103 protein-coding genes, 1 pseudogene and 1 riboswitch are annotated in these 112656 nt (G+C 71.6%); of the genes and pseudogenes, 53 read left to right on the top strand and 51 right to left on the bottom strand.

Annotated features, from left to right (window positions below):
- Both RL72_RS20110 and RL72_RS11115 read left to right on the top strand, forming a co-directional pair.
- A partial coding sequence (locus RL72_RS20110) for a hypothetical protein (RefSeq protein ID WP_052674336.1) occupies window positions 1-593 on the top strand: 593 nt, incomplete at its 5' end.
- Window positions 590-1156, top strand: coding sequence for a hypothetical protein (locus RL72_RS11115; protein ID WP_156156781.1), 567 nt, complete (start codon window positions 590-592; stop codon window positions 1154-1156). The genes RL72_RS20110 and RL72_RS11115, both read left to right, overlap by 4 nt.
- A 15-nt stretch (window positions 1157-1171) precedes the next feature.
- On the opposite strand, the gene RL72_RS11120 is transcribed toward RL72_RS11115, so the two are convergent.
- Window positions 1172-2554, bottom strand: coding sequence for a hypothetical protein (locus RL72_RS11120; protein WP_156156782.1), 1383 nt, complete (start codon window positions 2552-2554; stop codon window positions 1172-1174).
- Window positions 2555-2625: 71 nt separating this feature from the next.
- Window positions 2626-3186 carry an acyl-CoA thioesterase gene (locus RL72_RS11125; RefSeq protein WP_045250917.1) on the bottom strand — a complete coding sequence of 187 codons (561 nt, stop codon included), beginning with the start codon at window positions 3184-3186 and terminating at the stop codon, window positions 2626-2628.
- Window positions 3187-3327: 141 nt separating this feature from the next.
- On the opposite strand from RL72_RS11125, the gene RL72_RS11130 reads away from it, so the two are divergent.
- A complete protein-coding gene (locus RL72_RS11130; RefSeq protein ID WP_045250918.1) occupies window positions 3328-3834 on the top strand; it encodes a GNAT family N-acetyltransferase in 507 nt (168 codons plus the stop codon).
- A gap of 137 nt (window positions 3835-3971) precedes the next feature.
- Here RL72_RS11130 and RL72_RS11135 read toward each other — a convergent pair whose 3' ends face one another.
- The 3 genes from RL72_RS11135 to RL72_RS11145 are packed head-to-tail and all read right to left on the bottom strand — an operon-like array spanning window position 3972 to window position 7449.
- Window positions 3972-5687, bottom strand: a complete 1716-nt coding sequence (locus RL72_RS11135; protein ID WP_045250919.1) for a cytochrome b/b6 domain-containing protein — start codon at window positions 5685-5687, stop codon at window positions 3972-3974.
- 2 nt (window positions 5688-5689) lie between these two features.
- Window positions 5690-6670: an electron transfer flavoprotein subunit alpha/FixB family protein gene (locus RL72_RS11140; protein ID WP_045250920.1), complete on the bottom strand. Its 981-nt coding sequence runs from the start codon at window positions 6668-6670 to the stop codon at window positions 5690-5692.
- Window positions 6671-6672: 2 nt separating this feature from the next.
- On the bottom strand, window positions 6673-7449 hold the full coding sequence (locus tag RL72_RS11145) for an electron transfer flavoprotein subunit beta/FixA family protein (protein ID WP_045250921.1): 777 nt from the start codon (window positions 7447-7449) through the stop codon (window positions 6673-6675).
- Between the two features lie 258 nt (window positions 7450-7707).
- On the opposite strand from RL72_RS11145, the gene RL72_RS11150 reads away from it, so the two are divergent.
- The 4 genes from RL72_RS11150 to RL72_RS11165 all read left to right on the top strand — a co-directional run bounded on the left by RL72_RS11150 (window position 7708) and on the right by RL72_RS11165 (window position 9828).
- Entirely contained in the window at window positions 7708-8244 is a 537-nt protein-coding gene (locus RL72_RS11150) for a MarR family winged helix-turn-helix transcriptional regulator (protein WP_045250922.1), read from the top strand.
- A gap of 39 nt (window positions 8245-8283) precedes the next feature.
- Window positions 8284-8724: a YdeI/OmpD-associated family protein gene (locus tag RL72_RS11155; RefSeq protein ID WP_045250923.1), complete on the top strand. Its 441-nt coding sequence runs from the start codon at window positions 8284-8286 to the stop codon at window positions 8722-8724.
- A gap of 194 nt (window positions 8725-8918) precedes the next feature.
- Window positions 8919-9365 (top strand): MarR family winged helix-turn-helix transcriptional regulator, encoded by a 447-nt coding sequence (locus RL72_RS11160; protein WP_175491293.1) that lies wholly within the window; start codon window positions 8919-8921, stop codon window positions 9363-9365.
- 40 nt (window positions 9366-9405) lie between these two features.
- Window positions 9406-9828: an organic hydroperoxide resistance protein gene (locus RL72_RS11165; protein WP_045250925.1), complete on the top strand. Its 423-nt coding sequence runs from the start codon at window positions 9406-9408 to the stop codon at window positions 9826-9828.
- Window positions 9829-9888: 60 nt separating this feature from the next.
- On the opposite strand, the gene RL72_RS11170 is transcribed toward RL72_RS11165, so the two are convergent.
- From RL72_RS11170 to RL72_RS11225, 12 genes are all read right to left on the bottom strand, one after another.
- On the bottom strand, window positions 9889-10437 hold the full coding sequence (locus tag RL72_RS11170) for a putative immunity protein (protein ID WP_052674338.1): 549 nt from the start codon (window positions 10435-10437) through the stop codon (window positions 9889-9891).
- The gene (locus RL72_RS11175) at window positions 10434-11210 is read right to left on the bottom strand and encodes an enoyl-CoA hydratase-related protein (protein WP_045250926.1); all 777 of its coding nucleotides are present in this window, start codon (window positions 11208-11210) and stop codon (window positions 10434-10436) included. Before RL72_RS11175 ends, RL72_RS11170 begins: the two co-directional genes overlap by 4 nt.
- A gap of 276 nt (window positions 11211-11486) precedes the next feature.
- On the bottom strand, window positions 11487-12371 hold the full coding sequence (gene mmsB / locus RL72_RS11180) for a 3-hydroxyisobutyrate dehydrogenase (RefSeq protein ID WP_045250927.1): 885 nt from the start codon (window positions 12369-12371) through the stop codon (window positions 11487-11489).
- On the bottom strand, window positions 12368-13555 hold the full coding sequence (locus RL72_RS11185; protein ID WP_045250928.1) for an acyl-CoA dehydrogenase family protein: 1188 nt from the start codon (window positions 13553-13555) through the stop codon (window positions 12368-12370). Before RL72_RS11185 ends, mmsB begins: the two co-directional genes overlap by 4 nt.
- A 43-nt stretch (window positions 13556-13598) precedes the next feature.
- Window positions 13599-15113 carry a CoA-acylating methylmalonate-semialdehyde dehydrogenase gene (locus RL72_RS11190; RefSeq protein WP_045250929.1) on the bottom strand — a complete coding sequence of 505 codons (1515 nt, stop codon included), beginning with the start codon at window positions 15111-15113 and terminating at the stop codon, window positions 13599-13601.
- Window positions 15114-15413: 300 nt separating this feature from the next.
- Window positions 15414-17027: a hypothetical protein gene (locus tag RL72_RS20245; RefSeq protein ID WP_052674339.1), complete on the bottom strand. Its 1614-nt coding sequence runs from the start codon at window positions 17025-17027 to the stop codon at window positions 15414-15416.
- A 148-nt stretch (window positions 17028-17175) separates the two neighbouring features.
- Window positions 17176-18120 (bottom strand): aldose 1-epimerase family protein, encoded by a 945-nt coding sequence (locus tag RL72_RS11200; protein WP_045250930.1) that lies wholly within the window; start codon window positions 18118-18120, stop codon window positions 17176-17178.
- Complete coding sequence (araA, locus tag RL72_RS11205) at window positions 18120-19637, bottom strand: L-arabinose isomerase (RefSeq protein ID WP_045251013.1); 1518 nt, start codon at window positions 19635-19637, stop codon at window positions 18120-18122. The genes RL72_RS11200 and araA overlap by 1 nt, the downstream gene beginning before the upstream one ends.
- Window positions 19638-19695: 58 nt before the next feature.
- A complete protein-coding gene (locus tag RL72_RS11210; RefSeq protein WP_045250931.1) occupies window positions 19696-21291 on the bottom strand; it encodes a xylulokinase in 1596 nt (531 codons plus the stop codon).
- Entirely contained in the window at window positions 21288-22010 is a 723-nt protein-coding gene (locus RL72_RS11215) for an L-ribulose-5-phosphate 4-epimerase (RefSeq protein WP_045250932.1), read from the bottom strand. Before RL72_RS11215 ends, RL72_RS11210 begins: the two co-directional genes overlap by 4 nt.
- Before the next feature lie 130 nt (window positions 22011-22140).
- Window positions 22141-23184, bottom strand: coding sequence for a LacI family DNA-binding transcriptional regulator (locus tag RL72_RS11220; protein ID WP_045250933.1), 1044 nt, complete (start codon window positions 23182-23184; stop codon window positions 22141-22143).
- A gap of 47 nt (window positions 23185-23231) precedes the next feature.
- A complete protein-coding gene (locus RL72_RS11225; protein ID WP_045250934.1) occupies window positions 23232-24485 on the bottom strand; it encodes an FAD-binding protein in 1254 nt (417 codons plus the stop codon).
- Between the two features lie 100 nt (window positions 24486-24585).
- Here RL72_RS11225 and RL72_RS11230 point away from each other — a divergent pair, with 100 nt between their 5' ends.
- The 5 genes from RL72_RS11230 to arfA all read left to right on the top strand — a co-directional run bounded on the left by RL72_RS11230 (window position 24586) and on the right by arfA (window position 30768).
- The gene (locus RL72_RS11230; RefSeq protein WP_045250935.1) at window positions 24586-25632 is read left to right on the top strand and encodes a LacI family DNA-binding transcriptional regulator; all 1047 of its coding nucleotides are present in this window, start codon (window positions 24586-24588) and stop codon (window positions 25630-25632) included.
- Between the two features lie 408 nt (window positions 25633-26040).
- The gene (locus RL72_RS11235) at window positions 26041-27372 is read left to right on the top strand and encodes an extracellular solute-binding protein (RefSeq protein ID WP_045250936.1); all 1332 of its coding nucleotides are present in this window, start codon (window positions 26041-26043) and stop codon (window positions 27370-27372) included.
- Complete coding sequence (locus RL72_RS11240; protein WP_045250937.1) at window positions 27369-28319, top strand: carbohydrate ABC transporter permease; 951 nt, start codon at window positions 27369-27371, stop codon at window positions 28317-28319. Before RL72_RS11235 ends, RL72_RS11240 begins: the two co-directional genes overlap by 4 nt.
- Window positions 28316-29212, top strand: coding sequence for a carbohydrate ABC transporter permease (locus RL72_RS11245; protein ID WP_045250938.1), 897 nt, complete (start codon window positions 28316-28318; stop codon window positions 29210-29212). Before RL72_RS11240 ends, RL72_RS11245 begins: the two co-directional genes overlap by 4 nt.
- Before the next feature lie 20 nt (window positions 29213-29232).
- The gene (gene arfA, locus RL72_RS11250) at window positions 29233-30768 is read left to right on the top strand and encodes an arabinosylfuranosidase ArfA (RefSeq protein ID WP_045250939.1); all 1536 of its coding nucleotides are present in this window, start codon (window positions 29233-29235) and stop codon (window positions 30766-30768) included.
- A 114-nt stretch (window positions 30769-30882) separates the two neighbouring features.
- On the opposite strand, the gene RL72_RS11255 is transcribed toward arfA, so the two are convergent.
- The 6 genes from RL72_RS11255 to RL72_RS11280 are packed head-to-tail and all read right to left on the bottom strand — an operon-like array spanning window position 30883 to window position 39271.
- Window positions 30883-32043, bottom strand: coding sequence for an ROK family transcriptional regulator (locus RL72_RS11255; RefSeq protein WP_045250940.1), 1161 nt, complete (start codon window positions 32041-32043; stop codon window positions 30883-30885).
- Between the two features lie 37 nt (window positions 32044-32080).
- Entirely contained in the window at window positions 32081-33649 is a 1569-nt protein-coding gene (locus tag RL72_RS11260; protein ID WP_045250941.1) for a glycoside hydrolase family 43 protein, read from the bottom strand.
- The gene (locus RL72_RS11265; protein ID WP_045250942.1) at window positions 33646-36072 is read right to left on the bottom strand and encodes a beta-xylosidase/alpha-l-arabinosidase; all 2427 of its coding nucleotides are present in this window, start codon (window positions 36070-36072) and stop codon (window positions 33646-33648) included. Before RL72_RS11265 ends, RL72_RS11260 begins: the two co-directional genes overlap by 4 nt.
- A 2-nt stretch (window positions 36073-36074) precedes the next feature.
- Entirely contained in the window at window positions 36075-36965 is an 891-nt protein-coding gene (locus tag RL72_RS11270) for a carbohydrate ABC transporter permease (RefSeq protein WP_045250943.1), read from the bottom strand.
- The gene (locus RL72_RS11275; RefSeq protein WP_045250944.1) at window positions 36962-37969 is read right to left on the bottom strand and encodes a carbohydrate ABC transporter permease; all 1008 of its coding nucleotides are present in this window, start codon (window positions 37967-37969) and stop codon (window positions 36962-36964) included. Before RL72_RS11275 ends, RL72_RS11270 begins: the two co-directional genes overlap by 4 nt.
- 9 nt (window positions 37970-37978) lie before the next feature.
- Window positions 37979-39271 carry an extracellular solute-binding protein gene (locus RL72_RS11280; protein ID WP_045250945.1) on the bottom strand — a complete coding sequence of 431 codons (1293 nt, stop codon included), beginning with the start codon at window positions 39269-39271 and terminating at the stop codon, window positions 37979-37981.
- A 147-nt stretch (window positions 39272-39418) separates the two neighbouring features.
- On the opposite strand from RL72_RS11280, the gene RL72_RS11285 reads away from it, so the two are divergent.
- From RL72_RS11285 to RL72_RS11300, 4 genes are all read left to right on the top strand, one after another.
- Window positions 39419-40414, top strand: coding sequence for a LacI family DNA-binding transcriptional regulator (locus tag RL72_RS11285; protein WP_045250946.1), 996 nt, complete (start codon window positions 39419-39421; stop codon window positions 40412-40414).
- Window positions 40415-40531: 117 nt separating this feature from the next.
- The gene (gene xylA / locus RL72_RS11290; protein ID WP_045250947.1) at window positions 40532-41722 is read left to right on the top strand and encodes a xylose isomerase; all 1191 of its coding nucleotides are present in this window, start codon (window positions 40532-40534) and stop codon (window positions 41720-41722) included.
- Between the two features lie 129 nt (window positions 41723-41851).
- Complete coding sequence (gene xylB / locus RL72_RS11295) at window positions 41852-43159, top strand: xylulokinase (protein ID WP_045250948.1); 1308 nt, start codon at window positions 41852-41854, stop codon at window positions 43157-43159.
- 131 nt (window positions 43160-43290) lie between these two features.
- On the top strand, window positions 43291-43887 hold the full coding sequence (locus RL72_RS11300) for an antibiotic biosynthesis monooxygenase (RefSeq protein ID WP_045250949.1): 597 nt from the start codon (window positions 43291-43293) through the stop codon (window positions 43885-43887).
- A 22-nt stretch (window positions 43888-43909) separates the two neighbouring features.
- Here the strand turns inward: RL72_RS11300 and RL72_RS11305 are convergent, their stop codons facing one another.
- Window positions 43910-44890 (bottom strand): EamA family transporter, encoded by a 981-nt coding sequence (locus tag RL72_RS11305; RefSeq protein WP_045250950.1) that lies wholly within the window; start codon window positions 44888-44890, stop codon window positions 43910-43912.
- Window positions 44891-44929: 39 nt separating this feature from the next.
- On the opposite strand from RL72_RS11305, the gene RL72_RS11310 reads away from it, so the two are divergent.
- The 8 genes from RL72_RS11310 (at window position 44930) to RL72_RS19230 (ending at window position 53360) form a co-directional block, all read left to right on the top strand.
- A complete protein-coding gene (locus tag RL72_RS11310; protein ID WP_045250951.1) occupies window positions 44930-45466 on the top strand; it encodes a CGNR zinc finger domain-containing protein in 537 nt (178 codons plus the stop codon).
- A gap of 194 nt (window positions 45467-45660) precedes the next feature.
- Window positions 45661-46938: an ABC transporter substrate-binding protein gene (locus RL72_RS11315; RefSeq protein WP_045250952.1), complete on the top strand. Its 1278-nt coding sequence runs from the start codon at window positions 45661-45663 to the stop codon at window positions 46936-46938.
- Between the two features lie 19 nt (window positions 46939-46957).
- On the top strand, window positions 46958-47974 hold the full coding sequence (locus tag RL72_RS11320) for a carbohydrate ABC transporter permease (RefSeq protein ID WP_248700455.1): 1017 nt from the start codon (window positions 46958-46960) through the stop codon (window positions 47972-47974).
- The gene (locus RL72_RS11325; RefSeq protein WP_045250954.1) at window positions 47974-48891 is read left to right on the top strand and encodes a carbohydrate ABC transporter permease; all 918 of its coding nucleotides are present in this window, start codon (window positions 47974-47976) and stop codon (window positions 48889-48891) included. Before RL72_RS11320 ends, RL72_RS11325 begins: the two co-directional genes overlap by 1 nt.
- Before the next feature lie 2 nt (window positions 48892-48893).
- A complete protein-coding gene (locus tag RL72_RS11330) occupies window positions 48894-50834 on the top strand; it encodes a DUF8034 domain-containing protein (protein ID WP_045250955.1) in 1941 nt (646 codons plus the stop codon).
- Entirely contained in the window at window positions 50831-51613 is a 783-nt protein-coding gene (locus RL72_RS11335) for an RraA family protein (RefSeq protein WP_045250956.1), read from the top strand. The genes RL72_RS11330 and RL72_RS11335 overlap by 4 nt, the downstream gene beginning before the upstream one ends.
- The gene (locus RL72_RS11340) at window positions 51583-52557 is read left to right on the top strand and encodes an aldo/keto reductase (RefSeq protein ID WP_052674340.1); all 975 of its coding nucleotides are present in this window, start codon (window positions 51583-51585) and stop codon (window positions 52555-52557) included. The genes RL72_RS11335 and RL72_RS11340 overlap by 31 nt, the downstream gene beginning before the upstream one ends.
- Window positions 52557-53360 (top strand): amidohydrolase family protein, encoded by an 804-nt coding sequence (locus RL72_RS19230; RefSeq protein ID WP_052674341.1) that lies wholly within the window; start codon window positions 52557-52559, stop codon window positions 53358-53360. Before RL72_RS11340 ends, RL72_RS19230 begins: the two co-directional genes overlap by 1 nt.
- Window positions 53361-53384: 24 nt before the next feature.
- Here RL72_RS19230 and RL72_RS11350 read toward each other — a convergent pair whose 3' ends face one another.
- Genes RL72_RS11350 through RL72_RS11360 form a run of 3 tightly spaced genes read right to left on the bottom strand, consistent with a single transcriptional unit; the run spans window position 53385 to window position 58728 of the window.
- Window positions 53385-54038, bottom strand: coding sequence for a GntR family transcriptional regulator (locus tag RL72_RS11350; RefSeq protein ID WP_045250957.1), 654 nt, complete (start codon window positions 54036-54038; stop codon window positions 53385-53387).
- 32 nt (window positions 54039-54070) lie between these two features.
- A complete protein-coding gene (locus RL72_RS11355; RefSeq protein ID WP_248700456.1) occupies window positions 54071-54658 on the bottom strand; it encodes an SGNH/GDSL hydrolase family protein in 588 nt (195 codons plus the stop codon).
- On the bottom strand, window positions 54655-58728 hold the full coding sequence (locus tag RL72_RS11360) for an Ig-like domain-containing protein (protein ID WP_045250959.1): 4074 nt from the start codon (window positions 58726-58728) through the stop codon (window positions 54655-54657). The genes RL72_RS11355 and RL72_RS11360 overlap by 4 nt, the downstream gene beginning before the upstream one ends.
- Window positions 58729-59017: 289 nt before the next feature.
- On the opposite strand from RL72_RS11360, the gene RL72_RS11365 reads away from it, so the two are divergent.
- The 6 genes from RL72_RS11365 to RL72_RS11390 all read left to right on the top strand — a co-directional run bounded on the left by RL72_RS11365 (window position 59018) and on the right by RL72_RS11390 (window position 67368).
- The gene (locus tag RL72_RS11365; RefSeq protein ID WP_156156783.1) at window positions 59018-59938 is read left to right on the top strand and encodes a carbohydrate ABC transporter permease; all 921 of its coding nucleotides are present in this window, start codon (window positions 59018-59020) and stop codon (window positions 59936-59938) included.
- Window positions 59935-60840 carry a carbohydrate ABC transporter permease gene (locus tag RL72_RS11370; RefSeq protein WP_045250961.1) on the top strand — a complete coding sequence of 302 codons (906 nt, stop codon included), beginning with the start codon at window positions 59935-59937 and terminating at the stop codon, window positions 60838-60840. Before RL72_RS11365 ends, RL72_RS11370 begins: the two co-directional genes overlap by 4 nt.
- Window positions 60841-60869: 29 nt before the next feature.
- Complete coding sequence (locus RL72_RS11375) at window positions 60870-62180, top strand: ABC transporter substrate-binding protein (protein WP_045250962.1); 1311 nt, start codon at window positions 60870-60872, stop codon at window positions 62178-62180.
- Between the two features lie 8 nt (window positions 62181-62188).
- Window positions 62189-63997, top strand: coding sequence for a BNR-4 repeat-containing protein (locus RL72_RS11380; protein WP_045250963.1), 1809 nt, complete (start codon window positions 62189-62191; stop codon window positions 63995-63997).
- An 87-nt stretch (window positions 63998-64084) separates the two neighbouring features.
- On the top strand, window positions 64085-66346 hold the full coding sequence (locus RL72_RS11385) for an FAD-dependent oxidoreductase (RefSeq protein WP_045250964.1): 2262 nt from the start codon (window positions 64085-64087) through the stop codon (window positions 66344-66346).
- A gap of 71 nt (window positions 66347-66417) precedes the next feature.
- Complete coding sequence (locus RL72_RS11390) at window positions 66418-67368, top strand: LacI family DNA-binding transcriptional regulator (protein ID WP_045250965.1); 951 nt, start codon at window positions 66418-66420, stop codon at window positions 67366-67368.
- A gap of 11 nt (window positions 67369-67379) precedes the next feature.
- On the opposite strand, the gene RL72_RS11395 is transcribed toward RL72_RS11390, so the two are convergent.
- Window positions 67380-68162, bottom strand: coding sequence for a DeoR/GlpR family DNA-binding transcription regulator (locus tag RL72_RS11395; protein WP_045250966.1), 783 nt, complete (start codon window positions 68160-68162; stop codon window positions 67380-67382).
- 125 nt (window positions 68163-68287) lie between these two features.
- Here RL72_RS11395 and RL72_RS11400 point away from each other — a divergent pair, with 125 nt between their 5' ends.
- The 3 genes from RL72_RS11400 to RL72_RS11410 all read left to right on the top strand — a co-directional run bounded on the left by RL72_RS11400 (window position 68288) and on the right by RL72_RS11410 (window position 71028).
- Window positions 68288-69379 (top strand): acetylxylan esterase family protein, encoded by a 1092-nt coding sequence (locus RL72_RS11400; RefSeq protein WP_156156784.1) that lies wholly within the window; start codon window positions 68288-68290, stop codon window positions 69377-69379.
- A 1-nt stretch (window position 69380) separates the two neighbouring features.
- Entirely contained in the window at window positions 69381-70448 is a 1068-nt protein-coding gene (cds1, locus tag RL72_RS11405) for an L-cysteine desulfhydrase Cds1 (RefSeq protein ID WP_045250967.1), read from the top strand.
- 70 nt (window positions 70449-70518) lie between these two features.
- Window positions 70519-71028: a glycine cleavage system transcriptional repressor gene (locus RL72_RS11410; protein WP_045250968.1), complete on the top strand. Its 510-nt coding sequence runs from the start codon at window positions 70519-70521 to the stop codon at window positions 71026-71028.
- Window positions 71029-71105: 77 nt separating this feature from the next.
- Here the strand turns inward: RL72_RS11410 and RL72_RS11415 are convergent, their stop codons facing one another.
- Together RL72_RS11415 and RL72_RS11420 are read right to left on the bottom strand one after the other, a co-directional pair.
- On the bottom strand, window positions 71106-72119 hold the full coding sequence (locus RL72_RS11415; protein ID WP_045250969.1) for an aldo/keto reductase family protein: 1014 nt from the start codon (window positions 72117-72119) through the stop codon (window positions 71106-71108).
- A 61-nt stretch (window positions 72120-72180) separates the two neighbouring features.
- Window positions 72181-72858 carry a FadR/GntR family transcriptional regulator gene (locus RL72_RS11420; RefSeq protein WP_045250970.1) on the bottom strand — a complete coding sequence of 226 codons (678 nt, stop codon included), beginning with the start codon at window positions 72856-72858 and terminating at the stop codon, window positions 72181-72183.
- A gap of 167 nt (window positions 72859-73025) precedes the next feature.
- Here RL72_RS11420 and RL72_RS11425 point away from each other — a divergent pair, with 167 nt between their 5' ends.
- From RL72_RS11425 to RL72_RS11440, 4 genes are read left to right on the top strand one after another with little or no spacing between them, the layout of a single operon-like run.
- The gene (locus RL72_RS11425) at window positions 73026-74243 is read left to right on the top strand and encodes an aminotransferase class V-fold PLP-dependent enzyme (RefSeq protein WP_045250971.1); all 1218 of its coding nucleotides are present in this window, start codon (window positions 73026-73028) and stop codon (window positions 74241-74243) included.
- 49 nt (window positions 74244-74292) lie between these two features.
- Window positions 74293-75606, top strand: a complete 1314-nt coding sequence (locus tag RL72_RS11430) for an ABC transporter substrate-binding protein (RefSeq protein WP_045250972.1) — start codon at window positions 74293-74295, stop codon at window positions 75604-75606.
- 4 nt (window positions 75607-75610) lie between these two features.
- The gene (locus tag RL72_RS11435; protein WP_045250973.1) at window positions 75611-76591 is read left to right on the top strand and encodes a carbohydrate ABC transporter permease; all 981 of its coding nucleotides are present in this window, start codon (window positions 75611-75613) and stop codon (window positions 76589-76591) included.
- Window positions 76588-77481, top strand: a complete 894-nt coding sequence (locus RL72_RS11440) for a carbohydrate ABC transporter permease (RefSeq protein ID WP_082072332.1) — start codon at window positions 76588-76590, stop codon at window positions 77479-77481. The genes RL72_RS11435 and RL72_RS11440 overlap by 4 nt, the downstream gene beginning before the upstream one ends.
- 57 nt (window positions 77482-77538) lie before the next feature.
- Here RL72_RS11440 and RL72_RS11445 read toward each other — a convergent pair whose 3' ends face one another.
- Window positions 77539-79071: a DUF4407 domain-containing protein gene (locus tag RL72_RS11445; RefSeq protein WP_082072333.1), complete on the bottom strand. Its 1533-nt coding sequence runs from the start codon at window positions 79069-79071 to the stop codon at window positions 77539-77541.
- Window positions 79072-79172: 101 nt separating this feature from the next.
- A pseudogene (locus RL72_RS19550) lies at window positions 79173-79490 on the bottom strand (SDR family NAD(P)-dependent oxidoreductase); the annotation flags it as partial.
- Between the two features lie 63 nt (window positions 79491-79553).
- On the opposite strand from RL72_RS19550, the gene RL72_RS11455 reads away from it, so the two are divergent.
- A complete protein-coding gene (locus RL72_RS11455) occupies window positions 79554-80465 on the top strand; it encodes a LysR family transcriptional regulator (RefSeq protein ID WP_045250974.1) in 912 nt (303 codons plus the stop codon).
- Window positions 80466-80520: 55 nt separating this feature from the next.
- Window positions 80521-80997, top strand: a complete 477-nt coding sequence (locus RL72_RS11460; RefSeq protein WP_045251020.1) for a SixA phosphatase family protein — start codon at window positions 80521-80523, stop codon at window positions 80995-80997.
- 140 nt (window positions 80998-81137) lie between these two features.
- Here the strand turns inward: RL72_RS11460 and rlmN are convergent, their stop codons facing one another.
- Window positions 81138-82391 (bottom strand): dual-specificity RNA methyltransferase RlmN, encoded by a 1254-nt coding sequence (rlmN, locus tag RL72_RS11465; protein ID WP_045250975.1) that lies wholly within the window; start codon window positions 82389-82391, stop codon window positions 81138-81140.
- Window positions 82392-82501: 110 nt separating this feature from the next.
- Here rlmN and RL72_RS20115 point away from each other — a divergent pair, with 110 nt between their 5' ends.
- On the top strand, window positions 82502-83035 hold the full coding sequence (locus tag RL72_RS20115) for a ribosomal protein L7/L12 (RefSeq protein WP_169748232.1): 534 nt from the start codon (window positions 82502-82504) through the stop codon (window positions 83033-83035).
- 45 nt (window positions 83036-83080) lie between these two features.
- Here RL72_RS20115 and RL72_RS11475 read toward each other — a convergent pair whose 3' ends face one another.
- Complete coding sequence (locus tag RL72_RS11475; protein WP_045250977.1) at window positions 83081-84451, bottom strand: NAD(P)/FAD-dependent oxidoreductase; 1371 nt, start codon at window positions 84449-84451, stop codon at window positions 83081-83083.
- A gap of 106 nt (window positions 84452-84557) precedes the next feature.
- On the opposite strand from RL72_RS11475, the gene RL72_RS11480 reads away from it, so the two are divergent.
- Complete coding sequence (locus RL72_RS11480; protein ID WP_045250978.1) at window positions 84558-85325, top strand: ankyrin repeat domain-containing protein; 768 nt, start codon at window positions 84558-84560, stop codon at window positions 85323-85325.
- Window positions 85326-85386: 61 nt separating this feature from the next.
- On the opposite strand, the gene RL72_RS11485 is transcribed toward RL72_RS11480, so the two are convergent.
- Both RL72_RS11485 and RL72_RS11490 read right to left on the bottom strand, forming a co-directional pair.
- Window positions 85387-86229 carry an SDR family oxidoreductase gene (locus RL72_RS11485; protein ID WP_045250979.1) on the bottom strand — a complete coding sequence of 281 codons (843 nt, stop codon included), beginning with the start codon at window positions 86227-86229 and terminating at the stop codon, window positions 85387-85389.
- A gap of 52 nt (window positions 86230-86281) precedes the next feature.
- On the bottom strand, window positions 86282-87043 hold the full coding sequence (locus RL72_RS11490; protein ID WP_045251021.1) for an SDR family NAD(P)-dependent oxidoreductase: 762 nt from the start codon (window positions 87041-87043) through the stop codon (window positions 86282-86284).
- A 129-nt stretch (window positions 87044-87172) separates the two neighbouring features.
- Between RL72_RS11490 and RL72_RS11495 the strand changes: the two genes are divergently transcribed.
- The gene (locus tag RL72_RS11495; RefSeq protein ID WP_045250980.1) at window positions 87173-87538 is read left to right on the top strand and encodes a DUF488 domain-containing protein; all 366 of its coding nucleotides are present in this window, start codon (window positions 87173-87175) and stop codon (window positions 87536-87538) included.
- Window positions 87539-87560: 22 nt separating this feature from the next.
- Window positions 87561-88286: an aminoglycoside 3'-phosphotransferase gene (locus RL72_RS11500; protein ID WP_045250981.1), complete on the top strand. Its 726-nt coding sequence runs from the start codon at window positions 87561-87563 to the stop codon at window positions 88284-88286.
- 32 nt (window positions 88287-88318) lie between these two features.
- Here the strand turns inward: RL72_RS11500 and RL72_RS11505 are convergent, their stop codons facing one another.
- Window positions 88319-88579 (bottom strand): DUF7218 family protein, encoded by a 261-nt coding sequence (locus RL72_RS11505; RefSeq protein WP_045250982.1) that lies wholly within the window; start codon window positions 88577-88579, stop codon window positions 88319-88321.
- Between the two features lie 153 nt (window positions 88580-88732).
- On the opposite strand from RL72_RS11505, the gene RL72_RS11510 reads away from it, so the two are divergent.
- Together RL72_RS11510 and RL72_RS11515 are read left to right on the top strand one after the other, a co-directional pair.
- A complete protein-coding gene (locus RL72_RS11510) occupies window positions 88733-89254 on the top strand; it encodes a DUF6328 family protein (RefSeq protein ID WP_045250983.1) in 522 nt (173 codons plus the stop codon).
- A gap of 120 nt (window positions 89255-89374) precedes the next feature.
- On the top strand, window positions 89375-89740 hold the full coding sequence (locus RL72_RS11515) for a hypothetical protein (RefSeq protein ID WP_045250984.1): 366 nt from the start codon (window positions 89375-89377) through the stop codon (window positions 89738-89740).
- A 17-nt stretch (window positions 89741-89757) separates the two neighbouring features.
- On the opposite strand, the gene RL72_RS11520 is transcribed toward RL72_RS11515, so the two are convergent.
- Complete coding sequence (locus RL72_RS11520) at window positions 89758-90096, bottom strand: DUF7882 family protein (protein ID WP_045250985.1); 339 nt, start codon at window positions 90094-90096, stop codon at window positions 89758-89760.
- 169 nt (window positions 90097-90265) lie between these two features.
- On the opposite strand from RL72_RS11520, the gene RL72_RS11525 reads away from it, so the two are divergent.
- The 3 genes from RL72_RS11525 to RL72_RS11535 all read left to right on the top strand — a co-directional run bounded on the left by RL72_RS11525 (window position 90266) and on the right by RL72_RS11535 (window position 91429).
- Entirely contained in the window at window positions 90266-90640 is a 375-nt protein-coding gene (locus tag RL72_RS11525; protein WP_045250986.1) for a DUF7882 family protein, read from the top strand.
- Between the two features lie 85 nt (window positions 90641-90725).
- Window positions 90726-91181: an SRPBCC family protein gene (locus RL72_RS11530; protein ID WP_169748233.1), complete on the top strand. Its 456-nt coding sequence runs from the start codon at window positions 90726-90728 to the stop codon at window positions 91179-91181.
- Between the two features lie 26 nt (window positions 91182-91207).
- On the top strand, window positions 91208-91429 hold the full coding sequence (locus tag RL72_RS11535; protein WP_045250987.1) for a hypothetical protein: 222 nt from the start codon (window positions 91208-91210) through the stop codon (window positions 91427-91429).
- Here RL72_RS11535 and RL72_RS11540 read toward each other — a convergent pair.
- Both RL72_RS11540 and RL72_RS11545 read right to left on the bottom strand, forming a co-directional pair.
- The gene (locus RL72_RS11540; RefSeq protein ID WP_045250988.1) at window positions 91426-91887 is read right to left on the bottom strand and encodes an FHA domain-containing protein; all 462 of its coding nucleotides are present in this window, start codon (window positions 91885-91887) and stop codon (window positions 91426-91428) included. The genes RL72_RS11535 and RL72_RS11540 overlap by 4 nt on opposite strands.
- A gap of 63 nt (window positions 91888-91950) precedes the next feature.
- Window positions 91951-92823 (bottom strand): SDR family oxidoreductase, encoded by an 873-nt coding sequence (locus RL72_RS11545; protein ID WP_082072335.1) that lies wholly within the window; start codon window positions 92821-92823, stop codon window positions 91951-91953.
- Between the two features lie 198 nt (window positions 92824-93021).
- Here RL72_RS11545 and RL72_RS11550 point away from each other — a divergent pair, with 198 nt between their 5' ends.
- Complete coding sequence (locus RL72_RS11550; protein ID WP_045250990.1) at window positions 93022-93276, top strand: hypothetical protein; 255 nt, start codon at window positions 93022-93024, stop codon at window positions 93274-93276.
- Window positions 93277-93389: 113 nt separating this feature from the next.
- Complete coding sequence (locus RL72_RS20120) at window positions 93390-93554, top strand: hypothetical protein (protein WP_169748234.1); 165 nt, start codon at window positions 93390-93392, stop codon at window positions 93552-93554.
- A gap of 176 nt (window positions 93555-93730) precedes the next feature.
- On the opposite strand, the gene RL72_RS11555 is transcribed toward RL72_RS20120, so the two are convergent.
- Window positions 93731-94525 carry a class I SAM-dependent methyltransferase gene (locus RL72_RS11555; RefSeq protein WP_045250991.1) on the bottom strand — a complete coding sequence of 265 codons (795 nt, stop codon included), beginning with the start codon at window positions 94523-94525 and terminating at the stop codon, window positions 93731-93733.
- 139 nt (window positions 94526-94664) lie between these two features.
- Here RL72_RS11555 and RL72_RS11560 point away from each other — a divergent pair, with 139 nt between their 5' ends.
- On the top strand, window positions 94665-95453 hold the full coding sequence (locus tag RL72_RS11560) for a helix-turn-helix transcriptional regulator (protein ID WP_045250992.1): 789 nt from the start codon (window positions 94665-94667) through the stop codon (window positions 95451-95453).
- Here the strand turns inward: RL72_RS11560 and RL72_RS11565 are convergent.
- The 3 genes from RL72_RS11565 to RL72_RS11575 form a co-directional block, all read right to left on the bottom strand.
- Window positions 95377-97506 carry an MMPL family transporter gene (locus RL72_RS11565; protein ID WP_082072336.1) on the bottom strand — a complete coding sequence of 710 codons (2130 nt, stop codon included), beginning with the start codon at window positions 97504-97506 and terminating at the stop codon, window positions 95377-95379. The two genes, RL72_RS11560 and RL72_RS11565, sit on opposite strands and share 77 nt — an antisense overlap.
- A gap of 180 nt (window positions 97507-97686) precedes the next feature.
- The gene (locus RL72_RS11570; RefSeq protein WP_045250993.1) at window positions 97687-99468 is read right to left on the bottom strand and encodes a glycoside hydrolase family 3 protein; all 1782 of its coding nucleotides are present in this window, start codon (window positions 99466-99468) and stop codon (window positions 97687-97689) included.
- A gap of 14 nt (window positions 99469-99482) precedes the next feature.
- Complete coding sequence (locus RL72_RS11575; protein ID WP_045250994.1) at window positions 99483-100793, bottom strand: MFS transporter; 1311 nt, start codon at window positions 100791-100793, stop codon at window positions 99483-99485.
- Between the two features lie 198 nt (window positions 100794-100991).
- Here RL72_RS11575 and RL72_RS11580 point away from each other — a divergent pair, with 198 nt between their 5' ends.
- Entirely contained in the window at window positions 100992-101606 is a 615-nt protein-coding gene (locus RL72_RS11580; protein ID WP_045250995.1) for a TetR/AcrR family transcriptional regulator, read from the top strand.
- A 51-nt stretch (window positions 101607-101657) separates the two neighbouring features.
- On the opposite strand, the gene RL72_RS11585 is transcribed toward RL72_RS11580, so the two are convergent.
- The 3 genes from RL72_RS11585 to RL72_RS11595 all read right to left on the bottom strand — a co-directional run bounded on the left by RL72_RS11585 (window position 101658) and on the right by RL72_RS11595 (window position 104657).
- On the bottom strand, window positions 101658-102533 hold the full coding sequence (locus RL72_RS11585; protein WP_082072337.1) for an energy-coupling factor transporter transmembrane component T family protein: 876 nt from the start codon (window positions 102531-102533) through the stop codon (window positions 101658-101660).
- On the bottom strand, window positions 102530-104017 hold the full coding sequence (locus tag RL72_RS11590; protein ID WP_082072338.1) for an ABC transporter ATP-binding protein: 1488 nt from the start codon (window positions 104015-104017) through the stop codon (window positions 102530-102532). The genes RL72_RS11585 and RL72_RS11590 overlap by 4 nt, the downstream gene beginning before the upstream one ends.
- Before the next feature lies 1 nt (window position 104018).
- Window positions 104019-104657: an ECF transporter S component gene (locus RL72_RS11595; protein ID WP_045250997.1), complete on the bottom strand. Its 639-nt coding sequence runs from the start codon at window positions 104655-104657 to the stop codon at window positions 104019-104021.
- Window positions 104653-104762, bottom strand: a riboswitch (TPP riboswitch). Its footprint overlaps the gene before it by 5 nt.
- 188 nt (window positions 104763-104950) lie before the next feature.
- Here RL72_RS11595 and RL72_RS11600 point away from each other — a divergent pair.
- Entirely contained in the window at window positions 104951-106759 is a 1809-nt protein-coding gene (locus RL72_RS11600; RefSeq protein ID WP_052674344.1) for a hypothetical protein, read from the top strand.
- Between the two features lie 117 nt (window positions 106760-106876).
- Here the strand turns inward: RL72_RS11600 and RL72_RS11605 are convergent, their stop codons facing one another.
- From RL72_RS11605 to RL72_RS11620, 4 genes are all read right to left on the bottom strand, one after another.
- The gene (locus RL72_RS11605) at window positions 106877-109102 is read right to left on the bottom strand and encodes an ABC transporter ATP-binding protein (protein ID WP_045251026.1); all 2226 of its coding nucleotides are present in this window, start codon (window positions 109100-109102) and stop codon (window positions 106877-106879) included.
- 38 nt (window positions 109103-109140) lie between these two features.
- Entirely contained in the window at window positions 109141-110868 is a 1728-nt protein-coding gene (locus tag RL72_RS11610) for an ABC transporter ATP-binding protein (protein ID WP_045250998.1), read from the bottom strand.
- 197 nt (window positions 110869-111065) lie between these two features.
- On the bottom strand, window positions 111066-111392 hold the full coding sequence (locus tag RL72_RS11615) for a hypothetical protein (protein ID WP_052674346.1): 327 nt from the start codon (window positions 111390-111392) through the stop codon (window positions 111066-111068).
- Window positions 111393-111517: 125 nt separating this feature from the next.
- Entirely contained in the window at window positions 111518-112609 is a 1092-nt protein-coding gene (locus RL72_RS11620) for an enoyl-CoA hydratase/isomerase family protein (RefSeq protein WP_045251028.1), read from the bottom strand.
- Between the last annotated feature and the right edge of the window lie 47 nt (window positions 112610-112656).

Below are 112656 nucleotides of genomic sequence, written 5' to 3' on the forward strand. Positions count from 1 at the left end.
CCGCGCCGTCGCCCGCCGCCCCTCCGCCGGCTCCGCCCCGCAGCCGGCTGCGCACGCTCGGCGTCTGGGCCCTGTCGATCGTCCTCGTCATCGCGGCATGGGGACTCATCCAGCTGCAGCAGCCCGACGACGCCCCCTACGAGAGCTTCGTCAGCCGCACCACCGTCGGCGAGCCCGCCACCACCCGCAACCTGGCGATGACCGTCACCCGCGTCCGCGCCGCCCATGCGGTCTCGGACGGCCGGCGCTGGCGCGCCGACGGCACGTGGCTCGTCGTCGATTTCGACGCCGCCGCCGTCGTGGACCAGTTCGGAGCCCTGCTGGCCACCTCGAACCTGCACCTCGGCGACCGCACGTACTCCGCCACGGAGCGCGGCGAGAGCGCCCGGAACATGGTGCTGGTCACGGGCGTCCCGCGACACGGGAGCATCGCCTTCGAGGTGCCGCCTGGATCGCTGGAGGGCACCGCGACCCTCGAGTTCGCGGTGGACTACGACACGGACGCCGACGGCGTGATCGAGGTCGTGGTCGATCTCGATCAGGTCGCGATGCAGAACGAGATCACCCTCGATCCGGAGGGGTGGGCACGATGACGGACGACGCGACCCCCATCCGGCGGGGTTGGTGGCGCAGCAACCTCCTCAGCCTCGGCGTGCTGGCGGTGCTGCTGCCGGCGACGGTACTCGGCATCGGCTGGTGGAAGTGGGATCACGCGTTCCCCGGCTCGGGCCAGCCGGTCTGGGCCGTGGAGCCCGGGAAGTCGGGCACCGTGGAGCTGCAGGGCGCGACCTGGGGCCCGGTGCGCTCCAAGGAGGTCGCCGACACCTCCGGACTCGACATGCCCCCGAACGCGAAGCTCATCCTCGTCGGCGTTCCGGTGGATCCGACGGGCGACAAGGGTCCGGGGTGCTGGTCGCCCAAGCTGGTCCAGAAGAGCACGGGGCGGGTCTGGCTGTCGGCGCGCACCGAGCTGGGTCTGCTGTGGAACGACGACGAGCCCGAGGACTGCGTGCCGACGTTCGAGGGCGAGAAGGCCGAGCGCTACGAGCTGGTCCTCCCCTACGTCGTCCCGGACGATGTGGAGGGCCCGTTCTGGGTCGATCTGGAGCCGCTCTCCGCGAAGTCGAAGTACGTACGCTTCAGCATCGATCCCTGAGTCCGGCGACCCCGGTCAGGCCGGCGGCACGGCCGGCGGCACCGGCGCGCCGGGCGGCAGTTTGGTGGTCCGTGACGACGCAGGCTCGCGCAGGGCAGCGCTGGGCAGCGCCCCCGCGGCTGCGGTGATCGCCGCGGCGTCGACCTCGTCCTCTGTCGCGGGCGCGGCCGCATCGCTGCGCGCCTGCTGCGCGCGGCGCAGCATCCCGAACGTGGTGTCGTAGGCGCCGGCCACCACGGCGAGGCGGATCGGCTCCATGATCAGCGGCGGGATCAGGAAGATCACCGGCCAGTACACGTTCCAGAAGAGATCGAGGTCGTGCGGTCCGATCCAACGGCTCACGCCGTAACGCAGCCAGGACTGCGCCACGACGACGACCGTGTAGAGCAGCGCGTACGACGCGATGATGAGCGGCCCGGCGCGCCACATCAGCAGGATCGCGCGCCAGATCGGGAGGAAGCGCGATCCGAGTTCGGCGCCGAGGTCGCGCAGCCGTCGCATCACGGGGTTGGGCACCCGCGCGACCCGCTCGTGCATCTGCACGATGAGCCGGTGCTGGATCTGCAGCTTCTCCGCCACGATCGCCTGCCCGTAGACGACTCCGGCAACCGTGAGCCAAGCCAGCGGCGCGAGGAGCACCGGCCCCGCCTGGCCGAGCAGCCAGCCGATGCCGTCGCCGAGCCAGACGAGGGGAGGCAGCCAGCCCGCGAGCGTCGCGCGGACCTCTCCGAGCCACGCCACGGCCGCCCGCGTGTCGATCCAGGCGGTCACGGCTTGCGTGACGTCCTTCAGCAGCAGCACCGAGAAGAAGACCCAGATCACTTCGCAGTAGACCGCGGCGAGCGCCATCGCACGCGGCAGCCGGTTCGACCAGCGTCCCCATGCCCAGCGGGCGGCGAACGCGCCGACGATGATCAGCACCGTCCACACGTTGAACGACAGCTCGAGCACGTTGTCGCCCGGGTCGAAGGTGCGGTCGGTGCCGAGGGTGGCCCTGATCTCCTCGGTGTTCTTCGCGAGCGCGCGCAGCCCGTAGGCCTGGATGTCCTCGCGGAGCAGGCCCTGCGCGGCGTACACCGCGAAGAAGGGCAGGATGCTCGCCAGCAGAGCCGTGAGGAAACTGCGTCGCCGTTCCGCGGCCGCCTCGGGCACCGGCGCGACGCTCTGCAGCGCACGCAGGCCGTCGCGCATGACGAGCAGCATCCCGACCAGGCTGATGAGGCGCGCGAGCACGGCGATCGGGAGGATCAGCAGCCCGCCGACCGACGTGTACGCGCCCACGACGCCGGCGACCTCGTTCACCACGTAGTGCACGAGGATTCCCGCGAGATACCAGGCCAGCAGCGCAGGCCACCGCATCCACAGCACCCGGCCGGTCGTCCGCAGTATCGCCCCCACGCGCTCAGATTAGCGCGCCCGCCGCGCTTCCCGGGGCCGCGGTGCGATTGCTTCCCGAGCGCCGCGGCCGGTCAGTCCCAGATGCTCGGGGCCGGCGCCTTCGTGGGCGGCAGCGCCGAGGCGGCGGCCCAGTCGTGGATCCAGTCCTCGACGCCCGGCACGTCCTCCGGACGACCCAGCGCCCCGAAGAACTCCTCGTGCGAGACGGTGCCTCCGGTGCGGCGCAGCATGCGCGCGCGCACGATGACCTTGGCGTACACCTCGCCGGCGACCACGGCCCTGTGTTCCATGAACAGCGCCTTGTCGTCGTGGCCGATGAACCGCGACTCGATGTCGAAGCGCTGCCACAGCTCGAGCGACTTGCGGAACGTGATCGTCTCGCTCGAGACCACGGCGTACCACCCGCGCTCCTTCATGGCGTCGAAAAGCCCGGTGCGGATCAGCAGATCCCATCGGCCGAGGTCGAACAGCGACAGGTACCGGCCGTTGTTCATGTGCCGGAGGATGTCGATGTCCGTCGGCAGCGTGGTGAGGCGGATGCGGCCGACGGCCGTCGGGGCGAGGCTCTGGCCGCGGCGGGCACGACGGCGGGCGGACAGGATGACGAGCATGGTGCGCCAGATCACGTTCACAGCAGGAGCGTAGTGAATCCGGCACGGATCACGAGGATCGCTTGTCGGATCTCCACAGAGCGTTCGAGGCGCGAAACGCGACTGAAATGCATGTCGCCGCTCGATTTCGCGTCAGCGCACGGCACGCGTAGAGTCGCGAACATGAGCGCCGAAGCCCTTCCCACCGTCACCGTCCGGCCCGTTCGCGATGTGGATGCCGAAGCGCTCGGCCGCGTGCACGCGAAGTGCTGGCACGAGACCTACGACCACCTGATCAGCACCGCCACGCTCGAGGCCGTGTCGCCCAAGCGCCTGGCGGAGCTGTGGACGCACTGGGCGTCCCAGGGCGAGGAGTACCGCATGAGCGCGGCGCTCGTCGACGGCGAGATCGTCGGGTTCGTGGGCTCGGGTCCCGCCCGCGACGACAACCCGCCGGCCGAGCGCGAGCTCTACTTCATCTACCTCCTCGATGCCTGGCACGGCACCGGCATCGGCCAGCGGCTCTTCGAGGCCGCCGTCGCCGCCGGCGAGCGCTGCTACCTGTGGGTCGCCGAGGACAACCCCCGCGCACACCGCTTCTACGCGCGCAACGGGTTCACCCTCGACGGCGCGTCGCAGCAGGAGCCGTTCCTGGGCGAGACGATCAAGGAAGTCCGCTTCGTCCGCTGAGCCGCCCTCCTCGGCCGAAACCCCCGCACACCGTCGAAACCCCCTCCGAGCTCCGTCGCTCGGAGGGGGTATCGGCGTGTGGTGGGGGTTTCGGGATCGGATCCGGTCCCGCGAGGGCGGGGGCGGATCCGGCGCGGTCAGCGGCCGGAGACCTGGCCGAACAGCTTCGCGATGGGGGCGAGCACGAGCGGCCGCGCGGCGATCCAGCCGCCGGCGATCACGGCGAGCGACAGCAGGAACACCCAGAACCCGGTCCAGGTCACCGCGTCCTGGGCGGCGAACATGTGGTTCAGGTTGCGGAGCATCCCGGTCAGCAGCACCAGTGCGACGTGCACCACGATGAACGCTACGAAGAAGAGCATCGTCGGGAAGTGCAGCGCGCGGGCGACCTCGATCGGGTAGGCCTTCGAGAGGCCCTCGGCCTTCTTGGGCCACAGCCCCGACATGCGGAATCCCGTGGCGATCGCGACGGGCGCGGCCAGGAACACCACCGTGAAGTAGGCGAGCTGCTGCAGGCTGTTGTAGTTCACCCAGCCGTTCTCGGTCGGCCAGTCGAACGAGACGTACTGCAGCGCCGCCGACAGCGCGTTCGGGAAGACCTCCCAGCTGGTCGGCACGAGCCGCATCCACTGCCCCGTGACGAACAGCAGCACGATGAACACCACGCCGTTGAGGATCCAGAGCAGATCCAGCCCCTGATGGAACCACAGCGTGAGGCTGATCTTGCCCTTCGGGTTGCCGCGCGGCGTCCAGAAGGCGGTCGGCCTCTTCTCGCTGCGCACCCGGAGGCCGGAGCGGATGATCAGCGTCATCAGGAACACGTTGAAGAAATGCTGCCAGCCGATCCACGCGGGAAGGCCGACGGGGGCGCCGGCGGGCAGGTGGTACTCGCCTGGGTACGTGGTGAGGAAGTCCTGCATGAACGGGAGGCTGAGGAACGCCCGCACGATCGCGATCCCCGCGCCGGCCAGCACCGCGAGGCCCGCGGCGGCGAACAGCCCTCCGATCGCCTGCGGCCAGGTGGGGCTGAGCTTCGAGGGAGCAGGCTCGGCGGACACGCGGCGCGGAGCGGAGCCGTTCCACACGGTGCGGGTGAAGGGCAGAGGGGCGGACACGTCGGGACGACGCGCCACCGCGCTCGCCGCCGCGGAAGTCGCCGCCGCCGTGGTCGCCGGCTCCGCGGTCGCGGGTTCAGCGCTCGGCAAGGCCGCAGCAGCCTGTTCGAGGACCTCGGACACCGCGGCGGGCGCCGCCGACGCACGCACGGACCCCGCGGGCGGCCACGGATCGCCGCCTGCCACGCGCGGCAGACCGCGGCGCAGAGAGGTTCCGGGAGCCGTGGCACGCTCAGCCGAGGGGAGATCGGGAGCGGAGGCGGCGGGCGCAGCGGGGGTCGCGGCCGGAGCGCTGGACGAGGCCTGCGGAGCCTCCGCAGTGCGCGCGGCGTCGGTCTGCACCACCGGCGCGGGGACGCTCGCAGCGCCTCCCGGCACCGCGACACCGGCCGGGGGCCACGGCTCGCCTCCGCTCACCCGCGGCAGTCCCCGGCGGAGGGGGGATCCGCCCGCTGCCGCGCCGGATCCCTCGCGAAGCCGATCCGCCGACGCCGAGACCGTCGTCGCCTGTTCCGCGGCTTTCGGCGCGACGTCCTCCCCCACCGATGTCACCACCGACGCAGCAGAGAGGGAACCCCCCGCTGCGGGGGCGCTCGGAGCAGCGGAATCCACCGCGACGGATCGCTCATCGCCGGATGCGGCGTCGGCGGACGCGAGCGCATCGGACGCGACCACGCCGGCGGGCGGCCAGGCGTCCCCGCCCGGGGTGCGCGGCAGTCCCCTCCGCAGAGTGGCCATGGTTACTTCTTCCGCGCGCGCAGCTGCTCGATCACCTGCGGCACGACGGTGAACAGGTCGCCCACGATGCCGAAGTCCGCGACGTCGAAGATCGGCGACTCGGGATCCTTGTTGATCGCGACGATCGTCTTGGCGGTCTGCATGCCCGCGCGGTGCTGGATGGCACCCGAGATGCCCAGCGCGACGTAGAGCTGCGGCGACACCGAGACGCCGGTCTGACCCACCTGGTGCGCGTACGGGATGTAGCCGGCGTCGACGGCGGCACGGGAGGCGCCGATCGCGCCGCCCAGCTCGTCGGCCAGCTCTTCGACAAGAGCGAAGTTCTCCTTGGATCCGAGCCCGCGGCCGCCCGAGACGACGACCTTGGCACCGCGGAGCTCGGGGCGCGACGAGGTCGCCTCGACGGCCTCGATCGCGGATCCCGTCGCCGCTGCGGCCCCGGACGGCTCGACGGCGAGCGCCTCGACGCGGGCGTCGGTGACGGCCTCGGCGCGGGCGTCGATCGCACCCTGGCGCACCGTGATGATCGGGGCGTCGAACGTGGGCGCCGAATCGGTGAGGAACGCGCCGCCGTAGACCGAATGGTGCGCGACCACGCCCTCCTCGTCACGGGAGACGCCGATCGCGTCGACCGACAGCGCCAGGTGCTCGCGCACGGCCAGGCGTCCGGCGACGTCCCGCCCGGCGATCGAGTTCGAGACGAGCACCGCATCCGGCCGCACGGCACGGTACGCGGCCTGCAGCGCGTCGACGACGGGCACGGTGACCCCGGCCGCGTCGATGTCGGCGGTGAGCACGACCTGCGCGCCCGCGGAGACGGCGGCGTCGACCGCCGCCTGGGCGGTGCCCGCCGGGGCGGCGACGAGGGCGATCGGAGCGCCCAGCTGCGCGGCGGCGCCGAGAAGGCCCGCGGTCGACGGCGACGCGGCTCCCGCGGGGGTCACGTCGACGAGCACGAGGATCGCGTTGTCCGGGTACGCCATGATCACACCAGCCTGTTCTGCACGAGGAACTCGACGAGCTGCGCCGCGGCGTCGCCCTCGTCCGTGATCTTCACGCCCGCCGCGCGCGGCGGCTTCTCGGCCGCGGCCGTGAGGATGGTCTGCGGCGCCTCCGCCGGGTCGGCGCTGACGCCGAGGTCGGCGAGGGTGAGCACCTCGAGCGGCTTCTTCTTCGCCGCCATGATGCCCTTGAAGTTCGGGAACCGCGCGTCGGGCAGGGCCTCGGTGATGGAGATCACGGCGGGGAGCGGCACGGTCACCTGCTGGGAGCCGAAGTCGGTCGCGCGCGTTCCGGTCACGGCGTCGGCACCGATCTCGACCGCGCTCAGGGCGGTGGCCTGGGCGAACCCGAGGTGCTCCGCGAGCATCGCCGGGATCACGCCCGCCGAGCCGTCGGTGGAGAGGTTCCCGGTGATGACCAGGTCGGGCTCGCCGCGGCGGATCGCCGCCGCCAGCACCGCGGCCGTGACGCCCAGGTCCGCGCCCTGCAGTGCCTCGTCGACCACGTGGACGGCTGATCCTGCGCCGATGGCGAGCGCGCGGCGGATCGACGCCGTCGCCGACTCCGGCGCCATCGACAGCGCGACGACCTCGGTGCCGGGGTTCGCATCGGCGTGGCTCAGGGCCACCTCGAGGGCCCGCTCGGTGATCTCGTCGAGCACCACCTCTCCGGCGCCGCGGTCGGCCAGACCCGTCTCCAGGTCGAGCTTGCGGTCCCCGTAGGTGTCGGGCACCTCTTTCACCAGGACGAAGATCTTCATCGAGCCTCCTCACGCGAGCTTGGCCGGCCACCCGGCCGCAGGCGGGATCGCCCCGGTTACCGGGCGATAACGTGGTGCCAGCGTACCTCAGCGGCGGGGTCGGATCCGACTCCCTCCAGGGCTCCCGGACGCCCTCTGGCGCAACCCTCCAAGCCGCGCGCCGCCTCGCCGGGGACGGTTTGGCGGAGCACCACGAACGGTGTCCGCGACGGCCGCGGGAAGCCCGGGATCCGGTGACCGCCCCGGTAACGTAGGGACATGGCCCGCCCGCATCCGCTGCCCATCGATCCCCTCGCCGAGGCGAAGCGGCAGTGGCTCGCGCACGGCTGGACCGATGCCGCCGACGGCATGTCGCTCGTGACCTCGGTGATGCGCGCGCAGCAGCTCCTGCTCGCCCGCGTGGACGCGGCTCTGCGCCCGTTCACCCTCTCCTTCGCCCGGTACGAGGTGCTGCGCCTGCTCGCGTTCAGCCGCACCGGGACGCTTCCGCTCTCCAGCGTCGTCGCACGCCTGCAGGTGCATGCGACGAGCGTGTCCAGCACCGCGGACCGCCTCGTGCGCGACGGGCTCATCGCTCGCCATCGCGACCCTCACGACGGACGCGCCGCGCTGCTCGAGCTCACCGAGACCGGTCGCGAACTCGTCGAGCGCGCCACCACGGCGCTCAACGACGAGGTGTTCGCCGATCCCGGGATCTCCGCAGAGGACGCCGCCGACCTCGTCGCGATCGTGGCGCGCATGCGCAAGGCCGCCGGGGACTTCGCCGACCCGCGCCCGCAGCCGGATCCGCTCTGATGGGATCCTTCGTCCTCGAGCGGACCTAGGCTGACGGTCATGAGCGAACTCAGGATCCGCACCACCCTCGAGCCCATGGGACCGGCAGGGGCGATCGTGCTCAGCGATGCGCAGGTCGCCGAGCTGAGCACCGCCAAGGCCTTCCCCGTCGTGGTCACGGTCGGCGAGAAGACCGCGCGACTGCGCCTGGCCAGGATGGGCGGCAAGAACCTCATCGGCTTCAGCAAGGCGAACCGCGCCGCGATCGGCGTCGAGCTCGGCGACGAGTTCGACGCGGTGATCGCGGCCGACACCGCCGAGCGCACGGCCGAGGTGCCCGAGGCGCTCGCCGCGGCCCTCGCCGAGGCGGGGCTGACCGGCGCCTTCGAAGCGCTCAGCTTCACGCGTCGCAAGGAGCTCGCCGGGTCGGTCGCCGACGCCAAGCAGGAGGCGACCCGCGAGCGCCGCATCGCAAAGGCGCTCGACGAACTCCGCGCCTGACCGGCCGCTCCCCCGGATCCCGCTCGCCGGTCGCGGATTGCACTGACCGGGCCGCCGGGATCCGTTCACTGGTCGCAGATTGCGGGATTCCAGTGCTCAAAGCCACAATCCGCGACCAGCGAGCCGACCGCCGAGACGGCGAACCATGTCCCCACTAAGTTGTGCACAACTGAATTGTCTGCAATGCTTCTGTCATGGCCGCAACAGACGAGATGGTGTGCTTCGCGCTCTACGCCGCGACGCGGGCGACGACCCAGGCCTATCGGGCGCTCCTCGCGCCCTGGGGCCTCACCTACCCGCAGTACCTCGTGATGGTGACGCTGTGGCTGGATGGCGAGCAGACCGTGTCGTCGCTCGGCGACCGCCTGCAGCTCGACTCCGGCACGCTCTCGCCGCTGCTGCGGCGGATGGAGCAGAGCGACCTGATCGTGCGCGAGCGGCGCTCCCCCGATGAGCGCGTCGTCTCGATCGCCGTCACCGATCGCGGCCGCCGTCTGCGCGGTGAGCTCAGCGACATCCCCCGCCAGATCGCCGAGGGCTTCGCCCTCCCCGACCGCACCAGCGCCGAGGACCTCATCCGCCGGCTGCACGAGATCTCGTCCTCGATGCACGCCGTGGCCACCGACGCGGCCCGACCCTGAACCCGCCCACCTCGACCAGAAGACCAGAAGGAGATCACCCATGGACGTCCTCTACACCGCCGAAGCCATCGCGACCGGAGCAGGCCGCAACGGCCGCGTCGTCACCACCGACCGCCGCGTCGACCTCGACCTCGCCATCCCGCGCGAGATGGGCGGATCCGGCGACGGAGCGAACCCCGAGCAGCTCTTCGCGGCCGGGTACAGCGCCTGCTTCCACTCCGCGCTGCAGGCCGTCGCCCGCACCCAGAAGGTCGCGATCGCCGACTCCTCGGTCGCCGGCCGCGTGCAGATCGGCCCGAACGGCCAGGGCGGCTACCAGCTGGCCGTGCGCCTGGACGTCGTGCTCCCCGGCCTCGAGCTCGCGCAGGCCCAGGCGCTCGCCGACGCCGCGCACCAGGTCTGCCCCTACTCGAACGCGACCCGCGGCAACATCGAGGTGACGGTCGTCGTCTCCGAGGACTGATCCCGTGCCGCGTCGGGTTCCCGCCCACTCCCGGCGCGGCGCACGTCCGGCGGATGCGGCTCAGTCGCCCTCGTACACGTAGGCGTCGAACCGGGCGGGGATGTTCATCCGCTGCCAGGCGAGCTCCTCGTCGCGGCGAGAGCGGTCGCCCGGAAACGCACGGGCGGTGTGCCGCGGCACCTGCCGGCTGTGCCCGGCGAGATGCGCGACCGCCACCGCCTGGCCGCACACGCGTGCGGCCGCGACGGCACTCGGATCCTGCGCCTCGCGCGCCGCCTCGTGACACGCGAACGCCTTCTCCCGCACGGCGTCGATGTCGAGCTCGCCGCGCAGGAACGCCTCGGCCGCGGCCAGCGCCTCTCGGGGCCGGTCGTCGTCCGGACGCTCGGCCTGGAACAGCGGCAGGAGACGCTCGGCGCACGCGATGGTCCATCCGACCAGCTCGCGACGGTCGTCCTCGCTCAGGCGCAGGTCCTCGGGGTCGGGCAGCGCACCATCGGCGAACAGCGGCACCACGTTGGACACGTCGCCGGCGGGGTCGGCGGACGCGGTCCGGCGACGGGGATCCGAAGCGGATCCGAGAGGGCGGATGTCGGCCACGTCGGTCACCGGTTCACGAACTGCGGAGGACGCTTCTCGCGGAAGGCCGCCATGCCCTCCTTCTGGTCGACGGTGTCGAACAGCGACGCGAAGGCCTCGCGCTCGATGTCCAGCCCGACCGCGAGCGTCGTCTCCATGGCGGCGTCGAGCGCGGCCTTGGCGGCGATGATCGAGGGCAGCGACTTGGCCGCGATCGACGCCGCCAGGGTCGACGCCTCCGCGAGCAGATCCGCGGCCGGCACGACGCGCGACACCAGGCCGGCGCGCTCCGCCTCCTCCGCGCCCATGATGCGCCCGGACAACACCAGCTCGGCCGCCTTGTAGTAGCCGACGGCGCGGATCAGGCGCTGTGTGCCGCCCATGCCCGGGATCACGCCCAGGTTCACCTCGGGCTGGCCGAACTTCGCCGTGTCCGCCGCCAGGATGATGTCGCACATCATCGCGAGCTCGCATCCGCCGCCCAGGGCGAATCCGGACACGGCGGCGATCACCGGAGTCCGCACCGCGGCGAAGTCGCGCCACACGCCGAAGTGGTCGGTCGCGATCATCTCGGCCGCCGACATCGACTCCATCTCCTTGATGTCGGCCCCGGCGGCGAACGCCTTCTCCGAGCCGGTGACCACGATCGCCCCGATGCCCTCGTCCGCGTCGAACGCGGTGGCGGCGGCGGTGACCTCCGCGGCGACCTGCGAGTTCAGCGCATTCAACGCCTGCGGACGGTTGAGGGTGATCCAGCCGACCCGCCCGCGCTGCTCCGTGAGGATCGTCTCGTACTCGGCCATGTCCCGTCCTTTCGCCGCACCGTCGTGGCGCTTCCAGTATCCCCGATGTCGGTGAACGGACGGTGTCCGCACCCTCTCCGGCCGCAGCCCGGCCCCCGTTCCGCTCCCGCCTGGCCTGCCCCGCGCGGGTCCCTGCTGCACCGTTTCCCTCCCTCTAGCGCCTTTCCCTCCCCTGGGCACCGCATGTCCGGGGAGGGGAACAGGCCCCGGGGAGGGAAACACATGCCCTAAGAACTCCCGCGCCGCGACAGGATCGGGATTCCCGCTGCGGATCCGTCAGGAGGCGTCGCGGATGTCGGTGATGATCCCGGAGAAGTCACGCCCGGCACCCGCGCCCGCGGCGAACTCCGCGTAGATCTCCTGTGCGAGCCGGCCCATGCGCGCCTCCGTGCCCGTCCCCTCGATCGCCTGCAGCGCGAGCCCGAGGTCCTTCGCCATGAGGGCGCCGGCGAACCCCGGCCGGTAGTCGCGGTTGGCGGGGCTCGTCGGCACCGGCCCCGGCACCGGGCAGTTCGTCGTGATCGCCCAGCACTGCCCCGACGCCTGCGACACCACGTCGAACAGTGCCTGATGCTCCAGGCCCAGCCGCTCACCGAGCACGAACGCCTCGGCGACGGCGATCTGGGAGACCCCCAGGATCATGTTGTTGCACACCTTGGCGGCCTGCCCGAGCCCGGGTCCTCCGCAGTGCACGATGCGCTTGCCCATGACCTCCAGCAGGGGAAGGGCGGTGGCGAAGTCCTCGTCCGATCCACCCACCATGAAGGCGAGCGTGCCGTTCTCGGCGCCCACCACGCCGCCCGACACCGGGGCGTCGACGTTGCGGTGCCCTGCCTCGACCGCGAGGGCGTGCGCCGTCCGCGCCTCATCGACCGCGATCGTCGAGCACTCGATGAACAGCGTGCCGGGATCCGCAGCGCCCAGCAGCTCGTCCTGGTAGGCCGAGATCACATGCCTGCCGGCGGGGAACATCGTGATGACGACCTCCGCGCCGGCCACCGCGTCGACTCCGAACTGAGCGATCGGCACGCCCGCCGCCGATGCCGCATCGACCGCTGCGGGCATGACGTCGAAGCCGCGGACCTCGTGGCCGGCCTTGATCAGGTTGAGCGCCATCGGCAGGCCCATGTGGCCGAGACCGAGGAACGCCACGCGCGTCATGATGCGCTCCGCATCTGCTGGGATCCGGCAGGGCGCAGCATCTCGCGTCCGACGATGAGTCGCATGATCTCGTTCGTCCCTTCCAGGATCTGATGCACCCGCAGATCACGGACGACCCTCTCGATCCCGTAGTCCTGAAGGTACCCGTAGCCGCCGTGCAGCTGAAGGGCGCGGTTGGCGACGTCGAAACCGGCGTCGGTCGCGAAGCGCTTGGCCATCGCGCAGCGCATCGTGGCGTCCGGCGCCTTCTGGTCCACGGCCTGCGCGCCGTCGCGCACCATGAGCCGCGCGGCCTGCAGATCCGTGCGCATGTCGGCGACGGCGAACAGGATCGACTGCTTCTCGGCGAGCGGCTCGCCGAACGCCTCCCGCTCGTGCACGTACTGCACCGCGCGGTCGAGGGCCCACTGCGCGCCGCCGATCGAGCAGGCGGCGATATTGAGCCGCCCGCCGTTGAGCGCGCTCATCGCGATCGCGAAGCCCTGCCCCTCGGATCCGAGCATGTTCGACGCGGGCACCCGCACACCGTCCAGGACGACCTGGCGGGTCGGCTGCGCGTGCCAGCCCATCTTCTTCTCCGGGGCCCCGAAGCTCAGGCCGGCCGTGTCCCCGGGGACGAGGAACGCAGAGATGCCGCGCGCGCCCGGCGCGCCCGTGCGCGCCATCACGATGTAGACCGCGGCCTCGCCGGCGCCCGAGATGAACTGCTTCACGCCGGTCAGCACGTAGTCGTCGCCGTCGCGGGTCGCGCTCGTGGCGAGGGCCGCGGCGTCGGAGCCCGCGCCCGGCTCGGTGAGGCAGTAGCTGCCGAGACCTTCCATGGAGACGAGCTCGGGCATCCAGCGATCGAGCTGCGCCTCGCTGCCGTAGCTGTCGATCATCCAGACGACCATGTTGTGGATCGAGATGTACGCCGCGATCGTGGGGTCGCCCTTCGCGAGCTCCTCGAAGATCGCGACCGTGTCGACGCGCTCGAGGCCGGTGCCGCCGGACTGCTCGCGCGCATAGATGCCGCCGAGGCCCAGCTCCCCGGCACGGCGCAGGGTGTCGCGGGGGAACAGGTGCTTCTCGTCGCGCTCGGCGGCGAAAGGGGCGAGCTCGGTCTCGGCGAACTCGCGCACGGCGCCGAGGATGGCGGCGCGCTCTTCCGCGGTCATCGCGACCGGGGTGGTGACGGTGGTCATGGTGTGCTCCTCGTGGGTCGCAGCTGTCGTGAGCGGGGACGGATCAGTGCATCGTCGGGATGACGAAGCTGGCGCCCTCGCGCACCCCGGCGGCGGGCCAGCGGCTGGTCACGGTCTTGGTCTTCGTGTAGAAGCGGAAGGCGTCGGCGCCGTGCTGGTTCAGATCACCGAACCCGCTGCGCTTCCAGCCGCCGAAGGTGAAGTACGCGATCGGCACCGGGATCGGGACGTTCACCCCGACCATCCCCACGTTCACCCGGGCCACGAAGTCGCGGGCGGCGTCGCCGTCGCGCGTGAAGATGCCCACGCCGTTGCCGAACTCGTGCTCCGACGCCATGCGCAGCGCCTCCTCGTAGTCGGCCGCGCGGGCCACCACGAGCACCGGGCCGAAGATCTCCTCCCGGTAGATCGACATGTCCGTCGTCACCCGGTCGAACAGGGTCGGGCCGAGATAGAACCCCTGCTCGTGGCCCGGCACGGAGAACCCGCGACCGTCCACGACGAGGTCGGCGCCCGCATCGATCCCCTGCTGGATGTAGCCGGTCACGCGATCGACCGCGGCGGCGTTCACGAGCGGGCCGTAGTCCACGCCCGGCGCGTCGGACGGACCGACCTTCAGCTTCTCGATCCGCTCCACGAGCTTCGCCGTGAGCGCGTCGGCGGTGTCGTCGCCGACCGGGACGGCCACCGAGATCGCCATGCAGCGCTCCCCCGCCGAGCCGTAGCCCGCGCCGATGAGCGCGTCGGCCGCCTGGTCCAGATCGGCGTCCGGCATGACCACCAGGTGGTTCTTCGCGCCGCCGAAGCACTGGGCGCGCTTGCCGTGCGCGTTCGCCGTCGAGTAGATGTACTCGGCGATCGGCGTGGATCCGACGAAGCCGATCGCGCGCACCCGCTCGTCGGTGAGCAGCACGTCGACGGCCTCCTTGTCGCCGTGCACGACGTTGAGGATGCCCGCCGGGAGCCCGGCCTCCAGGAACAGCTCGGCGATCCGCACGGGCACCGAGGGGTCGCGCTCGCTGGGCTTGAGGATGAACGCGTTGCCGGCGGCGATGGCCGGACCCATCTGCCAGAGCGGGATCATCGCGGGGAAGTTGAACGGCGTGATGCCCGCCACCACGCCGAGCGGCTGGCGCATCGAGTAGACGTCGATGCCGGCGCCCACGCCCGTGGAGTACTCGCCCTTGAGCAGGTGCGGGGCGCCGATGCAGAACTCGATCACCTCGACGCCGCGCTGGATGTCGCCCCGAGCATCGTCGACGGTCTTGCCGTGCTCGCTGGACAGCAGCGCGGCCAGCTCATCGGTCTCGTCGCGGAGGAGCTCGAGGAAGCGCATGAGCACCCGCGCGCGCTTCTGCGGGTTCGTCGCCGCCCAGCCCGGCTGCGCCGCCTCCGCGTCGGCGATCGCCGCGCGCACCTCATGCGCGCTCGCGAGCGGCACGCGCGCCTGCACGGCGCCGGTCGAGGGGTCGAAGACCTCGCCCCAGCGCCCTCCGTTCGCCTCCGGGCTGCCGGGGATCCCGGATCCTCCGATGAAGTGGGTGATGTCGCGGACCATCGTGTGCTCCTGGTTCTGCGTCGTCGTCGACGCGGACTCCAGATTACATGGCCGTCCATGTAGTTACGAGGGCTTCCATGTAATTCATCGACACCTGGCGGCCAGTTCACCTCCCCGTCACCTTGAGCACGTACAACAGATCTCGCGCGGGCCGCAGACGCTGACCGGATCGGGTGCTCGTCTTCCCCGCGCTTCAGGGATCCGCCCGGCTTTCTCGCACGGGCGTCCAGCGGTCACGAACCGCAGGACCCCCGCCGAATCGGGTCGGCGGGGGTCCTCTCGTTCGCGGGGCTCAGCGGCTCACTGCTCCCAGGTGACCTGGGGGCTCGGCTTGCCGAAGTCCACCGTGGGGGTCTCCAGATAGCCGCCGAAGGTGACCGTGTAGGTCTGGCCGTCGCTGCCCTGCAGACTCATGTCGACGGGGATCGAGTCGTACGCGGAGACCACCGTGGGCGAGGATCCGTTGCTCTCAGGCTGCAGCGCGTCGAGGGCGGCGCTGCCGTCCGCCGTGAGCGTGCGCGTGACGGTTCCCTCCACCGGGCTCGCACCGGAGAGGTCGATCGCGGTGATGTCCATGCCGCAGGGCGTGGCCAGGGTCTTCATGGCCACGCACGCCTCGACCGCCGAGCGCACGAGCGAGCGGAACTGGGAGACCCCCGCATCGTTGAGCTTGGTGCGGACGTCGTAGAGGGCCGACGCGTCGTCGTAGGACGCGATCGCGAAGGTCGAGTCGCCGTCGATCGAGAAGTACTTGGAGTCCAGCGCGATCTGGTAGGTGCCGGGGAACACGTACGCATCCGTGATGTCGGCGGTCGGCACGCCGTTGAACGTCGCGTCGAGCCCGCGCAGGCTGTCCAGCGAGATCGGCGTCACGCCGTTCGTGATCTTCCAGGCGTCCTTGACCTTGTACACCTCGTACGTGGTCGACACGGTGCGGCCGCCGACCTCGAAGCTCGCCGCGACGGCGCCGGAGTACTTGCCCTCGCCGCCCTTCTTCACCGTGATGTGGCTGACCCCGCCGAGCTTGTCGGAGGCCTTCAGCACGGAGTCGGTGAGCAGCTTCTTGTCCGGGACGCTCTCGAGGTAGCCGAGGGCCGTCTTCGCGTCGCCCTTCGAGACGGCGGTCAGGTAGGCCTTCACCGTGTCGGCGGCCGTGACGGACGAGCGGGTCAGGGCGGGCACCACGAGCAGCGCCACGACGAGGATCGCGACGATCACCAGGGCCGCGCCGCCGCCGATCAGGCCCCAGAGCAGACCCTTCGAGGTCTTCTTCGGAGGCTGCCCGCCGGGGGCCTGGCCCGGCTGCGCGCCGTAGGGCTGCCCCGGGTACGGCTGCGCGACCGGTGCGCCGTAGGGCTGCCCCGGATACGAGGGCGCCGGCTGCGCGCCGTAAGCCTGCCCGGGCTGCGCGCCGTAGGGCTGCCCCGGCTGACCGGGATAGGCCTGCGTCGACTGTCCCGACTGTGCGCCGTAAGGCTGACCCGGCTGGCCGGGGTAGGCCTGCGCCTGCGTGGCCGGGTACTCCTGCGCCGGCTGGCCAGGGTACGACTGCGCAGCGCCGGAGGACGGGGCGGCGGAAGGCTGGCCCGGCGCCGCGGCTCCGGGAACCACGGGTGCGGGATAGGACCCCGGGGGCGGGAACGCCTCGGTGGGGAAGGCCTCGGTCGGCTGTTCGGGTGCGGCGGGCGCGGCCTCGGGCGCGGGCGCCGTCTCGGGCGCGGCCTCGGCCGGCTGCGCGGGCACGGCAGGAGCGGCCTCGGGAGGACCTGCCTCGATCGGCGCTGCATCGGCCGGGGCGCCGTCGGCCGGGGCCGGGGCGGGTGCGTCCGCGGGCGGTGGCGGCGTCGGCTGCTGCGCCGTGGATCCGAAATCGAGCTCGTGGCCGCCCTGCAGCGGCTCCCCCTCAGTTGGCATGGACAACACGATACTCAGCGCGGGGCCCCTGCTCGATGGGCAGAACTCCCCGGCCGTTCCGTCTATTTGCGTCAAACCGTGGCTTTTGACCCTCGGAACCCACGGTTTGACGCAAATAGACGGAACCGACGGAACGGGTCCCCCAGGCTCAGAGGGCCTGGATGCGCCAGGAGGCGACGTGCTCGCCGCGTGGGGGGAGCACCGTGAGTCCCGCGCCCGAGTTGTAGGCGTCGGGGGCGCACGTCATCGGCTCGACCGCGAGACCGATCCGGTGCGTCGCGGGATCCGCGGGCGTGTCGGCCGTGTGGATCTGCATCCACCGGCACGCCTCGTCCGCGTGCAGCGCGACCCCGCGGCCGTCGCGGGCACGCACCTCGACGGAGGCGATCCCGTCCGTGGCCGCCAGCTCCGTGAACGCATGGTCGATGAAGGTCGCGCCGATCCGGCGAGCCGCGCGGAAGTCCCACTGCGGATGCGCGTCGACGGGCTCGAGCGCGACCGGGCTCAACCGGTCGGGCGTGACCGTCAGGACGGCCGACGCGGGGAGGAGGAGAGTCCACCCGTCCACGGGAGGCGCCTCGTCCTCGGCGTCGCCCGCCACGAGATACGGGTGCGGCCCGGTGCCCCAGGGCGCTGGATCCGTTCCGGTGTTGCGCCCGGTCACCGTCTGGGTGAGCCCGTCCGCGCCCAGGCGGTACTCCACCACGACCTCGACGCGGAACGGATACCCGGCCTGCGGTTCGATGGTCGTGGCGAGCACCACGCGGTCCGGCTCCACCACGCGCGCGACGAACGCGCTCCACGCGACGAGGCCATGCAGCGCGTGCCCGCGCTCCGGTTCGGTCAGCGGCAGCCGATGCTCCGCCCCGCCGAAGGCGTAGCGCCCGTCGACGACCCGATTGGGCCAGGGCGCGAGCGTGGCCCCGCGGTAGTTCGGACGCACCTGGTCGGCCGCGAACGGCACCACGAGGTCCCGTCCTTCGAACCGCAGCGCGCGCAGCGTGGCGCCCACCGAGGCGATGTCGGCCTCATAGCCCTCCGCGGCGAGCGCGAACTGCCGCCCGGAGCGCGGCAGCGGTTCCTCGTCCGCCATCACAGTCCCTGCGCGAGGCGGTAGTACGCCTGGTTCCACCGCACCCGCTGCTGGAACTCCGGCAGGGTGGTGCTCTCGTCGATCACGAGCAGCTCCACCTCGGCCATCTCGGCGAAGTCTCGGAACGCCTCGATCCCGACGGCGGTCGACATCACCGTGTGGTGCGCGGCCCCGGCGGTCAGCCAGGCCGCCGCGGACGTCGTGAAGTCGGGCTGCGGCTTCCAGACGGCACGGCCGACCGGAAGGTTCGGCAGAGCCGCGCGCGGGGCGACGTTCTCGACGACGTTGGCGGTCAGGCGGAATCGATCGCGCATGTCGCTCAGCGCGACGACGATCGCGGATCCCGGATCCGCCGTGAACACCAGCCGCACCGGGTCGTCCTTGCCGCCGATGCCCAGCGGATGGATCTCGAGCGTGGGCTTCTGCGTGGTCAGCGACGGCGAGACCTCGAGCATGTGCGCGCCCAGGATGAGCTCGTCACCGGGCGTCAGGTCGTAGGTGTAGTCCTCCATGAGGCTCGCACCTCCGGGAAGGCCGGCGCCCATGACGTTCGCGATGCGCACGAGCACCGCCGTCTTCCAGTCGCCTTCGGCGCCGAAGCCGTAGCCCTCGGCCATGAGCCGCTGGACGGCGAGGCCCGGGAGCTGCTTCAGCGCGCCGAGATCCTCGAACGAGGTCGTGAACGCCGCGAACCCGCCCTCCTCGAGGAACGAGCGCAGCCCGAGCTCGATCGCCGCGCCGTCGCGCAGGGACGAATGCCGCTCCCCGCCCTTGCGCAGCTCGGGCACCACCGCGTATCGCTCCTCGTACTCCGCCACGAGCGCGTCGATGTCGGACTCCGCCGCCGCGGCGACCGCCTCGGCGAGCTCGTTGACGCCCCACGTGTTGACCTGCACGCCGAAGCGCAGCTCGGCCTCCGTCTTGTCCCCCTCGGTCACGGCGACGTAGCGCATGTTGTCGCCGAAGCGCGCGAGCTTCATCGAGCGGCTCGCGGCCAGGCCGGCCGCGGCCCGCTGCCAGATGCCCAGCTCCCGCTGCACGCGGGGGTCGGACGCGTGTCCGACGATCGTCTTGCGGGGCACCCCGAGGCGCGTCTGGATGTAGCCGAACTCGCGGTCGCCGTGGGCGGCCTGGTTCAGGTTCATGAAGTCGAAGTCGATGTCGGCCCAGGGCAGCTCCACGTTGGCCTGGGTGTGCAGGTGCGCGAGCGGCTTCTGCAGGGCGTCGAGGCCGGCGATCCACATCTTCGCCGGGCTGAACGTGTGCATCCAGGCGATCAGGCCGATCACCCGGTCGTCGGCGTTCGCCTCGAGGGCGGTGCGCCGGATCGCCGCGGAGTCGGTGAGCACCGGCTTCCACACGATGCGCACCGGCACGTCGCCGGCCTCGTCGAGGATCCGCGCGATCTGCTGCGACTGGTCTGCGACCTGCGCGAGCGTCTGCGGACCGTACAGGTGCTGGCTGCCCGTGAGGAACCAGACCTCGTAGCCGTCGAGGGAGGTGGTCAGTGTCGGCATCATCGGCCTTTCTGTGTGCCGGTCGTCGAGCGAGGAGCGCAGCCGGGCGACGCGTCGCTCAACGACCGGAGGGAAGGGAGGCCACCGCGGCGGCCTCGATGGCGAGTCCCGCACGGTAGCGGTCGAGGTAGGCGGCGAAGCCGGCGGCGTCGGCGGGATCCGGGTCCGCGACGACGAGCGCGGCCGAGGCGAACACCCGCCGGTCGAGGTATGCACCGAGGTCGAGCTCCCCGGCGTGCGCGAGATAGGACGCGAGCACGGCGATCCCCCACGCCCCGCCCTCGGAGGCCGCCTCACCGATCGCGACGGGGGCGCCCAGCGCCGCAGCGAGGAAGCGCTGCGCGACGCCGGCCGTGCGGAACATGCCCCCGTGGGCGAACATGCGGTCGAGCCGCACGCCCTCGGCGGCGAGGGTCTGCATGCCCAGTGCGAGCGTCCCGAATACGCCGTAGAGCTGCGCGCGCATGACGTTCGCCAGGGTGAAGGCGCTGCCGGGGGTGCGCACCAGCAGGGGCCGCCCCTCCGTCAGCCCCGCGATCGGCTCCCCCGCGAGGTGGTTGTAGGCGAGCACTCCCCCGGCGTCGGCGTCGCCGTCGAGCGCCTCGCGGAAGAGCGCCTCGAAGGCGGTGTCGTCGCTCACCGGCGCCCCGGCCGCGGTGGCGAACCGCGTGAACAGCCCCGCCCAGGCGGCGAGCTCGCTCGCGCCGTTGTTGCAGTGCACCATCGCGACCGCGTCGCCCGCCGGCGTCGTGACGAGGTCGATCTCCTGGTGCACGCCGTCGAGCGGACGCTCGAGCACGACCATCGCGAAGATGCTCGTGCCGGCGCTCACGTTCCCCGTGCGCGGGGCGACGGCGTTGGTGGCGACCATCCCGGTGCCGGCGTCGCCCTCGGGCGGGCACAGCGGGATGCCGGGCGCGAGCGTTCCGGAGGGATCCAGCAGCAGCGCCCCGTCGGCGGTGAGCGCCCCCGCGTCCGCGCCCGCGGGCAGCACCGCCGGAAGCAGGTCCGTCAGGGGCGCGGGCAGCCGCCCGGCGGCGAGGGCGTCGTACGCGCGCGCCTTGGCGGCGTCGTAGGCTCCCGTCGCGGCGTCGATCGGGAACATCCCCGAGGCGTCGCCGACACCCAGGACCCGCCGCCCCGTGAGCCGCTCGTGCACGTATCCGGCGAGGGTGTTCACGCTCGCGATGCGCGGCAGGTGGACCTCCCCGTCGACGACCGCCTGGTGCAGATGCGCGATCGACCAGCGCAGCGGGATGTTCACCCCGAGCAGCTCGGTGAGCTCGGCGGCCGCGACGGCGGTGTTGGTGTTGCGCCAGGTGCGGAAGGGCACCAGCAGTTCGCCCGCGGCGTCGAACGCCAGGTATCCGTGCATCATGGCCGAGATCCCGAGGGCTCCGAACGTCGTCGGCCGCACGCCGTACCGGTCGTGCACGTCCGCGACCAGCGCGGCATAGGCCGCCTGGAGGCCGGCCCAGACCTCGTCCAGGCCGTAGGTCCACAGGCCGTCTTCGAGCCGGTTCTCCCAGGCGGCGGACCCGGAGGCGAGCACGACGGACGGATCGGATCCGATCAGGCACGCCTTGATGCGGGTGGATCCGAGCTCGATCCCCAGGCTCGTCCGGCCGGAGAGGATGTCGTCGCGCGCGCTCATCGGCGGGCGTCCGCGCTCTGGCCGTACACGTTCTGGTAGCGGTCGAAGAGGCGGTCGATCGCCTCCTGCGGGAGCGGGATGAGCGGCCCGGCCTCTCGCGCGTGGTGCACGGTGCGCGCCACGTCCTCGACCATGACGGCGGCCTTGACCGCGTCCGCCGCATTCACGCCGATCGTGAACGGTCCGTGGTTCTGCATGAGCACCGCACGGCTGCGGTGCCCACGCAGAGTCTCGACGATCCCCCGGCCGATCGAGTCGTCGCCGATGATCGCGAACGGCCCGACGGGGATCGGACCGCCGAACTCGTCCGCCATGGCGGTGATGACGCAGGGGATCTCCTCACCGCGCGCCGCCCAGGCCACGGCGTACGTGGAATGCGTGTGCACCACCCCGCCGACCTCGGGCATGTGCCGGTAGACGTACGCGTGGGCGGCGGTGTCGCTGGACGGGGCGCGGTCGCTGCCGGCGGTGCCCGGCACCACCGCGCCGTCGAGATCGCAGAGGATCATGTTCTCGGGCGCCAGGTCGTCGTAGCTCACGCCGGAGGGCTTGATGACGAAGAGGTCGCCGCTGCCGTCGTCGGAGAGGCGGACCCGGCCCGACACGTTGCCGCCGGTCCAGACCACGAGACCGTAGCGCACGAGCTCGGCGTGCAGCCGGGCGACGTCGGCGCGGACGGCGTCGATCGCCTGCTCGATCTCGGGGGCGGAACGGGTCATGCGGATCCTCTCGGTGGCGCCCGAGATGCTCCTGGGCGACTGTGACCGGTCACGGACAAGTGTGACACCCGGGCACCGGGTCGTCAAGACCTCGACGCCGCGGCGCTCAGGCGCTCAGCCGCTCAGCCGCTCAGGCGGAGGGTGCGACCACCGAGTCGCGGATCACCAGCACCGGCGCGATCGGATCGGCCGCGTGCCGATCGGCATCCGCCGCGGCGTCCGCACCAGTCCGACCGCCGGCACCGGATCCGCTGCGGGCGATGACGCGCGCCACGGCGCGTCGTGCGAGCTCCTCGAAGTCCTGGCGCACGGTGGTCAGCGGCGGCCAGGCGTACGCCGCCTCCGGCACGTCGTCGAAGCCGACGATGCTGATCCGCTGCGGCACCGAGATCCCCGCCGCGCGCAGGCCCCCGAGGAGACCGAGCGCCATCTGGTCGTTGGCGGCGAACACCGCCGTCGCGCCCGACGCGATCACGTCCGCGGCGGCCTCGTGACCCGAGCGCGGGCTCCAGTCGCCGGCGAACACCGGCCCCTGCGGCAGCCCCCGCGCGGCGAGCTCCTCGGCGAAGCCCGCGGTGCGCGCCTCCGCCTCGAGCCAGTCGCGAGGGCCGGCGAGATGCGCGATCCGCTCGTGCCCGGCGTCGGCGAGCGTCGCCACGGCGAGGCGGGCGCCGGCCCGCTGGTCGACCGAGAAGTCCGCGCGCTCCGCCGCGTGCAGGATCACGGTCGGGATCCCGGTGCCGAGAGCGTCGAGCACGTCGAGCGTGCGGGCGTGCGGGGCGAACACGATGAGGCCGTCCACGGCCTGACCCCGCAGGTGCTCGATCGCCGCGGTCACCGAGGCGCCGTCGCCGGAGTCGGCGAAGGCCGCCGTGAGCCAGTAGCCGGCCTCGCGCGCCGAGGCCTCGATCGCCGCCATGCTGCGCGAAGGGCCGTACTGCAGCGCATCCGAGGCGAGCACCCCGATCGTGCGGGTGCGGTGCGTGCCCAGCGCCCTGGCGGCGTTGTTCATGCGATAGCCGAGCTCCTCCATCGCCGCCACCACTCGGGCGTGCGTATCGGGCGCGACATCCGGATGGTCGTTGAGCACGCGCGACACGGTCTGCCGGGAGACACCCGCGAGCGCGGCCACGTCCCGCACCCCGACGGCGCGCTGCGGCTTCGAGTCACTCACGCCTGCGAGTGTACGGGGCGCGGGCCCCTGCACTCCGGCAGGCCGGGTCAGCGGGCCAGGCCGAGCCGCTCGAGGGAGGCGTTGCGGAAGCGCCCGGACGGATCCATGCGGTCCGCGAGCGTGACGAAGTCGCCCCAGCGCGGCGTGCGCCGGCGGATCTCCGCGGGAGCGAGCGTCGCGAGCTTGCCCCAGTGCGGGCGTGCCGTGTCCGGCAGGGCCTCCTCGATCACCGGGAGCAGCGCCTCGACGGCCGGCTGATCCCGACGCCACGTGAAGTGCACGCCGACGGCCGGCTCCCCGTAGGACGAGCTCAGCCAGAGGTCGTCGGCCGCGACCGTGCGGATCTCGTTCACGAGCAGCAGCGGGGCGATCCGGTCGGCGAGGGCGCGGACCGCCTCGATCGCGCGCACCGCGTCGCGCCGCGGCACGAGGTACTCGCTCTGCAGCTCCTCCCCCGCCGACGGCGTGAACGCGAGCCGGAAGTGCGGCAGCCGCTCGTGCCACGGGCCGGCCTCGCCGAGCTGGGGCGTGCACGCCTCCGCCGAGACGCCGAGGATCGGATGCCTCGGCACCGTCGCCGCCGTGGCGCCGAGCCGCGCGAGCAGATCCCGGTCGGGACCCGGCTCGCCCACGCGGTTCTTCACCCACAGCTGGTCGGCACGGTCGCGGTCCGTCCATCGGCTGAAGATGCTGACGCTGGTGCCGAGCGCAGTGACCCGATCGAACTCGGCGAGCACCGCGTCCCACGCAGGACCCTCGTGCACGGTCTGCGCCACGTCGTAGGCGGGTTCGACGTCGAGCTCGAGCTCCACGATCACGCCGAGCGCTCCGAGGGAGACGATCGCTCCGGGGAAATCCGGGTCGCCGCGCCGCAGGACGCGCTCCCCCTCGGGCCCCGCGAGCGTGATCGCCCGCACGGCCGTGGCGAGGGATCCGATGGCGTCGCCGGATCCGTGCGTGCCCGTCGACACCGCCCCCGCGACGGAGATGTGGGGCAGCGACGCGAGGTTCGCGAGGGCCAGACCGCGCCGCTGCAGCTCCGCCCCGAGCTCGCCGTACCGGAGGCCCGCCGAGACGCGCACCGCGCCGGGAGAGACCTGATCGATCACGACGGGCATCTCCGCGAGGTCGATGAGGGTGCCGTCGGTGTCGGCGATGGCGCTGAAGCTGTGCCGGGATCCGAGCGGACGCAGGGGGCCCGGTGTCGCAAGCGCGCTCACCAGCTCGTCGCGGCTGCGCGGGCGGGCGACCGCCCGCGCGCTGTACGACACGTTGCCGGCCCAGTTCGTCCCGATGCTCATCGCCACATCATAGAGGCGCGACAGTGCCACCCGCCGCGGCTGTTACATCGATAGAACGGCGTCGGCGCCCGAGCCGACGTCCCGGGCATAGGCTGATCGCATGGCCGGAAGCACGCGCGCGACGATGCGCGACGTCGCGTCGCTGGCCGGGGTGTCGGCGAAGACCGTGTCGAACGTCGTCACGGGGTCCGTGTTCGTGCGGGACGACACCCGCGAACGCGTCGAAGAGGCGATGCGCAAGCTCGACTTCGTGCCCAACCTCAGTGCCCGGAGCCTGCGCAACGGCCGCTCCGGGGTCATCGCGCTCGCCCTCCCCTACCTGGCCACGTCGTTCTCCGCGGAGCTGCTCGACCACATCGTGCAGGCGGCCCGCTCCCGGGGGCTCGCGGTGCAGGTCGAGCAGACCGGATCCGAGCCGCGCCGCGAGCGCGAACTGCTCTCGCGCGCCCGCGCGCACCTCGTCGACGGGCTGATCCTGAATCCGATCCGGCTCGAGGACAGCGCGCTCACCGACGCCGACCGCCAGCTGCCGGTGGTGCTCATCGGCGAAGTCGAGCACCAGCTCGCCGATCATGTCGGGATCGACAGCGTCGCCGGGGCGGCCGAGCTGACCCGGCACGTGATCGCCCGCGGCGCCCGCCGGATCGCCGTCGTCGGCGGCGACGACCAGCACGCGATCGCGACCGCCACCAGCCGGCTCCGCCTGCAGGGGGTGCGCCAGGCACTCGCCGAGGCCGGCCTGCCCGCGGATCCGCGCCTGACCGCGAACCACGCCGACTGGACGATGAGCGGGGGCGCGGCCGCGATGACCGAGCTGCTCACCCGCGGCGTGCCCTTCGACGCCGTCCTCGCCTTCACCGACTCCCTCGCCGCCGGTGCCCTGCACGTGCTGCACGAGCGCGGCATCAGGGTGCCGGAGGACGTGCTCGTCACCGGCTTCGACGACGTGGAGCTCGCCCGCTTCACCGATCCCGCCCTGTCCACGGTGCAGATCGACCGGGCCGCCTTCGCCGCCGCCGCGGTCGACCTGCTCGCGGAGCGGATCGCCGATCCGACCGGCACCCCGCGCACGATCACGGTGCCGCACCGGCTCATCGTGCGCGACAGCACCGCCGCCGCCCCCCGAGGCTGGACGCCCGCGCGCTGACGGCTCGGCGCGATGAGCGCGCGAGCGCCGCGTGCGGCACGATGCGCGGCCGCCGCTGCAGCGCGCGAACGCCCCACCCGGGCACGCTGTGCCGCCGCCGCAGCGAGACCCCGGTCTTCCAAGATGGAAAACGCGCCCCCACCGGAGCTCCGGGCAGCGTTTTCCATCTCGCCGCCACGCGCGCCACGTCCCGAAGAGGGAGAACACACCGCGGACCGGCGCCCCGGCGACGTCATCCATCTCCCGGACGCGCGAACGCGCCACCCGGGCACAGTGCGCAGCCCCCCGCAGCGAGACGAACCCCGTCCTGTCACGCGGATCCGTGACCGGTCTCAGTTACCTCTTGCGCGGCATATTTCATCGATGTAATGATGTCGGAGTTCCCCGATCGTCCACGAAGGAGTGACGATGACACCACCTCTCGATCTGAACCGGCGGCAGTTCCTCGGCGCCGCGGGTCTCGCCGCCGGCACGGCCCTGCTCGCCGGCTGCGCCCCGTCCGCCAGCGCCGCCGGCACGCGCACGCTGCAGTTCTGGCACCTCCTCTCCGGCGGCGACGGCGTCACGATGTCGGGCCTGCTCGACGCCGTGAACACCGCCCAGGCCGACTACCGGATCCGTCCGACCGTGCTCGCCTGGGGCACGCCCTACTACACGAAACTCGCGATGGCCGCGGCCGGCGGGCGTGCCCCCGACGTCGCGATCATGCACGCCACCCGCGTGCTGGGCTGGGCTCCCGGCGGCCTCCTGGACGCCTGGGACACCGGACGACTCGCAGACCTCGGCGTGGATGCGTCGACCTTCCCGGATCCGATCTGGAAGAAGGGGGAGGTCGACGGCAAGCGCCTCAGCATCGCGCTCGACGCGCACCCCTTCGTGCTCATGTACAACACCGATGTCTGCCGCAAGGCGGGTGTGCTCGGCGCCGACGGGCGACTGAAGGAGGCGAAGAGCCCGGACGAGTTCCTCGCCATGGTCGACGCGATCGCCGGGGTCACCGGCGGGCACGGCCTCTCCTACGGCTATCTCGGCGACGGCTCTCAGATGTGGCGGCTCTTCTACACGCTCTACACCCAGCACGGCATCGAGATGGAGATGCCGCAGGGCGGATCCGCCGTGATCGACAAGGACGCGGCCGTCGCCTCGCTCGAGTTCATGCAGAAGCTGCTCGACGGGAAACGGGCGGCGAAGCAGGCCGACTACGGCACCGCGGTCGCCGAGTTCGCCACCGGCAAGAGCGGCATGTTCCTCAGCGGCGTCTGGGAGCTGCGCACCATGCAGGCGGCCAAGATCCCCTTCGACATCGCGATGATCCCGCCGCTGTTCGGCACGCGCACCGCCTACGCCGACTCGCACTCCTTCGTCCTGCCGCACCAGTCGCATCCCGACCCGGCGAGCCGCGATCTCGTCTACCGGTTCGTGGCCGACATGCTCAAGGGCTCCTTCGGCTGGGCGGAGGCGGGGCACATCCCCGCCTACCTCCCCGTCACGGAGTCCCCCGAGTACGCCGACCTGCTGCCCCAGGCGCACTATGCCGAGGCAGCCGGGTACGTGCGCTACGACCCGCCCGCGTGGTTCACCGGCTCCGGCTCCAACTTCCAGGGGCAGTTCGGCGCTGCGGCGCAGCCCGCCCTGCTCGGCGGGGGCAGCCCCGCCGACGCCATCGCCCGCTTCGAGGAGGCGGTCACGCGCTTCCTCGCCCAACCCAATCCGGCCGACCCGGAAGGAGCACGGAGATGACCGCGACGGCCACCACCACGACCATCGTCACCGGCCGGGCCGCGACCCGCGCCGCACGCCGGCACGCCGGCGGATCCCGCGGCGGGGAGCAGCTGATCGGCTGGGTGTTCCTGGCCCCGTTCCTCGTCGCGTTCGCGCTGTTCCTCGCCTGGCCGATCCTGCACGGGCTCTACCTGAGCTTCACCGACCAGTCGCTCACCGGATCCGGCGGAGGCTTCGTCGGCGTCGCGAACTACGTCGAGGCCCTCGGCGACCCGGTCATGTGGGGCGCCTTCGGCAACACCGTGTGGTTCACGGTGCTGTCCACCATCCCCCTTGTCGTCATCGCCCTCCTCATGGCGGTGCTCGTCGACCGCGGACTGCCGGGCCAGTGGCTCTGGCGGCTCTCGTTCTTCATGCCGTACCTGCTCGCCTCCACGGTGATCTCGCAGATCTGGATCTGGATCTTCAATCCCCAGATCGGCGCGGCGAACAACGTGCTGAAGGCGTTCGGCCTCGAGCCCATCGCCTGGCTGCAGGATCCGGCCGTGAACATGCTCGCGATCGTCATCGCGACCGTGTGGTGGACGATCGGCTTCAACTTCCTGCTCTACCTCGCGGCCCTGCAGAACATCCCGCAGCAGCAGTACGAGGCGGCGGCGCTCGACGGCGCCGGCGGCTGGCGGCAGTTCTGGTCGATCACGCTCCCCCAGCTGGGACCTGCGACCACCCTCATCGGCCTCCTGCAGATCCTGGCGTCGCTCAAGCTGTTCGACCAGGCGTACCAGATGCTCGGCGGCCTCTCCAGCGACACCACGCGCTCGATCGTGCAGTACATCTACGAGACCGGCTTCGTCGGCTACCGCTTCGGCTACTCGGCGGCGATCTCCTACGTGTTCTTCGCGATCATCATCATCCTCGGCGTCGCGCAGGCGCTGATCACCCGTCGGCGGAAGGACGTCCGATGACCACCGCGACCCGCACCCTCGTCGCTCCCGGCGCCGCGCGCGCCCGCACCCGCCGGCCGATCGGCCGCCGGTTCACCGTCCTGACCGTCGTCGCGTTCGCGGTGCTGCTGGTCCTCGCGATCGGCTGGCTGCTGCCGTTCCTGTGGGCGGTGGCCACGGCGTTCAAGACCGAGACCGACGCCGCCTCCGGCGACCCCGGCTGGATCGGGGCGAGCGGTCCGACCGTCCAGGCGTTCTCCGCGATCCTCGGGCAGGGCAACGTCTACCTCTGGGCCTGGAACAGCCTGTGGACCGCGACCGCCGTCACCGTGCTCACGGTGACGATCTCGGCCCTCGCGGCGTACGCCTTCTCGCGGCTCGACTTCCGCGGACGCAAGTGGCTGTTCGTCGTCATCGTGGCCGCCATCGTCGTGCCGCCGCAGGTGCTGATCATCCCGCTGTTCTACGAGATGCTGGCCTTCAACCTGGTCGACACGCACTGGGGCCTGATCCTGCCGCAGGTCGTGGCTCCGGCGATGGTTTTCATCCTGAAGCGGTTCTTCGACGCGGTCCCGATCGAGCTCGAGGACGCCGCACGCGTCGACGGCGCGAGCAGGTTCCGGGTGTTCTGGTCGATCGTGCTGCCGCTGAGCCGCCCGATCCTCGCCTCCGTCGCGATCTTCGTGTTCATCGGCGCGTGGAACAACTTCCTCTGGCCGTTCCTCGTGATCAACGACACCGGGCTCATGACGCTGCCGGTCGGCCTGCAGACCGTCATCAGCGCCTACGGGGTGCAGTACGCGCAGGTCATGGCCCAGGCCGTGCTCGCCGCCCTCCCCCTCATCGTCGTGTTCCTCATCTTCCAGAAGCAGATCGTCAAGGGAGTCGCCACCAGCGGCTTCGGCGGTCAGTGACCCGACCCGAAAGGATCCTCATGACCCACGCCCGCATCACCGTCGACCGCGACTTCACGATCGCCGAGGTGCCGCGCCGCCTGTTCGGCCAGTTCGTCGAGCACATGGGCCGCTGCGTCTACACCGGCATCTACGAGCCCGGCCACCCGGCGGCGGACGCCCGCGGATTCCGCACCGACGTGCTCGAGCTCGTGCGCGAGCTCGGCCCGACGGTCGTGCGCTACCCCGGCGGCAATTTCGTCTCCGGCTACCGCTGGGAGGACGGGGTCGGCCCCGTCGCCGATCGCCCGGTGCGCATGGACGGCGCCTGGCACACGATCGAGACGAACGCGTTCGGCCTGCACGAGTTCATGGACTGGTCGCGCGAGGCCGAGGTCGAGGTCATGGAGGCCATCAACCTCGGCACCCGCGGCGTCGAGGAGGCCAGGGCGCTCGTCGAGTACGCCAACCACCCCGGCGGCACGTACTGGTCGGACCTGCGCCGCCGCAACGGCGCGGAGGATCCGTTCGGGATCAAGCTGTGGTGCCTCGGCAACGAGCTGGACGGCCCCTGGCAGATCGGGCACAAGACCGCGCACGAGTACGGACGCCTCGCCCAGGAGACGGCCAAGGCGATGAAGCTCGTGGACCCTGAGATCGAGCTCGTCGCGGTCGGATCGTCGAACCGGCAGATGCCCACCTTCGGCACCTGGGAGCACACCGTGCTCACGCACGCGTACGAGGAGGTCGACTACATCTCCATGCACGCGTACTACCGCGAGCAGGACGGCGACGCGGCCTCGTTCCTCGCCGAGGGCGTGGAGATGGACACGTTCATCGACGGCGTCATCTCGACGATCGACGCCGTCAAGGCCGCCGGCAAGCACAGCAAGCAGGTGAACATCTCGTTCGACGAGTGGAACGTCTGGGACTTCGACCGGTTCAACGACGTCGAGGAGGGCGAGGTGGCTGCGGCCGGCTGGCGCGAGCACCCGCGGCTCATCGAGGACACCTACACCGTGACCGACGCGGTCGTCGTCGGCACCTTCCTGCACAGCCTGCTGCGCCACGGCGACCGCGTGAAGATCGCCAACCAGGCGCAGCTCGTCAACGTGATCGCCCCCATCCGCTCCGAGGAGGGCGGCCCCGCCTGGCGGCAGACCATCTTCTGGCCGTTCGCGCGGATGGCGCGGATGGCGAAGGGCCGGATCCTGCGGCTCGCGATCTCGTCGACCAAGGGCGAGACGGCCCGGTTCGGCGATGTGGACGAGGTCGACGCCGTGGCGACGTGGGACGAGTCGTCGGGACGGCTCGCGCTGTTCGTCGCGAACCGCTCGCTCGCGTCGGAGGCCACGGTCGACCTCGACCTGCACGGCCTGCGGGCGACCGCGGTGCGCTCGGCCGAGGTGCTCACGGTGCCCGACGACGGAGACCGCCTCACGGCGAACGTCGAGCACGCGCCGGATGCGGTCGGGCTGCGGCCGCTCGACGGCGTCGCGATCGACGACGGCGCGGTCCGCCTCACGCTGCCGGCCCTGTCGTGGTCGGCGGTGGAGTTCGAGGTCGCCCGCGGCTGACCCTCTGGGTCGTCGAGCGCCCCGGAGGCGAGACGAGACGCGGTGCTCCTGCGAGGGCACCGCGTCTCGTCTCGGTCGCCTCCGGCGGCGTCGCTCGACACCCCGAGGAGGGACTCAGCCCAGGGGGTCGGCCAGCAGGCGCGCGAAGGCGGCGTCGGCGGCGCCGATCAGCAGCCGGTCGGCGCCGAGCGCGGCCGCGGAGATCGCCAGCCCCTCGGCCGACGCGGCGAGCGCACGCCGGCGCACGTCCTCGTCGAAGGCGTCCGGATCCAGATCCCGCAGGATCGCCAGGAAGCCGCCCAGCACGATCATCGCCGGGTTGAGCACGTTGACGGCGTTGCCGAGGGTCGCCGCGAGGATCCGGCGCTGCCGCGCGGTCTCGTCCATCGCGGCGCGGTCGGTCGACGCGGTCAGCGCCGCGCGCAACTCCGCGTCGTCGGGTGCCGTGAGCCCCGCGGCCTGCACCAGGCGCGCCCGGTTGACCTCGTCCTCCAGCACCCCGCCGTCGACGCGGCGGTCTGCGACGTCGGCCACGCTGGCCGCCGTCTGCCCCCACTCGCCCGCATAGCCGCCGACGCCGCCGATGAGCCGCCCGTGCAGGATGAGCCCGCCGCCGATGCCGCTCGCACCGCCGTTGAGGTAGACGACATCCTCATGCTCCCTGGCTGCACCGAAGAGCCGCTCGGCCCGCGCGCCGAGAGACGCGTCGTTGCCCACCACGACGTCGACGCCGAGGGCCGCCGCGAGCGGGCCGGCGATGTCGGCGTCGCGCCAGTCCAGGTGCGGGGCGAACCGGACGAGGCCGTCCGAAGCCCGCACCAGGCCGGGCACCGCAAGACCGACGCCCTCGATGCGCACGCCGTGCAGCGCGCCGTCGCGCCAGCCGTCCACGACGCGGGCGACGATCTCGACGACGTCGGCGACGCCGGGCTGCTCGACGGGGATCCGCTCCCGCTCGCGCACCGCGCCGCCCAGCGCGACGGCCCCGAGCTCGACGGCGTCGATCTCGGGGTTGACGCCGATGGCGACCACGCCGGGGCTGGCTGCGACCATCGGCGAGGGGCGGCCCACGCGGCGCGTGGGATCCGGCTCGTGCTCCTCCACCAGCCCGGCCTCGACCAGTCGCCCGACCAGGTCCGAGACGGTGGAGCGGTTCAGGCCCGTCTCCGCCGTGATGACGGCGCGGGACCGCGGGCCGGAGTGGTGCACGAGGCGGAGGACCTCGGCGAGGTTGGTGCGCCGCACCCCCTCGACGGTCGTCGCGCGTTCGTTCATCCGGCGTCTCGCTTCCTGCACGCGGTGGGACTCCAGGCTACCGATCGCCGTGGTCCGCCTGCGCAGGCGCGTATGCGAAACGCGTGATGCGCACTTCGCCGCTCGGTTCGGCGCCCGCGCTCGTGGCGTACGCCCCGATCCAGAGCCCGAGGAAGCCACCGGTGGCCGAGGCGTCCAGGTCGCGCCCGTCCGCCGACTCCAGGTCCCGCCCTGCATGCCGGAACGCGTAGTCGTATCCGCGCCCGCTGACGACGAGCTCCACCTCCGGCGCCTCCGCCGGCGCCCCGTGATCGCGCCGCAGCACCTCGCCGCCGAGGCAGCGCTCGGACGTAAGCCGGAGCCCGTCCGGGGTGCGGGTGACGGCGACCGCGACGTGGTCCCGCTCGGACTGCCGCAGCACGACCCCCGCGCTCTCGCCCTCGGCGAGCCCGCGCACGTCCAGTGTGCAGCGCACGTCGACGTCGGCGTGCTGCTGCCTCACGCCCAGGAACGCGGGCGCCGACGGATCGTGCAGCGACGCGGCGCGCACCGGAAGCCGCCAGACGTCGCCCTCCGCGATCGCGACCTCGGCCGGCAGGGCGCGCAGCGCCGTCCACCGGGGGTCGGCGGGGGCGACGACGCCGGCGACGCGGTCGTCCGGCTGCCATGAGCCGGCACGCGGCGCTTCGGTCGCCCAGGGGATCGCGACCGCGCTCGGCAGCCGCCCCTCTCCGGGGGCGAAGACCGGCCAGCCGTCCTCCCACACGACAGGGCAGAGGAAGGTCTCCCGGCCGAGCGGGTAGTGCCGTCCGTCGTCGGCGCGCATCGCGAGCATCACGGCGAACCAGGATCCGTCCGCCGCCTGCACGAGATCCGCGTGTCCGGCGCCGATCACCGGGCTGGTCCGTCCCAGCTGCCGATGCGTGAACACCGGGTTCGCCCGGTCGCCGGCATAGGGTCCGGCGATCTCGTCCGCACGCGCCGCACTGACCGCGTGGTGGAACTCGGTGCCGCCCTCGGCCGCGATCAGCAGCCAGCGCCCGTCGACGCGGTACAGATGCGGCCCTTCGGCCCACACGGCACCGCGCACCGCGCCCCGCCAGATCACGTGCTCCGCACCCACGAGGCGGCGCTCGGCGGGGGCGTACTCGCGCACCCAGACCTCGGTCTGATCGTGCCATTCCGGGGCGGTCGCCAGTCGGGTGCCGTGCAGCCACACGCGTCCCTCGTCGTCGAAGGCGATCGACGGATCGATCCCCGCGGCGTCGAGCATCACCGGGTCGCTCCAGGGGCCCGCCGGGTCGCTCGCCGTCACCAGGAAGTTCCCGCCCCGGGACCCGTCGTCCCGGTCGACGAGCGTGCACACGACCCAGAACAGCCCGAGACCGTGGCGGATGGTCGGCGCGTACAGCCCTCCGGAGGATCCGATCCCGTCGAAGTCGAGCATGCCCGGCCGATCGATCACGTGCGCGACCGTCTCCCAGCGGATCAGGTCGCGGGAGCGCAGCACCGGAAGGCCTGGCAGGTACTCGAACGTGGAGGTGACGAGGTAGTACCACTCGCCCACCCGGCAGATCGACGGATCCGGATGGCACCCGGGAAGGATCGGGTTCGCCGCCGCGATCACGCGACCGACACCGTCACCAGGCGGGCGTCGGCGGCGCCGACCGCGTGCACCTCGCCCGTCAGCACCACCGGGAGCGCCGCCGTGGCCGCTCCGGGAAGCGTCCGGCGCGCACGAGCGCGCTCATTCGAGATGGCCCCGCCGGTCACCCCGCCGAGCTCCGGCGCCGGGGCGGAGGCCTCGGCGTGGGCCGCGGCCCAGACGCGCACCTCCCCCGGCTCGACCACCCGGGTGAGCGTGCGATCGGAGAAGGCGAAGCGGGCGGCGGGCACGGTGAAGCGCAGCGTGCGGCGCTCCCCGGGATCGAGCTCGACGCGCGTATATCCGAGCAGCTGCGCCACCGGACGCGTGACGCTCGCCACGACGTCCCGCCCGTACAGCTGCACGACCTCGGCACCACGGGAGGCGCCGGTGTTCGCCACCGTCACGGTCGCGACGAGGTCGCCGTCGGTGCGGGCCTCGGCGGAGACGGCGAACCCCTCGTAGGCGAACGTCGTGTACGAGAGCCCGAAGCCGAACGGACGCAGCGGCGTCGGATCCGTCGACGTGACGTCCGAGGGGCCGCCGAGGATCGGGTGCAGGTAGCTGTACGGCTGCGCGCCCGCGGATCGCGGCAGGCTCACCGGCAGCCGCCCCGAGGGCGAGACGGCTCCGGTGAGCACGTCCGCGATCGCCGTGCCGCCCTCCTCGCCGGGGAAGAAGGCCTGCAGCACCGCACCGGGGCGGCCCTGGGCGCCGTCGAGCGCCCAGTCGATCGCGTAGGGGCGGCCGGAGAGCACGACCATGACGACGGGGGTGCCGGTGGCCACGACCCGCTCGACGAGCTCGCGCTGGACGCCCGGGAGATCCAGCGACTCCACGTCGTTGCCCTCGCCGACGGTCCCCCGCCCGAAGAGCCCCGCCTGGTCCCCGACGACGACGATCGCCACATCGGCGTCCGCGGCGGCGCGCTCGGCGTCGGCGAATCCGGCGCGGTCGTCGCCGTCGACCTCGGATCCGCGCACGTGCACGACCTCTGCCCCCGGGAGAGCGGCGGCCAGCGCCTCGCGCACGGTGGGCATCTCGATCCCCAGCTCGTGATCGGGGTGGTGCGCGAGCACGTGGTTCGCGAACGAGTAGCAGCCCTGCAGCGCCTCCGTGCGGTCGGCGTTGGGGCCGATGAGCGCGATGCGCCCCGCTGTCGCGGCCAGCGGCAGGACGCCGTCGTTCGACAGCAGCACGAGGGATTCCGCGGCCAGCCGCCGCGCGACGGAGCGGTGCCGCGGGGTGTCGAGGTCGACCGCGACCGGGGCGTCGTCCTCGAAGACGCCGGGCTCGAGGAGTCCGAGCTGCTCCTTCTGGGCGAGCACCCGGATGACGGCGCGGTCGAGGTACGCCTCGTCGAGCGCACCGCTGCGCACCCGGCCCACCAGCGGCTCCAGATACGCGTCGCCGGAGGGCAGCTCCACGTCGATCCCGGCCCGCAGCGCGAGCTCGGCGGCCGCGCCCCGGTCGGCGGCGATCGCGTGCATGACCTCCAGGAACGCGATGGCGAAGTAGTCGGCCACCACGACGCCGTCGAAGCCCAGACGCTGCCGGAGGAGCCCCGTCAGCAGGGCCGGATCCGACGCGACCGGCACACCGTCGATCTCGGCGTAGCTGTTCATGACGCTGCGGACGCCGCCGTCCCGGATCGCCATCTCGAACGGCGGCAGGAAGACGTCGGCCACCTCGCGCGGCCCCGCCGACACCGGGGCGTGGTTGCGCCCGGCGCGGGAGCCCGAGTACCCGAGGAAGTGCTTGAGCGTGGCGTGCACCCCGGCGGACTGCAGGCCCTGGACGTACGCCGTCCCCACCGTGCCCACGAGGTAGGGGTCCTCGCCGATGCACTCGTCCACGCGCCCCCAGCGGGGGTCGCGCACCACGTCGAGCACCGGGGCGAGCCCCTGGTGGATGCCGAGCGTGCGCATCGACTCCCCGATGAGCGCACCCATCTCGGCGACGAGCTCCGGGTCGAACGAGGCGCCCCACGCCAGCGGCGTCGGGAAGGTCGCGGCCTTCCATGCGGCGAGCCCGGTCAGGCACTCCTCGTGCACGAGAGCCGGGATCCCGAGTCGCGTCTCGCGCTTCAGCCGGCGCTGCTCCTCCCAGAGCCACGCGGCGCGCTGCGCAGGCTCGACGGGCCGGGTGCCGTAGACGCGCGTGAAGTGGCCGATGCCCTCGCGGGTGATCTCGGCGAGCGTGTCGTGGCGTCCCGCGGCCGCCATCTCGTGCTGCAGGGGCGCCACGACCTCTCCGCCCTGATCGAGCCAGTATCCGACGAGCTGCGCGGCCTTCTCCTCGAGCGTCATCTCTGCGAGCAGCTCCCCCACTCGGGGGGAGGCGATCGGGAAGGCCGGGATCTCCTCCGTCGCGGCGACGGTCTCCAGGGACGTGTCCGAAGTCATGCTCAGCCCTTCACCGCGCCGGTCAGGCCGCCCACGATGCGGCGTTCGAAGAGGCTGAAGAAGATGAGCGCGGGCAGCATCGACAGCGAGGTGTAGGCGAGCACCCGGGCGGTGTCGACCGAGTACTGCGAGGAGAAGTTCTGCACGCCCAGCGGCAGGGTGAACAGGTTCGGATCGTTGAGGATGAACAGCGGCAGCATGTAGCCGTTCCAGGATCCGACGAACGCGAGGATGCCGACCGTCACGACGCCGGGCAGGCTGAGCGGGATCACCATCCGCCAGAAGAAGCCGAGACGGGAGGCCCCGTCGATCGCCGCCGCCTCCTCGAGCTCCTTCGGGATCGCCTTCAGGAACGGCACGAGGATGATGATCGTGCCGGGCAGCGCGAACGCGATCTGGGGCACGATGATCCCGGCCAGGCTGTTCACCAGTCCGAGGTTGCGGATCAGCAGGTACAGCGGCGTGATCGCGACGGTGACGGGGAACATCAGCCCCGCGGCGAACAGCGAGTACATCACCGGCTTGGCGGCGTACTCGTACCGCGCGAGCACGTACGCCGCCATCACGCCGAGCAGCACCGCGCCGAGGGTCGTGCCGATCGCCACGATCGTCGAGTTGAGCAGGGCGGTCCAGAACTCGGATCCCGCGAGCACGTCGGAGTAGTTGGCGAACTGCCAGGGCGCCGGGAAGCCGGACGGGTCCTTCGTGATCTGCGAGTTCGTGCGGAACCCGCCGATGATGATGTAGAGCACCGGCGTGATGCAGATCGTCACGAGCACGATCGCGATCAGGTACAGCCCGGGGCTCCCCCACGGGGCCTTCTCGGAACGGCGTTCGCCGCGGCGGCCGCGCGGCTGCACGATCGCCGTGGTGCGGAGGGTGTCGGTGGTCATCGTCGGGCCTTTCCGCTGTCGCCGGTCAGGGCGCCGTCGGTGTCGCGCCGCAGCACGAAGCGCTGGTAGATCAGGGCGACGACGAGCGTGATAAGGAAGAGCATCACGGCCACCGCGTTGCCGAAGCCGTAGCTGCCGGCCAGATGCCCGTTCTGGTACATGTAGGTCGCCATCGTCGAGGTGCCGGCCGTGGCGGAGATGTACTGACCCCAGATGATGTTGACGAGGTCGAACAGCTGCAGGGCGCCGATGATCGACAGGAATGCCCAGATCCGGATCGTCGGCCCCAGCAGCGGCACCGTGATGTTCCACTGGATCTTCCAGAACCCGGCGCCGTCGATCGCCGCCGCCTCGAAGAGCTCCTCCGGGATGGACTGCATCCCCGCGAGCATGAGGATGACCGCGAAGCCGATGTACTTCCACGTGATGATGATCATCAGCGTCCACAGCGCGAGCTTCGGATCCGCGAGCCACGAGTGCTGCAGGAAGCCGAGCCCGAGCTTGCCGAGCAGCGAGTTGAGCGCTCCCGTGTCCTGCATCATCAGGTTCCAGCCCGTGCCGACGATGACCTCGGAGATCACGTACGGCACGAAGATCAGCACGCGGATCAGCGACCGCCCGCGGAACTTCTGGTTCAGCAGCAGGGCGAACAGGATCGCGATCGGCCCCTGCAGCACGAGCGAGAGCACGACGATCGCGAAATTGTGCACGACTGCATCGCGGAACGTGTGGTCCTGCCACATGTGGACGTAGTTGTCGAGGCCGACGAACTGCGTCGGCCAGCCGAAACCGTTCCACTTGAAGAAGCCGTAGACGGACGCCATCCCCACGGGGAGGATGACGAATCCGACGAACATCAGCAGGGCGGGTCCCGAGAGCAGCGCGATCTCACCGCGCTTGCGCCAGTCGGCGCGTGCTCGCCGCACCGGGGCCGGGGAGGCCCCGGTCCCGGTGCGGCGGCTGCTCTCAGGCACGGCCCCGGCCATCACCTGGGTGCCGGTCATCGCTCTCGCTCAGCCCCTCGCCGCAGCGTCGGTGATCTTCTGGATGAGCGTCTTCGGGTCGCCCTGGCCGGCGAGCATCTCGACGACGCCCGTGTTCAGCGCGTTGCCCACGTTCTGCCCGAGCGCCGTGTCGAGCCAGAGCGCCACGTAGGGCGCGTTGGCGTAGGCCTCCATCAGGGGCTTCAGCGAGGCGTTGTCGACGGCGCCCTTGGCGTCCTGGTTGGCCGGGATGGTCTGGAACGCGTGGGCGTAATTCTCCTGCTGCGCCTTCGACGCGACGAAGTCGAGGAACTTCTCGCAGGACGACGGAGACTTGTCGGAGCAGGAGTACCCGTCGACGCCGCCCATCATCGCGCCGGGCTCGCCCTTGCCCCCGGAGACCTCGGGGAACGGGAACCAGTCGAGGTCGGCCAGCGGCTTCTGATCCGGGGTCAGGCTCGCGATCACACCCGGATCCCAGGCGCCCATGAGCTCCATCGCCGCTTTGTGGTTGGCGACCAGACCGGCGGAGGAGTTCGCGCCCTGCTGGGCCGAGGTGGTGAGGAATCCCTCGTTGAACGGCTCGACCTGCGCGAACTTCTGCAGGTTGTCCGCCGCGGTCAGCCAGCAGCCGTCCTTGAAGTCCTTCTTGGTGGCGAGGTTCGTGATGAGGTCCTTGCCGCAGGCGCGCACCGCGAAGAAGTAGTACCAGTGCGCGGCCGGCCAGGCGTCCTTCGCCCCCAGCGCGATCGGGGCGATGCCGGCGGCCTTGAGCTTGACGATGGCCGCCTCGAGGTCGTCCATGGTCTTCGGCGTCTCGGTGATCCCCGCCTTGGCGAAGAGATCCTTGCTGTAGAAGAGGCCTCCCGGCAGCACCGCCATGGGCACGCCGTACAGCTTGCCGTCGACGGTGAACGCGCTCAGCGCCGCGTCTCCGATCGCCTTCTTGACGTCGGGATCGATCTTGTCGCTCAGGTCCTTGACCTTGCCCGCCGCCACGACGTCGGCGAGCTTGCTGCCGCCGCGCGCCATGAACACGTCGGGCATGTCGCCCGAGTTGACGGCGGTCTGCAGCTTGCCGTCCATGTCCTCGTTCTGGATCGAGGTGACCTTCACGGTGACGTCGGGGTTGGCCTTCTGGAACGCGGCGGCCGCGTCCGTCCAGAACTTCTTGCCGTCGCCGGTGGTCGAGTTCTGCCACACCGTCAGCGTCTGCTTGCCGCCGCCGTCGCCGCTGCCGGAACCTCCGGAGCAGCCGGTGAGGGCGATCGCCCCCACGGCTGCGAGCGCCACGGCGGCGGTCAGCACCTTGCGGATCTTCATGCTGTGTTTCTCCTCATCGTCGAGTTCCAGCACCGCGTCGACAATTTGTTGCCGACTACAGCGAATGTGCCGTCGGCCTACTCTGACACTCGGATCCTGCGCATGTCAAACGATATCGATAACGTTTTCGCTCGGTATGTTGGAGCCATGAGCCGCCGCATCACGATTCACGACGTCGCCCACGCGGCGGGCGTCTCCGTCGCGACCGTCTCGAAGGCGATCAACGGTCGCGACGGCGTCTCGCCCACGACGCTCGAGCACGTGCAAGAGGTCGTGGCACGACTCGGATACGAGAGCTCCCTCGTCGCCACCTCCATGCGCCGGCGCAGGACCGACGTGATCGGCGTGCTCGTGGCCGAGTTCGAGCCCTTCGCCGTGCAGCTGCTGCAGGGGGTGTCGGCCGCGCTGCAGGGCACCCGGTTCGACGTGCTCGCCTATGCCGGGAGCGTGTCGGCGGGCGAGCACCTCGGCTGGGAGCGGCGGTCGCTGTCGCGCCTCGGCGGGACGCTCATCGACGGCGCCATCGTGGTCACCCCGACGACCATGCCCTCCGACGCGACCGTACCGCTCGTCGCGATCGACCCGCAGGCGGAGCCGGACGGCACGGCCTCGGTGAGCGTGCACAACGCCGAGGGCGCCTACGCCGCCACCACGCACCTGATCTCCCTGGGGCACCGCCGCATCGCGCATCTGCGCGGCCGCACCGATCTGGAGTCGGCCCACCAGCGCGAGGACGGCTACCGGCGCGCGCTCGACACCGCGGGGATCCCCTTCGACCCGGCGCTCGTCGTCGACGGCGGGTACCGCACCGCGAGCACGACCGGGGGCGCGCACGCCCTGCTGGATCTGGCCGCGCCGCCGACCGCGGTGTTCGCCGCGAACGACCAGTCCGCGATCGAGATGATCCGCGTCGCAGCCGCACGGGGCCTGAGCGTCCCCCAGGATCTGTCCGTGGTGGGCTTCGACGATGTGCCCGAGGCCGCGGCGCACATCCCGCAGCTGACGACCGTGCGCCAACCCCTCACCGAGATGGGCGCCGAGGCCGTGCGCCTGCTGCTGGCGATGCTCGACGGCGCCCCGCGCGAGCACGTGCGGCTGCCGGCCGAGCTGATCGTGCGCGCCTCCACGGCCACCCCGCGCTGACCCTCCTGCACCCCAGGAGCGCGCCGCGACCCCGCGCACGGGACGTTGCGCCGACCTGACCTCGCTGATATGTTCGCTGCTACAACATTTCACCGACGTCGCTGAAGGCGGTTCACCATGTCACTCACCCCCACCCGCGAGGACAAGTTCTCGTTCGGTCTCTGGACCGTCGGATACAACGGCGCCGACCCGTTCGGCGGCCCGACCCGCCCGGCTCTGGACGTGGTCCACGTCGTCGAGAAGCTCGCGGAGCTCGGCGCCTACGGCCTGACGTTCCACGACGACGACCTGTTCGCGTTCGGATCCACCGAGGCGGAGCGCCAGACGCAGATCGACCGTCTGAAGGGCGCGCTGGCCGACACCGGCCTCGTGGTGCCGATGGTGACCACCAACCTGTTCAGCGCACCGGTCTTCAAGGACGGCGGCTTCACCTCGAACGACCGCGCCGTGCGCCGCTTCGCGCTGCGCAAGGTGCTGCGTCAGCTCGACCTCGGTGCCGAGCTGGGCGCCCAGACGTTCGTCATGTGGGGCGGCCGCGAGGGCGCGGAGTACGACTCCGCCAAGGACATCCGCGCCGCGCTGGAGCGCTACCGCGAGGCCGTGAACCTCCTCGGCGACTACGTGACCGACAAGGGCTACGACATCCGCTTCGCGATCGAGCCGAAGCCGAACGAGCCCCGCGGCGACATCCTGCTCCCCACCCTCGGCCACGCCCTCGCGTTCATCGACTCGCTCGAGCGCCCCGAGCTCGTGGGCCTCAACCCCGAGGTCGGCCACGAGCAGATGGCGGGGCTCAACTTCGCCGCCGGCATCGCACAGGCGCTGTACCACGGCAAGCTCTTCCACATCGACCTGAACGGCCAGCGCGGGATCAAGTACGACCAGGATCTCGTCTTCGGGCACGGCGATCTGCACAACGCCTTCGCGCTCGTGGACCTGCTCGAGAACGGCGGCCCCGGCGGGGTCCCCGCCTACGACGGCCCGAGGCACTTCGACTACAAGCCCTCCCGCACCGAGGACGAGACGGGCGTCTGGGACTCGGCGAGCGCGAACATGCGCACCTACCTGCTGCTGAAGGAGCGCGCCGCGGCCTTCCGCGCCGACCCGGAGGTGCAGGAGGCGCTCGCCGCCGCCCGCGTCGACGAGCTCTCCACGCCGACGCTGGCCGAGGGCGAGGGCTATACCGGGCTGCTGTCGGACGCGTCCGCCTACGAGGACTTCGACGCGAACGCCTACTTCGGCGCCCAGGGCTTCGGCTTCGTGCGCCTGCAGCAGCTCGCGACCGAGCACCTCCTCGGGGCCCGCTGACACCCGCGCTCCCCCGGGCACCGAGACCCCCTCCGAGCGCCGAAACCCCCGCGCAGATGCGCTGCGCAGAGGGGGTCTCGGCGCCCGGGAGGGGTCTCGACCCCTCGAACTCCACGGAAGGAAGCTGACATGACGCTGGTGATGGGCGTGGACTCGTCCACGCAGTCGTGCAAGGTCGTGGTGGTCGACACCGCGTCCGGATCCGTCGTGCGCACCGGGCGCGCAGCGCATCCGGACGGCACGGCGGTCGACCCCGAGGTGTGGTGGCGCGCGCTGAACGCCGCGATCGCCGACGCGGGCGGCATGGACGACGTCGACGCCTGGTCGGTCGGCGGCCAGCAGCACGGGATGGTCGTGCTCGACGACTCCGGATCCGTGATCCGCGACGCCCTGCTGTGGAACGACACCCGCTCGGCCGGCGCCGCGGAGGAGCTCATCGCGGAGTTCGGCGCCACCGCGCTCGCCGCGCGCACGGGTCTCGTGCCGGTCGCGTCGTTCACCATCACCAAGCTGCGCTGGCTGCGCGACGCGGAGCCGCAGAACGCGGCACGCGTGGCCGCCGTCGCGCTGCCGCACGACTGGCTGACCTGGCGCCTGCGCGGCTACGGACCGGCCGGGGGCTCCGCGCGCGGACCGGTGCTGGACGAGCTCGTCACCGACCGCTCCGACGCCAGCGGCACCGGCTACTGGAATCCGGCCGACGGCGGCTACGACCGCGAGCTGCTCACGGCGGCGCTCGGCCGCGACGCGGTCCTGCCGCGGGTGCTGGGTCCGGCCGAATCGGTCGCGGACGCGGCCAGCCGGCGCGTCGCCCCGGGCGCCGGGGACAACGCCGCGGCGGCGCTCGGCCTCGGCGCGGAGCCGGGCGACGTCGTCGTGTCGATCGGTACGTCGGGCACCGTGTGCGCGATCAGCCGCGCGCCCATCGCCGACCCGTCCGGCACCGTCGCGGGGTTCGCCGACGCGACCGGGCACTTCCTGCCGCTCGTCGCGACGTTGAACGCCGCGCGGGTGCTCGACGTCACCGCCGCCCTGCTGGGCGTCGGGCACGACGAGCTCAGCGACCTCGCACTGCACGCGCCGGCGGGCGCCGGCGGCCTCACCCTGCTGCCGTACTTCGAGGGCGAGCGCACCCCGAACCTCCCCGACGCGACCGCATCGCTGACCGGCATGACTCTGGCCTCGACCACGCGCGCCAACCTCGCGCGTGCCGCCGTGGAGGGGATGCTGCGCGGCCTCGGCGCCGGCCTCGACGCCCTCCGCGACCTCGGCATCCCCCTCGAGCGCGCCCTGCTCATCGGCGGGGGCGCGCAGTCCGAGGCGGTGCGCCGGATCGCGCCGGAGATCCTCGGCGTGCCGGTCGAGGTGCCGGCTCCGGGCGAGTACGTCGCCCTGGGGGCCGCCCGCCAGGCGGCGTCGGTCGTCGCGGGCCACTGACCGCGGACACTGCTGGCGGTGTCCCGGCGTCGCCTCCGGAGGCGCCGCCGGGGCATCCGCAACATCCGGGAAACACGGGATGCGTACACTCGGGGACGCCACAAGCACGCACTCCCCCGAAGGACCCACCCATGTCCGGTACGCCGTCATCCGCGCCCATCACCGTGTCGATCCGCCGCGAGGTCGATCCCACCCGCATCGCCGAGGCCACCGCCTGGGTGCAGACCGGGGTGAACCTCGCCAGCGCCCACCCGGGCTTCCTCGGATCCGGCTGGGTGCGCGACGGCGAGGACTCCCACCACTGGCACATGCTGTACCGCTTCACGGACGAGGCGGCGCTCGACGCCTGGGAGGCCTCGAGCGAGCGGGCGTGGTGGCTGTCGATGGGCGAGGGCTTCGTGCGCAGCGAGCGCACGAAGCGGCGCACCGGCATCGAGGGCTGGTTCGACGAGCCGTCCACCGAGACGATCTCGGTGCCCACCTCGACGGGCGCGACCACCGTGATGGTGGCCCCGTCGCCGCCGCGCTGGAAGCAGGCCGTGTCGATCTGGCTGGGCTTCTTCCCGGTGAACCTCGTCTTCACGTACCTGATGAGCCCGGTGCCCGGCTGGAACGGACTGCCGATCTGGCTGCGCGTGCTCACGACGACGGTCGTCCTCACGCCGATCATGACCTACTGGGTGCTGCCCTGGGTCACCCGCACGCTGCGGCACTGGCTGAACCGCTGACCGCCGCGGCGGGCGCGGTGCGTCAGCGCAGCGCCTCCTCCGGCTCCGGCACCGCTTCCGGATCCACGTCGTCCGCCACGGGCTCGCCGAGCTTCACGAGCACCACTCCGACCAGCACGAGCGCGCCGCCGAAGGCCTGCAGCAGCCCCGGCAGCTGGCCCAGGAACAGCCAGCCGAACAGCAGCGCCGCGATCACCTCGGAGAGGGCGACGAACGAGGCGACACGAGACCCCAGCCGGCGCGTCGACACGATGCCGAGCACGTAGGCCAGCGCCGTGGCGACGACGCCGACGGCGAGCACGGGGACGAACCACGGCAGGGTGCCGAAGCGATAGGCGACGTCCTGGGTCGTCCACGTCATCGGCAGGATCCCGGCGACACCGGCGACGCTCAGCCCGAGCGCCCCGATCAGCAGCCCGAGCCCCGCCAGGGCGATGGGCGGGAGCCCGGTGTCGCCGCGTCCGGACAGCAGGAAGTAGGTGGCCGCGCCGACCATCGCACCGAGCGCCCACAGGATCCCCACGGGATCGATGCGGGAGCCGGTGAAGATCTCCAGCATGAGGATCAGCCCCACGAACGCGACCAGCGCGCCGATGATGCCGCGCACGCCTGGGCGTTCGCCGCGCCGCAGCCAGAGCCAGAGTACGACCGCGATCGGCGCCGTGTACTCGATGAGCAGGGCGATCCCGACGTCCATGACGGCGACGGCCTGGAAGAAGCACAGCTGCGCCGCGGTGACGGCGAGCAGCCCGTAGCCGACGATCATGCCGGCATTCCTGCGCACCGCGCCCCATCGCCCGCGGAGGGCGAGCAGGGTCGGCACGAGGAGGACGAGCGCGGCGACCCACATGCGGGCCGTCACGGCGGCCCCGGGGCTCCAGCCGGCGTCCATGAGCCCGCGCGCCCAAGCCCCGCTCATCCCGAAGGAGAGCGCCGCACCGAAGGCGAACACGAGCCCGGAGCGCACGCCCGTCGTCCGCATGTCATTCACCACCGTGCTCATGACATGTGACGTTACTCGGGGCGGATGTAAGATGTCAACATGATCTTCACCGATGACACCGAGGAGACGCTGCGGGCCGCGGTCTGGCTTGTCAACTCGGCTGAGGAACCGGACACCCTCCTGTCGCCGAGCGACGAGGCGGACTTCCTCAGCGGATACGGGTACACCGGCCGGATCGACCGCGATCAGCCCGAGGTGGACGCGCTGCGGGCACTGCGCCCCCAGCTGCGGACGATTCTGCTCGCGCCGCGCGACGAGATGGCCGTCGCCGTGAACGAGGCGCTCGCGGGGGTCTCCCTGGCCCTGCGCCTCACCCGGCACGGAGCCATGGACTGGCACCTGCACGCGGTGGCCGACGACCGCCCCCTCGCCGAGCGCGTGCTCGTGGAGACGGCGATGGCACTCATCGACGTGATCCGCGCGGAGGAGGGATCCCGCATCTCGGTGTGCGCGGACGAGACCTGCGACGCGATCGCCCTCGACCTGTCGCGCAACCGCTCGAAGCGCTACTGCTCGACGACCTGCGCCAACCGCAACGCCGTCGCCGCCTATCGCGCCCGTCGCGCCGAGGCCTGATCCGGAGCATCCGCGGCACGACGCCCGGCGGCGGGACGGCCGAGGCGTGCGCCGGCCACCACACGGCTTCCGTGCCGCTGCTTCGTCGACCCCGCGGGAAAACGCTTACTGAATGTGCGTTGATCGCTTCACAAACGATTATCGATTAGTGTATCGTCGCGGATGCCCCCCACCCGCATCAGGAAGGATCAACGATGATCAAGGGCCGCCTCATCCCCGCCGCAGGCCTCGCCGCGCTCGCCGCCGTCGCCCTCGCCGGCTGCAGCACCGCCGCCGCGCCCTCGGGCTCCGACGCCACCGGCTCCTCGAAGGTGACGCTGCACGTGCTCGTCAACGTCACGCCCAACCTCACCGAGGAGTACTGGAACTCCCTCGTCACGCCGTTCGAGAAGAAGAACCCGGACATCGACGTCGTCATCCAGAACCCCGGCGCCGAGGGCGTCGCGGCTGCGGTCCCGCGCCTGCTCGCCTCGGGCGACGCTCCCGACGTCGTGCAGTCGCTGGCCCCCACGGCCGAGCTCGCCCCCGAGCTCGTGGACCTGTCGAAGTACGCCTGGGCCAAGAAGGGCCCGCTCGCCGACCAGTACTCGATCGACGGGAAGAACTACATGGCGGGAATCGGCGTGCAGCTGCAGAGCCTCGTCTTCTACAACAAGAAGGCGTTCAGCGACGCGGGCATCGCCGCCCCTCCGAAGACGGTCGACGAGCTCACCGAGGACCTCGGCAAGATCAAGGCCGCCGGCTGGCAGGTGCCCGTGCAGACCGGCGGCGACTGGATGACCAGCCACACGCTCCAGGTACTCGGGCTGCCCACGATCGTGTCGCAGGATCCGAAGTTCTACCAGGACATCTCCGCGGGCAAGACCACGTTCAGCAAGGCATACGGACCGGCGGTCGAAACCTATGCGGAGTGGGTGTCGAAGGGGTACATCCCCAAGGAGGCCCTGGGCATCAAGTACCCCGACGCCGAACAGGCGTTCCTCAGCGGCAAGAGCGCGATCTACCCCATGGGCAGCTGGTTCGTCGGGTCCCAGGCCAAGGCGGCCGACTCCGCCGACATCGGCGTGTTCCGCGCCCCGGCCGAGAAGGCCTCGGAGGCCCCGGCGATGGGCGCGAACATCGCGAGCCCCTACTCGATCCTGAACACGAGCAAGAACCAGGAGGCCGCGGCCAAGCTCATCGAGTACCTCACGACCGACAAGGCCGCCGTCGCGTCGCAGCTCAAGGTCGATGGCAACTACCGGGACGGCTACACGTACGAGATGAGCCCCCTCGGCGAGGAGCTCCAGAAGATCGTGTCCGACACCAAGGCGTCCTCGTACACCCCGACCGGCGGCGGCTACGGCGAGCGCACCATGCCGACCGGGTACTCCGGCGAGATCAACACCCAGACCCAGGCGCTGCTGGGCGGCGCCCCGGCGGCCGACGTGCTCAAGAGCATGGACGACTGGTTCGCCGCGAACGCGGGCTGACGCCGGGGGCGATGAGATCGTGACGATCACGCGTTCCTCCGGGGGCGGGACGGCTGCGGCCGCCCGTCCCCGGGACCCCGCGGCCGAGGAGGAGAGCAGGAGCAGCGCCGCCCGCGCCGGGACGACCACCCGGGGCCCCCGCAGAGTGAGCACGGCGCGCCGCCTGCAGCGCGCTCTCCCCGGCTTCCTCATGAGCGCCCCGGCCGTGGCCGTGTTCATCGCGATGTTCGTGATCCCGATGATCCTGGCCTGCGTGCTGAGCTTCACGAACTGGAACGGCTACAGCCTGCGCTTCACCTTCATCGGCTGGGAGAACTACATCCACGCGTTCCGCAACCCGCGCTCCGCGCAGGCGGCCCTGTTCACGGGCGTGATCGCGGTCGCCGGCACGATCCTGTGCAACGGGGTCGGTCTGGCGATCGCGGCGCTGATCTCCGGATCCGGTCGCGCGAACGCGCTGCTGCGCACCGTCTTCTTCTACCCCTATGTGATCAGCGGCCTGATCATCGGGTTCCTCTGGTCGGCGATGCTGGCCCCGCAAGGCGCGGTGAACGGCGTCCTCGGGGCGATCGGCCTCGGACCTCTGCCGTTCCTCACGGATCCGACGTTCGCCAAGGCGAGCGTGATCCTCACGATCGTGTGGTCGCACTTCGGCTTCAACATGATCCTGTTCCTCGCCGGCATCAAGTCCGTGCCCGCGGAGTACTACGAGGCGGCGACGGTGGACGGGGCGAGCCGCGGAGAGCAGTTCCGCAGCATCACGTTCCCCCTGATCGCCCCCGTGTTCACCGTGAACCTCGTGCTCACGCTCGTCGGCCTGCTGAAGGCGTACGACGTCGTGCTGGCGCTCACCGACGGCGGGCCCGCGGGGTCGACGCAGACCATCGTCTACCAGATCCTCAAGGACTCGTTCGCCCGCTCGGCGCTCGGCCTCGGCGCCGCGCAGTCCGTCATCCTGCTCATCGTCACGGCGGCGGTCGGGCTGGCCGTGACCCTCATCCGCCGCCGAGCCGAGCAGAAGGTCGTGGACGACTGATGAGCACCGCCACCAGCCTCAACCCGGCGGTGCGCCCGCCGTCCTCCCGCGGCCGCGTCCGCCGTTCCGCGGGGCGCACGCGGGCGCCGCTCCTGGCCCGTCTCGCGCGCGGGATCGTGCTGACGGCCGTCGCGGTCGTCATGATCGTGCCGCTGTACACGATGGTGATCAACGCCTTCAAGCCGCAGAAGGAGATCATCGAGAACCCGCTGCTGATCACCCCGCAGAGCTTCACCCCCGAATTCCTCTGGGCCGCCATCACGAGCAGCAAGTTCAACGTGATCGCCGCGTACGGCGTGACTCTCCTGTTCGTCGTGCTCGTCAACGTGTGCTGCATCCTGCTGTCGGCCCCGGTCGCGTACGTGATCGCGCGGGGACGCTCGAAATGGCACATGGGACTGCTGCTGCTGTTCGTGTCCGGCCTGTTCATCCCGGGTCAGGTCACCCTGATCCCCGTGGTGTTCGTGCTGCGCGTGCTCGGGCTCATCAACACGATCCCCGGATTCATCCTGTTCGAGACGGCGGCCACCCTCCCGGTGACGATCTTCCTGTTCTCCGCCTACCTGCGGTCGGTGCCGCGGGACATCGACGAGGCCGCGGCGCTCGACGGCGCCGGACGCATCCGCGCCTTCTGGACGTGCATCTTCCCGATCATGCGCCCGGTCGTCGCGACGATCGTGGTGCTGAACTCGATCGGGGTGTGGAACGACTTCGTGAGCCCGCAGATCATCCTCGGCCCGAGCTCGGGGATCTACACCGTGACGACCGGCGTGTACGCCGCGGTCGGGGAGTTCTCCACCGACTACACACAGGTGTTCCCGACCCTGCTGCTCGCCATCGCCCCCGCGCTGGTCTTCTTCGTCCTCATGCAGAGGCACATCATCGGCGGCCTCGCCGCCGGAGCCACGAAGGGCTGACGATGACCCATCTGATCACCTCGCCGCTGCGCGCGATCCCCGCCTGGGCCGTGCTGCAGCGCCGCCTGTTCGACGAGGTCGAGGACGCCAGGCGGCTGTTCGCCGAGCGGTACACCCTGCCGGACGGACGGCTCCGCGGCGTCGCGGAGTTCGAGGACCGCGACGGCGTGGACGACCTGTACGAGCCGTTCTTCAACTGGCCCGCGTTCTACCTCCTCGGAGGCGCGGACGCGGCGCTCGCCGACGCCAAGCGCTGCTGGGAGGGCGTGACCGCCCAGCTCGCCGAAGCCGGCATGCTCACCGACGAGTACGAGAACGGCTACGACTGGTTCCACCAGGGCGAGTCGGTGCTGCTGTTCGCGGGCATCCGTGCAGCGGACCCCTCCGACGCGGTCTTCGCCGAGCGCGCGCGCCGCTTCGCCGCGCTCTTCACCGATCCCGCGCGCGGCAACTACGACGCCGAGCACAACATCATCCGCGCCCCGCACAACGGCGCGCTCGGCGCCCGCGCAGGCCTGGAGGATCCGCAGCCGGAGGGATCCCCGCTCGCCGGGCGGGTGCGCCCCTACTCCGCCGAGCGCGCGGAGATGCGCCCGTACGGGCTGCCGATCCAGGGGCTCGACGGGATCGCGGAATGGGACGATCTGGCCGACCCCGGCAACGCGCAGCGCATGGCGGACGAGATGCAGCGCCGCGCCGCCGGCGACGTCCCCGTGAACCTCGCCGCGACCTCGCTGCCTGTGCTGCGCTGGCTCGACGACGGGGACGAGGGATCCGCGGCCTGGATCCGCCGCTATGTCGAGGGGTGGGTTGCGCGCGCGGCGGCGAACGACGGCCTCGTGCCCGACAACGTCGGCCCCGACGGGACCGTCGGGGCCCTGCAGGACGGCCGCTGGTGGGGCGGTCACTACGGCTGGGCCTGGCCGCACGGCTTCCACTCGGTGGCCATGAGCGCCCTCATCGGCGCGATCAACCACTCCCTCGTGAGCGGCCGGGACGACGCCCTCGACCTGGTGCGATCCGCGCTCGACACGGTGCTGGCGCACGCGATCCCCGGATCCGTGGAGGACTCCGTCTACAGTCTGCGCGGCGGCTGGCGCGCCCGCCTGGGCGATGCCGCGTCGCGCCCCGGCCTGCTCGTGCCCTACCGTCACGGCATCGAGGGCTGGTTCGACTTCGGCCCGCTGCAGCTCGATGTGCCGGTGTGGCTGTGGTGGTGGAGCCGCACGCCGGCCGATCGCGCGCTGCTCGACCGCGCCCGCGCGGGGCTTCCCGAGGGGACCGACCTCGTGGCGCCGTTCCGCGACAAGGAGGAGGCGGGGCACGAGGCCGGCTGGATCGCGTTCCTGGACGGAGAGCTGCCCGACTACCCGGAGCGCGCCCTGGAGATGGCGCTGGGCCAGGTGTCGCGCCGGGTGGCGATGATGCTCGGCGACGACGCCGATCCCGACGCCGCGCACCTGCATTTCTGGCAGCGGGTCAACCCCGTGGTCACGGAGGTGCTCACGCAGCTCGTCGGCGGCGCTCCGCAGATGCTCTACAACGGCGGCCTCCCCTTCACCGCGCTCCGCTACGAGGACGTCGACCTCGGACGCCCCGGGCTCCCCCGCGACGTGGCCGCACTGGTGCACCGCATCGACGACGCGGGCGTCGGGCTGCGCCTGGTCAACACGTCCGTGGTGCGGTCCCGCACCGTGCGGGTCCGCGGCGGTCGCTTCGGCGCCGACCGGATCGTCCGGGTCAGCGCGACCGTCGAGACCCCTGGGTCCTTCCCCGGCGCGTCCGGCTCGTACCGCGCGGCGCAGAAGCCGATGCGGACCGTCACGTGGGGCTGTGACGACGACCTCGTCGTCACCCTGCCGCCGGCGCACGTCGCCGACCTCGACCTGATCATCGCCCGCGGGGCAGGAACGCCCCGCCTCGACCCCGGAGGAGACGCATGAGCGCCGACCTGATCCGCCCCGACTTCGCCCTGCCCGTGCGCGGCGCGGCCTACGCCCGTCCGCCACGGGAGCTCGTGGAGGACTTCGGCGGCCTCTCCTCTGCCACCGCGTGCGCCAAGCTGCACGGTCTCGGGATCCGGCACAGCTACGTCGACGGGCCGGAGCCCCTCGCCGCCGGCAGCCGTGTGGTCGGATCCGCGCTCACCCTGCAGTTCATGCCGCAGCGCGAGGACATGGCCTCCGGGCAGGGCCAGGAGTACGCCGAGCGGCACACCGCGCTCTGGCACGTGCTCGAGGCCGTGCAGCCGGGCGACGTGCTCGTGATCCAGGCGTACGGCAGCCGCTTCTCCGGGTGCATCGGCGACATCCTCGCGCGCTACTTCGCGCGCAAGGGCGGCGCGGGGATCGTCGTCGACGGACGGATCCGCGACGCCGGCAGGATCCGCGAGCTCGGCATCCCGGTGTGGTCCACGGGCACGACGCCGCACTACGCGTCGCAGTCCGAGCTGGTGCCCTGGGCGTATGACGTGCCGGTGGCCGTGGGCGGCGCCCTGTGCATGCCGGGCGACCTCGTCGTCGCCGACGACGACGGCCCGGTGGTCGTGCCGCAGGCGATGGCGCGCCAGGTGATCGACTCGGCCCGCGACCACGAGGAGTGGGAGGTGTTCAGCCGCGCGCGCCTCGACGACGGCGCCCGCCTGAGCGACTACTACCCCCTCACCCCCGACACCCGCGAGGAGTACGAGGCATGGCGTTCCGTGCAGAGCTCCGTCCGCTGAGTCCGGGGCCGGTCGGCGACGTCGCCCTGCGCGACGACCTCGGCCTCGGCTGCGCGCCCATCGGCAACCTCTACACGCCGGTCGCCGACGACGACGCCGTCGCCACGGTGCGCGCGGCGCTGGACGACGGGGTCCGCTTCTTCGACACGGCCCCGCACTACGGCGCCGGTGAGAGCGAGCGCCGGCTCGGGCTCGCCCTCCAGGGCGTGCCGCGGGACGACTACGTGATCGCGACCAAGGTGGGACGGCGGATCGTCGACGCCGCCGGGGATCCGGTCGCCGGATCCGCATCCGGGCACGACACCGTCGCCGACCTCAGCCGCGACGGCGTGCTCCGCAGCCTCGAGGCGAGCCTCGCGCGGCTGCGCACCGACCGGATCGATCTGCTGCACCTGCACGACCCGCTCGACGTCGACGCGGGCCTGGCCGGAGCCATGACCGCGCTCGTCGAGCTGCGGGACCAGGGCGTGGTGCGCGCGATCGGTGTGGGCATGGGCAGACTCGCCCCGCTGATCCGGTTCGCCGCCGAGGCCCCGGTCGACGTGATCATGGAGGCCGGGCGGCTCACTCTCCTCGACCGCACCGCCGAGGACGAGCTCCTGCCCCTCACCGCGTCGCGCGGCATCGGCGTGATCGCGGCCGGCGTCTACAACACCGGGATCCTGGTCGCGCCGCAGACCGCGCCGTACTACGAGTACAAGCCCGCACCCCCGGAGCTCGTCGCCCGTGCGCTGGCGCTCCAGGACGCGTGTCGCGCCCACGGCGTCGAGCTCGCGACCGCGGCGGCGCGCTTCCCGCTGCGGCACGGCGCCGAGGGCGTGGTCATCGGCGCGCGCACCCCCACCGAGGTGGCCGCGTTCGTGCACGGCCACGACGTGCGGATCCCGGACGCGCTGTGGTCCGAGCTCGATCGCATCGCCGCCCCGGGGACGGCCGTCTCCTGATGCGGATCGTCGACGCGCACGTGCACCTGTGGGACGTCGACGCCCTGCCGCTCCCGTGGTTCCGCGAGGAGCTGGGGCTCCCCCGCCGCGCCCTGCCCGAGGACCTCGGCGCGCTGCTGCGCGCGACGGGCGCAGGCGCCGCGATCGCAGTGCAGGCGGCGGACTCGGTGGCCGAGGCCGAATGGCTCGCCGATGTCGCGGAGCGGGATCCGCTGGTGCGGCGCGCGGTGCTGCAGTACGCCCCCTCCCCCGGCGCCCCGCTCGGGCGCACCGCGACCGCGTCGGGTCCGTCGACGACGGGGATCCGGGCCGCCGTGCCGCAGTTCGCCCCCGACCTGTCCGATGTCGAGGGCCTGGACGGCCTCGCCGCCGCGGCCGGGGAGGCGGGACTCGTCGTGGAGCTGCTGCTGCGCCCCGAGCAACTGTCGGGAGCCGCCGCCCTCGCCCGCCGCCACCCCGCCACGACGTTCGTCCTGTGCCATCTGGGGCTGGGCGCGTCCGTGCCGGATGCGGGGTGGATCCGCGATCTCGTCACGGCCGCCGCCGCGCCGAACCTGCACGCGAAGACCTCCGGCGTCGTGCACCCCTCGCGCTCGGCGGCGGAGCTGCGCCGCATCCTCGGCGCGGCGCTCGACGCGTTCGGCGCCGGTCGCCTGCTGCACGGCAGCGACTGGCCGATCTCGGCGCGGCACACGCCCTACGAGGCGGTCGCGGCACGGATCGCCGATGCGCTCCCCGCACTGTCCGCCGCAGACGCCGAGGCGCTCTGGGCGGGCACCGCCGAACGGCTCTACCGGCTCTGAGCGCCGACCCCGCGGCGCGGAGACTCAGTCGTTGAGCAGCGTGCCCGCCGCGTGCGCGCGGAAGAGGGCCGAAGCCGCCTCGGCGTCGCCGCCGTCGAGCACGTCCAGCAGCCCCTTGTGCCAGTCGGCGACCTCGTGCCAGTCGCCGGTGAAGGCCGGATCTCCCAGCACATGCATCACGCGCAGGCTCGGCTCGAGCAGATCCCACATCCGGGGCAGGTACACGTTGCCGCTCGCCTCGATCACGGCGCGATGGAAGGCGAAGTCGAGCTCGCGGAACCGCGACAGATCGGCGGCCTCCGCGGCCTCGTGCATCTGGGCGATCAGGGTGGAGAGCGCGCTGCGGCGCTCCTCGTCGAGCGCCCCGCAGGCCAGCCGGCCCGCGAGCGCCTCGAGCTCGACGCGGGCGGTCTTGGCCTGCGCCGCCTCCTCCGGCGAATAGCTCGCGACGAAGCTGCCCAGGTGCCGCACCTGCGACACCAGCCCCTCGTGCGTGAGCCGCTTGAGCGCGTCGCGCACGGGCGCCTGGCTCACCTGCAGCTGGCGCGCCAGCTGCGACTCGACCAGCTGCTCGCCCGGCGCGAGCGAGGAGTCCTTGATCATGCCCTTGATCATCGAGTAGATCTGATCCGACAGCAGCCCTCGCTGCAGGGTCGTCGAGGCCAGCGCGTCCGTCATAGTGCTCATTCTAGGTCCATTATCGACTATCGCTAATGACGCACCGCGGACGTCCACGCGCCCGCGATGAGCCGGGATCCGGCGGGTGTCGGGTGCACGCCGTCGGGCGCGAGCCCGGCCGGATCCCGCCCCTCGGCCGCCTGGGCGAGCACGTCGTGCAGCGGCACCCGCAGCGCGTCGAACTCCGCGGCGAGGCGGGCCACGGCCGCGCGCTTGTCCGCGAGCTCGTCGAGCCAGGCCCGCTGCTCCGGGCGCACCGGGAGCAGGTACGGCTCCATGAGGACGAGCCTCGGCGCGCAGGTCTGCACCGCGCGTTCCAGCAGCCCTCGGTACGTCTGCTCGAACACCCCTGTGGGCGTCGGATCGTCGCTGTCGAACCGCCGCCAGACCTCGTTGATCCCGACGTACACGGTCAGCAGCTCCGGCCTGGTCGGCAGAAGATCGACGCTCCAGCGCGCCTCGAGGTCCGCCACCCGGTCTCCCGCGACGCCGAGATTGCGCACGATCGCGCCCTCCGCGATCAGGCCCGGCGCCAGCAGCGACACGTAGCCGTCGCCGAAGGATCCGGGATCCGCGCGGTCGCGCCCTGCGTCGGTGATCGAGTCTCCGATGAACGTCACCCGCACCGGGGCACCTCCGCTTCGTCTTGCTTGATCTTGGGCCGCACCGAGACGTCCAGCGTGGTCGACTGCCCCTCGTAGGCGATCGTCAGCACCTGGTGCGGGCGGACCTTGCTGCTGTCGAATCCGCTCACCATATCCTCCGCGACCTGCGCGGTCGTCAGGGTGCCGTCACTCCAGCGCACGCCCAGCAGCATGCCGGTCACGTCCAGCGCGTCCCCCACCACGTAGCGGGTCTTCGGATCCGCGTCGGCCGCCCAGCAGATCCCGGTGATCGTCGCGGGCGGAGGCGTCGGCCGCACGGCGAGGGTGTTGGTCTTGGCGTAGTGGTAGACGTTGAAGAACCCGTCCGCGCCGATGCGCAGGTTCTGCCGCGCATCGAGCGTGTTCCACACGGTCTTGCCGTCCACCCGCAGCACCACGCGGGTGCCGCCCGTCTCCTTCACGGCGCCCACCTCGATCCGATGCGTGCTGTTCGGCGCGATGACCGTGTTGGGGATCACGTCGAGCATCGTCTGCCCGGGAGACCAGCTCTGCAGCTCGAACGTGTCCTGCTTGACGAGGAACAGATAGCCGGTGTTCGAGTTCTGCCACGCCGGGATCCCGGTCTGGTCCGATCGCACCTGGAACCCGTACCAGCCGCCGTCGAAGGCGCCGAAGTCCGCGTCGAACTGCAGCAGTGCGTCGCCGAAGCGCTCGGCCTTGTAGCCGTGCACGCCCTGGCCGGTGATCGTCACGCCGGCGTCGCCGACCGAGATCACGTCGGATGCGCTCCAGTTCGCGGCGTCCTTGAGCTGCGCATCGAGCCGCACCGTCGGGTAGGCCGCGTCGGCCACCGTCACGGCGACCGCCGCGGTCGCCGCCGGCTCCGCCACGCTCGCGGCCGTGATCGTGGTCGCTCCCGCGCCGACCGCGGCGATGCGGCCGGTCGCGTCGACCGTCGCGATCGACGGATCGGCGCTCGTCCACGCGACGCGCAGGTCGCTCGCATCCTCCGGCGCGATCTTCGCGGCGACGCTGCGCCGCTCTCCGACGTTCATCGAGACCGAGGCGGCGTCGACGGTCAGTCCGGTCACCGGCACGGCGGAGATCGAGAACCCGATGTCGTCGACGTCGAGCGAGGGATAGCCCTCGACGTAGAAGCCGACCCGGCCGGCGGCACCCGGCGCCGGATCCGCGCCGTCCAGCACGAGCGTCCCGCCCACCGAGATCCGGATGCGGCCGTCCTGCACCGCCATCCGCACGTGCGAGGTCTTGCCCGCGGGCAGGGCCTGATCGGCCGGGAGCACCTTCTCGGCGACGACCTTCCACGCGTCGTCGAAGATCGTCCAGGTCGGGCCGGCGGCGGCGTTGCGGTAGCGCACGTACCCGCCGCCCTTGCCGTTGCGGTCGTAGATCACGAACCCGGATCCCGCCGGCGCGGCGCCCGCAGGGGTGGTCACGTCGAGGTCGAGGACGAAGGAGGTGAAGTCCCGCGGGAGCACGGCGTTCGCGCCCTTCACGATGCGATAGACGTGATCGCCCGTCCCGTCGTCGACGACCTTGCGGTTCGGATCGGTCGGCCACCCGTTCGACCCCGACTCGAAGTCGGTGAAGTGCAGCACGCCGTCGCCCTCGTCCACCGTCACGGCGACCGTGGCGGTGAGCGCCGGGTTCGACGCGGCCGTCGCGGTGACGGTGGTCGTGCCGGGGGCGGCCCCGGAGATCGTGCCGTCGGCCGCCACCGTGGCGATGGCGGGATCGGCCGAGACGTAGGTCGCCTTCGCGTCGGCCGCGTTCCACGGGAGCGGAACGGCGGCGGCGCGCACGTCGTGGCCGACGTCGACGCGCACGGCGTCGGTCGGGAACGCGATGCCCTCCAGCGCCACCCGGTCGGGCGACTGGGACTGGCCGACCTTGCCCTGCAGGCCGATCTTGTCGAAGGCGATCGCCTGGAACCCGGGGATCTGCGCGAACACCGCGGCATCGGGCTTGAGGCGGTAGTCGCCGTGCGCCGCATCCACGAAGCCGGGGTCGGAGGTCGCGACCAGGTTGGTCTCGTAGTTCAGCAGGTTCTTGCCGTCCTTGGCGCCCTGCGCGTTCAGGCCCGACGGCTTGCGGTTCGGGTTCCACACCACGTTCTGCGCGAAGGTGCTGTGGTCGGGGAAGTAGTGGTCGTCCTCGAAGAAGTGCGCCAGCTCCGGGTACTTCTCCAGGTAGGGGGTTCCGACGAAGTCGTGGTTGTCGGCGAACACCTGCTTCCACGCGGGCATGTAGTCGCGGTCGACCACGTTGCCCTCCTGGTTGCCCATCCACTGCTCGTAGTTGTCGTAGGGCACGAGGTTGTCGATGAAGACGTTGTTGCGCGCCTCGATGTAGTCGGCGGACCCGCTCTTGATGCCCGAGTTGCCCATGTTCACGAAGACGTTCTTCGTGATCTCCAGATCCCAGGTGAAGTTGTCGGCGTAGATCCCCTCGACGCCGGCCATCCCCACCCCGATGTCGTGGAAGTAGTTCTCGCGGAACACGTGACCGCGCTGCTGAGGCGTCTTGCCGGAGTTCATGTAGATCGCGCCGAGGTCGTGGAACTGCTTGCAGACGTCGTACACCTCGTTGCGCTCGAACAGGTGGTCGTTGCCGTAGACGATGATGCCCGGATGCGGGGCGTCGTGGATCTTGTTGTTCTTGGCGACGTTGCCGACGCCGTCGAACATCACCCCGGGGTTGTAGGCCTTGTGGTAGTACGCGAAGTCGGCGATCTCGGAGTTCTCCACGCGGTTGCGGCCGGGAGCGAGCGTGGTCTTGTCGCCGCCCTGCAGCACCACGCCGATGCCGCCGATGTGCGTGAGCCTGCTGTCCGTCACGGCGTGATCCGTGCCCCCGCGGTTCACCGGGATGCCGTCGTAGGTGTAGCGGCCCGGCGAGTTGATGAGCACGCCGCCGTCGGAGAAGTTGCGGATGTCGCTGTGCGAGACCGTCACGTGCGAGCCGCCGAGGATCACGGCCGCCGTGGCGCGTCCGTACTCGAGGGCGAGGTCGTCGAAGGTCACGTAGGAGGCGCCGTCCGTGCGCAGCATCGGGTCCTTGAGCGTGGTCACCGTGATGTCGCCGCGACCGGCCGTGAACGCCGCGTTCGGCATCAGGTAGAGGACGCCCTTGTCCCGGTCGATGTAGTACTCGCCCGGCGTGTCGAGCTCCTCGAGCAGGTTCTGCGCGAAGTGGAAGTCGGGGAACCAGCTCTTCATGATCCCGCTCATCTCGCCGTAGCGGAGCGTGATCGTCTTCTTCTCCGTGTCGATGGACTGGATCCTGTTGTACGACCACTCCCAGCTGTAGCCGAAGATTCCGTCGAGCCACACGTCGCCGGCCTGGGTCCAGTACTTCGGCCGGTCGTAGCCGTAGGTGAACGTGCCGCCGCGGTCCTGCAGGTCCGCGTCCTTGCGCGTGGGGCCGGGATCCACGATGTCGCCCATCTGCACCGTGGGCTTGGCGGCGTCGGCGTTCGGCCAGCGCGCGAGCGTCATCCCCTGCCCCTCGATGTAGAGCTCCATCGGCGGCGTGGTGCTGACGTCGTTGGCCTTCCAGTAGCCGTGACGGCTGAGCTGGCCGTAGTCGGTGAGCCCCAGGGCGCGCAGGTCGATCTGCCGCACCTTGTCGCGCGCCGAGGTCTCGACGATGCGGTCGCGCACCGCCGGGTCGGTCACGCCCGTGAACCCGTCCTTCGGCAGGGTCCGCCCGCCGGAGAGCGTCGCCCGCTCACCCGGGTAGGAGCGGTACGTGATGGGCGCGTCCGCGGTGCCCGAGTCCTGCGCCCCGAGCTGGAACGATGCGTCCCGCTGATACGTCCCCTGCCGGAGGTAGACGGTCGTCCCTCCCGCCGGCAGGGATCCTGACCCCTTGAGCGCGCGGATGCGGTCGCGAGCCCCTTCGAGCGTGGCCAGGGGCGCATCGATCGCGCCCGAGGCGGCGTCGTCGCCTCCGGGCGCGATGTAGAGGGCGCCGTCCGCGGCGGCCGCTGCGGACGCGGCGCCCGCGGAGAGGGCCGTGCCGAGCAGGGCGGCGAGGGCGAGTGTCGTCAGTGCACGCTTCATCGCGTCTCCGATGTCTGAGAGGGGTGCCGCGGGGCGGCGTCTTCACAACCCTTCGGACACTAGCGCAATCGATAATCGACTATCAAGCATCGATCCATTGAAGAGGAGCCGAGGAAGAGAGGTGAACGAGCGCATGTCACAGATTCTTTCAATTCACATCAACTGCGCTCGTTACCTGATCGTGATCCGGTCGTGTTGACGTGAACACAACCTGCCGGAAATACTGAGGACTCGAGCCGGAAACCCCCGATCCCGCTCTCCCGCTCTTCCCCGGTCAAGGATGCCCAAGATGACAGAAGCAATCAGCTCTTCACGGAAAACAACAGGCGCGAAGCCTCGTCGCCTCAGTGACGGGATGTTCGCGTTCCTGCTCACCGTGCCCGGGCTCGCCCTGCTCCTCGCCGTGGTCGTCTATCCGCTGATCACGGCGCTCGTCACGGCGTTCTTCAAACAGAGCCTCGTCACCCCCGGGCGCGAGTTCGTCGGACTGCAGAACATCATCGACGTGCTGCAGGGCGACTTCTTCCGCCTGCTCGGCCAGACGCTGGTGTTCACGCTCGGGACCACGATCGCGCCGTTCGTGATCGGCTTCGGCCTCGCGCTGGCGCTCAGCACGAGGATCCGCGGCACCAAGGTGCTCCGCGGCGTCATGCTCATCCCGTGGCTCATCCCCGGGGTCGTGGTCTCGTTCCTGTGGATGTGGATCTTCAACGCCAACTACGGGGTGATGAACGCCCTGCTCGAGGGCGTCGGACTCATCGACGAGCCCCAGGCATGGCTCGCGCACCCCGCGACCGCCATGATCGCCGTCATCGTCGCGAAGACGTGGCAGTCGTTCCCCTGGATGATGGTCATGCTCCTCGCCGGCCTGCAGACCGTGCCCCACGAACTGCACGAGGCGGCCGAGATCGACGGCGCGGGCACCGTGCGCCGGTTCTTCTCCATCACCGTGCCGCAGATGCGCGGCATCATCGGACTCGTCCTGCTCCTGGAGTTCATCTGGAACTTCCAGCACTTCGACATCATCTACGTGCTCACCGGCGGCGGTCCCGCCGGCGCCACGCAGACGTTCGCCACCGCGGTGTACGAAACCGCGTTCACGGGCTTCGACCTCGGCCATGCCGGAGCGATCGGCCTGCTCTGGATGATCCTGCTGCTCGGCCTCGTCGTCGTCTACGTCCGCTTCTCGGAGAGAGGGGAGAAGCGATGACCGCCGTCCTCGAGCAGCACGCTCCTGCCACCACGACCACCACCCCGCCCGCTCCCCGCCGCCGTCGCCTGCGCAGCGACCGCCGCGCGGTGAAGGTCAGCGCCTGGATCGCGATCGTGATCTTCGGCGGGTTCGCGCTGCTGCCGGTGTACTGGCTGCTGGCCACCTCGCTGACGCCGCGCACGCAGGTGTTCTCCTATCCGCCGCGCCTTTTCCCGAGCGAGATCACGTTCGACGCGTACGCGGCCCTCGCGGCCAATCCGGCGCTGTTCGGATACCTCCGCAACAGCATCGTCGTCTCGGTGATCACGGCCGTGCTGTCCGTGATCGTCTCGGCCTACATGGGCTACGCGTTCTCGAAGTTCCGCTACCGGGGCCGCCGCAGCCTCATGTACTTCGTCCTGGCGTCGCAGATGTTCCCCCAGGCCCTGCTGCTGATCACGCTGTACGCGGTGTTCTCGGCATACGGCCTGCTGAACACCTACACCGCCCTGGTGCTCTCGTTCACGACCTTCACGCTCCCCCTGTGCGTGTGGATGCTGAAGGGCTTCTTCGACACGATCCCGGACGAGCTCATCGAAGCGGCCAGGGTCGACGGCGCCTCCCGCCTCCGGATCATCCACTCGATCGTGATGCCGCTGGCCGCACCCGGCCTCGTCGCTGCCGGCCTGTTCGCGTTCGTGCGCGGCTGGAACGACTTCATCTTCGCCCTCACCCTCGCCGGCCCCGACAAGCAGACCCTGCCGCCGGGCCTCGTCAACACGTTCATCGGAGAGGCCTCGACCGCGTGGCCCGAGCTGATGGCCGCCTCCCTGGTGGTGTCCCTCCCGGTCGCCATCGCCTTCATCGCCCTGCAGCGGTACCTCGTCGGCGGACTCACCGCCGGCGCCGTCAAGGGCTGACCGCACCCCCTCGAAGAAGAGAGAATCGCATGACCTCCACCCCCATCTCCCGCCGCCGGCTGCTCTCCCTCGCCGGGCTCGGCGCCGCCGGCATCGCGCTCGCCGGCTGCATGCCCAGCGGAGGCGGCGCCGCCCCCAGCGCGACCCCGTCGGGTCTCGCTGCCGGATCCTTCACGCCCGCCGGCTTCTCCTTCGCGAGCTGGTCGCTCACCGAGGAGGCCGCTGCGCCGGCCATCAAGGCCCTGCTGGACGGCTACAAGAGCACGCAGAAGGTCGACATCGCCGAGGTCTCGTTCCCGTACAACGAGTACTTCAAGCAGCTCATGCTGCAGGTGCGCGGCGGCCAGTTCACCGGCGCCGCACACGTCGACGTGGCCTGGCTGGCGTCGCTGGCGGCCCTCGGCAAGCTGCAGGACGTGTCCGGGCTCACGAAGGATCGCGGCTACACGGCCGCGGCGCTCAAGGCGGCGCAGTTCGACGGCGTGCAGTACGGCTTCCCGTGGACGATCGGCGCGATCGGCCTCGTCACCAACTCGGAGCTGCTGGCGAAGGCCGGCGTCGACGAGTTCCCCGTGACGGTCGACGACTACGAGAAGGCGCTCAAGAAGCTCAAGGCGCTCGGCAACGGGCTGATCCCCTATGCCGCCTCGACCAAGGCCGCGCAGCTGAAGGACATCCTCATCTGGATGCAGACCTTCGGCAGCCCGCTGGTGAAGGACGGCAAGGTCGCGATCGGCGACGACGAGAGCGTCGAGGCCGTCACCTGGTACAAGTCCCTGTACGACCAGGGCCTGATCGCCGCCGACGTCGACCGCTTCGACGCGCGTTCCCTGTTCTCGCAGGGCCGCACGGCGATCTACGACGATGCGCCGGTCGGCCGCGGCGCGGTCACCAAGGACTCCCCGGACAAGGATCTCGCGAGCAAGCTGGTCCCGCAGTCGCGCCCGGTGCTGAAGAAGGGCGACACGCCGCGGGCTCTGGTCTGGGGCGGAGCGATCGTGGTCGTCGGAGACGACAAGGGCACCCGCACCGCCGCCGACTTCGGCCAGTGGTCCACGAGCGACCTCGACGCCGTGCTCGGCGACTACAAGCTGCGCGGTCTGCCGCCGGTCACCAACGAGGCGCAGTCCTCCTCCGAGGTCGCCGCCGACGCCTTCGGCAAGCGGTTCGCCGAGCGGATCACCAAGACCGCCACGACCAACCCGTTCTGGGTGTATCCGCAGTACGCGCAGATCGAGACCGTCGTCGCCGAGCGCGTGCAGGCGGTGCTCGTGGGCCAGCAGAGCCCCCAGGACGCCATGTCGCAGGCCGGCGAGGCCGCTCAGAAGCTGATCGGCTGAGGCCCCCGATGACTCCTCGCACCTGGGCGGGCGTCGCGGCCGCAGCCGCTGTGACGCTCTCCGTGCTCGCCGCTCCCGCCGCGGGCGCGGATCCGGCCTCCCCGTCCCTGGAGACCGTGCCGGTCACCGTCGACGCCTCGAACCAGTCCGGCTGGTGGAACCCGCTTGCCGTGGTCGGCGGCACCACGTACTTCGCGTACAACGTGACCGCCAACACCGGCCGGCACCAGGTGCACCTGGCGGCGCGCGCCGCCGACGGCGCCTGGACGACCGGATGCCTGCGCACGTCCGCGGGGGCCTGCGCGGACTTCCTCGACGACAACGGGCACAACCAGCCCTCGATCGTCGTGGACGGATCCGGTCAGATCCATGCGTTCGTCTCGATGCACCACGAGCCGTGGCACTACTTCCGCTCGACGGTCGCGGGCGACGTGACCTCGCTCGTCGACGTCAGCGCCGAGATGCCCGACCAGGGCGCCGCGATCTCCTATCCGGTGACCGCGCCCGGCGCGAACGGCGACGCCTGGCTCATGGTGCGCGTGGGAGCGGACCCCCAGGGCCGACGAGACGGCGTCCTGTACCACTACACGCCCGCGACCGGCACGTGGACGCGCGAGGCGGTGATCGCCTCCGCCGTGGGCTATTCGTTCTACGCCGACGACCTCACCGTCGACGACAGCGGACGCGTGCACATCCTCTGGGAGTGGGGGCCGTGGCCCGCCGGACCCTATCGCCACCTCGGCTCGTACGTCGTCTACGACCCGGCCACCAAGGTCTTCCGCGACGTCGCAGGCACGGCGCTCACGGCGCCCGTCCGGCCGACGGATCCGGGCGCGACGGTCTGGCGCACCTTCGCCCCCGGGGAGACCGTGAACACCGTCTCCCCGGACGCGCCCGCGGTGCAGACGGCGAAGATGGCGATCGCCGGCGGACAACTCGTGGGCGTCTCGTATCGCTACGCGGAGCAGGGCTCCACGGCGTTCGACGTGCACTGGGCGACGTGGAGCGGCACCGGCTGGACGGACCAGACGCTGATCGACACCCACGCCCTCGGCGGCGGGATCGACACCATCGCCGCCGTCGACGCCACCCGCTCCGGATCCGAGACCCGCGTCTACGCCGTGCTGTCGATGCCGGACTGCGGCACGGCGCGCAGCCAGGTCGTGATGCTTTCCTCGACGGGCTCGGCGTGGTCGGCGACGGCGATCGGCGCCCCGGTGTCCGGGCAGCAGCGCCTGCGCGCCGCCACGGCGGCCGACGGCGGCGACGTGCTGTACCTCTCCGCACCGGAGAAAGGCACGCTGACCTACGGCCGGGTGCCGCGCACCGGCACGACATCGACCGCGACCGTGGCCGACGTCGTGGCCGGGATCCGCGGCGACTCCGGCGGTCAGAACCTCGCCCGCACGGGAACGGCGACCGCCACGTCGCAGCTGCGCGCCGACACCGGTCCGGAGCGCGCGATCGACGGCGTCTGCACCGACGCGAGCCGGTGGATCTCCTCGACGACCGACGCGCACCCCGTCTACACGGTGGCCTGGGCCCAGGCGCAGCCGCTCGAGCTCGTCCGGGTGCGCAGCGGCTACTCGGTCGGCGACCCCGCCCTCTCCGTGCTCAGGGACTTCCGCGTCGAGGTGCGCACCGCCGCGGGCTGGACCCCGATCGGATCGTTCACGGGGAACACCGCCACCACCGTCACCGCGAACGCCGGCGGGGCGACCGCCGACGCGGTGCGCCTGGTGATCCAGACGCCGTCCGCGTCGACCACCAACGTGGCGCGCGTCTACGAGGTCGAGGCGATCGCCGCCACGCCCTGATCCTCGGGCGGGCGCCGTCCGCCGGCGCCCGCCCGTCCCTCCGTCATGCCTACCGATGTGAATCCAGAACCTCCAGGAGCAGAACCCATGCGCACGCAGACCGTCGATGCCGACATCGTCGTCGTCGGAGGAGGCCTCGCCGGCGTCAGCGCGGCCGTGGCCGCGGCCCGACTCGGGCGCCGTGTGGCGCTGATCAACAACCGGCCCGTGCTCGGCGGCAACTCGTCGTCGGAGGTGCGGGTGTGGGTGTGCGGCGCGACCGCGCACGGCAACCAGCGGTGGGCGCGCGAGACCGGCATCATCGGCGAGCTGTACCGGGAGAACCAGTACCGCAACCCCGACGGCAACCCGATCTACTGGGACGACGTGGTGCTGGACACGGTGCGCCGAGAGCCGAACATCGCGCTCTTCCTCAACACCGAGGTCGTCGATGCGAGCGCCGAGGGACCCGACGACGCCCGCCGTGTGCGCTCGGTGACCGGATGGACCCTCGGATCCGAGATCCGCACGACCTTCCGCGCTCCCTTCTTCCTCGACTGCACCGGCGACGGCCTCGTCGGCGCGCTCGTCGGCGCACGGCACCGCCTCGGCAAGGAGGGCCGTGACGAGTTCGGCGAGGACTGGGCTCCCGAGGAGCCCGAGCGCGAGTTCCTCGGCTCGACCCTGCTCTTCTACACGAAGGACGCGGGGCACCCCGTGAAGTACGTCGCCCCGGAGAGCGCGAAGGACATCACGACGACGCCCATCCCGTCCTCGCGCATCATCCGCTCCGGCGACAGCGGCGCGCACTACTGGTGGATCGAGTGGGGCGGCCGCCTCGACATCGTCCACGACAACGAGCGGATCCGCGACGAGCTGCGCTCGGTGATCCTGGGCATCTGGGACCACATCAAGAACTCCGGCGAGTTCGACGCCGACACCCTCACGCTGGAGTGGATCGGGAACCTGCCCGGCAAGCGGGAGTACCGCCGCTTCATCGGCGACCACACGCTCACGCAGAACGACGTGCTCGCGCAGACGTCGTTCGACGACGGGGTGGCCTTCGGCGGCTGGTCGATCGACCTGCACCCCGCCGACGGGATGTACGCCACCGGCGCCGGGGCGCTGCAGCGCTTCAGCGAGGGCGTGTTCGAGATCCCGTTCCGCTCCCTGTACTCGGTGAACGTCGAGAACCTGCTCATGGCGGGACGCAACGTCTCGGCGACGCACATCGCGTTCGGCGCCGCGCGAGTGATGGCGACGTGCGCGGCGATGGGCGAGGCCGCCGGCGCCGCCGCCGCGATGTGCGTCGAGCACGAGGTCACGCCGCGCGAGCTGCACGCGACCCGTCGCTCAGAGCTGCGGCAGCTGCTGCTGCGGGCCGACGCCTCCCTGATCGGCGTGGAGAACGAGGATCCGGACGACCTCGCACGCACCGCGACCGTCACGGCATCGTCGACCCGCTCCGTCGTCGGCGCCGAGGCGCCGGATCCCGAGGCGCACGCGCTCGTCGACGATCTCGGACTCGTGGTGCCGGTGCACCCGCGCCTGGACGCCGTGCACCTGCTGCTGTCGGCGGACGAGGACACGGAGCTCACGGTCGAGGTGCATTCCACCGGTCGCCGGCAGAACGTGATCCCCGCGCGGCTCGAGCACCGCACGACCGTGCGGGTGCCCGGCGGGGCGCCGGCCTGGATCCGGGCGGATGCGGCGTTCGCGCCGGAGGCGCCCGAGAACGCCGTCGTCGTGCTGCGGGCGAACCCGGCCGTCCGCGTGCACCTCACGGAGAAGGGAGTGCCCCTCGCACCGGGCGTGCTCACCCTGGTGCACCGCGCCGACAACGACGACCAGAACGTGCAGATCAGCCAGGACGAGCTGCTCGTGCAGTGGCCGACCAAGCCGCTGCGCGGCCGCGCCGTCGTGTTCCGTGCCGAACCGGAGAGCGACGCGCTGGCCCCTCAGCGCGCGGTGTCCGGCTTCAACCGGCCCTTCGGCGGCCCGAACATGTGGGCCTCCGCTCCCCTCGCCGACGGGCCGGCCTGGCTGCGGCTGGACTGGCCGCAGCCGGTCGCCGCCCGCGAGATGCGCCTCGTCTTCGACGACGACCTCGACCTCGAGCTGAACACGCTGCACCACCACCGCAGCCCCGACGAGATCCTCCCGCAGCTGGTGCGCGACTACCGCCTGGAGGTGCAGCGGGCCGGATCCGACGACTGGACGGTCGTCGCCGACGAGACCGCGAACCGACATCGCCTCCGCGTGCATCCCGTGCCCGCCGAGGCCGGGCCGTTCTCCGCGGCCCGCCTCGTCATCACCGCGACGAACGGCGCGCCCGAGGCGCGCGTGGTGGCCTTCCGGGTGCAGTCGTGACCGACGGCGCTAACGTGAGGGGCACCGGTCGAGCACGCCCGGTCCGTCGCACGATCACCGGGAGGTCCGTGATGCGCTCCTCCGATCCGCATCGACCCGAGGCGCAGCGCTCCGTGCCCGTCATCCGCGCGCCGCGCACGGGCCTGATCGCGCTCGCGGTGCCCAACCTCGAAGAGCCGTACTTCGCCGAGCTGACCTCCCTGCTCGTGCGCCGCGCGGACGAGCGGGGGCTCGCGGTGCTCATCGTGCAGACCGAGGGCGATCACGGTCGCGAGATCGCGGTCGCCGACGGCGTGGGACTCCCCCCCATCGACGGCCTGATCCACATCCCGCGCTCGCTCACGGTCAGCGATCTCACCCGGCGCACCTCGCCCGGCCCCCTCGTGCTGCTCGGGGAGCACATCCAGACGAGCCCGTTCACGCACATCACGATCGACAACCGCGCGGCCGCCCGTCTCGCGACCGAGCACCTGCTCTCCGACGGCCGCCGCCGGATCGCCTTCATCGGACGCCGCGACGCCCGTCCGTCCGATGCGGCCGACCGCCGTCATGCCGGCTACGTCGAGGCGCTCGCGCACGCCGCCCTCCCCGCGGATCCCGCCGCCGTCGCCCAGGTCGCGGCGTTCACCGCCGAGGAGGGTGAGCGCGCCACCGCGGAGATGCTCGCGGCGCTCCCCGACCTGGACGGCATCGTGTGCGCCAACGACTCGATCGCGCTCGGCGCGCTCGTCGCCCTGCATGCCGCGGGGCGCGCCGTGCCCGCCGACGTCGCGGTCACCGGGATCGACGACATCCGCGCCGCGCGCTTCGCGATCCCCGCTCTCACGACCGTCGCGCCCGATCACGAGCAGCTCGTCGACGCCGCCTTCACGGAGCTGGAGCGTCAGCTCACCGCCCCGCCGGGCGCCGACCTCCCCGTGCGACACGTCACCGTCGGGATCCGTCTGATCGAACGCGCGAGCACCGTCTCCGCCGCGGCCGACGACGCGGCTCCCGCGCGCCGGGGCGGCGCGCGGCGATGAGATCCGCCCGCTCAGCTCACGTGGTCGCCCGCGATGAGCAGCTCGCCGACGTGCGCGCCGAGCTGCTCCCTGGCGGTCTGATCCAGCCCCGCGTCGATCACGAGACGGTCGATGTCGCTGAGGTCCGCGATCGTCGTGAGGCCGACGAGACCCCAGCGCCGATGATCGGCGAGCACCACGACCTCGCGCCCTGCGGCCATGAACGCGCGGTCCGTCTCCGCCTCGAGCAGGTTCATGGTCGTCATCCCGGCCTGCACGTCGAGTCCGTGCACGTCGAGGAACACGATGTCGCAGTGCAGCTGCTCGAGGGCGCGGACGGCGACCGGCCCGACCAGGGCCTGCGCCGGCGTGCGCACTCCCCCGGTGAGCACGACGGTCTGCGTGTACGGCTCGTCGGCCCGGTCGGGGCGCGCGAACAGATCCGAGACGCCCAGCGCGTTCGTCACGATCGTCAGCTCCGGCACGGCGGCGAGCGCTTCGGCGAGCGCGAGCGAGATCGCCCCGCCGGAGATGCCGACGGCCATGCCCGGTTCGACCAGGCCGGCCGCGAGGGCCGCCACCTCCCGGCGCTCACGCGACACCGACGCGGCGGGGGCCCGGACGGATGCGGCGCCGAGGGCCGCCCTGACGCCTCCGCGCACCTTGCGCACGGCGCCCTCGTCGGCCAGGAGGTCGATGTCGCGGCGGATCGTCATCGGGCTCACGCCGAGAAGGCCGGAGAGCTCCGGGATGGTCGCGGTGCCGTGCTCGCGGACGTGCGCGAGGACGCGCTCACGTCGCTCCGATACCAGCACCCGCGCTCCTTCCGATCGAGGCTCCAGTCTGCCACGTGCGCACCTCGCCGGCCGGTCCCGGGCCGCGCGCGAACCGCATGCTCCCGGCGCGAGACCGCCGCGACGTCGTCCGGACGGAGCCGCCGATGAGCGCCCCCGCCCCCTACGACGGCTGGTTCCCCGACGCTCCCCTCGACGGCACCTACGGCTTCGACCTGCCCGCGCTGCAGGCCGTCGCGCCGGTCGCCGCGCCGGACGGCTTCGGAGCCCGCTGGCAGGCCTGGCGCGCGGCCGCCGCCCGCATCGACGCCGACCCCGTGATCGTCGCGCAGGGCGAACGTGACGGCAGGAGCCTGTCGATCGTGGAGCACACCGGCGCCGACGGCACGCGGCTGCGCGCGTGGGTCGCCCAGCCCCTCGACGTCCCGGCGGAGATCGCGCTCGTGCACGGGCACGGCTACGGCGGGCGGGACGAGCCGGGCTTCGCGCGTGTGCCGGACGACGCGGCGGTGATCTTCCCCGTCGCGCGCGGCCTGGGCGCGCTCAACGCCGGCGTCGGTGCGCCGCCCGTGCGGGACGAGCACGTCATCGCGGGGATCGAGGATCCCGAGCGCTTCGTGCTGGGCCTGTGCGCCCGCGACCTCTGGCTCGCCGCGGACGCGCTGCTCGCGATCACCGGACCGCTCCCGCTCGCCTACGTCGGCGAGAGCTTCGGCGGCGGCATCGGCGCGCTGGCGCTGCCGTGGGACGATCGCTACGTCGCGGCGACGCTCGTCGTGCCGAGCTTCGGCCAGTACGACGAGCGGCTCGCGGTGCCCTGCCTCGGCAGCGGCGAGGCGATGCGCCGCCACGTGCGCGCGCACCCCGAGGCCCGCGAGGTGCTGCGCTGGTTCGACGCCTCGTCGGCGATGCTCGCCAACCGGATCCCGGTGCGGGTGGAAGCGGCCCTCTGGGATGCGAACGTGCCGCCGCCGGGACAGTTCGCGATCGCCCACGCGGTGGCGCAGTCGGCCGGCGCGCTGGAGCTCGCCGTGCTGCCCGCAGGCCATGCGGAGTACCCCGGCCGCGACGGGATCACCCGGTCGGCCGAGCGCGCGGGCCTGGCGCATCTGGCACGAGCCCGCCGAAGGGAATCGCCCTCTGCTCGCCGTTTCGAGGAGCGGAGCTCGTCGTCTTCGGGGCCGTTCGGGAGCGGACATCGCTCCTTGAGCGGAGAGCCTCCCGGCTACCCTCGATGACATGACCTCCGACTGGACCGGATCCGCCATCGCCCTGCTCGAAGCGGATGCGAATCGCAGCGCCGACACGCACCTGCACGTGTTCCCGCTGCCCGCGGAGTGGGGCGTCGACCTGTACCTCAAGGACGAGTCGGTGCATCCGACCGGATCCCTGAAGCACCGCCTCGCGCGCTCGCTGATCCTGTACGGCCTCGTGAACGGCCGCATCCACGAGGGCACGACGCTCGTCGAGGCCTCGAGCGGATCGACGGCCGTGTCCGAGGCGTACTTCGCGCGGATGCTGGGCCTGCCGTTCGTGACGGTCGTGCCGCGGTCGACCAGCCAGGAGAAGATCGACCTCATCGAGTTCTACGGCGGCCGCTGCCACTTCGTGGACTCCGGCGCCGCGATGTACGCCGAGGCGGAGCGGCTCGCCTCCGAGTGCGGCGGCCACTACCTCGACCAGTTCACCTACGCCGAGCGCGCGACCGACTGGCGGGGCAACAACAACATCGCGGAGAGCGTGTTCAGCCAGCTGAGCCGCGAGCGCCACCCGATCCCGAGCTGGATCGTGGTCGGCGCGGGCACCGGCGGCACGAGCGCCACGTTCGGGCGCTACGTGCGCTACCGCCGCCACGACACCCGCATCGCGGTCGTGGATCCGGAGGGCTCCGCGTTCTACGGCGGCTGGCGCAGCAGCGATGCGTCGTTCACGACCGGGACCCCGAGTCGCATCGAGGGCATCGGCCGGCCGCGCGTCGAGCCGTCCTTCGTGCCCGGCGTCATCGACGAGATGATCCCGGTGCCCGATGCCGCGTCGATCGCCGCGATCCGGCTGCTGAAACAGCGCACGCTGCACTGGGCGGGCGGCTCCACCGGGACGAACCTCGTCGGCGCGTTCCAGCTCATCGCCCGCATGCTGCGCTCCGGCGAGCGCGGCAGCGTCGTGACCCTGATCTGCGACGGCGGCGCCCGCTACCTCGACACGTACTACTCCGACGAGTGGGTCGCCGCGAAGGGCTGGGATCTCGCTCCGCACCGCGCACGCATGGAGCACTTCCTCACCACCGGGGAGTGGGCGGAGGACTGATCCCTCCCCCCGCCTGTCGACGCGCCGGGGCGCTCTGGTCGCACGATCCCCGCTCCCCTACGCTGACGGCATGACCACGCTCATCCTCACCGTCGTCGGATCCGACCGCCCCGGCCTCGTTGCGACCGTCGCCCATATCGTCGACGAGCACGGCGGCAACTGGGAGAACAGCCGGCTGGCGGAGCTCGCGGGGACCTTCGCCGGCGTGATCCAGGTGTCGGTCCCGATCGAGCGGGTCGAGGAGCTGCGCGCCTCGCTGAGCGGCCTCGAAGGGCTCCTCACGATCGCCGTGCACGCCGGATCCGGATCCGAGCCGGCAGAGGCTCCGCAGGAGCTGTCGATCCGGGTGCTCGGCAACGATCAGCCGGGCATCGTGCGCGAGATCTCGGCGGTCCTGAACGCGAGCGCCCTGAGCATCGAGAGCATGACGACCGAGACCCGCGACGCGGCGATGGCCGGCGGGCGGCTGTTCGAGGCGTCGATCCTCGCCCGCATCCCGGCGGAGGCGGATCCGGAGGCTCTCCGCGGAGCCCTGGAGCGGATCGCGCACGACCTCCAGGTCGACATCACGGTCGGCTGAGAGCGTCCCCGGCCGTTGAGCGAGGACGCCGAAGGCGACCGAGACGAAACTCCTCGCTCGACGACCCCGAAGAGTCGTCAGACGAGCCGCTCCTTGGGCGATACGTCGTAGGTGTCCTGGGGGTCGTCGTTCACGACACCCGCGAGCGCGTCGTCGATCGCCGCGAGGGTGTCGGCGTCGAGCACCACGCCCGAGGCCTTGACCGTGTCGGCGAGCTGCTCGGGCCGGGACGCGCCGACGAGGGCGGCCGCGACGTTTTTGTTCTGCAGCACCCAGGCGATCGCGAGCTGCGGCATCGTGAGCCCGGCCTGCGCCGCGATCGGCTTCAGGCGCTGCACGGCCGTGAGGATGTCGTCCTGCAGGAAGCGCTGGATGAAGTGCGCCCCCGAGTGCGGATCCGTCGCGCGCGATCCCTCCGGCACCGGCTGACCCGGCAGGTACTTGCCGCTCAGCACGCCCTGCGCCATCGGCGACCACACGATCTGCGAGATGCCCAGCTCCTCCGAGGCCGGGACGACCTTGCCCTCGATCACACGATGCAGCATCGAGTACTGCGGCTGGTTCGAGATGAGCTGCACGCCGAGCTGCGTGGCCAGGGCGTGCCCCTCCCGCAGCTGCTCCGCGGTCCACTCGGACACGCCGATGTAGAGCGCCTTGCCCTGGCGGACGACGTCGGCGAACGCCTGGAAGGTCTCCTCGAGCGGCGTCTCGTAGTCGAACCGGTGCGCCTGGTACAGGTCGACGTAGTCGGTGCCGAGGCGCTGGAGGGATCCATTGATCGACTCCAGGATGTGCTTGCGGCTCAGACCGGTGTCGTTCGGGCCCTTGGGGCCGGTCGGGAAGTACACCTTGGTGAAGATCTCGAGGCTCTCGCGGCGCTGTCCTTCGAGAGCCTTGCCGAGCACGACCTCGGCGGCCGTGTTGGCGTACGTGTCTGCGGTGTCGAACGTCGTGATTCCGGCGTCGAGCGCGGCGTGCACCGTCTTGACGGCCGCGGCGTCCTCGACCTGCGAGGCGTGCGTGACCCAGTTGCCGTAGGTGATCTCGGAGACCTTCAGACCGCTGTTGCCCAGGTATCGGTAGTTGACCATGGCTCCAGCGTAGGCGTGACCGGACACAGCCGGGGCCGCCCGTGTCATCCTTCGTGACGGATCACTCCGACATCTGCTTGCGCAGCCAGAACTCCGTCTGGGCCACGTGTCCCGCCGCCGCCGCGGACGCCGCCGCAGGATCGCGGGCGATCAGGCCCCGCACGATCGCGCGGTGCCCGGCGTCCGAGAGGATCTTGAGCTGGGCGGCGTCCTCGTCGTCGAAGATCCGGTACTGGCGGGTGCGCGAGCGCAGCACCTCGAGGAGGCTGGTGAGCGCGGCGTTGCCGGCGAGCTCGGCGATGCGCATGTGGAACTCGTGGTCCAGACGCGACGCCTCGTCGTGATCGGGGCACTCGGCGATCCGCTCGACGAGATCGGTGAGCCCGGACAGCAGCGCGTCGTCGCCGCGGGCCGCCGCGATCGACGCCGCGTGCGCCTCGAGAGGCCGGCGGATCTCCACGAGCTCCAGGATCGCGTCGAGGGGCAGCACGTCCACGGTGAGCGAGAGGCCGCGGATCAGGTCGGCCGGGCGCAGGCTGCTGACGTAGCTGCCGGATCCGTGGCGCGTCTCCAGCACGCCGAGCGCGGAGAGGGTGCGGATCGCCTCCCGCACCGACCCGCGAGAGACGCCCAGCTGCTCGCCGAGCTCGCCCTCGCTCGGCAGTTTGTCCCCGGGCCTCAGCTCACCGTCGGCGATGAGGGCCCGCAGTCCGTGCAGGGCGGTCTCGCGAGCGCTCATGCTTCTCCTTCGATCCGTTCCCTTGAGTGTGCCGTTTCGCACGCGCCAGGGGTAGTTGTTCTACGACTAGGGCGAAACTTGATCGTAACAGTGGCTATTTCCAGGGTTTCATGCCAAAGTTGTGCGACAAGTCACCCCGTTCCCGACCGTGAGGATCCCCGCGCACCATGTCCGACGCCGACACGACCGTCCGCACCTCCGCCGTGCGCCTGGCCTCCTTCGAGCGCGCACGCGACGCGTGGCCGCTGGATCCGGCGATCGTGCACCTGAACCACGGATCCTTCGGCGCCGTGCCGCGCGAGGTCGTCGCGGCACAGGATGCGCTGCGCCGCGAGGCCGACCTCAGCCCCGTCGGCTGGTTCCCGCGGATCGCGGAGAAGGTCGAGGCGGCGCGGGCGGCGACGGCGCCGTTCGTCGGCGCGGACGCGGCCGACACGGCCTTCGTTCCCAACGCCTCAGCCGCCGCGACGGTCGTCTACAACGCGCTGCAGCTGACCGCCGACGACGAGATCCTCGTCACCGACCACGGCTACGGGGCCGTCACGATGGGGGCGGCCCGGCTCGCGCGGCGCTTCGGCGCCCGGCTGCGCACCGTGCCCCTGGGTCTCGTCGACGACGCCGAGACGATCCTCGCCCGCTTCGCCGAGGCGATCGGCCCGCGCACCCGCCTCGTCGTGGTCGACCAGATCACATCCTCCACCGCCCGCCGCTTCCCCACGGCGGAGATCACGGCTCTGGCGCACACGCGCGGCGCGCGCGTACTGGTCGACGGCGCGCACGCCCCCGGCCTCGTCGCCGACGCCGCGGTGGCCGGCGGCGGCGACTGGTGGTTCGGGAACCTGCACAAGTGGCCGTGCGCCCCTCGGGGCTCCGCCCTGTTCGTCACCCGCGCGTCGGATCGGGACGACCTGTGGCCGCTCATCGACTCCTGGGCGGCGGAGGATGCGTTCCCCGCGCGCTTCGACACCCAGGGCACGATCGACGCGACGACGTACCTCGCCTCCCCTGCCGCGATCGACTTCATCGAGCGCGAGCACGGCTGGGAGCGCACGCGGCGCACGATGACCGACCTCGCCGACGCGGGCGCGCAGATCATCGCCGAGGCGTTCGAGGCGTACTCGGACGAGCCCGCGCTCGTGGACCAGCCGATGCCGGTGCCCTCGATGCGGCTGATCCGGCTCCCGCTCGGAATCGGGAGATCGCGTGAGGAGGCCGACGCGCTCCGCATGCGGCTGTTCGACGAGGTCGGCGTGGAGACGGCGTTCACGAGCTTCGCCGGCGCCGGCTACTTCCGGCTCTCCGTGCACCTCTACACCGAGATGACCGACTTCGAGGCGTTCGCGGAACGCTGCGTCCCCCGCATCCTCGAACTCGCGCGCGCCTGAGCGTGCGGACACGACCGAACCTGCAAGACACCCAACGAAAGGACGTTCCATGGTGAAGCGCACCCGACTCGCCTCCATCGCCGGGATGGGCATCGTCGCCCTCCTGGCCCTCACCGCCTGTTCCGGCGGAGCATCGGGCGGAAGCGGATCCGCGGGCGGCAAGGTCACCCTCCAGATGGTGGAGAGCCTGACCAACCCCGACCGCACGAAGCTCATCCGCAGCCTGCTCGACGACTTCCAGAAGGCCAACCCCGACATCACCGTCAAGCTGGTCTCGCCGCCCACCGAGCAGGCCGACACCACGATCCAGCAGATGCTCCAGGCGGGCAAGGGCATCGACGTGCTCGAGACGCGCGACATCACGGTCGGGCCGTTCTCGAACAACCACTGGCTCTACGACATGTCCAAGGACCTGAAGAGCTGGGACGGCTGGGGCGAGCTCACCGACAACGCGAAGAAGGCGGCCGATTCCGGCGGCAAGACCTGGTTCGTGCCCTACGGCTTCTACGGGCTGTCGCTGTTCTACCGCACCGACCTCGTCAAGGACGCGGGCTTCGACGGCCCGCCGCACTCCTGGAAGGACCTGCTCGAGCAGGCGTCGAAGATCCAGGATCCCGGCAAGAACCAGTACGGCTACGCGTTCCGCGGCGGCAAGAACGCGAACTCCAACGTGGTCGCCGCGATCGAGGCCTACACGATCGACGACCTGGACACGTCGAACGCGTTCCTGCTCAAGGACGGCAAGACGATCTTCTCCTCGCCCGACGCCCAGCAGGCCGTCGACGACTACTTCGCCCTGTTCAAGAAGGCCTCCCCGCCGTCGGCCGTCTCCTGGGGCTACCCCGAGATGGTCGCGGGCTTCACGAACGGCACGACCGCGTTCCTCCTGCAGGATCCGGAGGTCATCGCGACCGTGTCGGCGTCGAGCCTGAAGAAGGACCAGTGGAGCACCGCCCCGCTGCTCGTCGGGCCCAGCGGCAAGGCGGCGCAGCCCCTCGCCGTCGCCGGCTGGGGCATCGCGCAGTCGAGCCAGCACAAGGAGGCGGCGGTCAAGCTCGTCGAGTACCTCTCCTCGGCGAACCCGGCGACGACCTTCGCCCAGAAGAACAGCCTCGTGCCGATCATCGCGGCGGCCGCGAAGGATCCGTTCTACTCGACCGGTCCGTGGACGAGCTACGTCACGATGACCGAGCGCCCCGACACCTACGTCAACGTCCAGCAGCCGCGCGGCGAGGCGTGGTGGACCGAGTGGATCCAGAAGTCCGACCAGGACGTGCAGAGCGTGCTCCTGGGCAACATGACGACCAAGGACCTGCTGAAGTCGTGGGACGAGTACTGGACCACGAAGTACAAGAAGGGCTGACGTCGTGACCTCGACCTCCGCCGCCGAGCGCCCGGCCGGTACGTCCGGCCGGGCCGCTCGGCCCGAGCAGGCCCGCCCCGCGCCCTCGGCGCCGGGGCGGCGCCGCCGGACGTTCCGCGCGCGCCATGCGCTGACCATCCTGGGCTTCCTCGCCCCGGCGATCGTCTTCGTGTGCTGGTTCACCTACTTCCCGATGCTGCAGGGCGCGCGCATGGCGTTCCTCGACTACAAGCTCTGGGACCTGACATCGACGCCTTTCGTCGGGTTCGACAACATCGCGCGGGTGCTCTCCGACCCGGTCTTCCCCACCGTCGCGGGCAACACCGTGCTCTGGGTCGTCGGCTCGCTCGTCCCGCAGTTCGTGATCGGCTTCCTGATCGCCCTGGCGCTGCGCCAGCGCTTCCGGTTCCGCGGCGTCTACCAGGCGCTCGTGTTCTTCCCGTGGGCGGTCTCGGGGTTCCTGATCGGCATGCTGTTCCGCTGGATGTTCAACGCCGAGTTCGGCGTCGTCAACGACCTGCTCATGAAGGCGCACCTCATCTCGGCGCCGCTGCCGTGGCTCGCCGACCCGAAGCTCGCCATGTTCGCGGTGATCCTGGCGAACGTCTGGTACGGCGTGACCTTCTTCGCGATCATGATCCTCGCCGCGCTCCAGTCGGTGCCGGACGAGGTGCTCGAGGCGGCCAGCCTGGACGGGGCGGGCAAGGCGCGCCAGCTGTTCTCGATCGTGATCCCGTACATCTCCACGACGCTGCTCCTCACCGTGCTGCTGCGGGTGATCTGGATCTTCAACTTCCCCGACATCATCTGGGCGATGACCGGCGGCGGCCCCGCCAACCGCACGCACATCATCACCACCTGGATGATCAACTTCACGCAGCAGGGCGACTACGGCACCGCCAGCGCGATCGGACTGGTCGTCGTCGCCGTGCTGTTCGTGTTCTGCGCGTTCTACCTGTTCGCGATGAGGAAGGCCACCCGATGACCGCGACGATGACCCTGACGACGGGACGCGCGCAGGCCTCGCGGCCGGTGCGGCGCTCGCGCTCGCGGATCACGGCGGGCGGGGTGATCAAGGTCGTGGGGCTCGCCCTGTGGCTGCTCATCACGCTGTTCCCGCTCTACTGGATCGTGCTCACCTCGTTCAAGTCGCCGCAGACCGTGAACCGGTTCCCGATCGAGTACTGGCCGTCCGAGCCGTCGATCGAGAACTACACGCGGCTCTTCTCCGACGCGAACTTCGGGGTCTTCCTCGGCAACTCGGCGCTCGTCTCGCTGGTCGCCGGGGCCACCTCGACGCTGATCGCCCTGCTCAGCTCGTACGTGATCGCGCGCTTCGAGTTCCGCGGCAAGGGCGCGGTGCTGATCGCGTTCCTGCTGACGCAGATGATCCCGGCCTTCATCGCGCTCGGCCCGCTCTACACGATGATGACCGACCTCGGTCTGGTCGACGGCAAGTTCGGCCTGATCCTGGTCTACATCGCGGTGTGCATCCCGTTCTCGACGGTGATGCTGCGCGGGTTCTTCGAGAACGTGCCCGACGCGCTCGAGGAGTCGGCGATGATCGACGGCTGCTCGCGGCTGGGAGCGCTGTTCCGGATCCTGGTCCCGGTGATGACCCCCGGGATCATCGCGGCGTTCATCTTCAACTTCGTGAACTGCTGGAACGAGCTGTTCCTGTCGGTCGTGCTCATGCAGTCGGAGGAGAACCGCACGGTCCCCGCCGCGCTGAACGCCTTCATCTCGACCTTCAACGTCGACTGGGGCTCGATGTCGGCCGCGGCCGTTCTCACGATCCTGCCGACCATGGTGCTGTTCGCGGTCGCGAGCCGCTGGATCGTCGCCGGCCTCACCGCGGGCTCGGTCAAGGAGTAGCGCGCGACGCGAAAGGGCCCCCTCCCGTGCGATCGGAGGGGGCCCTTTCGTGTCGACTCAGACCCGAGCGGTCTCCGGCGACGCCGGATGCGCGGAGCCCGGGACCGGGTGCGCGGAGCCCGGCGCCGGGTGCGCGGAGGCGACGCCGGGGTGCGCGGGCACCGGCCACGACGCCGCACCGGACGACACGGCCCCCTGCGCCCGGTGCGGCTCGGCGGCGACCTGCGCGGGCACGGCCGCCGGCTCGGACGGTGCTGGGGATCCCGCCGGCATCGGGGACTCGCTCGTGTCCGCAGCCGCGGCGGCGGTCTCGGCCTCGTGCGCGTCGGCGAAGGCGCGATGCCGCGCCTCCTCCGCGATGATCGCGGCACGGTCGCGGTACCCCTTCGAGGTGACGCGGTCGAGCTCGACCTGCTTCGCGATGGCCTCGGCCTTCTCGTACAGGGAGGGATCGCCCCAGCTGGTCAGCACCTTCACGATCACCGGGAGCAGTTCGATCATGAAGAAGAGCGCCGCGATGAGCCAGTGCGCGAAGCCCAGGACCGGCTCCTTGGCGGACAGTCTGTCGAGCGCCGAGATCTGGCTGAGCAGGCCGACGGCGCCGGCGTTCGTGCCCGCCACGTCGGCCGCGCGGGCGTTGTAGGCGTCGAGCGCGGTCTTGTACGCCTGCTCCGCCGCCGGGATCTGGTCCTTGGCCTGCTGGCGGTTCTGCGCCTCGGAGGCCGAGGTCGCCGACTTCGACGAGCTGTCCGCCGACTCCAGGTCCGTGTTGGCCTGGCGCAGCTGCGCGGCGAGCGCGTCGTAGGTCTGCTGCGCCTGGTCGAGCTGCGACTTCGCGGCGGCCGAGCTCGCGCCGTCGCCCTGCACCCCGGTGCAGCCGGGCACGGTGCCCGCGCCCTGTCCGGTGAGCTCGCACTGGTAGAGCGCGCGGGCCTGGTCGATGACCTTCTGCTGGTCGGCCATCTGAGCCGTGACCTTGGCGACCGTGTCCTGCGCCGCCTTCTGCGAGGCCGAGTCGCTCGAGGTGCCCTTCACGATTCCGGTGGAGGCCTGGTTCTGCAGATCGGCGAGGCGCTGCGACGCGGCGTCGAGGGCCTTCTTCTCCGGACCGGTCGCGACGGCCTTCTGGTCGCTCTGCGCCTGCACCAGGTTGGTCGCGGTGACCTCGCGGGCGATGTCGTTGTGGAACGCCTGGAGCACGATCGGCTCCGCTACGACGAATCCGATGATGGCGGCCATCAGCACACGCGGGAGCGCGAGGCCGAGCAGCCGCCACACGCTGCGGGTGGACCGCATGGTCGAGGTGAGGAAGCGGTCGAGGTTGAAGATCAGCAGCGCCCAGACCACGGCGAGCGGGACCGCGAGCCACACCAGCACCTGCACGCCCGTGGTGAGGGCGAACAGCATCGACAGCGCCGAGACGAGCGCCGTGCCCGCGAGGACGAAGAACATCTGCACGAAGCGCGGCTGCTCGCTCGGCACACGGTCGAGGATCGCGCCGTCGGCGCCGCCGAGGATCGCGAGCCGGCGCCAGAACCAGCCCTGCGGGCGGGGCTGGCGCGGCGCCTTGGGCCGCTTCGGCGGCTTCACGGGCCGCGACGGCGCGACCGGGTCCTCCGCGGCGGCGAAGAACGCCTCGGCATCCGCGGGCGCGGGCTCGGGAGCCTCCGGCGCCGCCTCGGCGGGTTCGGGCGCCGGAACGTCGCCGGGTCGAACTCGACGATGGGTGCGACCGTCTGGATCCCCGCGTTGTTGACGAGGATGTCGGCATCGAAGCGCTGCGCCGCCAGGGCGTCGAGATCGCCGAGGTCCAGCGCGAGGCTCTCCCCGCCGATCTCCGCGGCGAGATCCGCCGCGCCGTCGGCGTCGCGGTCGATCACCACCACGTGCGCGCCGTTCCGCGCGAGGACCCGGGCGCAGGCCGCGCCGATCCCGCTCCCGCCGCCCGTGACCAGAGCAGTGCGCCCCGTCAGATCCGTGCTGTTCCCCCGGGGTCCCTGTTCCGCCATGCCTGCAACGTACTTCACGAGAGTGCACGCCGGGAAGAGAGCCAGCTATGCAAAACTGCACATATGGACGCGCACTTCCCCGCACCGCCGCTCAGCGCCGACGACCTCCTGGTGCTGCTCGCCGTCGCTCGCAGCGGCCGGTTCACGAGCGCCGGCCAGCAACTCGGCCTCAACCACACGACCGTCGCCCGGCGCATCGCGGCGCTGGAGACCCAGCTCGGCGGCCGCGTGCTCTCCCGCGAGGGCGCGGGCTGGGAGCTCACCCCGCTCGGCTCGCGCGCACTCGCCGCGGCCGAGGGCGTGGAGCGGGCGCTCGGCCGGCTCGACGATCGCGACGGCGGCCGCATCGGCGGCCTGATCCGGCTCTCCGCGACGGACGGGTTCAGCGGCTTCGTGGCGGCCCCGGCGATGGCGGCGCTGCGCAGGATCCATCCCGACGTCTCGTTCGAGATCATCACCTCGACTCGGCAGGCCTCCCAGCAGCGCACGGGCGCGGATCTGGAGGTCGTGGTCGGGCGGCCTCAGGTGCGCCGCGCCCGCGCGATCCACCTGGCCGACTACGCGCTCGGCCTCTACGCCAGCCGAGAGTGGCTGCGCACGCATCCCGCTCCGCAGGATCCTGCCGAGCTGGCGGGGCAGCCGCTCGTCTACTTCATCGAGTCGATGCTGCACGTCGACTCCCTGGACGACGCACGCCGGGCGGTGCCGGGCATGGTGGACTCGGTCGCGAGCACCAACGTCTACGTGCACGTCGACGCGACGCGCGGCGGAGCCGGATACGGGCTGCTCCCCGCGTTCCTCGCCGACCGTCACGACGACCTCGTGCGTGTGCTGCCCGACCGGATCGACGAACGGCTGCCCTACTGGCTCATCGCCCGCCCCGAGGCGCTGAACCAGCCGGCGATCGCGGCGTTCCTGGAGGCGCTGCAGGCCCGGCTCCGCGAGATCCGCCCGCAGCTCCTCGGCGAGCGCTGACCGCGGCGCCCCGATCGGCGTGCGCGGGCGAGTGCGCGGTGGCACTCTGGTGTCCATGAAGACCCTGCTCCTGGCCCGTCACGCCAAGTCCGACTGGGACGTGGCGGGCCTGCGCGATCACGACCGGCCGCTGAACGCGCGCGGCCTCAGGGACGCCCCCGCGATGGCCCGGCGACTGCGCGACGAGGGCGTGAGCCTGCAGCGCGTCGTCTCGAGCACGGCCGTCCGCGCCCGGCGGACGGCCGAGGAGTACGCGGCGGCCTTCGCGCTCCCGGTGGTCGAGGAGCCCGACCTCTACGCGGCCCACGCCGCACGGATCCTGCGGGTCGCCGCCGCCCTGCCCGACGACGCGGACGTCGCGATGCTCGTCGGCCACAACCCCGGGATGACGGACGCGGTGGCCGAGCTGACCGGATCCTGGGTCGAGTTCCCGACCTGCGCGGTCGCCGAATGCACGATCGACATCGGATCCTGGGCCGAGCTGATCGAGGGATCCGGCCGCTTGCGCCGCCTGCGCACCCCGCACGACTGACGCCCCGGATCCGCCGAAACCCCCACGTCGCACCCAGACCCCCCCTACGGCCACGCACCGGCGTGGAGGTTTCGGCGCTCTGCGGGGGTTTCGGCGGAAGTGGACGGCCAGAGACGGCCGGCCGCGAGCCCGGACCCGGGTCAGGCCATCGCGGCGGCGGCGGCCTCGTCCTCGGTGGTGGCGACGAGCTGGCCGCACGCGCCGTCGATCTCCTTGCCGCGGGTGTCGCGCAGGGTCGTGGGGATGCCGGCGTCGTTGAGGCGACGCACGAACTCGTCCTGCACGTCCTTCTCCGACGCGGTCCAGATGGATCCGGGCGTCGGGTTCAGCGGGATCGGGTTCACGTGCACCCAGCCGCGACCGCGGGCGTTGAGCTTCTCCGCCAGCAGGTCGGCGCGCCACGGGTGGTCGTTCATGTCCTTGATGAGCGCGTACTCGATCGAGACCCGGCGGCCGGTCTTCTCGAAGTAGCCGCGTGCGGCGTCGAGCGCCTCGTCGACCTTCCACCGCGAGTTCACCGGGATGAGCTCGTCGCGCAGCTGGTCGTCCGGCGCGTGCAGCGACAGCGCGAAGGTGACCGGGATGTCCTCGTCCGCGAGCTTGTTGATGGCCGGGACGAGCCCGACCGTCGACACGGTGATGCCGCGGGCGCTCATGCCGAGCCCCTCTGGCTGCGGGGCGATCATGACGCGCACGGCGTCCATCACCCGCTTGTAGTTGGCCAGCGGCTCGCCCATGCCCATGAAGACGATGTTGCTGACGCGCTCCATCGAATGGTCGTCGGCCTTCTTGCCGCCCAGCCCGCCTTCGGCGATGAGGCGGTTCGCGCGCACGATCTGCTCGACGATCTCCGCCGTCGACATGTTGCGCGTGAGTCCCGCCTGCCCGGTGGCACAGAACGGGCAGTTCATGCCGCAGCCGGCCTGGCTCGACACGCAGAGCGTGATGCGGCCCGGGTAGCGCATCAGCACGGACTCGACGAGCGCACCGTCGTGCAGCCGCCAGAGGAACTTGATCGTGTCACCGCGGTCGGTCTCCAGACGTCGCACCTCGGTGAGCAGCGGCGGGAGCATGCCGGCGACGAGCTCGTCTCGCTGCCCCGCAGGCAGGTCGGTCATGTGCGCGGGATCCGACGTGTAGTGCGTGAAGTAGTGCGTCGCGAGCTGCTTCGCGCGGAAGCCGGGCAGTCCCAGCTCCTTCACCTTCTCGACGCGCTCGGCAGGCGTGAGGTCGGCGAGGTGCACGGGCGGCTTGCCCCGCTTGGGACTGGCGAACTGCAGGAGCGGACGCCCCTCGGCGTCCTTCTTCTGCGTCCATCCTTCGGTGGCGGGGCGCACCTGGGCGGTGCGCTTCGCGGGCGCGCCGGAGCGGGCGGACGCAGGAGTGTCGGACATGTCTTCCAGGGTAGGGCCTTGCAGGTGCGAAGGTCCTGGATGCCGTGTCCTGACGGGTGCACGACGGACCGCTGGAGGCGCGCGCCGCCACGGCCCCGTACCCTGGCGGCATGGAGCTGTGGATCTGGATCCTTCTCGCCGTCGTGATCGCCGCCCTGCTCGTCGTGATCGTCACGACGATGCGCGCGATCCGCCCGAAGGCGCCGGGGCCGCTCGACGCGGGCGTGGCCGCGCCCTCCCTCGCATCGCCCGCCCGGCCGCTGTCAGCGCGCGATCCGCGCCCGGCGCCGCCGGCCGCGCTGACGCCCGCGGTCACCGCCCGGATCGACGCACTGGTCGCCGCCGAGCAGCGGATCTCGGCGATCAAGGTGCTCCGCGAGGCGAGCGGGCTCTCCCTGCGCGAGGCGAAGGACCGGATCGACACATGGACGCCGTCCGCCCCTGCCGTCCGCCCGGCGGTCACGCCGCCGTACCCGCAGGCCGGGTCGGCGTCCGACGCGCTGGCACGCCTCTCCCCCGAGGTGCGCGCAGAGATCGGCCGCCTGGTCGCCGCGGACCAGAAGATCTCGGCGATCAAGCTGCTGCGCGAGGCGACGGGTCTCGGCCTGAAGGACTCCAAGGACGCCGTCGACGCCTGGCGCTGATCGCGCACGGAGGAGATCCGGCCGAAGGCGCCGATCGCGCCGTGCTCAGTGCCGCCCGGTGACGACGTCGGCGATGCGGGCGATCGGCGAGGTGGTCGCCCTTCCCGCCGCCTCGGCCCGGTCGGCCATGCCGTACGCGGCGTACAGGCCCGTCGTCGCGATCCAGCGCAGCGGCTCGGGCTCCCACCGGCGCACCCGGTGGTTCACCCAGGGGAGCCCGACGATCTCGGAGTCGTGCTCCAGGATGAGGTCGGCGATCGTGCGCCCGGCGAGGTTGGTCGCCGTCACCCCGGTGCCCACATAGCCGCCGCCCCAGGCGATGCCGGTGCGCCGGTCGAGGCCGACCGTGGCCGCCCAGTCGCGGGGCACCCCCAGCACCCCCGACCAGGCGTGCTCGATCGCGGCGCCGGCCGTGGCGGGGAAGAACCGGTGCAGGATACCCTCGAGCGTCTGCACCGTGGACAGCGGCGTCCTGCCGTCGGTGTCGGTGCGGGATCCGTACCGGTAGGGCTTGCCGCGGCCTCCGATCGCGATCCGGTCGTCCGCGGTGCGCTGGGCGTACATGTACACGTGCGCGAAGTCGCCGAGCACCTCGCCGCCGCTCCAGCGCAGCTCGTCCCACACGGCGGCGGGCAGCGGCTCGGTCGCGATGAGGGAGGAGTTCATCGGCAGCCACACCCGGTGCAGGCCCTTGAGGTTCGCGGTGAAGCCCTCGGTGGCGCGCACGATGTGCTCCGCCGCGACCGTGCCGTGGTCGGTGGTCAGCCGGCGCGGCGCGATCTCCTGCACGGTGGTGCGCTCGTAGATCTCGACGCCGAGGCGCTCGACCGCGTCCGCGAGTCCCGCCACGAGCCGGGCGGGCTGGATCCGGGCGGCGTGCGGATGCCACACCGCCGCGCGGGTGTCGCGCACGGCGATCCTCGCCGTCGCCTCCGCCGCTTCGAGCACCGTGAGGTCCGTGTGCCGCCACGCCCGTTCCTCCGCGGCGAAGGCACGCAGCCGCGCCTCCTGCGCGGGCGTGCGGGCGACCGTGAACTCGCCGCCCTTCACGATGTCCGCATCGATGCCCTCTGCAGCGGCGACCCGGATCACCTCGTCGACGGTCTCGTTCATCGCCCGCTGGAACCGTTCGGCGGCGTCGCGACCGTGACCGGATGCGTACCGCTCCCGCCCTCCGGTGATCGAGTTCGTCAGCCACCCGCCGTTGCGGCCGGAGGCCCCGTACCCGGCATGCCGCTGCTCGATGACCGCGATCCGCAGCGCCGGACGCGCCTTCTTCAGGTAGTACGCGGTCCACAGACCCGTGTACCCCGCGCCCACCACGGCCACGTCGACCGTCAGATCGCCGGGGAGCTCCGGACGCGGCGTCGGCGCGCCGATCTCGTGCCACCAGTGCGAGACGTCTCCGTTGAGCATGCGAGGGTTTCCTTCGTCGGGTCGCGATCGGCGACGTCGCCGGATCCGCTCGATTCTACGGACCCGCCCTCAGCCGAGACGCGGACTCAAGTGGTATACCATTTATATGCCCTCCTCCGCGTCCTCCCGCACCCGCGCCGCCCGCGCGGTCGCCGGGCTCGGCGCTGCCGCGGTGCTGCTCGCCGGATGCACGACGACGGCCACGGAGCCCTTCGCGACCGTCACCAGCACACCGCCGGCGACCGCAGCCCCGTCCCCTGCCGCATCGAGAACCGAGGCCGAGATGACCACCCTGAACTCCCGCCTGTTCGACGCCGCGTCCGCCGGAGACGCCGACGCGGTGCGCACGGCGATCGCCGCCGGCGCCGACCTCGAGGCGCGCGGCGCGGGAGGGATGACGCCGCTCGTCGCCGCCACCAAGGGGAACCGGATCGAGGCGGCGCTCGCCCTCATCGACGCCGGCGCGGACGTGAACGCCAAGGACGACATCGTCGACTCGGCGTACCTCTCTGCGGGTGCGCGCGGCCACGACGAGATCCTGCGCGCGACGCTCGCGCACGGGGCCGATCTGCGCAGCACGAATCGCTACGGCGGGACCGCGCTGATCCCCGCGTCAGAGCGCGGCCATCTACAGACCGTCAGGATCCTGCTCGCCGCGGGCGTGGATCCGAATCACGTCAACAACCTGCACTGGACCGCGCTGCACGAGGCGATCGTGCTCGGCGACGGCTCGGCCGTGTACGCCGAGATCGTGCGCGCGCTCGTCGCCGGCGGCGCCGATGTCACGATCCGCGACGGCGACGGCGTGCTGCCGCGCGACCTCGCCGCCTCGCGCGGCTACCGCGAGATCGTCGCGGCGATCGACGCGGCCTGATCCGGACGGACGGCGGAGGATCCGGCTGCTCCGCGTGCTCGGGAGGCCGGATCCTCGATGCTCAGTCCAGGAAGATGTCCGGGAACAGCTGGTCGTCGGGGGTGCCGGGCACGGCCGCATAGCGGGAGAAGTCGGTGACCCCCTCGGCCTCGAGCACGTCCTCCACGATGAGCGTCTGGCCGGTGTACTCGCGCGCGGGCTTCGTCAGCACCGCGTAGGCGGCGTCGGCGTAGACCTCGGGCGTGCGGCTGACCTTCATCATCCGGTCGCCGCCGAGCGCGAACTGCACCGCGGCCGTCGCGATCGTGGTCCGCGGCCACAGCGTGTTCGCGGCGATGCCGGCGTCGGCGAACTCGGCCGCGAGACCCAGGGTCGTCATCGTCATGCCGTACTTCGCCAGCGTGTAGCCCGTGTGCGCGCCCAGCCAGCGCGGCGTGAGGTTCAACGGCGGCGAGAGCGAGAGGATGTGCGGGTTCGGGGCGTCCTTCAGCACCGGGACCGCCGCGCGCGACAGCATGAACGTGCCGCGCACGTTGACGTCCTGCATCAGGTCGTACTTCTTCGCGGCCAGGTCGAGGGATCCGGACAGATCGATCACGCTCGCGTTGTTGACGACGACGTCGATGCCGCCGAACTCGCCCTGCGTCTTCATCACGGCGTCGATCACGCTCTCGTCGTCGCGCACGTCGCCGACGATCGGCAGCGCCTGGCCGCCGGCTGCGCGGATCTGCTCCGCCGCCGAGTGCACGGTGCCCTCGAGCTTCGGATGCGGGGTGTCCGTCTTCGCGAGCAGCGCGATGTTGGCGCCGTCGGCGGCCGCCCGGAGGGCGATCGCGAGGCCGATGCCCCGGCTGCCGCCCGACATCAGGATGGTCTTCCCCGCGAGGGGCTTGTTCTCGGTCATGTCTTCCTCGGGTTCGTGGGTGTCTCGCCGTGCGCCGCGGGTGCGGATCCGGTCATCTCGGGGCCATGCGGATGGCGCCGTCGAGGCGGATCGTCTCGCCGTTGAGGTAGCCGTTCTCGACGATCTGCTGCACGAGCGACGCGTACTCGTCGGGACGACCGAGACGGGCCGGGTACGGCACCTGCTCGCCCAGGGAGTCCTGCGCCGCCTGCGGCAGGCCCGCGAGCATCGGCGTCTCCATGATCCCGGGGGCGATCGTGCACACGCGGATCCCGTAGCGGGCGAGCTCCCGGGCGATCGGCAGCGTCATCGCGTGCACGCCGCCCTTGGACGCCGAGTACGCCGGCTGTCCGATCTGCCCGTCGAAGGCCGCGACGCTGGCCGTGTTGACGATGACCCCGCGATCCCCTCCCTCGGCGGGCTCGTTCGCCGCGATGACGGCGGAGGCCTGCGAGATGACGTTGAACGTGCCGACGAGGTTGATCCGGATGATCCGCTCGAAGGCGGCGAGATCGGCCGGGTTGCCGTCGCGGTCCAGCACCTTCGCGGGCGGCGCGATGCCCGCGCAGTTCACCACGATGCGCAGCGGGGCCGCGGCCTGCGCGGCGGCGACGGCCGCCGCGACCTCCTCGGCACTGGTGACGTCGGCCGGGGCGAAGACGCCGCCGAGCTCCGCGGCGATGTCCGCGCCCTGCGACGAGGGCAGGTCGACGATGGTGACGGTCGCCCCCGCGGCGGCGAGGCGACGGGCGGTGGCGAGGCCGAGCCCCGAGGCGCCACCGGTGACGAGAGCTCCGGATCCTGCGATCTGCATCAGCCCCTCCTTCTGGAACAGCACTGTTCCGTCAAACCTGCAACTGAGTCTCAGTTTACGTGAGTCTGCGTCTCACGGAGACGCGGATCCGCATTCGCGCGGACGGCGAAGCGGGTGTTTGCTGAGCACATGGACATTCGTCTCAAGCGAGCCTATGACGCCACGGCCCCGGATGACGGGTTCCGCGTGCTCGTGGACCGGCTCTGGCCCCGGGGCGTCTCGAAGGAGCGCGCTGCGATCGACCTGTGGGCGAAGGACACGGCGCCGTCGCCGCCGCTGCGCACCGCCTGGCACCACGCCCCTCCGACGGAGTGGGCGGCGTATGCCGACCGGTACCGCGACGAGCTCGCGCACGAGGCGGCTCCCGCCCTCGCCGCGCTCGCGGACACGCTCCGCCCGCAGCCGGTGGTGACGCTGGTCTACGCCGCGCACGACCCGGTGCACAACCACGCCGTGGTGCTCACCCAGGCGCTGCGCGCCGCGCTCGGCGACTGATGCTCACCGGCAGGATGGATCCATGAGCATCCCGGCCGTCGACCTGCCCGTGCCGGAGCGGGTGCGGGCGCTCGCCGGGTCCGCGGCGCTCACGCCGGTGTGGGAGAACGGGATCGGCGGGCTCACGTTCCGCACCGATGACGGCCGGTTCATCAAGTGGGGCCCGCGCCATCTCGAGAGCACCATGCGCGCCGAGGCGGAGCGGATGGTGTGGGCGCGCACGTGGACGCGGGTGCCCGCGGTGCTCGCGCACGGCGAGGACGAGCGCCACGAATGGCTCGTGACCGCCGCGCTCCCGGGGCGCAGCGCGGTGGAGCCGCACTGGATCGCGCGCCCGGAGGCGGCGGTGCGCGGCGTCGGCGCCGCCCTGCGCGCCCTGCACGATGCGCTCCCCGCGGCGCAGTGCCCGTGGAGCTGGGACGTGCCCGAGCGACTCGCGAACGCCGCCCGGCGCGGAGTCGTCGTGCCGCCGGCGCTGCACGAACGGCCGCCGGTCGACCGGCTCGTGGTCTGCCACGGCGACGCATGCGTGCCGAACACCCTGCTGGACGACCGGGGCCGCGGCGTCGCGCACGTCGACCTCGCCGCGCTCGGCGTCGCGGACCGATGGGCCGACATCGCGGTCGCCTCGATGAGCACCGAGTGGAACTACGGGCCCGGGTACGAGGAACTGCTCATCGAGGCCTACGGCGTCGCCCCGGATCCGGAGCGCCTCGCCTACTACCGCGATCTCTGGAACGCGACCTGACGGATCCGGATCCGGGAGGCGCGGAGGCGGCCTCAGTGGTCGCGCAGCAGGCGGATGAGCTCCTGCTTGCGCTTGCCGGAGTAGCCGTGCAGTCCGAGCTCCTTGGCCCGGTGCCGCAGGTCCTCGACGGTCCAGTCGTCGTACGAGCCCGACTCGCCGCCGCGTCGTCCGACCGCGCCGCGCCCCTCCTTCGCCGCCGCGTTCGAGATGCGCGCGGCCTTCTCCTTCGAGTTCCCTTCATCGCGCAGCTTCTCGTAGAGTTCGGGATCCTTGAGCTCCGGTTGACGGGGCATGGTGCACTCCTTCCTCTCGTGGAGGGGCCACGGTAGGCACGCGCGGCGAACCCGGGCACAGGGGTTGACAAAGCCGGCCTGCCCCCCTGCCACGCCGCGCGGCGCACGTCAAGACGGTGGCGGCCCGGCGGCGCGACGCACGACGCTGACCCCATGGAGGACCACACGGACACCTCGCGCCCGCCCGCGACGCGCGCGACGCAGGCGACCTCGCAGGCCTCGCAGGCCTCGCAGGAGGACGTCTCCCGGCGCTGGGAGCGGATCCTGCAGGAGGTGCGCGTCACGCAGACCGGCACGCAGATCATCACCGGCTTCCTGCTGTCCGTGGCGTTCCAGCAGACCTTCGCGAAGCTGCCGGGGCATGCCAGGGGGATCTACCTGGTGCTGGTCGTCCTCGCGTGCGTCGCGACGCTGCTCGGGCTCCTGCCCGTCGTGCAGCACCGCAGACTCCCGGAGCGCGACCCTGACCGGCGGCTCGTCGCGTCGGGCTCGCGGATCCTCATCGCGCTGCTCCTGCTCGTCACTCTGCTCGCGATCGGCGTGGCCGTCTTCATCTTCGACGTGGTGCTCGGCGGCGTCGCCGCGCTCGTCGCCGGAATCGTGGCGTTCGTCGCGGGCGTGCTCGTCTGGACGCTCCCCGTCCATTCGCGCGCGCGGCGCCCCCGGCACGCGTGAACGTTCACGCAGACGGATCCATCGCCGCTGTCAAGGCCCTCGCGGTGATCCGCCGCGTCGCGGATCCTGGGCACAGCATCACGGCCCCTGACGGAACAGGAGCCGGGAGGAGAGAGCGACATGAGCGAGATCTCGGACGAAGGCCAGCTGCCGCCGAACGTGCATCACCCGCGGCCGGAGAAGCCGGCGAGCACGGACGAGGAGGCCGACCGCGAGCGCGTCGAAGAGGGCGCCGAGGGCGATGGCGACGAGCCTCGTCACGACGAGGGCGCCGACCGGCAGCCGCCCGCCGACACCCCGCACGCGCGCCGAGGCGACACCGACGACCCCTACGCGAAGCAGGGCGAGGATCCGTACGCCGAGCCGGCGAAGAGCCCGCGGCGCACCGGGCACGACGGGGCCTCGGGCGACGGGACCTCGGAGGGGACCGTCGGCACCGGCGCGTCGGGCACGGGCGCCGCGGGCACGGCGGAGCCGCCGGACTGACGGCTCCGCCGGGTGCACTACTGGAGGTGGCCGCCCTCGTCGAACTGCATCTCGTCGACCTGGGAGGGCTCCGGGATCAGGCGCAGGCCCGCGGGCGTGTTCGCCAGCTGGCTCAGGGCCTCGATCCAGATCCGGTTGAGCGGCGGGCGCCGACCCCCGTGATAGGTGAACACCATCGTGCAGCCCGGGTGCACCCAGACGGACGTACGGCCGTGCCCGATGCTCGGATCGTCCTTCCACGTGAAGTAGAACGGCTCGCCGCGACGCAGCTTGTTGGCCACCACCATCTGCAGATGCGCGAGCGCGCGATCGTCGAGGTCGACGTGCGTCTGGCCTTCGTAGCTGAACCTGCCCATGTCTCTTCTGGTCTCCTCGTCCTGCCCCGCGCACACGCCATCCCCACCCTTCATCATGGTGCGGCACGGCACCGCCCGGCAGCCCCTCGACGCACGCGCCGCGCCCGTGCTACACGCGCGCGAACGCGCGGAACACAATGGAAGACAGGCCACCGACAGGAGATCCGCAGTGGGAGTCATCTACTACGGCGGGGCGGAGACCCCGATCCGCATCGAGGACGGCGTCCTCGCGCACCTGAAGGTCGTGATCGCGACCAAGCTGCGCCGGAACGAGAGCTTCACGCTCTCCTTCCAGCACGGCGACGGCGAACCCACCGGGCGCACCACGATCTGGCTGCATCCGGCGATCCCGCTGCGGTTCGTCTTCGACGAGCCCGTCGCGCCGGAGCTGGATCCTGCGCTGATCCAGGATCTCGCCAACTCCGCGAACACGTCGGGCGGCATCGCGCTGATGCCCGAGCATGTGTTGCGCGGGCGTCACGAGCCCTCGGAAGGCACGGCCTCGGAGGCCCCCTCGACTGACGCGGCCTCCTCGAGCTCCTGACCCGGGACGCCCCGGGATCATACGTTCCGGCGGCGCGCACCGGAACCCCCGGGCGCGAAGACCCGGCGCGCCGTACCGTGCCGGCATGAGGAGCATCATGATCAGCACGATGGATGCGGTCGTCGATATCGACCGTCCCGTCGACGAGGTGTACCGGCGATGGACCGACTTCGACGACCTGCCCGATCTGCTGCCCAGCGTCGAACGCGTCGAGCGCGTGGACGACGACGTGACGCACTGGGATGCGCGCGTCGGCGGGCTGCGTCGCTCCTTCTACGCCACCACCGTGGAGGAGATCCCGAACCAGCAGATCAGCTGGACGAGCGACACCGGCCGGCAGCACAACGGGATCGTGATGTTCACGCGGCTGACGTCCGACCGCACCCGGCTCGAGCTGCGGCTCGCCTGGGTGCCGGAGTCGTTCCTGGAGCGCACCGGGGCGCGGCTCGGGATCGATCGCCAGATCGCCGAGCGCGACCTGGCGCGATTCACGCAGCGCGTCGAGGACGCTCCGGCGATCGAGCCCCCCGTTCCGTGGTGAGCGGTCCGTCACGAAAGGAGCATGTCATGTCGAATCCCGAGGTCCCGGTCCTGCCCGAGATCCATCACTGGTGGCCGCGCCTGTCGGCCCACGCCAAGCAGCTGCTCGAGGACGCAGAGGACGGCGTCGTGGTCGACGAGGTGCGCGAGGAGATCGAGCGGATCACCGGCACGACGGTCGACCCGTCCGCGCGTCTCAGCGACGGCGACCGCCGGTTCATCCGCACCCAGCAGGAGATGGTCGACTAGCTAGCCGGCGAGGAATCCGGATAGTCGGGCCGCGGTTCCTGGAGCTGCTGATCGGAGAACTCGCCGCCCTCGCGTCCGCCGAACGGGCGCCCGTGGTCGGCGAACTCGTCGCGCATGAACACGAGACGCCACGGCCCGATCGTGAACCGCGCGCCCGTGCGCAGGATCTCGTCGCCGCGACGCTCCTCGTCCTGCGACTTCTCCAGGTTCGCGCTGGTCTCACCCGGTCCCTGCATCGTGAGCACGTACTCGTCGCGCGAGTCGTGCCGGATCGATGCGTGCACGGGGTCGGCGCCCGGGAGCCGCAGATCGCACTCCTGGGCCGAGCCGATCGTCGCCCCGTCGACCGGGATGTCGTAGACCGACCGGCTCTCTCGAGAGGAGACCAGCAGCCGGGGGTGTCCCGCACCCCAGTCCGCGTGGGTGGTAGGGCCGGTCTGCTCCTGGGTGTCGTCCATGTCCTGTTCCTTCCGTGGGTCGCCGCATCGGGCGGTCTGGTCGGGGGCGGTGCGCGGCGCTGGTCAGAGGTGCCGGCCGCCGGTGACGGGGATGATGCCGCCGGAGACGTAGGAGGCGTCCTCCGAGGCGAGGAACACGTAGGCGCCGGCGAGCTCCGCCGGCTGGCCCGCGCGGCCCAGCGGGGTGTCCTCGCCGAACGTGGGCAGCTTGTCCGGCCAGCCCGTCGCGGGGATCAGCGGGGTCCAGATGGGTCCGGGCGCCACGCCGTTCACCCGGATGCCGTGCGGGCCCTGCTGCTCCGCCAGCGTCTGCACGAACGAGACGAGCGCCGCCTTCGTCAGCGCGTAGTCGAACAGCCCGGGCGAGGGGTCGTATCCCTGGATCGACGTCGTCGCGATGATCGACGACCCCGGCCGCAGGTGCGGCAGCGCGGCCTGCGCGAGCCAGAACGGCGCGTACAGGTTGGTGTGCATGACCCGGTCGAACTCCTCGGTCGGGATCTCGTCCACCTCGCCGCGGCTGCGCTGGTAGCCGGCGTTCAGCACCAGGATGTCGAGCCCGTCAAGGCTCTCCGCGGCATCCGCGATCACGTCCTCGCACTGCTGCTCCTCGGTGAGGTCGCCCGGCAGGAGCACGGCCTGACGGCCCGCCTTGCGGACCCACTCCGCCGTCTCCTCCGCGTCCGCCTGCTCCTCGGGCAGGTAGCTGATCGCGATGTCGGCCCCCTCGCGGGCGAACGCGATCGCGACGGCGCGCCCGATGCCGGAGTCGCCCCCGGTGATCAGTGCGTGGCGGTCGGGCAGGCGGCCCGAGCCGCGGTACGTCTCCTCGCCGTGGTCCGGGCGCGGTTCGGTCTCCTCCAACAGGCCCGGCTGATCGGTGTGCGGATCCGGCGGGTCCGGAAGCGGCGGATACTTCGTCCTGGGGTCGGTCATCCTGTGGCTCATGCGCGGCACGCTATTCCGACGGGCTTTCCTGACACAGGGGCTTGACGCTCGCGGCCGTACGGCCTACAGACCCCGATCCCGGCGAACATCCCTCCTCCCGCGCGGTATCCCCCTGCACAGCCGCTGTCAAGGGCCGTGACTTCCCCGTGCGCGCAGGAGAGCCTTCCGGGGAGCGATGGGAAAGACATGTCGACGATGACAGGCCCCCGATTCGAGATGCGCCGGCTCACCGAGAGCGAGTGGCTGATCCTCGATGACCGATACGAGTCCACCGACGCGCGGCACACCGTCGCGTGCGTGAGCCGGGTGTCGGTCGATCAGGTCGACGTCGTCTGGCTGCGGCCCGTCACCGGACGGCGCCGGTTCGCGACGGTCGCCGACGTGCTCGAGGCCGTGCGCAGCACGCTCTCCGCGGCGGATCCGGCGCGCGAGCCCGCCTGATCCGCGACCCCTGCCATCCCGAGGCCCCCGCCGTCAAGCCCCTGGGCCGTGCGACGCGTCGGTGCCTACGGTGGTCGAGCGGCCGCACCCGTGTGCCGCGGAAGGAGTCCGTCATGAACATCCTCTTCATCGTCATCATCGTGGTGGCGGTCATCCTGGCCATCACCGGTGGTCTCGTGCAGTCGCTGAACTTCCTGCTGTGGGTGGGACTGGTGCTGCTCGTCCTGGCCGTGATCGCCTGGCTGATCCGGTCGCTCACCGGCAGCCGCACGCCCTGACCGACGCCGGACACGGAAGGAGCCGCCGATGACCGTCAGGCTCAACGAGAAAGCCCTCTAGCCCCCGCAGGACGGCCCTCCACCCCGTGCAAGATGGAAAACGTCGCCCCGGCCCTCGCGCAAGCGACGTTTTCCATCTTCCGCACCGCCCGCAGCGGGCCGGATCCGCGCCGCTGTCAGCTCACCCGGCAGAGGATCTCTCCGTGCAGCAGCGAGATCCAGCCATCGTCCGATGCCGCCCACTCCCGCCAGCCGTCGCTGACGCGCTGCAGGTCGGCGGGCGTCGCGGCGCCGGAGTCCAGGAGCTGCGGCGCGATCGCCGAGCCGAGGATCCGATCCGCCCACATGCCGCCCCACCAGGCGCGGTCCTCCTCGTTCGCGTAGCACCAGGTGCTCGAGGTCGCCACCACGTCGGTGAGGCCCGCGGCGTGCGCCCAGGACAGCAGCCGTCGCCCCGCGTCGGGCTCGCCGCCGTTGGCGCGCGCCGCCGTGTAGTACAGCGCGAGCCACTCGTCCAGCGCCGGGACGGCCGGCCACCATTGGAAGCCGCCGTAGTCGCTGTCGCGCACCGCGACGATCCCGCCCGGCCTGGTCACGCGCGCGAGCTCGCGCAGCGCCTGCACCGGATCCGCGACGTGCTGCAGCACCTGATGCGCATGGGTCACGTCGAAGCTGTCGTCGGGGAAGTCGAGCGCGTGCACATCGGCGACGTGGAGCTCGATGTTGTGCACGCCGCGGTCGGCGGCGGTGGCGCGGCTCAGATCCAGTTCGGCCTCGCCGACCTCGGTGGCGACGACCTCGGCCACCCGCTCTGCGAGATCCGCCGTGATCGTGCCGGGCCCGGCGCCCACGTCGAGCAGGCGATCGGTCGGGCGCAGGTGTGGCAGCAGGTGCGCCGCCGAGTTCTGCGCCGTGCGCCAGCGGTGCGATCGCAGCACCGAGTCGTGGTGTCCATGGGTGTAGCCGGCCATCGGGTCTCCTCCGGGTCAGGGGCGTTCGTCCTCAGCGTCCCGGTTCGAGGAGCCGTGCGGAAGACCGTAGTCTTCCTAGGAGCGCCGCACCCTCCCGCGCGACGCGGATCCTGTCTTCCCGAGCTCCCGGAGGCTGCGGATGTCGAACGCACTCGGCGATTTCCTCCGCGCCCGGCGCACCGACGCCCGGCTGCAGGCCGACGCGCCGCGCACCGGCGGCCGCCGCCGCACGACCGGGCTGCGCCGCGAGGAGGTCGCGACCGCCGCGGGCATCAGCGCCGACTACTACACGCGCCTCGAACAGGGCCGCGAGACCCATCCGAGCGATGCGGTGCTCGACGCGCTCGCCCGTGCGCTGCAGCTCGACCCGGACGCCGCCGACCACCTGCGCCGGCTGCGGGACGCCCACCCCGCCACCGCCCGCACCGAATCGCCGGCCGCGCCCGCGGTCGACGAGGGCCTGATCGCCCGCATGGCGCTGCTGGTCGATGCCGTGCGCCCCAACCCGGCTTATGTGCTGGATCGGCTCAGCACGGTCGTGGCGGCCAACCCCGAGGGGCTCGCGCTGCACGAGGGACTCGCCGACCTGCCTCCGGCCCAGCGCAACACCTGCCGGTCGCTGCTGCTCGACCCGCGCGCCCGCGAGACGTTCGTGGAGTGGGAGGAGCTGGCCCGCGGGGCCGTCGCCCACCTGCGCGCCGCGAACGTGGACGACCTGCAGGATCCGCAGCTCGTCGCGCTCGTCGCCGAGCTCGGCGCCGCCAGCCCCCTGTTCCGCACCTGGTGGAGCGGCCATCTGGTGCAGCGCCGGCGCGGCGACATCACGCACGTCCGCGGTGCCGACGGCACGGTCAGCGCGCGGCGCTACGAGGTGCTGCACCTGCCGGAGGACGGCGTGCGGATGACGCTCTGGCTGCCCGCCCTCTGAGGCCGGATCCCGGCCGCCGGCCCGGCCACCAGATCCTGTCGCCGACGAGCGCGAAGATCGCGGGCACGATCACGGTGCGCACCACGAGGGTGTCCACGATCACGCCGACGCCGACGATCAGTCCGAGCTGGCCGAGCGTGACGAGGGGCAGCACGCCGAGCGCGGCGAACACCGCCGCGAGCACGATGCCGGCGCTCGTGATCACGCCGCCCGTGTGCGCGATCGCCTCGACCATGCCCTGACGGGTGCCGTGCACGGCGGCCTCCGCCCGCGCGCGGTGCACCAGGAAGATCGTGTAGTCGATCCCCAGCGCGACCAGGAACAGGAACGCGAGCAGCGGGACCTGCAGATCCAGCGCGTGCTGGCCGAACAGCACCCGACTGAGCCAGGCCCCGGCACCGATCGCGGCGACCGCGCTGGCGAGGTTCACCAGGAGCAGCAGCACCGGCGCGACGAGCGAGCGCAGCAGCACCAGCAGCACCAGGAAGCTGACCAGCAGCACGAGCGGCGCGACGAGCAGCAGATCCTGCTGGTTGCCGCTGCGAGCGTCCAGATCCGTCGCCACCGCCCCGCCGACGACGGCGTGCGCCTCCGGCACGGCGTGGACGGCGGTGCGCAGCGCGCGGATCTGGTCGAGGCTGGCACCGGATCCGGGGGCGTACTCCCCCGTCACCCTGATCTTCGTGAGGTCGCCGTCCTCGGTCACGCCGACCGGCTGCACGCGCACGACTCCCTCGACGCTCTTCGCCGCAGCCACGACGTCGTCCGCCTTCGTCGTGTCCGCGACGATCAGGACCGGCTGGGCCTCCCCCGGCGGGAAGTGCGCGGAGAACACCTCGAGTCCTGCCGCCGACTCCGACGGCACCCGGAACTTCTCCACCTGGTCGAGGCCGACCGTCGTGCCGACGAGGCCCGCCGCCATCACGGCGAGCAGTGCCGCTCCGGCGAGCAGTCCCGCACGGGGTCGTCGCGCGACACCGCCGGCGACCGCCCGCCAGGCCCGTCCCTGCCGCCGCTCCTGGCCGGGACGCGGCACGAACGGCCAGAACACGCCGCGCCCGCACACGGCGAGGAGCGGCGGAAGCAGGAACAGCACCGTGCCGAGCGCGATCAGGAGCCCGATCGCACTCGAGACGCCGAGCCCGTGCGTGCCGGGGATCACCGCCAGCACCAGGGTCAGCAGGGCGAGCACCACGGTCACGTTCGACGCGACGATCGCCGGCGCCGTCCGGCGCCAGGCGGTGCTCAGAGCGCGCCGGTGGTCGGTCTCGCGCTGCAGCTCCTCGCGGTAGCGCGAGATCAGCAGGAGGGCATAGTTGGTGCCCGCGCCGAACACCAGCACGCTGATGATCCCCGCGTCGAACTGCAGGCCCCAGGCGGATCCGGCCGCGGCGGTGATCCGGCCGGCGAGCCCGTCGGCGAGGGCGACGACCACGAGCGGGATCAGCCACAGGATCGGCGAGCGATAGGTCACGATGAGCAGCACGGCGACGATGAGGATCGTCACGATGAGCAGCGTGAAGTCGGCCCCCTCGAACGAGGAGGCGATGTCGGCGCCGAACGCGGGGCCGCCCGTCACCTGCAGGGTCAGCCCGTCCGGGGCGTGCGCGGCCGTGTCCGCCCGCAGCGCCGCGATGACCTTCGCCGTGTCGGCATTGCTCGCGCCCACCGTGATCGGCACGACGATCGCGCCGGCCTTCTTGTCCTCGCTCACCAGAGGACCGGTCGGGTCGGCGGCCGCCACGGGGCGCAGCGACGGCATCAGCTGCTTCAGCCCGGCCAGATCCGCAGCGCTCAGCTCCGTCCCGTCGTCACGCGAGGCGACGACGATCACGGACTGGCGGTCGGCGTTCGGGAATTCCGACAGCAGCGCGGCCGCCTTCGTCGACTCGGCGTCGGCCGGGGCCTGTGCGCTGCCACCGGGCGCCTTGGCCGAGCCGAAGGCGCCGAACAGCAGTACGAGGAGGACGAGGACGAGACCGAGCGAGACCCACGCGCCGCGGCGCGAGGTCAGCACGTCGGAGAGGCGCGGGCGCGCGGCAGGTTCTGACATGCCTCCAGTCCATCGCCGCAGGGTCCGCGTGACATCGTGCACAAGGTTGATCGAAAGATCGATCGAAGGGACGAGACCGGATCCGGGGCAGCCTCGCAACGCCGAACGCGGCCCCCTCCGGGGACCGCGTTCGTGGTGCCGGGCGCCCCGAGATCTCGGGGCGCCCGGGGAATGAGGACGTCAGTACCGCAGGCCGTGGCCGAACCGGAAGGTCGGGTCCTCGGTGTCGAACGCGACGTCGGTGCGGCTCGCGGCGACGGCCGCATCCGAGCGCGGCAGGTCGAACGGGAGCGAGCCCTGCGGACCGCGCTCGCCGAACAGCACCCGCAGCACGGCCTCGTCCGACGCTCCGTAGTCGGCGAGCACGGCGCGCGCCGACTCCTCCAGGCCGCCGAGCACGGCAGGACGGTCGAGGTAGATGTCGATCACCGTGGGGACGGCCTCGGCGATCGCCGTCAGTCGCGCGTGCTCCTCGGGCGGGAACTCCAGGGATCCGGAGTGGAAGAGGTCGCTGAATCCGCCGCGGTCCCGGTCCTCGAACGGCGCCTTGATCCGCAGGATCGCGACGTCGGCGTCCTCCGGGGCGGTCACGACGTCGGCGTATCGGGCGAGCGCCTCCGCGGCGACGCCCTCGGCGTAGACCTTCACGCCGCGCGTCAGCGGCAGGATCGGGGATCCACCGTCCACCGCCGTGTTCGTGAGCAGGGTGAGCGAGTCGCTCTGCGCGTCGAGGCCCTCCTGGACGAAGTCGGCACGACCGACGACGGCGGCCGCGTGCTCCTCGTCGACGAACGGGTTCTCGAACAGCCCCAGCCGGAACTTCTCGCGCAGCAGCCGTCGCACCGACACGTCCAGGCGCGCCTCCGAGACCTCGCCCCGTTCGACGAGACCGAGGAGCTCCTCGGTGCAGAGCTCGCCGCCGAACTGGTCGATCCCCGCGTCGAGCGCCTTGACCATGCGCTCCGGCCGGGTGAGGTGCTCGACGCCCCAGGCGCGGGCGGGCATGTCGGCGCCGAACACGACGACGTCGGTGAGCAGGCCCCAGTCGGTGCAGACGATCCCGTCGAAGCCGAGCCGGTCGCGCAGCAGATCCGTGAGCACGTCCTTGTTGAACCCGAAGCCGACCTCCTCCCAGTCGGTGCCGATCGGCTGACCGTAGTACGGCATCATCTGGGTCGCGCCGGCGCCGATCGCGGCGATGAAGGGGCGCAGGTGGTACTCCTGCTCGCCACCCGGATAGACCTGCTCCTTGCCCCACTCGAAGTGCGGATCCTCGCCGTCGAGCTGCGGACCGCCGCCCGGGAAGTGCTTGACCATCGTCGCCACGGACTCGGGGCCGAGCTCGGCGCCCTGGAATCCGCGGATATAGCCCACCACGAGGCGCGACGTGAGGTCCGCGTCCTCGCCGAACGTGCCCGCGATCCGCGACCAGCGCGGCTCGGTGGCCAGATCGATCTGCGGATGCAGCGCGACGCGCAGGCCGACCGCGACGTACTCCTGCCGTGCGATGTCGGCGAAGCGCTCGAGCCGCTCCGGGGATCCGAGGGCCGCGAAGCCGAGCGTCTCCGGCCACTGCGAGAAGGGCCCCGCCATGAGCGAGGTGAGGGGGTTGTCGCTGAACGAGTGCCGCGGGTCGGTGGAGAGCGTGACCGGGATCCCGAGCGGCGTGTCCAGCGCCATGCGCTGCAGGGCGTTGTGCCAGGCGGCGAACTCGCGTCCGCCCGGGGCGGCGCCGAGCAGGTTGAAGTGGCTCATCCGGCGTTTGCGCACCATGGAGGCGAGGGAGGGCAGGCCGAACGTCGGGTTGCCCTCTTCGAGCTCGGCGAAGGCCGCCATGGTGTGGAACAGCATCCCCACCTTGTCGGCGAGCTCCATCCGGCCGAGGAGGTCCTCGACCCGCTCGTCGATCGGCAGCGAGGCGTCGCGGTAGGGCAGCACGGCTTCGTTCACGGTGTCCGTCATTGTGATGTTCTCCTCTACTTGACCGACTTGATGAACCAGACGCTGACCGCGCCGAGCACGCTCAGCACGATCGCGATCGGGAAGAGCGCGCCGTATCCGAATGCCAGCACGATCGCGCCGGCGACGCCGGGGGCGAACGTCTGCGGCAGCGTCGCGGCGATGTTCACGACACCGAGGTCCTTGGCGAAGTTCTTCGCGGACGGCAGCACCTGGCTCATGAGGGCGGTGTCGACGGCCTGGAACATCCCGAATCCGAAGCCGCTGATCACGGTCATGATCATCCACGACGTGTAGGAGGGGGCGATCATCGGGAACACCAGCGCGACCGCCATGAGCAGGGAGGATCCGAAGACGAACGGCTTGCGTCGGCCCACCTTGTCGGAGAGCGGACCGGAGATCACCGTCGCGACGAGGATGCCCACGAGGCTGAGGATGCCGAGCAGCGGGATGACGGAGAAGGGATCCTTCACGCCGAGGTAGTTCTTCAGGATCAGCAGCTGGAACCCGGTGACCGCGAAGTATCCGGTGTACAGCAGCAGCCGGCCCGTGAAGGCCCAGAAGAAGTCGGGATGCTTGATCGGGCTGACCCAGAACGTGCGCAGGAACTCGCCGAAGCTGAACGGCTCGTTCCGGAAGTTGAGGCTGGAGTGATCGGGGTTCGCGACGACGAACCCGAGCAGCACGACGACCGCGAAGACGGCGAAGACGATGTAGCCGAGCGTGATCGTGTGCGCGAGCTGCGATCCGATGATCTGTCCGCCGAGCGCGCCGAACATGAGGCCGATGCCGGAGAGCGCGGCGAACGTGCCGCGGCGGGCGACCGGAACCCGGTCCGGGAGGATCGCGGAGAGCGGACCCTGCGCGAAGTTGTAGGCGACCTGGATCAGCGTCCACGCGACGATGATGCCCGCGAGGCTGTTCATGAAGCCGAGGGCGATGAGCGCGGCGCCGCCCACGATCGCGCCCGCGATGATCCACGGCGCGCGGCGGCCGAACCGCGAACGGGTGCGGTCGGACAGCTGTCCGGCGGCGGGCTGGGCGATCATCGCGCCGAGCGCGCCGATCGTGGACACGATCGCGATGTTCGCGACCTGGGTCTTCTCGTCGGGGAACATCGCGATGAGCTGCGCCTGCAGCAGGATGCCGGGGACCGCGCCCCAGATCACGAAGATCGCGAAGTTCGCCGGGATGATCCATCCCAGCAGACGTCGGACGCCCTTGATCGGGGCGGGCGGGTCGTCCTCGCCGGACGCGGTGGCCACGAACGTGGTCTCCGTGAGGGGCGGACGCAGCTCTTCGGGCGTGTCGGATGATGTCGACGTCATTGTCAGTCCTTGGGGGCGAGCGGTGGGATCGGGTCGGGCCGACGAAGGCGCTCGACGCGTCCTCGGAACCGGCTGTTCGCACGCTAGCATGAAAAACCGGCACAAGTGTAGGTTTTTGTTCAGAGCGGTGCCCGGCCGCGGATCGCGCACCGGTCGCGACCCTCTCCGGCGCCGGGGGACGCATACGATGGGACACCGATGACGACCGAACGCGGATACACCACGGGCAGGGCCCGGCGGGAGCGGATCATCGCGGCCGCGACCGCGCTGTTCGGACGCGTCGGCTTCAACAGCGCCACGATGCTCGAGATCGCGCAGGTCTGCGAGATCTCCCGCGCGGGCCTGGCCCACCACTTCCCCACCAAGGAATCGCTGATGGAGGCGGTGCTGGAGACCCGGGACCGCGAGGACCGCGAGCGTTTCCGGCGCAACGGCTCCCAGGGCCAGGACGGCATCGGCGTGCTGCGCGGCATGGTGGACCTCGCCCGGCACAACAGCGAGGTCGGCGGCATCATCGCCCTGTACGCCGTGCTCTCGGCCGAGGCGGCGGATCCCGCGCATCCGGCCCACGACTACTTCGTGCGGCGTTACGCCAGGATCCGCTCCGGCACGGCCAAGGCGCTGCGCGACGCCCGCGCCGCGGGCTACCTGGCCGCCCACGTCGACGAGGACCGCGCCGCCGCCGAGCTCACCGCGCTCATGGACGGCCTCCAGCTGCAGTGGCTGCTCGACCCCGCGTCGGTCGACATGGCGGAGACCGTGCGCCGCCGCATCCAGGAGCTGCTCGTGGTGCCGCTCGACCCCGCCCGCTGAGCGAGCGCGGCAGCCCCGGCCCCTGAGCGCACGAAGCGAGACGAAGGGCGCCTACGACCAGACGAAGCGGAAGGTGCCCGCCAGGACGGCCGCCGCGATCGACAGCGCCATGATGCCCGCCCCGCCCGCGAGCGCGATCGCGTCGCGGGCGTGGAGCCGCGACGGACGCGACCACGTGCGCGGGATCTCGGATCCGAATCCGCGAGCCTCCATCGCGAGGGCCAGCTTGGTGCCGCGACGGACGGCGAACACGAGCAGCACGAACGACATCGTGACGAACCGGCGCAGCACGCCGCGATCGCCCACGCCGCGCGCTCGGCGGGCGAGCGACATCGTGCGCCAGTCGTCGAGGAACAGCCCGAGCATGCGCGTGCCCGCGAGCACCCCGAGCACGAACCTGCTGGGCAGGTGCGCAACCTGGGCGAGGGCGTCCGCGAGCGCGGTCGGATCCATGCGGGCGAACAGCAGGATGGTCGGAAGGCCGAGCGCCACGACGCGGATCGACACCGCGACGGCGAGCTGGATCGACGCCTCGCTGATGTGCGCGAACCCGAAGCTGAAGAAGACCTTCCCTCCCGGCGCGGCGTAGAGCAGCATGCTGATCCCCGCGATCGGCGCCACGACGAGCAGCAGCGCGAGCCGGCGCAGCACGGTGCCCAGACGGAGCCCGCTGAGCGGGAGGCACAGCAGCTGCAGGCCGATCGCGACGAGGCCGCTCGTCACGTCGATCGACGCGAACAGCGGGATCGACAGCAGCAGCGCCAGCAGGATCCGGGTGACCGGATTGACCCCGTCGATCCACGCCCCGGCCTCGGCTCGACCCCCCTCCGGACGCAATGCAGGAGATCCCGCGTCTTCTGCCCCGGATCCGGGCCCACCGGCGGCGTTTCTCCTGCGTTGTGTGCGGCCGAGGTCGAGGCGCGTCATGCCGCCTCCTCGGTCCGGGCCGCGTCGGCCGCGTCGGCAGGGACGAGGGCGATCCGGTGGCCGCCGAGGTGGCGGATCACGTCGTCGTCGTGCGTCACCGCGATCACGGCGGTGCCGCGGGCGATCTCCTCCTGCAGCAGGCTCACGATCCCGATCCAGCCCCGCCGGTCCTGCCCGAAGGTCGGCTCGTCCAGCACGACCACGGCGGGCGCCGCGGCGAGCACGGTGGCCACCGACAGCCGCCGCTTCTGACCGCCCGAGAGCGTGAACGGGTTGGCGGCGGCGAGCGCCGTGAGGCCGAGCCGGTCGAGCAGGGCGTCGACGACGGCATCGACACGCGGGGCCTCCCAGCCGAGGGCCCGCGGACCCACCGCGAGCTCGTCGCGCACGGTCTGCGTGAGGAACTGATGCTCCGGATCCTGGAACACCATCCCGATGCGGGTGAGCAGCTCGCGCGAGGTCCACGCCGACGGGCGACGGCCGCGTCGCCCGCGGAGCTCCTCCTCGGCCTCCACCAGCCCCCGCAGCGGATCCAGGAGACCGGCGAGGGTCAGGGCCAGCGTGGACTTGCCGGCACCGTTGGGGCCGACGATGACCGTCGCGGCAGCGTCCGGCACCGTCAGGTCGAGGCCGCTCTGCACCGCGGAACGGCGGTCGCGCGACACCGCGAGATCCCGGGTCGTGAGCACGCCCTCCCCGGCCGACGGCGCCGGCGGCAGCACCGGGAGGTCGACCGGGTGGCCCGGCACCCACACGCCCGCGTCGGCCAGAGCGTCGCCGTACGCGCCGAAGACGTCGGCGGGCGTGCCGTCGGCGAGCAGTCCGCCGTCGGCGCCCACGACGATGACGCGCGTCATCAGGTCGGCCCAGATCCCGGTGCGGTGCTCGATGACGACCAGCGTCGCGCCCGTCGCCTCGACCGCCCGCTCGACGCTCGCGCGGATCTCGCGCACGCCGTCCGGATCGAGGTTGGCCGTCGGCTCGTCCAGCAGCAGCAGCCCGGGCCGCATCGCGAGCGCGCCCGCGAGGGCCAGGCGCTGCTTCTGCCCGCCGGACAGGGCGGACGTCCGGCGGTCGAGCGGCACGTCGAGACCCACTGCGTCGAGCGCCTGTCGGACTCGCTCGGGGATCTCCGCCGCGGGGACGCCGAGGTTCTCACAGCCGAACGCGACGTCGTCGCCGACCCGGCTCAGCACGACGCCGGCATCCGGATCCTGCAGCACCAGGCCGATGCGCCCGCGGCGGCTCTCCGGATCCGCGCCGTCGACGAGAAGGGATCCGCTGCGCTCGCCCTCGTCGGCGTCGCCGAGCAGCCCCGCCATCCCGGTCAGGAGGGTGGACTTGCCCGCGCCGGAGGCGCCGAGCAGCAGCACGCGCTCGCCGGGCTCGATCGTGAAGGACACGTCGCTGACCGCGGGCAGGCGGCGGCCGGCGTAGCGCCAGCCCCACCGGTCCGCGACGACGCGGGCCGCACCCGCGGTCATGTCAGACCTCGCGACGCAGCTCGCGTCCGGCGGCGAAGCGGCTGAGCGCACCGGTCGCGGCGAGCGCGCGCACCAGCAGCCAGCCGAGCACGCCGGCGAGCACCGCACCCGACACGACGAGGGTGCCGAGGTAGATCGCGTTGAACTCGAGGCTCTTCAGGATGTTCGGCGAGCTGCCGTAGAACAGCTCGAACACCCAGGCGCCCACCGCCGCGGCGACACCGGAGAGCGCGGCCACCGGCAGCGAGAAGCGACGGTAGAGGAAGACGGCGAAGATCAGCTCGGCACCCAGGCCCTGCGCGATGCCCTCGAGCACCGTGGATACTCCCCAGATGTTGCCGATCAGCATCGAGACGACCGCCGCGACGACCTCGACCACGAGCGCCGCACCGGGCTTGCGGATGACGAGTCCGCCGACGACGCCGCCCAGCAGCCAGATCCCGACGGCGATGCCTCCGAGGCCCGGGGTGAGTGCGTCGGCAGCCGAGAACCAGGCGTAGCCGATGGTGTTCCAGACCCAGAAGACCAGGCCGATCGCGACGCCCAGGACGGCGGCGACGACAATGTCGACGACCCGCCAGTTCAGGCGGCGCGCGACCGCTCCCGTGCTCGCGTTGCGTGCGGTTGCCGTTGCATGCATGACTGTTGCTCCTCCCTGCGCCGGCATGATCCGGATCAGGTTCGACGGTCGAAGCGCGATTCGCTCCCTCTCAGCCCGGCTCGCCGGACTCCCGTGGTGATCCGCCCATCTTAGCCCCGGCCGAGAGGCGCCGCGACCGGCGGCGTCGCACCCGGTCGCCGCCCGTTCCGGAGCGCCGGATCCCGCTCCGGAACGCACGAGGGGCGCGCGGTGACCGGCGTGCGCGCGGATTCCCGCGGCAGAACGGCGTTCGGCTGCCGGTGATCGACACGGCCTCCAGATACGGTAGGAGGGTGAACGAAGACGACGGCCCGGCGGCCGCACAGGGCGATCCCGAGCTCGTCGACGCCCCGGCCGAGACCGCCGCAGCGGATTCGGCGTCCGCCGTCGCGACGCTCGACGCCCCGGCCGAGGTCGCCGAGTCCTCGGACGACCCGATCGCAGGCGATGCCCCTCCCCCGGAGGACCCGAACGCCCCGGCCACCGACGCCCCCGTCCCCGGGGGCCCGGTCGTCGCCGCCGACGCCGTCGACTCCGCGGAGACGGTCGAGCCCGCGGGTCTGTTCCCGGCGCCGGCGCCCGTCCCCGAGGCCGGCCTCCTCTTCCCGCCGACCGACGCTGCCGTCCCGGCCGATCCTGCCTCCTCGGCCGCGACCGGCACGGTCCTCGTCGACGCCGCCTCCGCCGACGCCCCCGCTGCCACGTCCGGCGCCGCGCGTACCGAGGTGCGACCGCTGCCGTCGGCCTCGCTCGTCCGCGGGCCCGATCGCACCCCGACCGCCGCGCTGGCCTGGGTCGACGTCGCCCGCATCGGTTCGACGACCACGGCCGCGGAGCCGGCCTCCTCGCCCGCGCTGCTCGCCGACGCCCCGCGGCGGAGCCTCGTCCGGCCCGCCGTGCTGCTGCCGATCGCGGGCCTGCTCGCGGTCGCCGTGGCCTACGGCGCCACGACCGCGCTCTGGCCCCTCAACGCCGTGAAGCCGACCACGACGGCGGTGGCGTTCCAGCCCGTGGCCGCCCCGGCCGCGGCGGCCGCGTGGCCGACGACCGGCAGCGCCGCGGTCAGCGTGCAGGGCATCGGCACGGTCGCATCCGCCGACCAGCAGGTCCCGATGGCCAGCATCACGAAGCTCGTGACCGTGCTGATCGCCCTCGACAAGATGCCTCTGAAGCCCGGGGAGCAGGGCCCCTCCTTCGCGTTCACCCAGGCGGACAGCGACGACTACCTGAACTATCTGCGACAGGATCAGTCGGCTCTGGACGTTCCCGTGGATGGATCCCTCACGCAGTACCAGCTGTTCGAGGGGATCCTGCTCGGGTCCGCCAACAACTACGCCGATCGCCTCGCCCGCGAGCTCTGGGGCTCCAATGAGAACTACGCCGCCGCGGCCAATCAGTGGCTGGCCCAGCACGACCTCGGCGACATCCGCGTCGTGACCCCCTCCGGCTTCGACTTCGGCAACGTCGCCACCCCTCGCGCGCTCATCCAGCTGGGCGAAATCGCGGAAAAGAACCCGGTCATCGCCTCGATCGTGAAGCAGAAGAGCGTCGAGCTGCCCGGTGCCGGGATCGTGGAGAACACGAACGGCCTGATCGATGACGCGGGCATCGTCGGCATCAAGACGGGCACGATCGGCGACGGCGACGACACCCGGTACAACCTGCTCTCCGCGAAGGACGTGGCCGACGGCACCACCACGGTGCGCATCTTCGTCGCCGCGCTCGGACAGAGCAGCGATCAGGGTCGGGTCGACGTCTCACGGGCGCTCTACGCCGACGTCGAGGCAGCACTGAAGAACCAGCCGCAGACGGTGACCAAGGGTGCGACGCTCGGCACGGTCGACACCGCCTGGGGCGAGACGTCGCAGGTCATCGCCGCCGACGACGCCCGCGTCACCCTGTGGAACGGCGCTTCGGCGTCGGCCACGACGAAGTTCGCGCTGGGCGACACGTGGAAGGCCGGCGCGAAGGCCGGGACGCTCGCCCTCAAGGGTCCGCTGGATGCGACGACGGTGCCGCTCACGCTGCGCACCGAGCTGAAGGGACCGAGTCTCTGGTGGCGGCTGAGTCACCCTCTCGAGCTGTTCGGTCTGACCAAGTAGGGGCACGAGCGCGTCCGCGCGGTCGGACGCTCTCGGCATCTGCCACCGCGAGAACGACGGAGCGCCGCCGCCCTGGCCAGGACGACGGCGCTCGTGCCGTGATGATCGCGGTGCGTCTCAGAGATCGTCCGACCGCGGGGCGTCTGCCGCCTCCGCCGACTCGACCGCCCGCTCGGCCACCGCGACCGGAGCGGAGCCGGCTCCGGCGACCGCAGCGCCTCCTGCTTCGACCTCCGAGGCGACCGAGCCCTCTGCGGGCACGGTGACGGTCCCGGTGACGAGTGCGGCGTCGGCATCGGTGTCGCTCGCCGCCTGCTCGAACTGCGACTGGTAGAGCCGCCAGTACGCGCCCTCGGCCGCGATCAGCTGCTCGTGCGTGCCCTTCTCCACGATGTCGCCGTGCTCCATCACGAGGATGAGGTCGGCATCGCGGATCGTGGACAGACGGTGCGCGATCACGAACGACGTCCGGCCGTGCCGCAGCGCCGCCATGGCGTGCTGCAGCAGCAGCTCGGTGCGGGTGTCGACGGCCGACGTGGCCTCGTCCAGGATGAGGATCGACGGCTGCGCCACGAACGCGCGTGCGATCGTGATCAGCTGGCGCTCACCGGCCGACACGTTCGACGCGTCCTCGTCGAGCTTCGTCTCATAGCCCTCGGGGAGGGCGTGCACGAAGCGGTCGACGTAGGTCGCCTTGGCCGCCTCGATGACCTCGTCATCGCTCGCCGTGGAACGGCCGTACCGGATGTTCTCCCGGATCGTGCCCGCGAACAGCCACGGATCCTGCAGCACCATGCCGGTGCGGGAGCGCAGATCCGACCGCTCCATCTCGGCGATGTCCTGCCCGTCGAGCAGGATGCGGCCGCCGCTGAGCTCGTAGAACCGCATGATGAGGTTCACCAGCGTGGTCTTGCCCGCGCCGGTCGGGCCGACGATCGCGACGGTCTGCCCGGGCTCCACGCGGAACGACAGGTCGGTGATGAGCGGCCGGTCCTCCGTGTAGGAGAAGGCGACGTGCTCGAACTCGATCACGCCCTTGCCGTCGGTGACGGTGGGGGCGTCGTCGATGTCCGGATCCTGCTCCTCCGCGTCCAGCAGCTCGAAGACGCGCTCGGCCGAGGCGGTGCCCGACTGCACGACCGCCGCCATGCCTCCCAGCTCGCTCAGCGGCTGGGTGAACTGCTGCGAGTACTGGATGAACGCCTGCACGTCGCCCAGACGGATCTGGCCGCTCGCGACCATGAGGCCGCCGAGCACGGCGAGGCCGACGTACGTCAGGCTCCCGATGAACGTCATCGCCGGCATGATGATGCCGGACAGGAACTGCGCCTTGAACGCGGCCTGGTACAGATCCTCGTTCTCGACCTGGAACTTCTCCAGCGCGTCCTTCTCGCGGCCGAACACCTTCACCAGGGCGTGGCCCGAGAAGGCCTCCTCGACGCGGGCGTTCAGGCGGCCGACCTTCTTCCACTGGATGCCGAACGCCTTCTGCGAGCGCGGCCCGATGACGCCGAAGATCACGGCCATCAGCGGCAGCGCCACGAGGGCGACGAGCGCCAGCTGCCAGGAGATCGAGAACATCATGATCAGCACGCCGATCACCGTGAGCACCGAGGTGAGCGCCCCGGACAGCGACTGCTGCATGGTCTGCGTGATGTTGTCGATGTCGTTCGTGACGCGCGAGATCAGCTCGCCGCGCTGCACCTTGTCGAAGTACGACAGCGGCAGGCGGTTGATCTTCGCCTCGACGTCCTCCCGCAGGCGCCACATCGTGCGCACCATGATGACGTTGATGACGTAGCCCTGGATCCAGCTCAGCAGGGCGGAGCCGACGTAGATCGCCAGCACCGCGGTGATCACCCAGCGCAGCTGGTCGAAGTGGATCCCGTCGCCGACCCGGAAGTCGCCGAACGCGGCAACCATGTCGGCGAACTGGTTCTGGCCGCCCTGGCGCAGCGTCTCGACGACCTGGCTCTTCGGCGTGCCCGCGGGGAAACCGGGGAAGTCGCCGTTGGGCTGGCCGAGCGTCTTGGAGATCACGCCCTCGTAGATGATGTTCGTCGCGTTGCCGAGCACCTTGGGCGCGGCGACGGACAGCACGACCCCGATCGCGCCGAAGATCGACACGAGCACGAACCACACGGCGCTGGGCTTGAGCAGCCCGATCATGCGCTTGAAGCTCGGGCCGAACTGGCTCGCCTTGCCGGGCGCGGGCCCGTCGAACATGCCGCCACCCTGCAGGCGCGCCTTCTCGGCCTGCTCGGCCTCCTCGCGCTCCTCGTCGGTCATCTCCGCCGTCGCGGTCGCGGCACCGCCGGCGTACTTCGCCCGACGCGCCTCCATGCGGGCGGCCCGAGCGGCCTTCTTGTCGGTGTTGTCGGTCATGCGTCCACCCCCAGCTGCGACTCGACGATCTCTCGATAGGTGTCGCTGGTCTCGAGCAGCTGCTCGTGCGTGCCGACCGCGACCATCGTGCCGCCTTCGAGCACCACGATCCGGTCGGCGTCGGTGATGGTCGACACGCGCTGCGCGACGACGATCTTGGTCACGTGCGGGAGCTCGCGCCACAGCGCCTGACGGAGTCGGGCGTCCGTGGTGAGGTCGAGCGCCGAGAACGAGTCGTCGAAGACCAGGATCTCGGGCTGATGCACGATCGCGCGGGCGATCGCGAGGCGCTGGCGCTGGCCGCCCGAGACGTTCGTCCCACCCTGGGTGATCGAGGAGTCGAGCCCCTTCGGCATCTCCGAGACGAAGTCCTTCGCCTGGGCGATCTCGAGCGCCGCCCACAGCTCCTCGTCGGTCGCGTCCTCCTTGCCGAAGCGGAGGTTCGAGGCGACCGTGCCGCTGAACAGGAACGGCCGCTGCGGCACGAGCCCGATGCTCCTCCACAGCGCGTCGACGTCGGCCTCGCGCACGTCCGTGCCGCCGACCGCCACCGCGCCGCCGGTCACATCGAACAGGCGCGGGATCAGCGAGACGAGGGTCGTCTTGCCCGCACCTGTAGATCCGACGATCGCGACGGTCTCACCCGGCTCCGCGCCGAAGCTGATGCCGGTCAGCACCGGCGACTCGGCACCCGGGTAGGTGAACTCGACGTCGTCGAACGCGACGGCGCCCGGTGCCGGGAACCGCACCACGCCGTCGACCGGACGGCTCATGGTCTGCTCGGCGTCGAGCACCTCGCCGACGCGCTCGGCCGAGACCGCGGCGCGCGGGATCATCATCGCCATGAAGCTGGACATGATGACGCCCATCATGATCTGCCCGATGTACTGCATGAACGCGAACAGCGTGCCGACCTCGACGTTGCCGTTGTCGACCTCGATGCCGCCGAACCAGATCACGCCCACGATGGTGACGTTGAGGATCAGCATGAACAGCGGGAACAGCAGCACGAACAGGGAACCGACGTTGCGTCCGACCACCATGATGTCGGTGTTCGCGCCGCGGAAGCGCTCCTCCTCGATGCGCTCGCGCACGAAGGCGCGCACGACGCGCACGCCGGTGAGCTGCTCGCGCATGATGCGGTTGACGTTGTCGAGCTTGCCCTGGTAGCTGCGGAACAGCGGAACCATGCGGCCGATGATGATGCCGGCCACGATCAGCAGCACGGGCACCGACACCGCGATGAGCCAGCTCAGCTGGAGGTTGGTCTGCACGGCCATGACGATGCCGCCGATGGCGAGGAGCGGGGCCGTGACGAACATCGTCGAGCCCATCATCGCCAGCATCTGCACCTGCTGGACGTCGTTGGTGTTGCGGGTGATCAGCGAACCGGCGCCGAACTGCGAGACCTCGCGCTCGGAGAATCCGCTCACGCGGGAGAACACGTCGGCGCGGATGTCGCGACCGGCGCCCATCGCTGCACGCGCCGCGAAGTACGTGGCGATGACGGAGGCGATGATCTGGCCGAGCGATACGGCGAGCATCAGGGCGCCGTGCGACCAGATGAAGCCGGTATCGGCCTTCGCGACGCCCTTGTCGATGATGTCGGCATTGAGCCGTGGCAGGTACAGGGAGGCCAGGGCGCTGGCGAACTGGAACACCAGCACGCCGAGCAGCAGCCACTTGTACCGCGACAGATAGCGGAACAGGATCTTTCCGAGCACAGGCGGACTTTCCTTTTGGGAGCGGACTTCCCAGGGGGAAGAGGATCGGCCGAGAATCGGCCAGGAAACACCCTGCCACGAGGCGCCGACATTCACATCCCCCGTGAGGAGGATCCGCTCGAATCTTCGCTGACGGCGAACGAATCCCTGCTCCGCCGATATTTCCGGATCCGGTTGAGGAACCCGGGACCGGGGCTTCAGCGCCCGACGATGAGGTGCGGGCGCGGCCCCTCGAGCCGCGCGATCCCGATCTTGACCTCGGTCAGCTCCGCCTGCAGCCCATCGATGCGCGCCGAAAGGGAACCGTCTACTCCATCGATCCGGGCGGACAGCGTCTCCTCGACCCGGTCGATCCTCGCCGACAGCTTTCCTTCGACCCCGTCGATCCGCGCCGACAGCTTTCCCTCGACCCCGTCGATCCTGCGGACCACCCAGGCGAAACCTGCGAACATGCCGCTGCCGAGGGTGACCAGCACGGCGAACGCCGTGACCACCACCCCGATGAGCTCGACGGACATGTACATGCCCTCCATTCTGCGCGTCCCCCGGGCGCTGCACCAGCGACGATAGGCGACGGAACGGAAGGAGTCGCACCCCTGTCCGCGACCGGTGGACTGCCCGACCAGGTGCGCGGCTGTGCGGACCGCGCTCAGCTCCAGAGCGGGACGGGCGGCACGTAGTCGCGCGCCTCGGCGGCGGCGTCGGGGGTGAGGTCGGCGAGCGTCTGCGGATCCCAGCGCGGGTTGCGGTCCTTGTCGACGAGCTGGGCGCGGATGCCCTCCACGAGATCCGGGTGGTGGTGCACGAACCACAGCACCCGGCGGTACTCCCCCGCCAGCGCATCGCGCACCGACGCCATCGCGCGGGCCTCGCGCACGGCGTCGAGCGTGACGACGAGGGCGGTGGGCGCGAGCGACTCGAGCAGGTCGGCGGTCGCCGCCGCCCCGTCCGGTTCGCCCGGAAGCGCCCGGAGGCGCGCGACGACCTCCGGCACCGTGTCCGCGGAGAAGGCCTCGTCGATCCACCCCTGCTGCGCGGCGAGCGCGGACGGTTCCGGCGTCTCGTCGAACAGCATGACGATCTCGCTCGGCCCGGTCGGATCCGCCCGGTGCGCGAGAGCGTCCCGGAGCGCGTCGATGCGCTCCGACGGCACGAAGAAGTCGGCGAACCCCGCGTACAGCGCGTCGGAGCCGTCCATCGTCCCGGCGGTCAGGGCCAGATACTCGCCCAGGCGTCCCGGCGCTCGGGCGAGCAGCCAGGTGCCGCCCACGTCGGGGGTGAAGCCGATCCGCACCTCCGGCATCGCGAGCTGCGAGCGCTCCGTGACGACGCGGATGGCGGCGTGCCCGGCCACGCCGATGCCGCCCCCCATCGTGATGCCGTCCGCGACCGCGACGATCGGCTTGGGGTACTCGGCGATGGCGGCGTTCATCGCGTACTCCTCGCGGAAGAAGTCGACCGTGTCGGCGCTGCGACCGGCCGTGATCTGCGCGTGCAGCTCTCGTACGTCGCCCCCCGCACACAGCCCGCGCTCCCCCGCGCCGTCGATGAAGACGATCTCGATGTCGCTGTCATCGCGCCAGGCGTCCAGCGCGGCGTGCACCGCGCGGATCATACCGACGTTCAGCGCGTTCAGCGCGCGCGGCCGGTTGAGCGTGATCCTGCCCAGCGCCCCATCGGTGCGCACCAACACCTCGGGCTCGACGACGGCGGCGGACGGGGCCTCTTCGACAGTGCTCACGGATGCCACGTTACCGCGCCCAATCAGGCGGAATGGCCCGGATCAAC

This window comes from Microbacterium azadirachtae, assembly GCF_000956545.1.
Lineage (GTDB): Bacteria > Actinomycetota > Actinomycetes > Actinomycetales > Microbacteriaceae > Microbacterium > Microbacterium azadirachtae.

Excerpts from the sequence above, each read along its gene's own strand:
- RL72_RS11215 (WP_045250932.1), bottom strand. The coding sequence starts at position 22,010 with ATGACCCGTTCCGCCCCCGAGATCGAGCAGGCGATCGACGCCGTCCGC.
- RL72_RS11305 (WP_045250950.1), bottom strand. The coding sequence starts at position 44,890 with ATGAGCACGGTGGTGAATGACATGCGGACGACGGGCGTGCGCTCCGGG.
- RL72_RS11430 (WP_045250972.1), top strand. The coding sequence starts at position 74,293 with ATGGTGAAGCGCACCCGACTCGCCTCCATCGCCGGGATGGGCATCGTC.
- RL72_RS11555 (WP_045250991.1), bottom strand. The coding sequence starts at position 94,525 with ATGGCCGGCTACACCCATGGACACCACGACTCGGTGCTGCGATCGCAC.
- RL72_RS11520 (WP_045250985.1), bottom strand. The coding sequence starts at position 90,096 with ATGGGCAGGTTCAGCTACGAAGGCCAGACGCACGTCGACCTCGACGAT.
- RL72_RS11375 (WP_045250962.1), top strand. The coding sequence starts at position 60,870 with ATGACCTCCACCCCCATCTCCCGCCGCCGGCTGCTCTCCCTCGCCGGG.
- RL72_RS11385 (WP_045250964.1), top strand. The coding sequence starts at position 64,085 with ATGCGCACGCAGACCGTCGATGCCGACATCGTCGTCGTCGGAGGAGGC.
- RL72_RS11605 (WP_045251026.1), bottom strand. The coding sequence starts at position 109,102 with ATGGAGGCGCGTCGGGCGAAGTACGCCGGCGGTGCCGCGACCGCGACG.
- RL72_RS20120 (WP_169748234.1), top strand. The coding sequence starts at position 93,390 with ATGAACATCCTCTTCATCGTCATCATCGTGGTGGCGGTCATCCTGGCC.
- RL72_RS11455 (WP_045250974.1), top strand. The coding sequence starts at position 79,554 with ATGGACGCGCACTTCCCCGCACCGCCGCTCAGCGCCGACGACCTCCTG.
- RL72_RS11480 (WP_045250978.1), top strand. The coding sequence starts at position 84,558 with ATGCCCTCCTCCGCGTCCTCCCGCACCCGCGCCGCCCGCGCGGTCGCC.
- RL72_RS11545 (WP_082072335.1), bottom strand. The coding sequence starts at position 92,823 with ATGACCGACCCCAGGACGAAGTATCCGCCGCTTCCGGACCCGCCGGAT.
- RL72_RS11425 (WP_045250971.1), top strand. The coding sequence starts at position 73,026 with ATGTCCGACGCCGACACGACCGTCCGCACCTCCGCCGTGCGCCTGGCC.
- RL72_RS11560 (WP_045250992.1), top strand. The coding sequence starts at position 94,665 with ATGTCGAACGCACTCGGCGATTTCCTCCGCGCCCGGCGCACCGACGCC.
- RL72_RS11495 (WP_045250980.1), top strand. The coding sequence starts at position 87,173 with ATGGACATTCGTCTCAAGCGAGCCTATGACGCCACGGCCCCGGATGAC.
- RL72_RS11410 (WP_045250968.1), top strand. The coding sequence starts at position 70,519 with ATGACCACGCTCATCCTCACCGTCGTCGGATCCGACCGCCCCGGCCTC.
- RL72_RS11485 (WP_045250979.1), bottom strand. The coding sequence starts at position 86,229 with ATGACCGAGAACAAGCCCCTCGCGGGGAAGACCATCCTGATGTCGGGC.
- RL72_RS11420 (WP_045250970.1), bottom strand. The coding sequence starts at position 72,858 with ATGAGCGCTCGCGAGACCGCCCTGCACGGACTGCGGGCCCTCATCGCC.
- RL72_RS11330 (WP_045250955.1), top strand. The coding sequence starts at position 48,894 with ATGACCCATCTGATCACCTCGCCGCTGCGCGCGATCCCCGCCTGGGCC.
- RL72_RS11145 (WP_045250921.1), bottom strand. The coding sequence starts at position 7,449 with ATGAAGATCTTCGTCCTGGTGAAAGAGGTGCCCGACACCTACGGGGAC.
- RL72_RS11475 (WP_045250977.1), bottom strand. The coding sequence starts at position 84,451 with ATGCTCAACGGAGACGTCTCGCACTGGTGGCACGAGATCGGCGCGCCG.
- RL72_RS20115 (WP_169748232.1), top strand. The coding sequence starts at position 82,502 with ATGGAGCTGTGGATCTGGATCCTTCTCGCCGTCGTGATCGCCGCCCTG.
- RL72_RS11390 (WP_045250965.1), top strand. The coding sequence starts at position 66,418 with ATGCGCTCCTCCGATCCGCATCGACCCGAGGCGCAGCGCTCCGTGCCC.
- RL72_RS11340 (WP_052674340.1), top strand. The coding sequence starts at position 51,583 with ATGGCGTTCCGTGCAGAGCTCCGTCCGCTGAGTCCGGGGCCGGTCGGC.
- RL72_RS11210 (WP_045250931.1), bottom strand. The coding sequence starts at position 21,291 with ATGAGCGCGCGCGACGACATCCTCTCCGGCCGGACGAGCCTGGGGATC.
- RL72_RS11460 (WP_045251020.1), top strand. The coding sequence starts at position 80,521 with ATGAAGACCCTGCTCCTGGCCCGTCACGCCAAGTCCGACTGGGACGTG.
- RL72_RS11225 (WP_045250934.1), bottom strand. The coding sequence starts at position 24,485 with ATGAGCATCGGGACGAACTGGGCCGGCAACGTGTCGTACAGCGCGCGG.
- RL72_RS11115 (WP_156156781.1), top strand. The coding sequence starts at position 590 with ATGACGGACGACGCGACCCCCATCCGGCGGGGTTGGTGGCGCAGCAAC.
- RL72_RS11200 (WP_045250930.1), bottom strand. The coding sequence starts at position 18,120 with ATGGCGGACGAGGAACCGCTGCCGCGCTCCGGGCGGCAGTTCGCGCTC.
- xylB (WP_045250948.1), top strand. The coding sequence starts at position 41,852 with ATGACGCTGGTGATGGGCGTGGACTCGTCCACGCAGTCGTGCAAGGTC.
- xylA (WP_045250947.1), top strand. The coding sequence starts at position 40,532 with ATGTCACTCACCCCCACCCGCGAGGACAAGTTCTCGTTCGGTCTCTGG.
- RL72_RS11325 (WP_045250954.1), top strand. The coding sequence starts at position 47,974 with ATGAGCACCGCCACCAGCCTCAACCCGGCGGTGCGCCCGCCGTCCTCC.
- RL72_RS11255 (WP_045250940.1), bottom strand. The coding sequence starts at position 32,043 with ATGAACGAACGCGCGACGACCGTCGAGGGGGTGCGGCGCACCAACCTC.
- RL72_RS11155 (WP_045250923.1), top strand. The coding sequence starts at position 8,284 with ATGAGCGAACTCAGGATCCGCACCACCCTCGAGCCCATGGGACCGGCA.
- RL72_RS11285 (WP_045250946.1), top strand. The coding sequence starts at position 39,419 with ATGAGCCGCCGCATCACGATTCACGACGTCGCCCACGCGGCGGGCGTC.
- RL72_RS11565 (WP_082072336.1), bottom strand. The coding sequence starts at position 97,506 with ATGTCAGAACCTGCCGCGCGCCCGCGCCTCTCCGACGTGCTGACCTCG.
- RL72_RS11335 (WP_045250956.1), top strand. The coding sequence starts at position 50,831 with ATGAGCGCCGACCTGATCCGCCCCGACTTCGCCCTGCCCGTGCGCGGC.
- arfA (WP_045250939.1), top strand. The coding sequence starts at position 29,233 with ATGACCCACGCCCGCATCACCGTCGACCGCGACTTCACGATCGCCGAG.
- RL72_RS11315 (WP_045250952.1), top strand. The coding sequence starts at position 45,661 with ATGATCAAGGGCCGCCTCATCCCCGCCGCAGGCCTCGCCGCGCTCGCC.
- RL72_RS11580 (WP_045250995.1), top strand. The coding sequence starts at position 100,992 with ATGACGACCGAACGCGGATACACCACGGGCAGGGCCCGGCGGGAGCGG.
- RL72_RS11505 (WP_045250982.1), bottom strand. The coding sequence starts at position 88,579 with ATGCCCCGTCAACCGGAGCTCAAGGATCCCGAACTCTACGAGAAGCTG.
- RL72_RS11415 (WP_045250969.1), bottom strand. The coding sequence starts at position 72,119 with ATGGTCAACTACCGATACCTGGGCAACAGCGGTCTGAAGGTCTCCGAG.
- rlmN (WP_045250975.1), bottom strand. The coding sequence starts at position 82,391 with ATGTCCGACACTCCTGCGTCCGCCCGCTCCGGCGCGCCCGCGAAGCGC.
- RL72_RS11190 (WP_045250929.1), bottom strand. The coding sequence starts at position 15,113 with ATGGTCCGCGACATCACCCACTTCATCGGAGGATCCGGGATCCCCGGC.
- RL72_RS11245 (WP_045250938.1), top strand. The coding sequence starts at position 28,316 with ATGACCACCGCGACCCGCACCCTCGTCGCTCCCGGCGCCGCGCGCGCC.
- RL72_RS11360 (WP_045250959.1), bottom strand. The coding sequence starts at position 58,728 with ATGAAGCGTGCACTGACGACACTCGCCCTCGCCGCCCTGCTCGGCACG.
- RL72_RS11500 (WP_045250981.1), top strand. The coding sequence starts at position 87,561 with ATGAGCATCCCGGCCGTCGACCTGCCCGTGCCGGAGCGGGTGCGGGCG.
- RL72_RS11140 (WP_045250920.1), bottom strand. The coding sequence starts at position 6,670 with ATGGCGTACCCGGACAACGCGATCCTCGTGCTCGTCGACGTGACCCCC.
- RL72_RS11595 (WP_045250997.1), bottom strand. The coding sequence starts at position 104,657 with ATGCATGCAACGGCAACCGCACGCAACGCGAGCACGGGAGCGGTCGCG.
- RL72_RS11310 (WP_045250951.1), top strand. The coding sequence starts at position 44,930 with ATGATCTTCACCGATGACACCGAGGAGACGCTGCGGGCCGCGGTCTGG.
- RL72_RS11570 (WP_045250993.1), bottom strand. The coding sequence starts at position 99,468 with ATGACGGACACCGTGAACGAAGCCGTGCTGCCCTACCGCGACGCCTCG.
- RL72_RS19230 (WP_052674341.1), top strand. The coding sequence starts at position 52,557 with ATGCGGATCGTCGACGCGCACGTGCACCTGTGGGACGTCGACGCCCTG.
- RL72_RS11365 (WP_156156783.1), top strand. The coding sequence starts at position 59,018 with ATGACAGAAGCAATCAGCTCTTCACGGAAAACAACAGGCGCGAAGCCT.
- RL72_RS11535 (WP_045250987.1), top strand. The coding sequence starts at position 91,208 with ATGTCGAATCCCGAGGTCCCGGTCCTGCCCGAGATCCATCACTGGTGG.
- RL72_RS11185 (WP_045250928.1), bottom strand. The coding sequence starts at position 13,555 with ATGACCACCGTCACCACCCCGGTCGCGATGACCGCGGAAGAGCGCGCC.
- RL72_RS11165 (WP_045250925.1), top strand. The coding sequence starts at position 9,406 with ATGGACGTCCTCTACACCGCCGAAGCCATCGCGACCGGAGCAGGCCGC.
- cds1 (WP_045250967.1), top strand. The coding sequence starts at position 69,381 with ATGACCTCCGACTGGACCGGATCCGCCATCGCCCTGCTCGAAGCGGAT.
- RL72_RS11150 (WP_045250922.1), top strand. The coding sequence starts at position 7,708 with ATGGCCCGCCCGCATCCGCTGCCCATCGATCCCCTCGCCGAGGCGAAG.
- RL72_RS11585 (WP_082072337.1), bottom strand. The coding sequence starts at position 102,533 with ATGACGCGCCTCGACCTCGGCCGCACACAACGCAGGAGAAACGCCGCC.
- RL72_RS11515 (WP_045250984.1), top strand. The coding sequence starts at position 89,375 with ATGAGCGAGATCTCGGACGAAGGCCAGCTGCCGCCGAACGTGCATCAC.
- RL72_RS11575 (WP_045250994.1), bottom strand. The coding sequence starts at position 100,793 with ATGACGTCGACATCATCCGACACGCCCGAAGAGCTGCGTCCGCCCCTC.
- RL72_RS11135 (WP_045250919.1), bottom strand. The coding sequence starts at position 5,687 with ATGGCCACTCTGCGGAGGGGACTGCCGCGCACCCCGGGCGGGGACGCC.
- RL72_RS11130 (WP_045250918.1), top strand. The coding sequence starts at position 3,328 with ATGAGCGCCGAAGCCCTTCCCACCGTCACCGTCCGGCCCGTTCGCGAT.
- RL72_RS11400 (WP_156156784.1), top strand. The coding sequence starts at position 68,288 with ATGAGCGCCCCCGCCCCCTACGACGGCTGGTTCCCCGACGCTCCCCTC.
- RL72_RS11490 (WP_045251021.1), bottom strand. The coding sequence starts at position 87,043 with ATGCAGATCGCAGGATCCGGAGCTCTCGTCACCGGTGGCGCCTCGGGG.
- RL72_RS11550 (WP_045250990.1), top strand. The coding sequence starts at position 93,022 with ATGTCGACGATGACAGGCCCCCGATTCGAGATGCGCCGGCTCACCGAG.
- RL72_RS11440 (WP_082072332.1), top strand. The coding sequence starts at position 76,588 with ATGACCGCGACGATGACCCTGACGACGGGACGCGCGCAGGCCTCGCGG.
- RL72_RS11240 (WP_045250937.1), top strand. The coding sequence starts at position 27,369 with ATGACCGCGACGGCCACCACCACGACCATCGTCACCGGCCGGGCCGCG.
- mmsB (WP_045250927.1), bottom strand. The coding sequence starts at position 12,371 with ATGACGCGCGTGGCGTTCCTCGGTCTCGGCCACATGGGCCTGCCGATG.
- RL72_RS11265 (WP_045250942.1), bottom strand. The coding sequence starts at position 36,072 with ATGACTTCGGACACGTCCCTGGAGACCGTCGCCGCGACGGAGGAGATC.
- RL72_RS11370 (WP_045250961.1), top strand. The coding sequence starts at position 59,935 with ATGACCGCCGTCCTCGAGCAGCACGCTCCTGCCACCACGACCACCACC.
- RL72_RS11275 (WP_045250944.1), bottom strand. The coding sequence starts at position 37,969 with ATGACCGGCACCCAGGTGATGGCCGGGGCCGTGCCTGAGAGCAGCCGC.
- RL72_RS11530 (WP_169748233.1), top strand. The coding sequence starts at position 90,726 with ATGAGGAGCATCATGATCAGCACGATGGATGCGGTCGTCGATATCGAC.
- RL72_RS11300 (WP_045250949.1), top strand. The coding sequence starts at position 43,291 with ATGTCCGGTACGCCGTCATCCGCGCCCATCACCGTGTCGATCCGCCGC.
- RL72_RS20245 (WP_052674339.1), bottom strand. The coding sequence starts at position 17,027 with ATGCCAACTGAGGGGGAGCCGCTGCAGGGCGGCCACGAGCTCGATTTC.
- RL72_RS11350 (WP_045250957.1), bottom strand. The coding sequence starts at position 54,038 with ATGACGGACGCGCTGGCCTCGACGACCCTGCAGCGAGGGCTGCTGTCG.
- RL72_RS11175 (WP_045250926.1), bottom strand. The coding sequence starts at position 11,210 with ATGGCCGAGTACGAGACGATCCTCACGGAGCAGCGCGGGCGGGTCGGC.
- RL72_RS11380 (WP_045250963.1), top strand. The coding sequence starts at position 62,189 with ATGACTCCTCGCACCTGGGCGGGCGTCGCGGCCGCAGCCGCTGTGACG.
- RL72_RS11510 (WP_045250983.1), top strand. The coding sequence starts at position 88,733 with ATGGAGGACCACACGGACACCTCGCGCCCGCCCGCGACGCGCGCGACG.
- RL72_RS11590 (WP_082072338.1), bottom strand. The coding sequence starts at position 104,017 with ATGACCGCGGGTGCGGCCCGCGTCGTCGCGGACCGGTGGGGCTGGCGC.
- RL72_RS11160 (WP_175491293.1), top strand. The coding sequence starts at position 8,919 with ATGGCCGCAACAGACGAGATGGTGTGCTTCGCGCTCTACGCCGCGACG.
- RL72_RS11540 (WP_045250988.1), bottom strand. The coding sequence starts at position 91,887 with ATGGACGACACCCAGGAGCAGACCGGCCCTACCACCCACGCGGACTGG.
- RL72_RS11230 (WP_045250935.1), top strand. The coding sequence starts at position 24,586 with ATGGCCGGAAGCACGCGCGCGACGATGCGCGACGTCGCGTCGCTGGCC.
- RL72_RS11615 (WP_052674346.1), bottom strand. The coding sequence starts at position 111,392 with ATGTACATGTCCGTCGAGCTCATCGGGGTGGTGGTCACGGCGTTCGCC.
- RL72_RS11270 (WP_045250943.1), bottom strand. The coding sequence starts at position 36,965 with ATGACCACCGACACCCTCCGCACCACGGCGATCGTGCAGCCGCGCGGC.
- RL72_RS11235 (WP_045250936.1), top strand. The coding sequence starts at position 26,041 with ATGACACCACCTCTCGATCTGAACCGGCGGCAGTTCCTCGGCGCCGCG.
- RL72_RS11280 (WP_045250945.1), bottom strand. The coding sequence starts at position 39,271 with ATGAAGATCCGCAAGGTGCTGACCGCCGCCGTGGCGCTCGCAGCCGTG.
- araA (WP_045251013.1), bottom strand. The coding sequence starts at position 19,637 with ATGCCGACACTGACCACCTCCCTCGACGGCTACGAGGTCTGGTTCCTC.